Origin of the sequence: Pelomonas sp. Root1217 (genome assembly GCF_001425705.1) — a bacterium.
In the GTDB taxonomy this organism is placed as follows: Bacteria; Pseudomonadota; Gammaproteobacteria; order Burkholderiales; family Burkholderiaceae_C; genus Pelomonas.
The window spans coordinates 896,882-992,256 of record NZ_LMDC01000001.1; the positions used below are offsets into that span (position 1 = coordinate 896,882).

Annotated in this window: 100 protein-coding genes and 1 pseudogene (1 of these 101 cut by a window edge); 60 read left to right on the forward strand and 41 right to left on the reverse strand. The window is 67.4% G+C overall.

From position 1 onward, the window contains the following. Window positions 1-1,772: the 5' portion of a TonB-dependent receptor gene (locus tag ASC95_RS04130; RefSeq protein WP_057296473.1), read on the reverse strand. It extends 931 nt beyond the left edge of the window; only the first 1,772 of its 2,703 coding nucleotides appear in the window; its start codon is at window positions 1,770-1,772; its stop codon lies off the left edge, out of view. 167 nt (window positions 1,773-1,939) lie between these two features. Between ASC95_RS04130 and ASC95_RS04135 the strand changes: the two genes are divergently transcribed. From ASC95_RS04135 to ASC95_RS04200, 14 genes are all read left to right on the forward strand, one after another. Then, window positions 1,940-3,418, forward strand: coding sequence for a cyanophycinase (locus ASC95_RS04135; protein WP_082567465.1), 1,479 nt, complete (start codon window positions 1,940-1,942; stop codon window positions 3,416-3,418). Window positions 3,419-3,542: 124 nt separating this feature from the next. Beyond that, window positions 3,543-4,808, forward strand: a complete 1,266-nt coding sequence (locus ASC95_RS04140) for a cyanophycinase (protein WP_162250709.1) — start codon at window positions 3,543-3,545, stop codon at window positions 4,806-4,808. Continuing rightward, window positions 4,789-5,181: a DUF3224 domain-containing protein gene (locus ASC95_RS04145; protein WP_057296476.1), complete on the forward strand. Its 393-nt coding sequence runs from the start codon at window positions 4,789-4,791 to the stop codon at window positions 5,179-5,181. The genes ASC95_RS04140 and ASC95_RS04145 overlap by 20 nt, the downstream gene beginning before the upstream one ends. A gap of 25 nt (window positions 5,182-5,206) precedes the next feature. After that, on the forward strand, window positions 5,207-5,608 hold the full coding sequence (locus ASC95_RS04150) for a hypothetical protein (RefSeq protein WP_057296477.1): 402 nt from the start codon (window positions 5,207-5,209) through the stop codon (window positions 5,606-5,608). A gap of 37 nt (window positions 5,609-5,645) precedes the next feature. Next, the gene (locus ASC95_RS04155; protein ID WP_057296478.1) at window positions 5,646-6,149 is read left to right on the forward strand and encodes a YbaK/EbsC family protein; all 504 of its coding nucleotides are present in this window, start codon (window positions 5,646-5,648) and stop codon (window positions 6,147-6,149) included. Window positions 6,150-6,187: 38 nt separating this feature from the next. Then, complete coding sequence (locus tag ASC95_RS04160; protein WP_057296479.1) at window positions 6,188-6,373, forward strand: DUF1289 domain-containing protein; 186 nt, start codon at window positions 6,188-6,190, stop codon at window positions 6,371-6,373. Further along, window positions 6,370-7,029, forward strand: a complete 660-nt coding sequence (locus ASC95_RS04165) for a 2-hydroxychromene-2-carboxylate isomerase (RefSeq protein WP_057296480.1) — start codon at window positions 6,370-6,372, stop codon at window positions 7,027-7,029. Before ASC95_RS04160 ends, ASC95_RS04165 begins: the two co-directional genes overlap by 4 nt. A gap of 263 nt (window positions 7,030-7,292) precedes the next feature. Further along, the gene (locus tag ASC95_RS04170) at window positions 7,293-8,972 is read left to right on the forward strand and encodes an MFS transporter (RefSeq protein WP_057296481.1); all 1,680 of its coding nucleotides are present in this window, start codon (window positions 7,293-7,295) and stop codon (window positions 8,970-8,972) included. 117 nt (window positions 8,973-9,089) lie between these two features. Further along, the gene (locus ASC95_RS04175; protein ID WP_057297042.1) at window positions 9,090-10,142 is read left to right on the forward strand and encodes a LacI family DNA-binding transcriptional regulator; all 1,053 of its coding nucleotides are present in this window, start codon (window positions 9,090-9,092) and stop codon (window positions 10,140-10,142) included. Between the two features lie 254 nt (window positions 10,143-10,396). Beyond that, a complete protein-coding gene (locus tag ASC95_RS04180; protein WP_057296482.1) occupies window positions 10,397-12,724 on the forward strand; it encodes a TonB-dependent siderophore receptor in 2,328 nt (775 codons plus the stop codon). Between the two features lie 5 nt (window positions 12,725-12,729). Then, window positions 12,730-13,620, forward strand: coding sequence for a PfkB family carbohydrate kinase (locus ASC95_RS04185; RefSeq protein WP_057296483.1), 891 nt, complete (start codon window positions 12,730-12,732; stop codon window positions 13,618-13,620). Further along, on the forward strand, window positions 13,617-14,918 hold the full coding sequence (locus ASC95_RS04190; RefSeq protein WP_057296484.1) for an MFS transporter: 1,302 nt from the start codon (window positions 13,617-13,619) through the stop codon (window positions 14,916-14,918). The genes ASC95_RS04185 and ASC95_RS04190 overlap by 4 nt, the downstream gene beginning before the upstream one ends. Then, entirely contained in the window at window positions 14,915-16,411 is a 1,497-nt protein-coding gene (gene gtfA / locus ASC95_RS04195; RefSeq protein ID WP_057296485.1) for a sucrose phosphorylase, read from the forward strand. The genes ASC95_RS04190 and gtfA overlap by 4 nt, the downstream gene beginning before the upstream one ends. A 55-nt stretch (window positions 16,412-16,466) precedes the next feature. Next, the gene (locus tag ASC95_RS04200) at window positions 16,467-16,670 is read left to right on the forward strand and encodes a hypothetical protein (RefSeq protein WP_057296486.1); all 204 of its coding nucleotides are present in this window, start codon (window positions 16,467-16,469) and stop codon (window positions 16,668-16,670) included. A gap of 2 nt (window positions 16,671-16,672) precedes the next feature. Here ASC95_RS04200 and ASC95_RS04205 read toward each other — a convergent pair whose 3' ends face one another. Next, on the reverse strand, window positions 16,673-18,277 hold the full coding sequence (locus ASC95_RS04205) for a sensor histidine kinase (RefSeq protein ID WP_057296487.1): 1,605 nt from the start codon (window positions 18,275-18,277) through the stop codon (window positions 16,673-16,675). A gap of 226 nt (window positions 18,278-18,503) precedes the next feature. On the opposite strand from ASC95_RS04205, the gene ASC95_RS04210 reads away from it, so the two are divergent. The 7 genes from ASC95_RS04210 (at window position 18,504) to ASC95_RS04240 (ending at window position 25,822) form a co-directional block, all read left to right on the forward strand. Then, on the forward strand, window positions 18,504-19,619 hold the full coding sequence (locus ASC95_RS04210) for an ABC transporter substrate-binding protein (RefSeq protein ID WP_235537680.1): 1,116 nt from the start codon (window positions 18,504-18,506) through the stop codon (window positions 19,617-19,619). 61 nt (window positions 19,620-19,680) lie between these two features. Continuing rightward, entirely contained in the window at window positions 19,681-20,469 is a 789-nt protein-coding gene (locus ASC95_RS04215; RefSeq protein ID WP_057296489.1) for an SDR family oxidoreductase, read from the forward strand. 179 nt (window positions 20,470-20,648) lie between these two features. Then, window positions 20,649-23,009 carry a penicillin acylase family protein gene (locus ASC95_RS04220; protein WP_057296490.1) on the forward strand — a complete coding sequence of 787 codons (2,361 nt, stop codon included), beginning with the start codon at window positions 20,649-20,651 and terminating at the stop codon, window positions 23,007-23,009. Window positions 23,010-23,097: 88 nt separating this feature from the next. After that, window positions 23,098-24,066: a CsgG/HfaB family protein gene (locus ASC95_RS04225; RefSeq protein WP_057296491.1), complete on the forward strand. Its 969-nt coding sequence runs from the start codon at window positions 23,098-23,100 to the stop codon at window positions 24,064-24,066. Then, window positions 24,066-24,791, forward strand: a complete 726-nt coding sequence (locus ASC95_RS04230; RefSeq protein WP_057297043.1) for an SDR family oxidoreductase — start codon at window positions 24,066-24,068, stop codon at window positions 24,789-24,791. The genes ASC95_RS04225 and ASC95_RS04230 overlap by 1 nt, the downstream gene beginning before the upstream one ends. Before the next feature lie 10 nt (window positions 24,792-24,801). Next, window positions 24,802-25,509 carry an alpha/beta fold hydrolase gene (locus ASC95_RS04235; protein ID WP_057296492.1) on the forward strand — a complete coding sequence of 236 codons (708 nt, stop codon included), beginning with the start codon at window positions 24,802-24,804 and terminating at the stop codon, window positions 25,507-25,509. A 46-nt stretch (window positions 25,510-25,555) separates the two neighbouring features. After that, complete coding sequence (locus tag ASC95_RS04240) at window positions 25,556-25,822, forward strand: hypothetical protein (protein WP_057296493.1); 267 nt, start codon at window positions 25,556-25,558, stop codon at window positions 25,820-25,822. A 1-nt stretch (window position 25,823) separates the two neighbouring features. On the opposite strand, the gene ASC95_RS04245 is transcribed toward ASC95_RS04240, so the two are convergent. The 4 genes from ASC95_RS04245 to ASC95_RS04260 are packed head-to-tail and all read right to left on the reverse strand — an operon-like array spanning window position 25,824 to window position 29,000. Next, window positions 25,824-26,501 carry a DUF3047 domain-containing protein gene (locus ASC95_RS04245; RefSeq protein WP_057296494.1) on the reverse strand — a complete coding sequence of 226 codons (678 nt, stop codon included), beginning with the start codon at window positions 26,499-26,501 and terminating at the stop codon, window positions 25,824-25,826. After that, entirely contained in the window at window positions 26,501-27,403 is a 903-nt protein-coding gene (rsgA, locus tag ASC95_RS04250; RefSeq protein WP_057296495.1) for a ribosome small subunit-dependent GTPase A, read from the reverse strand. The genes ASC95_RS04245 and rsgA overlap by 1 nt, the downstream gene beginning before the upstream one ends. Continuing rightward, window positions 27,400-27,732 (reverse strand): 4a-hydroxytetrahydrobiopterin dehydratase, encoded by a 333-nt coding sequence (locus tag ASC95_RS04255; protein WP_157255942.1) that lies wholly within the window; start codon window positions 27,730-27,732, stop codon window positions 27,400-27,402. The genes rsgA and ASC95_RS04255 overlap by 4 nt, the downstream gene beginning before the upstream one ends. Beyond that, window positions 27,729-29,000 (reverse strand): M48 family metallopeptidase, encoded by a 1,272-nt coding sequence (locus ASC95_RS04260; protein ID WP_057296496.1) that lies wholly within the window; start codon window positions 28,998-29,000, stop codon window positions 27,729-27,731. Before ASC95_RS04260 ends, ASC95_RS04255 begins: the two co-directional genes overlap by 4 nt. Window positions 29,001-29,213: 213 nt before the next feature. Between ASC95_RS04260 and orn the strand changes: the two genes are divergently transcribed. From orn to ASC95_RS04275, 3 genes are all read left to right on the forward strand, one after another. Next, window positions 29,214-29,774, forward strand: coding sequence for an oligoribonuclease (orn, locus tag ASC95_RS04265; RefSeq protein ID WP_057296497.1), 561 nt, complete (start codon window positions 29,214-29,216; stop codon window positions 29,772-29,774). 16 nt (window positions 29,775-29,790) lie between these two features. Next, window positions 29,791-31,545 carry a chorismate-binding protein gene (locus ASC95_RS04270; RefSeq protein ID WP_157255943.1) on the forward strand — a complete coding sequence of 585 codons (1,755 nt, stop codon included), beginning with the start codon at window positions 29,791-29,793 and terminating at the stop codon, window positions 31,543-31,545. A 73-nt stretch (window positions 31,546-31,618) separates the two neighbouring features. After that, the gene (locus ASC95_RS04275) at window positions 31,619-32,917 is read left to right on the forward strand and encodes a S8/S53 family peptidase (RefSeq protein ID WP_057296498.1); all 1,299 of its coding nucleotides are present in this window, start codon (window positions 31,619-31,621) and stop codon (window positions 32,915-32,917) included. Here the strand turns inward: ASC95_RS04275 and ASC95_RS04280 are convergent, their stop codons facing one another. After that, the gene (locus ASC95_RS04280) at window positions 32,918-33,451 is read right to left on the reverse strand and encodes a DUF2087 domain-containing protein (protein WP_057296499.1); all 534 of its coding nucleotides are present in this window, start codon (window positions 33,449-33,451) and stop codon (window positions 32,918-32,920) included. Between the two features lie 522 nt (window positions 33,452-33,973). Between ASC95_RS04280 and ASC95_RS04285 the strand changes: the two genes are divergently transcribed. Further along, window positions 33,974-35,611 (forward strand): DEAD/DEAH box helicase, encoded by a 1,638-nt coding sequence (locus ASC95_RS04285; RefSeq protein ID WP_057296500.1) that lies wholly within the window; start codon window positions 33,974-33,976, stop codon window positions 35,609-35,611. 60 nt (window positions 35,612-35,671) lie between these two features. Next, complete coding sequence (locus tag ASC95_RS04290; RefSeq protein WP_057296501.1) at window positions 35,672-36,271, forward strand: cold shock and DUF1294 domain-containing protein; 600 nt, start codon at window positions 35,672-35,674, stop codon at window positions 36,269-36,271. Here ASC95_RS04290 and ASC95_RS04295 read toward each other — a convergent pair. From ASC95_RS04295 to ASC95_RS04305, 3 genes are all read right to left on the reverse strand, one after another. Further along, window positions 36,249-36,923, reverse strand: a complete 675-nt coding sequence (locus ASC95_RS04295; RefSeq protein ID WP_057296502.1) for a hypothetical protein — start codon at window positions 36,921-36,923, stop codon at window positions 36,249-36,251. The two genes, ASC95_RS04290 and ASC95_RS04295, sit on opposite strands and share 23 nt — an antisense overlap. 26 nt (window positions 36,924-36,949) lie before the next feature. After that, window positions 36,950-37,795: a ThuA domain-containing protein gene (locus ASC95_RS04300; RefSeq protein ID WP_057296503.1), complete on the reverse strand. Its 846-nt coding sequence runs from the start codon at window positions 37,793-37,795 to the stop codon at window positions 36,950-36,952. Window positions 37,796-37,871: 76 nt separating this feature from the next. After that, the gene (locus tag ASC95_RS04305) at window positions 37,872-38,672 is read right to left on the reverse strand and encodes a class III extradiol ring-cleavage dioxygenase (RefSeq protein WP_057296504.1); all 801 of its coding nucleotides are present in this window, start codon (window positions 38,670-38,672) and stop codon (window positions 37,872-37,874) included. Between the two features lie 100 nt (window positions 38,673-38,772). Here ASC95_RS04305 and ASC95_RS04310 point away from each other — a divergent pair, with 100 nt between their 5' ends. From ASC95_RS04310 to ASC95_RS04345, 8 genes are all read left to right on the forward strand, one after another. Next, window positions 38,773-40,092, forward strand: a complete 1,320-nt coding sequence (locus ASC95_RS04310) for a hypothetical protein (protein WP_057296505.1) — start codon at window positions 38,773-38,775, stop codon at window positions 40,090-40,092. After that, complete coding sequence (locus tag ASC95_RS04315) at window positions 40,079-40,789, forward strand: hypothetical protein (RefSeq protein ID WP_057296506.1); 711 nt, start codon at window positions 40,079-40,081, stop codon at window positions 40,787-40,789. Before ASC95_RS04310 ends, ASC95_RS04315 begins: the two co-directional genes overlap by 14 nt. Next, window positions 40,789-43,605 (forward strand): AAA family ATPase, encoded by a 2,817-nt coding sequence (locus tag ASC95_RS04320; RefSeq protein WP_057296507.1) that lies wholly within the window; start codon window positions 40,789-40,791, stop codon window positions 43,603-43,605. Before ASC95_RS04315 ends, ASC95_RS04320 begins: the two co-directional genes overlap by 1 nt. Next, entirely contained in the window at window positions 43,605-44,777 is a 1,173-nt protein-coding gene (locus tag ASC95_RS04325; protein WP_057296508.1) for a DUF2399 domain-containing protein, read from the forward strand. Before ASC95_RS04320 ends, ASC95_RS04325 begins: the two co-directional genes overlap by 1 nt. Continuing rightward, window positions 44,774-45,208 (forward strand): thioesterase family protein, encoded by a 435-nt coding sequence (locus tag ASC95_RS04330; protein WP_235537681.1) that lies wholly within the window; start codon window positions 44,774-44,776, stop codon window positions 45,206-45,208. The genes ASC95_RS04325 and ASC95_RS04330 overlap by 4 nt, the downstream gene beginning before the upstream one ends. A gap of 36 nt (window positions 45,209-45,244) precedes the next feature. Next, a complete protein-coding gene (locus ASC95_RS04335) occupies window positions 45,245-45,493 on the forward strand; it encodes a ParD-like family protein (RefSeq protein WP_057296510.1) in 249 nt (82 codons plus the stop codon). Beyond that, window positions 45,490-46,281 carry a type I methionyl aminopeptidase gene (gene map, locus ASC95_RS04340; protein ID WP_057296511.1) on the forward strand — a complete coding sequence of 264 codons (792 nt, stop codon included), beginning with the start codon at window positions 45,490-45,492 and terminating at the stop codon, window positions 46,279-46,281. Before ASC95_RS04335 ends, map begins: the two co-directional genes overlap by 4 nt. Before the next feature lie 90 nt (window positions 46,282-46,371). Further along, window positions 46,372-46,794: a nuclear transport factor 2 family protein gene (locus ASC95_RS04345; RefSeq protein WP_057296512.1), complete on the forward strand. Its 423-nt coding sequence runs from the start codon at window positions 46,372-46,374 to the stop codon at window positions 46,792-46,794. 4 nt (window positions 46,795-46,798) lie between these two features. On the opposite strand, the gene metE is transcribed toward ASC95_RS04345, so the two are convergent. Then, window positions 46,799-49,126, reverse strand: a complete 2,328-nt coding sequence (gene metE, locus ASC95_RS04350) for a 5-methyltetrahydropteroyltriglutamate--homocysteine S-methyltransferase (protein WP_057296513.1) — start codon at window positions 49,124-49,126, stop codon at window positions 46,799-46,801. Between the two features lie 96 nt (window positions 49,127-49,222). On the opposite strand from metE, the gene ASC95_RS04355 reads away from it, so the two are divergent. After that, window positions 49,223-50,146 carry a LysR family transcriptional regulator gene (locus tag ASC95_RS04355; RefSeq protein ID WP_057296514.1) on the forward strand — a complete coding sequence of 308 codons (924 nt, stop codon included), beginning with the start codon at window positions 49,223-49,225 and terminating at the stop codon, window positions 50,144-50,146. Here the strand turns inward: ASC95_RS04355 and ASC95_RS04360 are convergent. The 4 genes and pseudogenes from ASC95_RS04360 to ASC95_RS31620 form a co-directional block, all read right to left on the reverse strand. Beyond that, the gene (locus tag ASC95_RS04360) at window positions 50,143-50,895 is read right to left on the reverse strand and encodes an MgtC/SapB family protein (protein WP_057296515.1); all 753 of its coding nucleotides are present in this window, start codon (window positions 50,893-50,895) and stop codon (window positions 50,143-50,145) included. The genes ASC95_RS04355 and ASC95_RS04360 overlap by 4 nt on opposite strands. A gap of 88 nt (window positions 50,896-50,983) precedes the next feature. Then, window positions 50,984-51,400: a PilZ domain-containing protein gene (locus ASC95_RS04365; RefSeq protein ID WP_057296516.1), complete on the reverse strand. Its 417-nt coding sequence runs from the start codon at window positions 51,398-51,400 to the stop codon at window positions 50,984-50,986. A 93-nt stretch (window positions 51,401-51,493) separates the two neighbouring features. Further along, the gene (locus ASC95_RS31615; protein WP_369820589.1) at window positions 51,494-51,841 is read right to left on the reverse strand and encodes an FKBP-type peptidyl-prolyl cis-trans isomerase; all 348 of its coding nucleotides are present in this window, start codon (window positions 51,839-51,841) and stop codon (window positions 51,494-51,496) included. A 30-nt stretch (window positions 51,842-51,871) separates the two neighbouring features. After that, window positions 51,872-52,216 (reverse strand): annotated as a pseudogene (locus ASC95_RS31620) (FKBP-type peptidyl-prolyl cis-trans isomerase); the annotation flags it as partial. Between the two features lie 103 nt (window positions 52,217-52,319). Here ASC95_RS31620 and ASC95_RS04375 point away from each other — a divergent pair. Beyond that, window positions 52,320-52,721, forward strand: coding sequence for a GFA family protein (locus tag ASC95_RS04375; RefSeq protein WP_057296518.1), 402 nt, complete (start codon window positions 52,320-52,322; stop codon window positions 52,719-52,721). A 179-nt stretch (window positions 52,722-52,900) separates the two neighbouring features. Then, complete coding sequence (locus tag ASC95_RS04380) at window positions 52,901-53,641, forward strand: alpha/beta fold hydrolase (protein ID WP_235537682.1); 741 nt, start codon at window positions 52,901-52,903, stop codon at window positions 53,639-53,641. Window positions 53,642-53,649: 8 nt separating this feature from the next. On the opposite strand, the gene gluQRS is transcribed toward ASC95_RS04380, so the two are convergent. Together gluQRS and ASC95_RS04390 are read right to left on the reverse strand one after the other, a co-directional pair. Further along, on the reverse strand, window positions 53,650-54,525 hold the full coding sequence (gene gluQRS, locus ASC95_RS04385) for a tRNA glutamyl-Q(34) synthetase GluQRS (RefSeq protein ID WP_057296519.1): 876 nt from the start codon (window positions 54,523-54,525) through the stop codon (window positions 53,650-53,652). Beyond that, a complete protein-coding gene (locus ASC95_RS04390; protein ID WP_057296520.1) occupies window positions 54,525-55,493 on the reverse strand; it encodes a LysR family transcriptional regulator in 969 nt (322 codons plus the stop codon). Before ASC95_RS04390 ends, gluQRS begins: the two co-directional genes overlap by 1 nt. A 113-nt stretch (window positions 55,494-55,606) precedes the next feature. On the opposite strand from ASC95_RS04390, the gene ASC95_RS04395 reads away from it, so the two are divergent. Further along, on the forward strand, window positions 55,607-56,329 hold the full coding sequence (locus ASC95_RS04395; RefSeq protein ID WP_057297046.1) for a pirin family protein: 723 nt from the start codon (window positions 55,607-55,609) through the stop codon (window positions 56,327-56,329). Window positions 56,330-56,509: 180 nt separating this feature from the next. After that, window positions 56,510-57,067: a flavodoxin family protein gene (locus ASC95_RS04400; RefSeq protein WP_056197620.1), complete on the forward strand. Its 558-nt coding sequence runs from the start codon at window positions 56,510-56,512 to the stop codon at window positions 57,065-57,067. Here the strand turns inward: ASC95_RS04400 and ASC95_RS04405 are convergent. From ASC95_RS04405 to ASC95_RS04420, 4 genes are all read right to left on the reverse strand, one after another. Then, complete coding sequence (locus ASC95_RS04405) at window positions 57,064-58,248, reverse strand: DUF1501 domain-containing protein (protein WP_057296521.1); 1,185 nt, start codon at window positions 58,246-58,248, stop codon at window positions 57,064-57,066. The two genes, ASC95_RS04400 and ASC95_RS04405, sit on opposite strands and share 4 nt — an antisense overlap. Before the next feature lie 4 nt (window positions 58,249-58,252). After that, window positions 58,253-59,770 carry a DUF1800 domain-containing protein gene (locus tag ASC95_RS04410; protein ID WP_057296522.1) on the reverse strand — a complete coding sequence of 506 codons (1,518 nt, stop codon included), beginning with the start codon at window positions 59,768-59,770 and terminating at the stop codon, window positions 58,253-58,255. 74 nt (window positions 59,771-59,844) lie between these two features. After that, entirely contained in the window at window positions 59,845-60,837 is a 993-nt protein-coding gene (locus ASC95_RS04415) for a sulfate ABC transporter substrate-binding protein (protein WP_057296523.1), read from the reverse strand. A gap of 76 nt (window positions 60,838-60,913) precedes the next feature. Beyond that, window positions 60,914-61,879 carry a CysB family HTH-type transcriptional regulator gene (locus tag ASC95_RS04420; protein ID WP_057296524.1) on the reverse strand — a complete coding sequence of 322 codons (966 nt, stop codon included), beginning with the start codon at window positions 61,877-61,879 and terminating at the stop codon, window positions 60,914-60,916. Between the two features lie 127 nt (window positions 61,880-62,006). On the opposite strand from ASC95_RS04420, the gene ASC95_RS04425 reads away from it, so the two are divergent. Next, entirely contained in the window at window positions 62,007-62,885 is an 879-nt protein-coding gene (locus ASC95_RS04425; protein WP_057296525.1) for a dienelactone hydrolase family protein, read from the forward strand. 162 nt (window positions 62,886-63,047) lie between these two features. On the opposite strand, the gene ASC95_RS04430 is transcribed toward ASC95_RS04425, so the two are convergent. The 7 genes from ASC95_RS04430 to ASC95_RS04460 all read right to left on the reverse strand — a co-directional run bounded on the left by ASC95_RS04430 (window position 63,048) and on the right by ASC95_RS04460 (window position 69,082). Then, a complete protein-coding gene (locus ASC95_RS04430) occupies window positions 63,048-63,635 on the reverse strand; it encodes an alpha/beta hydrolase (RefSeq protein ID WP_057296526.1) in 588 nt (195 codons plus the stop codon). A gap of 4 nt (window positions 63,636-63,639) precedes the next feature. After that, window positions 63,640-63,858: a molybdopterin-binding protein gene (locus tag ASC95_RS04435; protein ID WP_057296527.1), complete on the reverse strand. Its 219-nt coding sequence runs from the start codon at window positions 63,856-63,858 to the stop codon at window positions 63,640-63,642. A 148-nt stretch (window positions 63,859-64,006) separates the two neighbouring features. Beyond that, complete coding sequence (locus ASC95_RS04440) at window positions 64,007-65,035, reverse strand: PEP-CTERM sorting domain-containing protein (protein WP_057296528.1); 1,029 nt, start codon at window positions 65,033-65,035, stop codon at window positions 64,007-64,009. A gap of 129 nt (window positions 65,036-65,164) precedes the next feature. After that, window positions 65,165-66,223, reverse strand: coding sequence for a sulfate/molybdate ABC transporter ATP-binding protein (locus ASC95_RS04445; protein ID WP_057296529.1), 1,059 nt, complete (start codon window positions 66,221-66,223; stop codon window positions 65,165-65,167). Next, window positions 66,223-67,107 (reverse strand): sulfate ABC transporter permease subunit CysW, encoded by an 885-nt coding sequence (cysW, locus tag ASC95_RS04450; protein WP_057296530.1) that lies wholly within the window; start codon window positions 67,105-67,107, stop codon window positions 66,223-66,225. Before cysW ends, ASC95_RS04445 begins: the two co-directional genes overlap by 1 nt. Next, window positions 67,104-67,943 carry a sulfate ABC transporter permease subunit CysT gene (gene cysT / locus ASC95_RS04455; RefSeq protein WP_157255946.1) on the reverse strand — a complete coding sequence of 280 codons (840 nt, stop codon included), beginning with the start codon at window positions 67,941-67,943 and terminating at the stop codon, window positions 67,104-67,106. The genes cysW and cysT overlap by 4 nt, the downstream gene beginning before the upstream one ends. A gap of 128 nt (window positions 67,944-68,071) precedes the next feature. Next, window positions 68,072-69,082: a sulfate ABC transporter substrate-binding protein gene (locus tag ASC95_RS04460; RefSeq protein WP_057296531.1), complete on the reverse strand. Its 1,011-nt coding sequence runs from the start codon at window positions 69,080-69,082 to the stop codon at window positions 68,072-68,074. A gap of 128 nt (window positions 69,083-69,210) precedes the next feature. Between ASC95_RS04460 and ASC95_RS04465 the strand changes: the two genes are divergently transcribed. The 4 genes from ASC95_RS04465 (at window position 69,211) to ASC95_RS04480 (ending at window position 72,427) form a co-directional block, all read left to right on the forward strand. Continuing rightward, complete coding sequence (locus ASC95_RS04465) at window positions 69,211-70,341, forward strand: PAS domain-containing sensor histidine kinase (protein WP_082567556.1); 1,131 nt, start codon at window positions 69,211-69,213, stop codon at window positions 70,339-70,341. A 130-nt stretch (window positions 70,342-70,471) separates the two neighbouring features. Next, window positions 70,472-71,128 (forward strand): response regulator transcription factor, encoded by a 657-nt coding sequence (locus ASC95_RS04470; protein ID WP_057297048.1) that lies wholly within the window; start codon window positions 70,472-70,474, stop codon window positions 71,126-71,128. Window positions 71,129-71,223: 95 nt separating this feature from the next. Next, window positions 71,224-72,018: a hypothetical protein gene (locus ASC95_RS04475; protein ID WP_057296533.1), complete on the forward strand. Its 795-nt coding sequence runs from the start codon at window positions 71,224-71,226 to the stop codon at window positions 72,016-72,018. 124 nt (window positions 72,019-72,142) lie between these two features. Then, window positions 72,143-72,427 carry a hypothetical protein gene (locus ASC95_RS04480; RefSeq protein ID WP_057296534.1) on the forward strand — a complete coding sequence of 95 codons (285 nt, stop codon included), beginning with the start codon at window positions 72,143-72,145 and terminating at the stop codon, window positions 72,425-72,427. A gap of 12 nt (window positions 72,428-72,439) precedes the next feature. On the opposite strand, the gene ASC95_RS04485 is transcribed toward ASC95_RS04480, so the two are convergent. The 3 genes from ASC95_RS04485 to ASC95_RS04495 all read right to left on the reverse strand — a co-directional run bounded on the left by ASC95_RS04485 (window position 72,440) and on the right by ASC95_RS04495 (window position 74,871). Then, on the reverse strand, window positions 72,440-72,808 hold the full coding sequence (locus tag ASC95_RS04485; RefSeq protein ID WP_057296535.1) for a YciI family protein: 369 nt from the start codon (window positions 72,806-72,808) through the stop codon (window positions 72,440-72,442). Window positions 72,809-73,055: 247 nt separating this feature from the next. Further along, on the reverse strand, window positions 73,056-73,670 hold the full coding sequence (locus ASC95_RS04490; protein WP_057296536.1) for a YitT family protein: 615 nt from the start codon (window positions 73,668-73,670) through the stop codon (window positions 73,056-73,058). A 394-nt stretch (window positions 73,671-74,064) separates the two neighbouring features. Continuing rightward, window positions 74,065-74,871: a hypothetical protein gene (locus ASC95_RS04495; RefSeq protein WP_235537684.1), complete on the reverse strand. Its 807-nt coding sequence runs from the start codon at window positions 74,869-74,871 to the stop codon at window positions 74,065-74,067. A gap of 131 nt (window positions 74,872-75,002) precedes the next feature. Here ASC95_RS04495 and ASC95_RS04500 point away from each other — a divergent pair, with 131 nt between their 5' ends. The 5 genes from ASC95_RS04500 to ASC95_RS04520 all read left to right on the forward strand — a co-directional run bounded on the left by ASC95_RS04500 (window position 75,003) and on the right by ASC95_RS04520 (window position 79,144). Further along, entirely contained in the window at window positions 75,003-76,385 is a 1,383-nt protein-coding gene (locus ASC95_RS04500; RefSeq protein ID WP_057296538.1) for a CmpA/NrtA family ABC transporter substrate-binding protein, read from the forward strand. Between the two features lie 114 nt (window positions 76,386-76,499). After that, on the forward strand, window positions 76,500-77,369 hold the full coding sequence (ntrB, locus tag ASC95_RS04505; protein WP_057296539.1) for a nitrate ABC transporter permease: 870 nt from the start codon (window positions 76,500-76,502) through the stop codon (window positions 77,367-77,369). Then, window positions 77,359-78,240, forward strand: coding sequence for an ABC transporter ATP-binding protein (locus ASC95_RS04510; protein ID WP_057296540.1), 882 nt, complete (start codon window positions 77,359-77,361; stop codon window positions 78,238-78,240). Before ntrB ends, ASC95_RS04510 begins: the two co-directional genes overlap by 11 nt. Beyond that, window positions 78,237-78,680, forward strand: coding sequence for a cyanase (cynS, locus tag ASC95_RS04515; RefSeq protein WP_057296541.1), 444 nt, complete (start codon window positions 78,237-78,239; stop codon window positions 78,678-78,680). Before ASC95_RS04510 ends, cynS begins: the two co-directional genes overlap by 4 nt. A 2-nt stretch (window positions 78,681-78,682) precedes the next feature. Beyond that, window positions 78,683-79,144 (forward strand): nuclear transport factor 2 family protein, encoded by a 462-nt coding sequence (locus ASC95_RS04520; RefSeq protein WP_057296542.1) that lies wholly within the window; start codon window positions 78,683-78,685, stop codon window positions 79,142-79,144. Here the strand turns inward: ASC95_RS04520 and ASC95_RS04525 are convergent. From ASC95_RS04525 to modB, 4 genes are read right to left on the reverse strand one after another with little or no spacing between them, the layout of a single operon-like run. Continuing rightward, window positions 79,141-79,938 carry a TOBE domain-containing protein gene (locus tag ASC95_RS04525; RefSeq protein ID WP_057296543.1) on the reverse strand — a complete coding sequence of 266 codons (798 nt, stop codon included), beginning with the start codon at window positions 79,936-79,938 and terminating at the stop codon, window positions 79,141-79,143. The genes ASC95_RS04520 and ASC95_RS04525 overlap by 4 nt on opposite strands. Beyond that, window positions 79,935-80,636, reverse strand: coding sequence for an ABC transporter ATP-binding protein (locus ASC95_RS04530; protein ID WP_057296544.1), 702 nt, complete (start codon window positions 80,634-80,636; stop codon window positions 79,935-79,937). The genes ASC95_RS04525 and ASC95_RS04530 overlap by 4 nt, the downstream gene beginning before the upstream one ends. Next, window positions 80,633-81,367: a molybdate ABC transporter substrate-binding protein gene (modA, locus tag ASC95_RS04535; RefSeq protein ID WP_057296545.1), complete on the reverse strand. Its 735-nt coding sequence runs from the start codon at window positions 81,365-81,367 to the stop codon at window positions 80,633-80,635. The genes ASC95_RS04530 and modA overlap by 4 nt, the downstream gene beginning before the upstream one ends. After that, window positions 81,364-82,047, reverse strand: coding sequence for a molybdate ABC transporter permease subunit (gene modB, locus ASC95_RS04540; protein WP_057296546.1), 684 nt, complete (start codon window positions 82,045-82,047; stop codon window positions 81,364-81,366). The genes modA and modB overlap by 4 nt, the downstream gene beginning before the upstream one ends. 84 nt (window positions 82,048-82,131) lie before the next feature. On the opposite strand from modB, the gene ASC95_RS04545 reads away from it, so the two are divergent. Together ASC95_RS04545 and ASC95_RS30360 are read left to right on the forward strand one after the other, a co-directional pair. After that, window positions 82,132-83,055, forward strand: coding sequence for a VTT domain-containing protein (locus ASC95_RS04545; protein WP_200960064.1), 924 nt, complete (start codon window positions 82,132-82,134; stop codon window positions 83,053-83,055). Window positions 83,056-83,157: 102 nt separating this feature from the next. Continuing rightward, entirely contained in the window at window positions 83,158-83,334 is a 177-nt protein-coding gene (locus ASC95_RS30360) for a hypothetical protein (RefSeq protein WP_157255949.1), read from the forward strand. 58 nt (window positions 83,335-83,392) lie between these two features. On the opposite strand, the gene ASC95_RS04550 is transcribed toward ASC95_RS30360, so the two are convergent. Further along, window positions 83,393-84,028, reverse strand: a complete 636-nt coding sequence (locus ASC95_RS04550; protein WP_056197556.1) for a response regulator transcription factor — start codon at window positions 84,026-84,028, stop codon at window positions 83,393-83,395. Window positions 84,029-84,217: 189 nt separating this feature from the next. Between ASC95_RS04550 and ASC95_RS04555 the strand changes: the two genes are divergently transcribed. Genes ASC95_RS04555 through ASC95_RS04570 form a run of 4 tightly spaced genes read left to right on the forward strand, consistent with a single transcriptional unit; the run spans window position 84,218 to window position 85,877 of the window. Continuing rightward, on the forward strand, window positions 84,218-84,475 hold the full coding sequence (locus ASC95_RS04555; protein WP_057296548.1) for a hypothetical protein: 258 nt from the start codon (window positions 84,218-84,220) through the stop codon (window positions 84,473-84,475). A 23-nt stretch (window positions 84,476-84,498) separates the two neighbouring features. After that, entirely contained in the window at window positions 84,499-84,936 is a 438-nt protein-coding gene (locus tag ASC95_RS04560; protein ID WP_162250711.1) for a BON domain-containing protein, read from the forward strand. Beyond that, window positions 84,929-85,465: a bacterioferritin gene (locus ASC95_RS04565; protein ID WP_057296550.1), complete on the forward strand. Its 537-nt coding sequence runs from the start codon at window positions 84,929-84,931 to the stop codon at window positions 85,463-85,465. Before ASC95_RS04560 ends, ASC95_RS04565 begins: the two co-directional genes overlap by 8 nt. Next, window positions 85,458-85,877 carry a response regulator transcription factor gene (locus tag ASC95_RS04570; RefSeq protein WP_369820579.1) on the forward strand — a complete coding sequence of 140 codons (420 nt, stop codon included), beginning with the start codon at window positions 85,458-85,460 and terminating at the stop codon, window positions 85,875-85,877. The genes ASC95_RS04565 and ASC95_RS04570 overlap by 8 nt, the downstream gene beginning before the upstream one ends. Before the next feature lie 48 nt (window positions 85,878-85,925). Here ASC95_RS04570 and ASC95_RS04575 read toward each other — a convergent pair whose 3' ends face one another. After that, the gene (locus tag ASC95_RS04575; protein WP_057296552.1) at window positions 85,926-86,420 is read right to left on the reverse strand and encodes a hypothetical protein; all 495 of its coding nucleotides are present in this window, start codon (window positions 86,418-86,420) and stop codon (window positions 85,926-85,928) included. Window positions 86,421-86,645: 225 nt separating this feature from the next. On the opposite strand from ASC95_RS04575, the gene ASC95_RS04580 reads away from it, so the two are divergent. Continuing rightward, a complete protein-coding gene (locus tag ASC95_RS04580) occupies window positions 86,646-87,263 on the forward strand; it encodes a BON domain-containing protein (protein ID WP_057296553.1) in 618 nt (205 codons plus the stop codon). Between the two features lie 90 nt (window positions 87,264-87,353). On the opposite strand, the gene ASC95_RS04585 is transcribed toward ASC95_RS04580, so the two are convergent. Further along, on the reverse strand, window positions 87,354-87,902 hold the full coding sequence (locus ASC95_RS04585) for a hypothetical protein (RefSeq protein ID WP_057296554.1): 549 nt from the start codon (window positions 87,900-87,902) through the stop codon (window positions 87,354-87,356). Between the two features lie 302 nt (window positions 87,903-88,204). Between ASC95_RS04585 and ASC95_RS04595 the strand changes: the two genes are divergently transcribed. The 4 genes from ASC95_RS04595 (at window position 88,205) to ASC95_RS32300 (ending at window position 92,515) form a co-directional block, all read left to right on the forward strand. Continuing rightward, window positions 88,205-88,549 (forward strand): biopolymer transporter ExbD, encoded by a 345-nt coding sequence (locus ASC95_RS04595; protein WP_057296556.1) that lies wholly within the window; start codon window positions 88,205-88,207, stop codon window positions 88,547-88,549. Then, complete coding sequence (locus ASC95_RS04600; RefSeq protein WP_057296557.1) at window positions 88,546-90,033, forward strand: hypothetical protein; 1,488 nt, start codon at window positions 88,546-88,548, stop codon at window positions 90,031-90,033. The genes ASC95_RS04595 and ASC95_RS04600 overlap by 4 nt, the downstream gene beginning before the upstream one ends. Window positions 90,034-90,110: 77 nt before the next feature. After that, window positions 90,111-90,899 carry a ThuA domain-containing protein gene (locus ASC95_RS04605; RefSeq protein WP_082567474.1) on the forward strand — a complete coding sequence of 263 codons (789 nt, stop codon included), beginning with the start codon at window positions 90,111-90,113 and terminating at the stop codon, window positions 90,897-90,899. 59 nt (window positions 90,900-90,958) lie between these two features. Beyond that, on the forward strand, window positions 90,959-92,515 hold the full coding sequence (locus tag ASC95_RS32300) for a methyl-accepting chemotaxis protein (RefSeq protein ID WP_057296559.1): 1,557 nt from the start codon (window positions 90,959-90,961) through the stop codon (window positions 92,513-92,515). Between the two features lie 86 nt (window positions 92,516-92,601). Here ASC95_RS32300 and ASC95_RS04615 read toward each other — a convergent pair whose 3' ends face one another. The 3 genes from ASC95_RS04615 to ASC95_RS31305 all read right to left on the reverse strand — a co-directional run. Next, window positions 92,602-94,431 carry a hypothetical protein gene (locus ASC95_RS04615; protein ID WP_057296560.1) on the reverse strand — a complete coding sequence of 610 codons (1,830 nt, stop codon included), beginning with the start codon at window positions 94,429-94,431 and terminating at the stop codon, window positions 92,602-92,604. Window positions 94,432-94,596: 165 nt separating this feature from the next. Beyond that, a complete protein-coding gene (locus ASC95_RS29715) occupies window positions 94,597-95,091 on the reverse strand; it encodes a hypothetical protein (protein WP_157255950.1) in 495 nt (164 codons plus the stop codon). Between the two features lie 65 nt (window positions 95,092-95,156). Continuing rightward, a partial coding sequence (locus tag ASC95_RS31305; RefSeq protein WP_200960065.1) for a hypothetical protein occupies window positions 95,157-95,375 on the reverse strand: 219 nt, incomplete at its 5' end.

Here is a 95,375-nt window from a genome sequence, read left to right on the forward strand (position 1 = left end):
AGCTTGGGGCTGGCTGCGCCGCCGCTGACCTGGTAATGCTCATAGCGCAGCGCGGCCGACAGCTCCAGCTGCTTGGTGATGGGCGCGCTGAGCTCGCCGAACACGGCAGCCACCTTGCGCGACTTGCCGAAGTCGGAGTCCGGGCCTTGCGTGGTCTCGCCGAGGATGAGGTCTTGCTTGAGCGCGTCGGACTGGTGGTAGTTCTGCTTCTCGCGCCGGTATTCCCCGCCGATGGCCACGGCCAGGTCGCCGCCGGCCAGTTGCGTCAGCGACTTGGAGGCCTTGAAGTCCAGGCTGTCCATGTTGCCGGTGGCGTGGCGCACCTCGCCGCGGATCTGCGACTTCTCGTACAGCGCCAGGCCGGCGGCGCTGGAGGGGCCAAAGGCGTTCAGCGTGCCGTTGGCGAAGCCATCCAGGATCATCTGCTCGTTCAGATAGCCCTGGTAGTCCCGGTCGGAGACCTTGCTGGTGCTGTGGTTCAGCGCCCATTCATAGTCCCAGCCGCTCACCAAGCCGGTCATGCCGGCCACCACGCGCTGGGTGGTCGACACCAGTTCACTGGTGCGCAGGCCGGCCTCGGACAGGCGGGTGCGTACGGTGATGATGCGCTCCTCGTCGTCGGCGTCCAAGCTGTTCAGCGCACTGCTCGCGAAGGCCGGCACACGGGACACGTCCATGTCGGCATCGACCCGGTTGGGCGTGCCGGTGTAGAGGGTGCGCGCCCTCGCCAGCGACACCTCGGCAAAGGCCTGGTGGCCGCCGCCGAGGTTGAAGATGCCGCGGCCGAAGAGGCTGCTTTTCTTCGACTTCGGATACAGCTCGATATCGCGCATGTAATCAAAGGTGCAGCCATCCGCGCCGCCGATGCCGTCTGGCAGGTAGAGGCTGGCCGGCGGGTTGCAGCCGGCGGCAGCCGCCGGATTGACGGTCTTGGAGTCGATGACCGTCGTGCCGTTGCTCTTGTAGCCCTCGCTTTTCAGCGTGTCGCGCTGGTAGTTGGACAGCCGGATATTGCCCGGGAAGCTCGCGCTGGACAGCAGGTCCGGCAGCCGGCCCGGAATGTCCAGGTCCTTGATGAACTGGCGCTTGGAGGCGTTCAGGCTGCTGGTCTTCTGCACGTCCAGTACGCCGAAGATGTTGAACCCGTCGCGGCCAAAGTCGCCGAAGCCGCCGGCCACGGTGGCCGAGCGCTTGGCGGCGCCATGGCCCTCGGTGGTGTTGCCGGCCAGCGCGTTGATCTCGACGCCGCTGAAGTCCTTGCGCGTGATGAAGTTGATGACGCCGCCGATGGCGTCGGAGCCGTACAGCGACGAGGCGCCGTCGAGCAGGATCTCAACGCGCTGGATGGCGGCGGCCGGGATGCTGTTCAGGTCCACGCCCGCCGCGTCGCCGGGCGAGGCGAAGTTGGCCACGCGGCGGCCGTTCAGCAGCACCAGGGTGGACGACACGCCCAGGCCGCGCAGATTGGCCGCGTTGAAGCCCATCTGGTCGCGAAAGCCCCCGTAGGCCACGCTGCCGCCGTCGGTCAGGTTGTTGGCGCTGGCGCTGATGCGGGCGATCAGCTCAGCGGCCGTCGTCACGCCGGCCTTGTCGATTTCGCCCCGTGTGATGACCTGCACCGGCAGCGCCGTCTCGCCCTCGATGCGCTTGATCGCCGTGCCGGTGATCTCGACGCGTTCCAGCGTCGACTGGGCCTGGGCGGCGCAGCTCAGCGCAAGCAGGGCCGCTGCAGCAGCAGTGACGGCAATGCGGGAAGGGCAGGGGGTTTTCATGGGCGGCTCTCCGTGGTTCGGGCGAGTCTAGGCATGGCGGCGCTAGCTGCCGGGCCCCAAGGCGGCGATTCGTCTCGTACGCGCCACGCCCTCGTCGTTTGAATTAGGGGCGAATGGTCATCGGCGCTCTGTCATCATGCGCAGTCTGACCAAGGAGGGTAGAGGGCATGAGGGCATGGATCTGGGCCGGTGTGGCGGCAATGGCAGCGGCCATGGGCGTACAGGCGGCTCCGCCGGCGACGGCACCCGCGGCGAGCGCGTCGCAGGGCTTCCGCCTGCTGCGTCCGTCGACGCCGGCTTCGGCACCCCGCGCCGCGGCACCGGCGCCTGCCAAGGCCGCGTCTGCCGTTCCGGCCGCCCCGGCGCATGCCCCCGGGGCGCTGCAGCCGTTGCCCGAATCCGAGCCCGCCATCCGCGGCTATGCCGTGCCCATTGGCGGCGCGCTGAAGGCCGACAACGAGGAGGTCTGGCAACGCATCGTGCAACTGGCCGGCGGCAAGGGCGCGCGCTTCGTCGTTTTCGGCACCGCCAGCGAAGATCCCGAGGCCAGCGCCAAGCAGATCGTGGATCTGCTGCAACGCCGGGGCGCCGTGGCCGAGGCCTTGCCGGTGGCGCCCAAGTTCCTGTGGGTGGACCTGAGCAAGGTCGTGCGCGACCCGGCCCTGATCGCCAAGGTCAAGGCCGCCAAGGGCATCTTCTTCACGGGTGGTGTGCAGGAACGCATCGTCGATGTGCTGCAGCCCGGTGGCCAGAGCACACCCATGCTGGAGGCGATCTGGGACGTCTACCGCAAGGGCGGCGTCATCGCCGGCACGTCGGCCGGTGCGGCCATCATGAGCACCGTGATGTTCCGCGACCCGCCCAGCAACATCAATATCCTCAAGGGGCGCTTTTCGGATGGCAAGCAGATCGATCGCGGGCTGGGCTTCGTCGGCCCGCATCTGTTCGTCGACCAGCACTTCCTCAAGCGCGGCCGCTTCGGCCGCATGATTCCACTGATGATCGCCAAGGGCTACAAGATCGGCCTGGGCGTGGACGAGAACACCGCCGCCATCATCCGCGGTGACGAGATCGAGGTCATTGGCGACCGTGGCTGCCTGGTCGTGGACCTGACCGAGGCCAAGAGCGATCCCTCGCTGGGCGCTTTCAACGTGCAGGGCGCCCGCCTGTCCTACCTTGAGCATGGCGACCGCTACCACCTGCGTGCACGCTCGACGACGCCGTCGGCGCCCAAGCTGCGCGGTGAGCTGCATGACGCCGAGTCGCCCAATTTCAAGCCCAGCTACATCGACGACGTCTTCCACCTCGACATGATGGGGGACTCGACGATCTCCAACGCGATGACGCGCCTCATCGACAGCGTGCGCAAGGAGGTCAAGGGCCTGGCCTTCGACGTGCTGCCGCGCACCAACGACCCGCTGGCCGAGCTCGGCTTCCTGTTCCGCCTCTACAAGGGCTCCGACTCGCTCGGCTGGAGCACCGAGGAGTTCGGCGGTGAGCAGTTCACGGTCACCAACCTCTACCTCGACATCAGCCCGGTGCGCTTGCCGATGCCCCTGTATGGCGGCTGGTCGGGGCCACCCAAGCCTGCGGCCAGCCTGCCCGCCACGAGCGTTCCCGCAGCATCGGCGCCCTCGGGCCAGTGAGTCGGCAGTCGGCTGCAGCGCTTGGTCACAAGCGTTGCTTTTCCTCGGGCCTGACCCGCTGTCCGATTGCGCGGGAGCCTGCCAAGATGTCGGGCTCGTGAACTGCGCCTGCCCGGCACCCATCTTGCCCAACCACTCCCCTGTCGGCACCGTCATCGTCATCGGCGGCGCGCTCAAAGCTGACAGCGACGCCGTCTGGCAGCGCATCGTCGACGAGGCCGGGGGCGCCGGTGCGGCCATCGCCGTCTTTCCGACCGCGGCCTATGAGCCCGAGCGCGTCGCGGCCCAGATCGCCGCTGCGCTGGAACGCTGCGGCGCGCATGCCGAAATCATTCCCGTCGCCCCCAACCTTGAAGAGGGTGACCTGCGGGGCGCGCTGCACGACGCTGCGCTGATCGCCCGCGTCGCCGCCTGCCGCGCCGTCTTCTTCTCCGGGGGCGCCCAGGAGCTCATCGTCGACACGTTGCAGCCGGGCGGCGAGCCGACGGCCATGCTGGTGGCCATCCGCCAGGTCTTCGAGCGCGGTGGCGTCATCGCTGGCACCAGTGCCGGTGCCGCGGTCATGAGCCGCATGATGTTCCGCGACGCCATGGACAACCTGGCCGTCCTCAAGGGCCAGTGGCGGCCGGGCCTGGAATACGACTGCGGCCTGGCCTTCCTCGGCCCCGATCTTTTGATCGACCAGCATTTCCTCAAGCGCGGCCGCATCGGCCGCATGCTGCCGGCTTTGCAGTCCCTGGGCTGCCGCCTGGGCCTGGGTGTGGACGAGAACGCGGCCGTCGTCATCAAGGGCGGACAACTCGAGGTCATCGGCGGCAGCGGCGCCGTCCTCGTCGACCTTGGCGAGGCGACACGTGACGCCGCGCTGCCGGCCTTCAACCTGCAGGGCGTGCGCCTGTCCTATCTCGACCATGGCGATTGCCACGACCTGGCCAGCGGCGAGACGACGCCGGCGCCGCACAAGCAGCGCGAGCCCCGCATCGACCCTGGCGCACCGGAGTTCAAGCCGCGCCTGCAGTCCGACCGGTTCTTCCTCGACATCCTCGGCGACGGCTGCATCCTCTGCGCGCTGACTCAGCTGCTCGACGGCCCCGAGCCCGAGGTGGGCGGCCTCGCCTACCGCGCCCGTGCGCACGCCGACGATCCGGCGCCCGACGTCGGCTTCGAGTTCCGGCTGCGCCGTGCCCCCGGCTTCGTCGGCTGGCGCAGTGCCGTCCGCGGCGGCGGCGAGGACTACACGGTGCTGCACGCCCGGTTGGATGTCATTCCCGTGCGAGTCGCCAAACCACTGTTCACACCCCTCGCCGCCGAGGGGCAGCCCGTGGTCGAATCGGCGTTGGCGAGCCGGCACGGTTCGAAGGAGAGTGGTGATGGCGACGGTCAGCGGTGAGTTCACGGTGGGGATGACGGCCCAGGCCGCCGAGGCGGCCAGCCCGGCCCTCGGCCGAATGGTGCTGGACAAGCAATATCGCGGCGCCCTCGAGGCCCGTGGCGCCGGCCAGATGCTGGCCACGCACGGCAGCGTCGCCGGCTCGGCGGCCTATGTGGCGCTGGAGACCGTGACCGGCAGCCTGCAGGGCCGCGAGGGCAGCTTCGCGCTTGTGCACCATGGCCTGATGGAGCGCGGCAAGCCCAGCCTGGCGATCACTGTTGTGCCAGACTCCGGCACCGGCGCACTGGCCGGCCTGGCGGGCCGCATGAACATCCGCGTCGAAGGCCACCAGCATTTCTACGATTTCGACTTCACGCTGCCCGAGGCCTAAAACTGGCCCGAAGCAAGGAGACACCATGAAGAACACCCTGCGCCTCATTTCATTGCTGCTGGCGGCCGGCGCCGCCCATGCGACCGACGTCGGCGTGTCCGTGCAGATCGGCCAGCCGGGCTTCTACGGCCGCATCGACATCGGCAACACCGCGCCGCCGCCTGTCGTGATGGCTCAGCCTGTCTGGGTGCAGCGCCAGCCCGTGCATGTTGCGCCCGTCTATATGCGCATCCCGCCGGGCCACCAGAAGCACTGGGACAAGCACTGCGCCCAGTACAACGCCTGCGGCGTGCCGGTCTACTTCGTCAAGGAAGATTGGTACCAGGAACGCTACGCCAGGCCGCAGAACGACAACGACCAGGGTGAGGATCGCGGCAAAGGCAAGGGCCACGGCAAGGGGCATGGCAAAGGCAAGGGCCACGACTGATCGAACGGCCTGCCCTGGCCGCGACACAATCGTGGCCATGGCAGACACCGAACCCCGACCCGAAGGTTTCCAGCGCGTCAGCGCCGCACTCGCGGCCCTGGCCCATCCCCACCAGCCGCTGTGGCTGGACGTGGCCGCCCGCACTGCCCAGGAGGCCGCCGACGCCCTCGGCGTGACCCTGGGCCAGATCGCCAAGTCCGTCGTCTTCCGGCGCAAGGCCGATGACGCGGCCGTTCTCGTCATCACCTCGGGCGACAGGCGTGTCGACGAGGCCAAGCTCAAGCCCCACACCGGCGCTTTGGGCCGTGCCGACGCCGACTTCGTCAAGGCGCGCACCGGTTTCTCCATCGGCGGCGTGTCACCGGCCGGCTTCGCACCCAGCGATGACGCGGCACCCCCTCAACTCTTCATCGACCGCGAGCTGTTCCGCTTCGACGTCATCTGGGCCGCCGCGGGCCATCCGAACGGCGTGTTCAAGCTGACGCCGAACGAACTGGAAAAGATCACCGGCGCGCCGGTCATCGACGTGGTTCAAACGTGAAACCCGCGGTCGCTTCGCCTTGCGTCAACATCTGCCAGATGGATGCCGCCACCGGCTGGTGCCGCGGCTGCGCACGCAGCATCAACGAGATCGCCGGCTGGGGCGGGGCGCCCGAGACCGTGCAGCGTCACATCCTTGATCAACTGCCCGGGCGCCGTCTCGAGATGCGCCGCCACGGCCTGTGGCTCGGCCCCTGGCCGCAGAGTGAGGAGCAGGACCGATGAAGCAGCTGACCTTCTACTTCGACCCCATCTCGCCTTACGCGGCCCTGGGCTTCGAGGCTCTGCCGGAAGCGCTGGCGGGCCACAGCGTCGAGGTCGTCTACCGGCCCATCCTGTTTGCGGCCCTGCTGCAGGCCCTGGGCCAGAAGGGCCCGGCCGAGATCGAGGCCAAGCGGCGTTGGACCTTCCGCCAGGTGGCCTGGCTGGCGCATGCCCAGGGCATCGTGCTGGACCCGCCGGCCCAGCATCCCTTCAACCCCTTGCCGCTGCTGCGCCTGGCCTGGGCCTGTGCGGCGCCGCAAGGGCAGCCGGGCGACACCCCGGGGCGCTGGGTCGTCGAGCAGCTCTTTCATCACGTCTGGCGCGGCGCCGGTGCCGATGCCAGTGACGCCACCCGCATCGCCGCGCTGACCGAACGCCTTGCGCCCGCGCAGGATCCGGCCGGCGAGGCCGTCAAGCAGCGTTTGCGCAGCGAGACCGAGGCGGCCCTGGCCCTGGGCGTCTTCGGTGTGCCGACAGTCGAGTTTGAAGGCCGGCTGTTCTGGGGCCAGGATGCGCTGCCCATGCTGCGTGCAGCGCTGGATGGCGACCCTTGGTTTCGCAGCGGCATTTGGGAATCAGCGGCCAAGCCACGGCCTGGCATCACCCGGAAACACTGAGCGCGGACCAAGAACAAGCCCTGCGGCTTGTTCGACGCCTCGCGAAGGACTGCCGGCATGCAGGCCGGCAGGCATGATTCAAAACGTCTCAGGATTTACCCGCGAGGGTCATTTGATCTCGCATTGAGAAATGCTGACTGCGGGTTCCTGCGGAGTTTGTCAGCCTCGATTCAGACTGGCGTCAGAACACGGTCAGAGGCGGTGTGAATAGTCGCGGTGAGGGAAGCCTGTGGGGCGGCCCGACAACTGACGGAGACATATCCATGGCAACTGCGACTTCCACGGCCGCGACGCCGATGACCAAAGAGGAGAAGAAGGTCATCTTCGCCTCCTCGCTGGGCACGGTGTTCGAGTGGTACGACTTCTATCTCTACGGCTCGCTGGCGGCCGTCATCGCCAAGCAGTTCTTTGCCGGCCTGGATCCCAGCGCGGCCTTCATTGCCTCGCTGATGGCCTTTGCCGCCGGCTTCATCGTGCGCCCTTTCGGCGCACTGGTGTTCGGCCGCCTCGGCGACATGATTGGCCGCAAGTACACCTTCCTGGTGACGATCTTGATCATGGGCCTGTCGACCTTCATCGTCGGCGTGCTGCCCACCTACGCGACCATCGGTGCCGCGGCGCCGGTCATTCTGGTCGGCCTGCGTCTGCTGCAGGGCCTGGCCCTCGGCGGTGAGTACGGCGGCGCCGCCACCTACGTGGCCGAGCATGCCCCTCACGGCAAGCGTGGCGCCTACACCTCGTGGATCCAGACGACGGCGACGCTGGGCTTGTTCCTGTCGCTGATGGTCATCCTCGGCGTGAAGAACTCGATGTCGGACAAGGACTTCGGCGAGTGGGGCTGGCGCATTCCCTTCATCGTCTCCATCCTGCTGCTGGGCATCTCGGTGTGGATCCGGCTGTCGATGAACGAATCGCCCGCCTTCCAGAAGATGAAGGCTGAGGGCAAGACCTCCAAGGCGCCGCTGTCCGAATCCTTCGGCCAGTGGAAGAACCTGAAGATCGTGCTGCTGGCTCTCTTCGGCCTGGTGGCCGGCCAGGGCGTGGTCTGGTATTCGGGCCAGTTCTACGCGCTGTTCTTCCTGACGTCGGTGCTCAAGGTGGACCTCACCTCGGCCAACATCTGGATCGCCATCTCGCTGCTGCTGGGCACGCCCTTCTTCGTCGTCTTCGGCACGCTGTCGGACAAGATCGGCCGCAAGCCAATCATCATGGCCGGCCTGTTGCTCGCCGCGCTGACCTATTTCCCGCTGTTCAAGGCACTGACCGCTGCGGCCAACCCCGACCTCGCCAAGGCCCAGGAGACCGCCAAGGTCACGCTGAGCACCAACATGGCCAGCTGCTCCTTCCAGGGCAGCCCGATTGCCCGTGAGGTGGACTTCACCAGTGCTTGTGATATCGCCAAGCGCGCACTGGCCGGCTCGTCCGCCAGTTCCGAGACCGTCGAGGCCGCAGCCGGCGCGCCGACCGTCGTGAAGGTCGGCGAGAAGGAAATCGCCGTACCGACCGCCACCAAGCTGACCGAGCACAAGTTCGACGAAGCCAGCACCAAGGCCATCGCCGGCTTCAAGAAGGAACTGGGTGAGGCGATGAAGGCCGCCGGCTACCCGGCCAAGGCTGACATGGCCAAGGCCAATGTGCCGATGGTCATTGCCATCCTGTTCGTGCTGGTGCTGTACGTGACCATGGTCTACGGCCCGATCGCGGCCATGCTGGTGGAGATGTTCCCGACCCGCATCCGCTACACGTCGATGAGCCTGCCGTACCACATCGGCAACGGCTGGTTCGGCGGCATGCTGCCCTCCATCACCTTCGCGATGGTGGCGCAGAACGGCAACATCTATCACGGCCTCTGGTACCCCATCATCATCGCGGCGGCGACCTTCGTCATCGGCGTGCTGTTCGTGCGTGAGACCAAGGACGTGGACATCTACGCCCGCGACTGATCATGTTTTTCCCGGGGAGTTCCCGGGATGTCTACACGAGGCCGGCTTCATGCCGGCCTTTTTCGTTCTGGCTAGCCCTGCTTGTCGATGGCAGTCTGCCCTGCGACGATGCCGCTGATGCCCAAGTCCAAAGACCCTTCTGACAGCAGCGCTGGCGAGCAACGTCGGCTGCAGATGGTCGACATCGCCCGCCTGGCCGGTGTGTCGGTGTCCACGGTGTCGCGGGCCTTGAATGGCAGCGAGCTCGTCAACGCCGAGACGCGCCAGCGCGTCGCCGAATTGGCCCGCTCGCTGAACTACTCGATCAACTTCGGCGCCCGCAACCTGCGGCTGCAGGAGAACAAGACGGTGGCCGTCGTCGTGCCCTACGACGCCAAGTCCCGCCAGCACATCTCCGACCCCTTCTTCCTGTCCATCGTCGGCTCCATTGCCGACGCGCTGACCGACCGTGGCTACGACATGCTGCTGTCGCGCGTCGACGCCGAGCGGCTGGACCTGGCCTCGCACTGGTTCGACTCCGGCAAGGCCATCGGCGTCGTCCTCATCGGCCAGTGGCGCCACCACGACCAGCTCAACGACATGGCCGCGCGCAAGCTCCCGCTGGTCGTCTGGGGCGGCGAGATGCCGCAGCAGCTCTATTGCAGCGTGGGTGGCGACAACGTGCTGGGCGGCACGCTGGCCGCGCGTCATCTGCTGCAACTGGGCCGGCGCCGCATCGCCTTCGTGGGCGACGCCAACCTGCCCGAGGTCTGGCTGCGCCGCCAGGGCTACGCCCAGGCGCTGCGCGAGGCGGGCCTGGACGTCGACCCTGCGCTGGAGCTGGCCGCGCCCTTCGAGCCCGGCGTGGCGACCGAAGTGCTGCGCGAGTTCTGTTCTGCACAGCGTGGCTTCGACGGCGTCGTGTGCTGCAGCGACGTGCTGGCGCTGCTGACCATCCAGGCCTTGCGCGCCGTTGGCCGCAGCGTGCCGGGCGATGTGGCCGTCACCGGCTACGACGACATGCCGTTGGCCGCCTACTGCGATCCGCCGCTGACCACTGTCCACCAACCGGTGGCCGAGGCAGGTGCCGAGCTGGTGGAGGCGCTGCTGGGCCAGTTGCGTGGCGAACGCGCCGGGCCGCGCACGATGCCGGTCTACCTGACGCTGCGCGAGAGCGCTCCCAAAGCCTGACGGCAGCGCCCTGACCGCGCGGCTGCGCCACCCGGCCAGTGCAGCCGTGGGCCTGATCATGGCTGCCTATCGGTTTCATTCGATCGAATATCAGCACCCATGATGTTTGTCGAATACGTGTTTCTACTGAAATGCAATCGATTGCAAAACAAACGGTGGCGACGCAGAATGGCGGCACGGATCGGCGCTCGACAGGGCGGCCAAGCCGCTTCGCCCCGCAGAGGGCGCTCAAACACCGACAACCAGGAGACTCCATGCCCAGCCCCCATCCGACCGCCGCGCGGTCCAGCCGCCGCCCGTCTCTGCAACCGCTGTCCGCCGCTGTGGCCCTTGCGCTGCTGAGCGTGGCGGCGCATGGCCAACAAGCCGCCGCTGCCGCCGCTGCCGAGTCGGCCGACGGCCTCAAGCTTGACGCCGTCGTCGTCACCGGCACGTCGACGGCCAAGTCCAAGATGCGCTCCAGCGTGGCCATTTCGACGATCGAGAGCGAAGGCGTCGCCGCCGTCACGGCCGCCAGTTCGACGGACCTGCTGCGCGGCGTGCCCGGCATCCGCGCCGAGGCCAGCGGTGGCGAGTCCAACGCCAACGTCGCCGTGCGCGGCATCCCGGTCTCGGCCGGCGGTGCGCGCTACATCCAGTTCCAGGAGGACGGCCTGCCCGTGCTGCAGTTCGGCGACATCGCCTTCGCCACGCCCGACACCTGGATGCGCGCCGACGCCGGCTTCGAGCGCCTGGAAGTCGTGCGCGGCGGCTCGGCCGCGCTGCTGGCCACCGGCGCACCTGGCGGCATCATCAACTTCATCGGCAAGACCGGCCAGGAGCCCGGTGGCAGCCTGCAGCTGACCAAGGGCCTGGACTTCGACCAGACCCGCGTCGACTTCGGCTACGGCGGTCGCCTGGCGCCCAAGACGCGCTTCTTCGTCGGCGGCTTCTACCGCGTCGGTGACGGTGGCCGCAAGGGTGCCGACGGCACCGAGAACGGCGGCCAGGTGCGTGCCAACGTGACCTTCGAGCTGGAAGGCAAGAGCTTCGTGCGCTTCAGCCTCAAGCACCTGGACGATCACAGCCCGACCTTCATGCCCACGCCGGTGAAGTACGTCAACGGCAGCATCCAGGAGATCCCAGGGCTTGACCCACGCCGCGCGGCCTTCTACGACGTCGCCTGGCCGCTGGACAACACGCTGACAAACACCAACGGCCGCGCCACCAGCAACATCCGCGACGGCCTGTCCGCCCGCAGCGATGCCTTCGGCGCGGAGATGGACCTCGACGCCGGCGGCGGCTTTCGCCTGCAGAACAAGTTCTCGTGGAGCCGCAATTCGGGCCGCTTCATCGGCATCTTCCCGGGCGACGATGTCGCCGCCGCGCCGGCCGGCACCACCTTGGCTACCGGCCCCGATGCCGGCGCGGCCTTCACGGGAACGAAGTTCACCGCCGTCGTCTTCAACACCAAGGTCGACAACGCCGGCCTGATGGCCAACGACCTGAAGTTCTCGCGTGACTTCGATCTCGGCGGCGCCGCCAAGCTCAGCGCCGTGGCTGGCCTCTACACCTCGGTGCAGCAGCTGGACCTGACATGGAACTTCAACCAGTACTCGCTGTCGGCCAGCGGCGAGGGCGCGCGCGTGCTGAACGTGCCCGGCGTCGTCAACGGCTCGCCCGGCTTCGGCGGCTGCTGCAGCAATACGCAGGACAGCAAGTACACGACCAACGCACCCTACCTGGTGCTGAACTACGAGGCCGGCCCGCTGTCGGCCGACATCGGTGTGCGCCGCGACAACCAGAAGGCCAGCGGCGCCTACTACCAATCCAACGCCGGCGTCAGCTACGACCTCACGAAGCCCAACGCCATCGATTACGACTTCGGCCGCACGTCCTACTCGCTGGGCGGCAACTACGCGTTGAGCAAGGACCTGTCCTTCTTCGCCCGCTACTCCGATGGTGCCGCCTACAACGCCGACCGCATCACCTTCTTCAACAACCCCAACCTCGTCAACGGCAAGAGCCCGACCATCCCGACCAACAAGGTCAGGCAGGCGGAAGCCGGCGTGAAGATCCGCGGCAACGGCATGAGCCTGTTCGCCACGCTCTTCCACGCCAAGACCGACGAGGTCAACGTCGATGTGACGACCAACCCCATCGTCGCCAAGGCCAACAGCTACCGCAGCAATGGTCTGGAGCTGGAGGGCTCGGCCCGCTTCGGCGTGGTGAACGTGCTGGGTGGGCTGACTTACACCGACGCGAAGCAGGCCGACGGCCGGGCTCCCAAGCGCCAGGCCAAAGTCGTCTACCAGCTCACGCCCACGGTCAACCTGAGCGATGCGCTGACGTTCGGCGTCGGCATCGTCGGCACGACCAAGAGCCTGGACGACGGCCCGACCGGTGCACTGACGATCACGCTGCCGGCCTACACCGTCGTCAACGCGTTCGCCAGCTATGCGCTCACCGACCGCGCGACGCTTTCGCTGGCGGCCAACAACCTCTTCAACGAACTGGCCTACACCGAGAGCAACGACGGCCGTGGCGCCGCGCGCGCCTACACGGGCCGCACGGTGAAGGCCTCCCTGCGCTACAGCTTCTGAGCGCGATGAGTCCCATCCTGGTCCTGGGCGAGGCCCTTGTGGACGAGTTCCACGACGGCCCGGTCGCCGGTGGCGCGCCGTTCAACGTGGCGCGCTCTCTGGCCGCGTTGGATGTGCCGGTGCGATTCGTCAGTCGCATCGGTGCCGATGACGCGGCGGGCCGCCTCGCGCTGGAAAGTGCAGCGCGCTACGGCCTCGCCGTCGACGGCATCCAGCGCGATGCGACCCGCGCGACTGGGCGCGTCAGCGTGCATGAGGATGCGGGCGGCGACCACCGCTTCGAGATCCATGCCGATGCGGCCTGGGACCATCTCGAAGCGCCGGCCATCGGCGACGCCGGCATCGTCTACTTCGGCAGCCTGGCCCAGCGCCACGCGGTCTCGCGCGCAGCCATCCGCGCCACGGTCAAGCGCATGGCCGGCCCGCGACTGCTCGACCTCAACCTGCGCCCCGGCACCGACACGCCCGAACTGGCTGCCGAGTCCCTGATGCTGGCCGACTGGGTCAAGCTCAACGAGGACGAACTGGGATGCCTCCTCGCCTGGTTCGAGCCCACGCTGCCGGCGCTGATGGCCCGCTTCGCGCTGCAGGGCCTGGTGCTGACACGCGGCGCCGCCGGCTACACGCTGCACGGCGAGCAGGGCAGCGTGCTCACGGCAGGGGAGGGCACGGCCCAGCCGGCTTTCGTGGACAGCGTCGGCGCCGGCGATGGTTTTACGGCGATGCTGCTGGCCGGGCTGTCGCTGGGTCGTGACCTGGGTGCGACCCTGCACCTGGCCAACCGCTACGCCGCGATGATCTGCGGTGTGCGCGGCCCGCTGCCTGTTGACCCCGCGGTGCTGGCCCCCTGGCGCGAGGCCTTGCATGCGCTGCCCGCGGAGGATGCGCCGTCATGAACAAGCCCCACCTGTCGATCTCGCAGATCGTGAACATGAATGTCGGCTTCCTCGGCATCCAGTTCAGCTTCGGCCTGCAGCAGGCCAACATGAGCCCGATCTACCAGATGCTGGGCGCCGACGGCAAAAGCCTGCCCTACCTCTGGCTGGCCGGCCCCATCACCGGCCTGCTGGTGCAGCCCCTCATCGGTGCCATGAGCGACCGCACGACCCACCGCCTGGGCCGGCGCACGCCTTATTTCCTGATCGGCGCGCTGATCTGCTCGCTGGGTCTGCTGGCCATGCCCTTCAGCCCTGCGCTGTGGTTCGCGGCCGGGCTGCTGTGGATTCTGGACGCGGCCAACAACGTGACGATGGAGCCCTACCGTGCTTACGTCAGCGACCGCTTGCGCGAGGAGCAGCACGCCAGCGGCTTCCTCACGCAGGCCTCGTTCACGGGCCTGGCGCAGACGCTGGCCTACCTCACGCCCAGCCTGCTCGTGGCCTTGGGCATGAACAAGGATGCGCTGGGCGGCAACGGCATCCCGGTCGTCACGACGCTGGCTTTCGTCATCGGCGCGCTGTTGTCATTCACAACGGTGTGGTGGTCGGTGCGCCGGGTGCCGGAGCTGCCGTTGCCGGTTGAAGAGATCGCCCGCCTGCGCGCGCTGCCCCATGGCCTGGTCGCGACGCTGGCCGAAATCTGGGCTGCGCTGCGCGACATGCCCGCCACGATGCGGCGGCTGTGGTGGATGGCGCTGTTCCAGTGGTACGGAATGATGTGCTACTGGATCTACATCGTGCCCACGCTGGCGGCCACGATGTTCGGCACCGACGATCCGCACAGTGCCGGCTTTCGCGATGCGGCGCTGCTCAATGGCCAGGTCGGTGGCTTCTACAACGCCGTCGCCTTCGTCGCCGCCTTCGCGATGGTGCCGTTCACCAAACGCCTTGGCGCGAAATGGGTGCACGCCTTCGCGCTCGCCTGTGCAGCGGCAGGCATGTGGTGGTTGCCCGGCATCCATGACAAGACCTGGCTCTTCCTGCCCATGGTGGGCATCGGCCTGGCCTGGGGTTCCATCATGGGCAACCCCTATGTGCTGCTCGCCGGCAGCATCCCGCCCGAGCGCGCCGGTGTCTACATGGGCATCTTCAACATGTTCATCGTCATTCCCATGCTGATTCAGGCGGTGACCCTGCCCCTGTTCTACGACGGTCTGCTGGGCGGCCGGCCCGAGAACGTCATCCGCCTCGCCGGCGTGCTGCTGGCGCTTGCCGCGCTGTGCGTGCTGGCGGTCAAAAGTCCCAAGTCCCCATGAAGAACCAAGTCCAGCTCATCACCTATGTCGACCGCCTGGGCGGCCAGCGCGACGGCGCCGACCTGGCACGTCTGCGCAAGCTGCTCTGCGAGCAAGGCTCGCCGCTGCACGGCGTGTTCGGTGGCGTGCACCTGCTGCCGTTCTTCCATGCCATCGATGGCGCCGACGCCGGCTTCGACCCCGTCGACCACACGCAGGTCGACCCGCGCCTGGGAACCTGGGATGACATCGAGGCGCTGACCGAGGACCTGGACGTGATGGCCGACGTCATCGTCAACCACATGTCCAGCGAGTCGCCGCAGTTCCTCGATTACGCCGAGAAGGGCGAGGCCTCGGCCTACGCGGGCCTGTTCCTGACGCTGGACGCGGTGTTCCCGAACGGTGCCTCCGAGCAGGATCTGTTGGCCATCTACCGCCCGCGGCCGGGCCTGCCGTTGACGCCTGTGACGCTCAAGAACGGCGAGCGGCGCATCCTGTGGACGACCTTCACCGCCGCGCAGATCGACATCGCCGTGCGTCACCCCCAGGGCCGCGCCTATCTCGCCGGCATCCTGCGCACCTTCGCCGGCAACGGCATCCGCATGGTGCGGCTGGACGCCGTCGGCTACGCCATCAAGAAGGCCGGCGGCAGCTGCTTCATGATGGCCGAGACCTTCGACTTCATCGCCGAGTTTGCGGGCGAAGCGAGGGCGCTGGGCATCGAGGTGCTCGTCGAGATACACGCCTATCACCGGCGCCAGATCGAGATCGCGGCCAAGGTCGACTGGGTCTATGACTTCGCGCTGCCGCCGCTGATGTTGCACGCCTTCAACTTCCACACCGCAGCGGCGTTGAAGCGCTGGATTGAGATCCGTCCGACCAACGCGCTGACGGTGCTCGACACCCACGACGGCATCGGCATCATCGACATCGGTGCTGACACCAGCGACCGCGCGGCCCACCCCGGCCTCGTGCCGCCGGCGGAGCTGGACGCGCTGGTGGAGCGCATCCACACGGCCAGCGGCGGCGAGAGCCGGTGCGCCACCGGGGCTGCGGCCAGCAACCTCGACCTTTACCAGGTCAACTGCAGCTTCTTCGACGCGATGGGCCGCGACGAGACGGCCTACCTGCTGGCCCGCGCCCTCCAGTTCTTCCTGCCCGGCGTGCCGCAGGTCTATTACGTCGGTCTGCTGGCCGGCCACAACGACATGGCCCTGCTGGCACGCACGCAGGTCGGCCGCGACATCAACCGCCATCACTACAGCGAAGGCGAGATCGCCAGCGACTGCGAGCGCCCCGTCGTGCGCCGGCTCATCGAGTTGATCAGGCTGCGCAACCGCCACTCGGCGTTCAGTGGCGAGTTCCGCGTCGAGCCCAGTGGCGATGACGAGTTGCACATGCGCTGGCAGCGCCACGGCGAGTGGGCGGCGCTGCGGGTCAACTTCCACGACCTCACCCACGAGTTGAGCTACAGCGGCGAGGGTGGTGGCCGGGAGACCTTCGCCTTCAGTTGAGCGTCAGCCTCGGCCGCCAGAATGCGCCGCAGTACAAAACCTGTGGAGACTGAGCATGTGGAAGTTGATCGTTGGCTTCATCGCCTTTGCCGCACTGGCGCTTTTCGTGCTGACCAAGAGCGGCGGCAACATCGACCTGAGTGGCGAGAAGCATGACGTGACGGGTGGGCACGAGCCTGCAGCTTCTGCCGCGGCTTCGGCCGCCGTCGCCGCTGCGGTCGAGGCGGCATCCGCGCCGGCCTCTGGCGCGTCGCAGTAAGCCTATGCCGGCTCGCCCCTGGCGCGCTGTGGTGCGTTGAGCGGCAGCCGCATCAGCATCTGCGTGCCCTCGCCCGGCGAGGAGCGCACCTCGATCTGGCCGCCCAGCACATTGGTCACGATGCTGTGCACGATATGCATGCCCAGGCCCGAGCCACCGGTGCCCAACTTGGTGGTGAAGAAGGGGTCGAAGATGCGCCGCCGCACGGACTCGTCCATGCCGCGGCCATCGTCCGTCACGCTGAGCTCGACCTGCTCGTCGTCCAGCGGCGCGCAATAGACCTTGACGTGCCCCTGCGCCGCGCTGTCGAAGCCGTGCAGCAGCGCGTTCATCAGCAGATTGGTCAGCACCTGGCCGAGCGCGCCGGGATAGCTGTTCATCATCAGCCCATGGTGCAACTCGGTGTCGATGACGAAGGGCGTGTGCTTGAAGCTGGGTTCGACCATCACGAGCACGTCCTCGACGACCTTGGCCAGGTCGAAGTCGCGCCTGAGGTCGGCCGTCTGGTCGATGGCCACCTGCTTGAAGTCGCGCACCAGGTCGGCGGCCTTCTGCACGTTGCGCTGCAGGATGTCCTGGCCGCGCCGCGTGTCGCGCGCCAGTTCCTCCAGCGTGCTACGGCGCATCTGCACGCTGCCCGACAGCATGGCCTCGAGCTGCTTGTAGCGGTCGTCCAGGGCCGACACCACGGTCAGCGCGTTGCCCAGCGGCGTGTTCAGCTCATGGGCCACGCCCGCCACCAGGCGGCCAAGCGACGCGAGCTTCTCCGACTCGACCAACTCGCGCTGCGCCTTCTGCAGCGTTTCCAGCGCCTCCGACAGCTCGGCATTGCTGGTCGTCAACTCGGCCGTGCGCTGAGCGACGGTTTCTTCCAGGTTCACGTTGTGCTGGCGCAGCGCCTCGAAGGCCGACAGCAGGGCCTGGCGCATGCGCTCCATCGCCACGCCCACGCGTGCGATCTCATCGGCACCGGCCACTCGCAGCGGCTGGTCCAGCCGCCCGGCCGCCAGTGCCTCGGCGGAGCCGGTCAACTCGGTCATGGGCCGCATCACATAGCGCTGCAGCACCCAAAGCATCAGTGCCAGCGACAGCGTCAGCGTCAGCACGCTGCGCCAGACCGTGCGCCAGACCTCGGCCTGCTTGGCCTGCAGCAGCGGCGCGGCGCTCATGCGAACGGTCAGCTTGGCGATCTCGCGGCCATCGCGCTGGATCGGCCGGGTCTGGCTCAGCACCAGGTCGCTGTCGCCCTGCTCGCCAGCGCGCTGCTGCGACAGGAAGGGGGCCGACGATGCCGGTTCGACGACCTGCACGGACACGAAGCGTGGATCGTCCATCTGCGCCTTGACCATGGGGTCAGCCAGATCCGGCGAAACCTGCCAGACCGGCTCGGCCAGCGACAGGGCCATCACCTCGGTGGCGCGCGACAGGTCGCGCTTCAAGTCTTCCATCGCGGTGGCGCGGGTCTTCTGGCCGTCGTAGAGCAGCACGGCCGTTGTCGGCAGCAGCAGGCCCAGCAGCAAGGCCAGCACGACGGCGAAGGTCAGGGAATTGCGCTGCCAACCGTAGGCAGGTGCGGGCGCGCGGGGCAGGACGATGGGCGGCGGCAAGGGGCTTTCCGGCAGGGGCGGGCGCGCAGGCGGGCGCGTCGGGTGGCGCGAACACCGCACAGCGGCGGCCAGAGTGTAGGCCCGGCAAAAGCGGTGCAAATGCGCATTCGGACCCGGCGAAGCCCGGGTTTTTCCTGGGGGAGAGGGGCTGCTGGGGGCGGGGGGGCTGGCCCCACAATCCGCGGCCATAAACACGCCGTTATGGCGCTTGGCCTGGAGAAAAACAGTGAAGCGTTGGGTTGGCCTGGCGGCCTTGTTCGCTGCCTGTATCGGTATGAATGGCGCATTTGCGCAAAGCACCCTGCGCATCGGCATGGTGGCGGGCTTTTCCGGGCCGGTGGCCGGCATCGTGCAGGAAAGCGCCGAGGGCGCGAAGCTGTACTTTGACTCGATCAATGCCCAGGGCGGCATCAAGGGCCAGAACATCGAACTCGTCACGCAGGACGACAAATACGACCCGGCGACCGCTGTGGCCGCTGCCAAGTCCCTGGCCAGTCAAGGCGTGCTGGCGCTGATGCTGAGCCGCGGCACGGGGCCCACTGAGGCCGTGCTGCCGGTGCTGAAGGAAAACAAGCTGCCGCTGATCGCGCCAGCCACCGGTGCGGCCAGCCTGCGCGACCCGGTCCAGCCCTGGGTCTACCACCTGCGCGCCAGCTACCAGAAGGAAGCCGAACGCGCGGTCAAGCACCTGGCCGGCATCGGCGTCAAGCGCATCACCATCGTGCAGGTCAACGATCCCTTCGGCAACGACGCCGGCAAGGGCGCCATCAAGGGCCTGGACGACATCAAGCTGCGCGCCATGTCCAACCTGCGCTTCGACCGCAACAAGCCCGATCTCGCGCCGACGATGCAGGCCATCGCCAAGGCCGGCATCGAGGCCGTCGTGCTGATCGGCCCGGCCTATGCCGTCGTCGAGGGCGTGCAGGCGCTGCGCGCGGCCGGCTCCACGGCGCACGTGGCCACGCTGTCCAACAACGCCTCGGCCGATTTCGTGAAGGCGCTGGGCAACGAAAGCCGCGGGATCATCGTGACCCAGCTCTTCCCCTACGAGCGCTCGACGGCCAACCTGATGGTGCGGGAGGCGCTGAGCCTGGCCAAGTCCGCCGGCCGCAACGAGCTGACGCCGGCCCATGTCGAAGGCTTTGCCGCGGCGAAATTGATCGTCGAGGCGCTCAAGCGCGCACCGGGCAAGGAGATCACCCGCGACAGCCTGGTCAAGGCGCTGGACGGCGCCCGCATCGACCTGGGCGGCCTGCAGGTGCACTACTCCGAGAAGGAGCACAGCGGCCTGGAGTACACCGACGTGTCCATCGTTGGTGAAGACGGCAAGTTCAAACGCTGAACTCGCGGGCAGGGCCGGCGCCGCGCGATGATGCGGTCTTTCGCGGCGTCGGAGGGCTGACATGGATCTGGGTTTGAAAGGCCAGTGGGCGCTGGTCTGCGCCGCGAGCAAGGGCTTGGGCCGAGGCTGTGCCGAGGCGTTGGTGGGTGAGGGCGTCAACGTCGTCATCACGGCACGCGGCGAGGCCGAGCTGCTGGCAACAGCCGATGCGCTGCGGGCGCTGAACCCAGACGCCGAGGTGCGTGCCGTGGCCGGAGACATTGCCACTCCCGAGGGCCGTGCCGCGGCGCTCGCGGCCTGCCCGCGGGTGGACATCCTCATCAACAACGCCGGCGGCCCGCCGCCCGGGGATTTCCGCGACTGGGGCCGCGAGCAGTGGATCGCCGCGCTGGACGCCAACATGCTGGCTCCCATCGAGCTCATCAAGGCGACGGTGGACGCGATGGCGGCGCGCGGTTTCGGCCGTATCGTCAACATCACTTCCGGCGCCGTGAAGGCACCCATCGACACGCTGGGTCTGTCCAACGGCGCGCGTTCGGGCCTGACGGGTTTCGTCGCCGGCGTGGCCCGCCAACCGCGCCTGGCCGGCGCCAACGTGACGATCAACAACCTGCTGCCGGGTGCCTTCGATACCGACCGACTGAAGAAGGGCTTCGCCGCCGGCGCCGCCAAGGCGGGCCTGAGCGCTGAGGACCTCGCGGCCAGACGCCGCGCGGCCATTCCCGCGCAGCGCTTCGGCAACGCCGCCGAGTTCGGCGCCATCTGCGCCATGCTGTGCAGCGCCCAGGCCGGCTACCTGACCGGACAGAACATCCTGCTCGATGGCGGCAGCTACCCGGGGACATTCTGAGGAACTTGCGGGACAGACCGCAGCGCCGCAGGCGCCAGCTCTGTCCCCAACTGATTTTGACTTGCGGGACAGACCGCAGCGCCGCAGGCGCCAGCTCTGTCCCCAACTGATTTCGACTTGCGGGACAGACCGCAGCGCCGCAGGCGCCAGCTCTGTCCTCAACTGATCAAGGGCATTTCATGAAGTGGCTCAAGCGCATCCTCCTTGCCCTGCTGGCCCTCGTCCTGCTGCTCGCTCTGGCGTTGTGGTTGACGTTGCGCGGCAGTCTGGCTCAGCTCGACGGTGAACGCGCCATCGCCGCCCTGAGCGCGCCGGCCGAGGTGCAGCGCGACGCGCGCGGCTACCTGACCATCACGGCCGAGAACCGCCTGGACGTTGCCCGGGCCCTGGGCTTTACACACGCCCAGGAGCGCTTCTTCCAGATGGACCTGATGCGCCGCAACGCCGCTGGCGAGCTGTCGGCGCTGTTTGGCGCGAAGGCGCTGCCGCTGGACAAGTCGCGCCGCCTGCACCGCTTCCGCCACCGCGCTGAAGCCGGCATCGCGGCCTTGGCCGCAGACGAGCGAGCGTTGCTCGACGCCTATGTGAGCGGCGTGAATGCGGGGCTGGCCGGCCTGTCGGCACGCCCGCCCGAATACCTGCTGCTGCGCCAGCAACCCCAGCCCTGGGTCGCGGCTGACACCGTGCTCGTCGCCTATGGCATGTACCTCGACCTGCAGGGCGCCCAGGGCCGCGACGACGTCGCCATGGGCTTGCTGCGCGACGCCGTGCCGGACGATTGGTATGCCTTCCTGACGCAGCACAGCGCCGACTGGGAGGCCGCGATGGATGACAGCCGCGTGACTGCCGTGCCCCTGCCAGCGGGGCCGCTACCGGCCGCATTGCGCACCGCCAAGACGGCCTGCAGCGACTGCAGGCTGCGTGACGCCCGCGACCTCGGCAGCAACAACTTCGCCGTCGCGGCGGCGCATGGCGCCGGCGGGCGGGCCATGCTGGCCGACGACATGCACCTGGGCCTGCGCTCGCCCGGCACCTGGTTCAAAGCGCGCATGAAATGGAAAGACGCGGCCGGCAGCCATGACGTGGCCGGAGTGACCCTGCCGGGTGCGCCGCTGCTCGTCGTCGGCAGCAATGGCCGCGTGGCCTGGGGCTTCACGAACACGACCTCGGATTGGGCCGATGTCGTCACGCTCAAGCTCAACGCGGCCAGCACGCACTACCTGGCCGGTGGCGCCGAGAAGCCGCTGCAACGCGCCGTCGAGCGTATCGAGATCGCTGGCGAGGCCGCGGTAGACCATGTCGTGCTGGAAAGCGAATGGGGCCCCGTCATGCCGCAAAAGGCGCCCAGCGGCCAAGCCTATGCGCTGCGCTGGGTGGCCCATGACCGCGAGGGCATGAACCTGCGTCTGATGCACATGGAAACGGCCGCCAATGTCGACGAAGCCGTGCAGCTGGCCGCGGGTGCCGGCATGCCGGCCCAGAACCTGTTGGTGGCCGATGCCGGCGGGCGCATCGCCTGGACCGTCATCGGTGCGATGCCCAGGCGTGCAGGCGGTGATGACATCGACCGCCCGCAGGACTGGAGCGACGGGCGGTCGCGCTGGCAGGGCTATCTCGGCGCGGCCGAGCAGCCACGCATCGTTGACCCGGCTGACGGGCGGCTGTGGACGGCCAATGCGCGCATGGTCGGCGGCGACGCACTAAAGACGCTGGGCAATGGCGGCTACGACCTCGGCGCCCGTGGCCAGCAGATCCGCGATGACCTGCGCGCCCAGGACAAGTTCGACGAGGCCGGCCTGCACGCCATCCAGCTCGACCACCGCGCGCTCTTCCATCAGCGCTGGCGCAAGCTGCTGATGGAACAGGTGCTGACGCCCGACTTCGTCGCTGCCAACGGCCTGGCGGACTATCGTGCCGAGGTCGAGAAGGGCGCCGACGCGGCCCGACCCGATGCGGTCGGTTATCTGCTGGTGCGCTCCTTCCGGTTGCAGGCGCTGAAAAACATCTTCGACCCGCTGGCCGGCCTGCTGGAAGCGCAGGGGCTGAAGTTGTCCGACCTGAAGCTGGTGCCCGAGACGCCCGGCTGGGCGCTGATCCAGGCGGCTCGGCCTGACACCCTGCCGGGAAGCCTCAAGACCTGGCCCGAGCTGCTGCAGCGCGCCGTGCTCGACAGCCGCCGGGAGCTGCTGAGCAAATACGGCAGCCTCTCCGCAGCCACCTGGGGTGCCGACAACCCCACCAGCGTGCGTCACCCGCTGAGCGTCGCCGTGCCGGCGCTATCAAGCTGGCTGGACCAGGCCTCCCAGGGCATGGCCGGCGACAGCCACATGCCACGCGTGCACAACCACGGCCATGGCCAGAGCGAGCGCATGGTGGTCTCGCCCGGCCACGAGGAAAGCGGCATCCTCGTCATCCCTGGCGGCCAGAGCGGCCACCCGATGTCGCCCTTCTACCGTGGCGACCATGCCGCCTGGCTTGCCGGCGAGGCCCTGCCTTTCCTGCCCGGCGAGACCGTGCACCGCCTGGTGCTGCGCCCCTGATCCAGGCGACCCTGTTCCCGTGGAATGGGGACGCCAGCCGTGCCGCCACTGGGCACAATCCCAGCCACCCGATAACGACGCGAGGATCATGATGAACAACAAGACGCTCAGCAGCGCTGTGCTGGCTTTTCTGGCTCTGGCCGCGGTGGCCGCGCAGGCCCAGGAGGCGGGCTCCAATGTCGAGAAGTGCCCCAAGAAGCTCGGCGTGCTGGCCGTGGCCGAACCGCAGCACGGCTGGAACCACCTGTCGCATTACGGCCTGGGCTCGCCCGCATCGCTGCTGCGCATGATGGTGCAGCAGTCGGGCTGCTTCGACGTCGTCGAGCGCGGCGTGGCCATGCAGAACCTGCAGCAGGAGCGCAACCTCGCCGCCGCCGGCGAAATGCGCCAGGAATCCAATGTCGGCAAGGGCCAGATGCAGGCGGCCGACTTCGTCATGACGCCCAATGTGCTGGTTGCGGCCAACAACACCGGCGGTGTCGGTGGCGCCCTCGGCGGCCTGCTGGGCGGCAAGCTCGGCGCGATCAGCTCGATCGCCGGCGGCCTGAAGTTCAAGGAAGCCAGTACCAGCCTGCTGATCGCCGACGTGCGTTCCAGCATCCAGGTTGCTGCAGCCGAGGGCAAGGCCACCAAGACCGACTTTTCCATCGGCGGCTGGGGCTATGGCGGCGGGTTGGTGGGCGCCGCTGGCGGCTACACCAGCACGCCCGAAGGCAAGCTCATCGCTGCCAGCCTGCTCGACAACTACAACAAGATCGTGCTGGGCATTCGCGACCAGCAGAGTCTGATCCGCACCGGCAGCGCCGCAGGCGACGCCAATGCGGGCGCCTCCACGCAGGCAGGTGCACCGGTGCCGGCGGGCCAGATGCTCGTTGCCAAGATCTCCAACGTGAAGGCCTATGCCGCCCCGTCGCGCGACAGCAAGGTCGTTGCAACGCTGAACCGCAGCGATGAACTCGTCGCTACCGGCGAGGTGAAGGACGGCTTCGTCAAGGTCGACGCCGCCAACTTCAGCGGTTGGGTGCAGCGCACGCTGGTGTCGCCGAGCGGCCGCTGATGAGGGTTGCCCTTGTCACCGGTGCCGGTTCCGGTATCGGCCGGAGCGTGGCGCGCGCGCTGGCCGCCGAAGGCTGGACGCTGGCGCTGATGGGCCGCCGTGAGGCGGCGCTGCGCGAGACCTTGCCCGATGGATTGGCACTGCCGACCGACGTCTGCGACGAGGCCCAGGTGGACGCCGCGTTTGCGACGCTGCGCGAACGCTTCGGCCGGCTGGACCTGCTGTTCAACAACGCCGGGATTTCCGCACCCGCTGTGCCCATCGACGAGCTGACGGTGGCGCAGTGGCGCGCCGTCGTCGATACCAACCTGACCGGCAGCTTCCTCTGTGCCAGGGCAGCCTTCGCGCTGATGAAGGCGCAATCGCCGCGCGGCGGCCGCATCATCAACAACGGCTCCATCTCGGCCCATGCGCCGCGGCCGAACACGGTGCCCTATACGTCCACCAAGCACGCCATCACCGGCCTCACCAAGTCCCTGAGTCTGGACGGCCGCGCCTTCGACATCGCTTGCGGCCAGATCGACATCGGCAATGCCGCCACCGAGATGACCGAGAAGATGACGCGTGGCGTGGCCCAGGCCAACGGCTCCGTCGCGGTCGAGCCGCGCATGGACGTCGAGGATGTGGCCCGCGCCGTCGTCTACATGGCCGGCCTGCCGCTGTCGGCCAACGTGCAGACGATGACGGTGATGGCGACGAGCATGCCGTTTGTGGGGCGAGGTTGATGGCTTTCCCATGACGACGCTGGTGCTGCTGCCCGGAATGGACGGCACCGGCAGGCTGTTCCAACCCTTCATCCGTGAATTGCCAGCAGATTGGCGGGTGATCGTCGTGAGCTATCCAGCGGATGCCCGACAGGGTTACGAGGAGTTGACGTCGTTGGCGCAGGCAGCACTGCCGACCGACGGGTCGTTGGTACTGCTCGGCGAGTCCTTTTCTGGACCTGTCGCCATCCGGTTGGCGAGCGCATTGGGTTCACGGTTGCAGGCGTTGATTCTCTGCTGCACCTTCGCTCGAAACCCTCGACCTGGGTTGTCCTGGCTCAGCGGTCTCATGGGCGGGCTGCCTTCTCCCGCTGCCGTGCCGGCCGCGGTTTCATCGCGGGTGATGCTCGGTACGCAGGCGCCCACCGAGTCGCGCATGCTGCTCGCGCAAGCCCTCCTGGAACTGCCGGCTACCGTGTTGCGCGCTCGGCTCAAGGCGGTGATGAAGGTCAACGTCATCCAGCAACTCAAACAGATTCGAGCACCTGTGCTGTATCTGCAAGCGCGCCAAGATCACATTGTTCCGCGTGATGTTGCTGCGGCCCTCCAACAAGCGGTGCCCTCTCTGCAAGTGGTCAGTCTTGAGGGGCCACACGGTTTGCTGCAGGCAGCTCCCGTGACGGCTGCTGCCGCCCTGCAGGCGTTTCTAGCGGGGAGCCACCAGGCAAAGAGTGGGTGACGATCGTCATGGTCCGGACTGGCGCTCAGCGTTCAGAATAGGACCCATGTCGCTGTTCCGTTCCTTGCTTCGTCTGCTGATGCTCGCCGTCGGCGCCCTCATCGGCCTCGCACTCTTCCTGATCGCCGTGCTGGCGTTCCTGGCCTTCCTGCTCGTCAGCCTGCTGACCGGCCGCAAGCCCAACTTGCAGTTCCGTGTCAACAAGAACCCCTGGGCGCAGCGTCGGCAAGCGGCAGGTGATGTGGTCGATGTCGAAGCGCGCGAAGTGCATGACGCCGCGCCGCTGTCACTGCGGCCGCCCGAGCAGCGCTGAGCTACTGCAGTTCCACCGGCCCGTACCAGGTGCGCGCCGATGCGCGGCTGTTGTCGCTGTCGGTCATGACGGCCATCGACGTCAACGGGCCCGGCGCCTCGCCAAAGGCCAGGCGAAAGTCTGCGGCCAGGTCGCGTCGATGCTCGCGCCAGCGGCGTAGCTCCGCCGGGCCGGAGTCGACGACGATCTTGCGGATGCGATCGCTGCGCGGGTTGATGACGACGGTGCCGACCGGCAGCTTGCTGTCCCAGACATACATCAGCGTCGCATAGGGCGGCAGCTCGCCGGTCAGCGCCTGCGCCAGCTCGAACTTCATGCGCGTGCGCAGCGGCAGTTTGTCGACGTCGCCGCTGAAGCCGAAGATGACGCGGGCAACCGCGTCCTCGTGATCGATGTCCGAAACATTGGCACCCGGGATGAGGCTCTGCACCCACCACGAGAAATTGACCTCGCCTATGCCGATCCGTGCCGGCTCCAGCCGCTTGCGCCAGATACTGGCCGAGCGGTCCGAAGCGGCTTCCAGCGCGGGGCGACCTTCCTTCTCCGTCCAGCTGTACTGGGTGAGCTTCTTGCCGGGCAGGGCCAGCGGCTGCCAGCCTTCGGCGGCTGGAGGCGGAGCGACGGTCGTGGCGCAACCGGCCAGCAAGGCCAGGGCGCTGAAGGCGGGTGCGCAACGCATCACCAGGTCTTGCGCTGCAGCTCTTCGAGGATCTCGCCGTAGATGCGATAGCGGCTGGCGCTGATCTGCCCTGCTTGTACCGCCGTGCGCACGCCGCAGTCGGGCTCGTGGATGTGGCTGCAGTTGGCGAAGCGGCAGTTGGCGTGCTCGCGCAGGTCGGGCATGTAGCGCCACAGCTCGGCGGCGTCGATCTGGCGCAGGCCGAATTCCTGGAAGCCGGGCGAATCGATCAGCGCCGTTGTGCGTGTCTCGTCGGTCCAGTACCACTGCGTCGTCGTCGTCGTGTGGCGGCCTGAGTTCAGCGCCTGCGAGATCTCGCCGATCTGGGCCTTGGCGTCTTTCACGAGCAGGTTGATCAGCGTGCTCTTGCCCGTGCCGCTGGGGCCGAGTACGAAAGTGCGTTGGCCGGCCAGCCAGGGGTCCAGCGTCGCGCGGGAGCCTTCGGGGTCGGCCTTCAGCGCGACCTCGAACATCTTCAGGCCCATGGCGTGATAGGGCGCCAGGCGCTCGCGAGCCGAATCGGTGCCCGGCAGGTCGGTCTTGTTCAGCGCGATGGCCATGCTGATGCCCGCGGACTCGGCGGCGATCAGGGAGCGCGTGAGCTGGCTCTCACTGAACACCGGCTCGACAGCGACGAGGACAAGCAGCTGGTCCAGGTTGGCTGCGAAGCTCTTGGTCTTCCACTCGTCCTGGCGGAACAACAGATTGCGCCGAGGCTCGACGGCTTCAATCACGCCCTCATCGCCGGAATCGGCAAAGCGCACCTGGTCACCAACGACGGCTTCGCTCTTCTTGCCGCGCGGGTGGCAGACGAAGCGCTTGCCCTCCGAGTCCTCGACGATGTAGTGGCGGCCATGGCCGCGCACGACAAGTCCCAGGTCCAGCGCCTGGAATTTGCTCATTCGCCGGTCGCTTCAGGCAAGGCGCTCACTTGTGCGGCGCAGATGGCGTCGTTCAGAGTCAACCCGCCGCGCGAGTGCGTCGTGAAGCTGACCGTACAGGCGTCGTATCCGACCAGCATCTCGGGGTGATGGTCCTGGGCGTGAGCGATCTCGGCGACCGCGTCGACGAAGGCCATGGTCTGGTAGAAATTCGCGAAGCCGAAGCGCCGGCCGATCAGCTTGTTCTCGGGGTCGGGCAGCCAGCCGGGCAGGGCGGCCAGCATGCGGGTGCGCGTGTCGGCATCCATCAGCGTGGCCTTGGGGTCACATTGGGCAAGCAAAAGATTCATGAGGCGAGCGCTGCGAGCCGTTCGGCCGCCGGCGGGTGCGAGTAGTAGAAGCGCGCGTAGACCGGGTCCGGCGTCAGCGTGCCGGCATTGTCCTCGTGCAGCTTGAGCAGGGCCGAGGACAGGTCGGCGCCGCTGGCCTGAGCGCGTGCGTAAGCGTCGGCCTGGAACTCGTCGCGGCGCGAGAAGTGGCTCGCCAGCGGCGTCACGAAGAAGCCGAACACCGGGCCGGCGAGCAGGAAGAGGATCAGCGCCAGTGCGTCATTGGGCGCGTCGAGATTGGGCGTTGCGCCCAGACCCAGGTAGAAGGCGGGTTGCTGGGCCAGCCAGCCCAGCAGTGCAAAGCCGGCCAGGCTCAAGACGAACATCAACACGATGCGCTTGGTGATGTGCTTGTGCTTGAAGTGGCCCAGCTCATGGGCGAGCACGGCCTCCACCTCGCTGCCGTTGAGCTTGGCCAGCAGCGTGTCGAAGAAGACCACGCGCTTGGCGGGCCCGAAGCCGCTGAAATAGGCATTGCCATGCGCCGAGCGCCGGCTGCCGTCCATGACGAACAAACCCTTGGCCGCAAAGCCGCAGCGCGCCATCAATCGCTCCACCCGCTCTTTCAGCGCAAGGTCGGTGAGCGGCTCGAACTTGTTGAACAGCGGCGCGATGACGGTGGGATAGATGACCATGACGAGCAGGTTGAAGCCCATCCAGGCGCCCCAGGCCCACAGCCACCAGCGCGGGCCCATGGCGCCCATCAGCCACAGGATCAGCGCGACGATCGGCAAGCCGAGCAGCGCGCCCAGCGCCAGCCCCTTGAGCATGTCGGCGAAATACAGGCGCAACGTCGTGCGATTAAAGCCAAAGGCTTGCTCGATCTTGAAGGTAGACCACATCTCCCAAGGCAGGTCCAGCAGAGAGCCGATCAGCACGAAGATGGCGACCAGACCGAGCTGATAGCCCATGCCCTGCCAGGCTTCGGGCAGAACCCGGCTGGCCTCGATCACCCAGCCATTGAGGGCGCTCAGACCACCCAGCAGCGTCCAGCCCAACAGCACGGCGGCGTTGAAGGCCAGGGCCAGCAAGCCGAAACGGGACCGGGCGACCGTGTAGTCCGCGGCCTTCTGGTGGGCCGCCAGCGTCACGCTGCCTGCGAAGGCCGGCGGTACCTGGTCACGATGGGCGGCGACGTGGCGGATCTGACGAGAGGACAGCCAGAACTTGACGAGGGTCGAGGCGGCGAGCGCGACCGCAAAAGCTAGGGACAACAGCAGGGGAGACATAAGCCTCAAGTGTAGGGAAGCGCTGAACAAGTCCCCGCGCGCAGAGCATCCCTGCTTTGGGCGGCCTGCGGCGTTGCAAATCCTCGCCATGGCTCCAGCCATGACTGCGGTTTGCGCCTTGCATTCCATCCCAAATCAGGGCGCTCTGCATCGCGGCGACTCATTCAGCGCTTCCTGGCTGCGAGAATTCCCCATCTTCAGAGTGAGCCCAGCATGTCCGACACCCTAGCCCTCAGCGAAAACAACCTGATCTGGATCGACCTCGAAATGACGGGGCTGTATCCCGACACCGACCGCATCATCGAGATCGCCGTCGTCGTCACCGACGCGAACCTCGAGAAGCGCATCGAGGGCCCGGTCTTCGCCGTCCACCAGACCGACGAGACGCTGGACAAGATGGACGCCTGGAACAAGGGCACCCACGGCAGGAGCGGTCTCATCGATCGCGTCAAGGCTTCCACCGTCTCCGAAGCCGAGGCCGCCGCCCAAACCATTGCTTTTCTGAAGCAATATGTGCCCAAGGGCAAGAGCCCAATGGCCGGCAACAGCATCTGCCAGGACCGCCGCTTTCTGGCCAATTACATGCCCGAGCTGGAGAGCTTCTTCCACTATCGCAACTTGGATGTATCGACGTTGAAGGAGCTGGCCAAGCGCTGGAAACCTTCCGCGCTGGAGGGCTTCAAGAAGGCCCAGGCCCACACCGCCATGGCCGACATCCACGAGTCCATCGACGAGCTCGTCCACTACCGCACCCACTTCCTGAACCTGGCCTGATCGAGCCGCACGGCACTTGCTGCACGCCGCTTTCGACTTCCCCCGCCACCCGCTGGCCCGCGAGGACGGCGAGCGGCTGTGCGGCTGTTGGGCCACGCCGCCAGAGCGCTGGCTGAGGGCGACACGGCACGATGAGGTGCGCGCCGTCATCGCCGAGGCGGAAGCCGCGGCAAGAGCGGGCGCCTGGGTGCTGGGAGGGCTGCGCTACGAAGCCGCGGCGGCTTTCGACGCCGCACTGAAGACGCACGACGCCACCGTGCCTCTGGCCGAGTTCGCGGTGTACGACACTGCCCCGGAGCCCTGGCCGGAGCGGCCCCCGGCCTACAGCGGCTTGCTCGGCTGGCATGACGCCGAGCCCGATGCCACAAAAGCCATCGAGCGCATCCGCACCTACATCCGCGACGGCGATTGCTACCAAGTCAATCTGACGACCCGGCTGCGCGCGGCGGCTGGCGCACTGGACCCCGAGCAGCTCTTCCTGGCCCTGCACGCCAGCCAGCCCGGTGGCTTCAGCCTGTTCTTGCGCGATGCCGGCGCCGCCAGCGTGTCACCCGAACTCTTCTTCGACTGGCGCCCTGTGCCCGGTGCCAAGGCGAGCTGGCTGTTGGCGGCACAGCCGATGAAGGGCACCGCGCCGCGCGGCCGCGACCGTGTCGATGACGAAGCCGCTCAAGCACACCTGCGCACCAGCGAGAAGGAGCGTGCCGAGAACCTGATGATCGTGGACCTGTTGCGCAACGACCTCAGCCGCGTCGCGCAGTTGGGCACGGTGCGGGTGCCGCGGCTGTTCGAGCTGCATGCGCTGCCAACGGTCTGGCAGATGACGTCCACCGTGACGGCCGTCAGCCGCGGCGGGTTGACGTTGGCGGACGCCTTCGCGGCGCTCTTCCCCTGCGGCTCGGTGACGGGTGCGCCCAAGATCCGCGCGATGCAGCTCATTCGTGAGCTGGAGCCGTCGGCACGGGGCTGGTACTGCGGTGCACTGGGGCTGATCCAGCCCGGCGGCGTTGCCACCTTCAACGTGCCCATCCGCACCGTCGAATTCAGTGGCGATGCGCTGACCTGCGGCATTGGCAGCGCCATCACGCTGGACAGCGAGCCCGCTGCCGAAATCGCCGAATGGCGGGCCAAGTCGCGCTTCCTCGCGCGCGCCGAGGCGCCCGTCGAGGCGCTGGAGACGCTGCGGCTGGACGCCGGCGTGGCGCTGCGCGGCGACGCCCACCTGGCCCGCATGCAGCGCACGGCGCGGCACTTTGGCCTGCGCTTTTCGATGGCCGAGGCGCGAGCCTATCTGAAGGTCTTGGTCATTGAACGGCCCGAAGGCAGCTGGCGCCTGCGCCTCACCTGCGACGCCGAGGGCCGTCTCGCCCACACGCTGACGGCCTTCATGCCGACATCTGAGCCAGTGCGCCTGGCGCTGGCCGACCGCGCGATGCCGACCCTGGGCCCGCGCGCCGAATACCTGGCCCACAAGACGACGCGCCGCGAGCTCTATGCGCTGGGCAAGCCTGCCGAGGCCTTCGACCTCATCCTCTGGAACGAGGCCGGCGAACTGACCGAATGCAGCTTCGGCAATCTCGCTTTGCTGCTTGACGGCGAGTGGCTGACGCCTGCGCTGTTCAGTGGCCTGCTGCCAGGCGTGATGCGCGCCGAGCTGCTGGCCCAGGGGCGCATCAAGGAGGCGCGGCTGACACGGGGCGACCTGACTCGTTCCGAGGGCTTGGCATTTTTCAACAGCCTGCGCGGTTGGCTGGTGGCGAAGCTGGCCTGAGCATCGTCAGCTTTGGGGAGGCGGCGAGACGGCCAGATGCGTCCAATGCCGGATCCAAGCTCGGAGTCACTCCATGCCCGGCATCCTGATCCGCACCGATGGCCGCCCGCTCCGCGCGGTGCAGGCCTCGCTCGACCGACTACTGCCCGATGTGGACGCACGGATTTTCGCCGTGGACGACCGCCGCGCATTGTTGCGTGGCCACCTGCTGGACGCGCTGGAAGCGCGCTACCACGCACCGCCTGAAGGCTGGCTCACGTCCCTGGGCGTCGCCGCGGCCCAGCCCCTGAAGGACGAGGAGGCGCTGACCCTTTTGCGCACCCGCGACCGCGAGAGGACGCCCGAACTCGGCCCTCTCGCCGTACCGCGTGTTGGCGGGCGGGACTGGCATCTCGCCAGCGTGCGGGCCCCACAAGCCTGGGCGTTAGTGGGCGGGCCGCAGGGCATCGCCTGGGGCAGCACGCGCGTCGCCCAGATCGACACCGGCTACGTGCCTCACCCGGCTTTGGGCTTCGGTGCGCCAGGCGGCACATGGATCGACGTGTCCCACGCGCAGACCGACATGCCGGCCGGTTTTGGCGACAACCCCAGCCAGCCCGTCGAACCGGGTGGAGGCATCGACCCGTTGACCGGCTTCAACGCCGGACATGGAAGCCGCATCGGCGCCACGATCAGCGGTTGCGCGCCCGGTGCTCCGGGCGGCGCTTACTTCGGCGTGGCGCCTCGTGTGCCGCATTTGCCGCGGCGCATCACCGATATGGTCGTCATCGATCACGCCCAGCGCGAGTTCGCCCATGCCTTGAACGCCGCCGTGGCCTGGGGCGCCGGCGCGGTGAACTGCAGCCTGGCGATGCTGACGTCCCTCTACTTCCCGGAAATCAAGCAGGCGGTGAACGATGCCTACGAGGCCGGTGTCATCCTGGTCTGTGCAGCCGGCAACTATGTGGACCCGGTGCTGGCGCCGGCCAAATGGCCGCGCACAGTGGCTGTGGGTGGCGTGACGGCAGCGGACCAACCATGGAGTGGCAGCAGCTTCGGCCCGGAGGTTGACTTCAGCGCGCCGGCCGCTGACCTGCGCCGCGCCGAGCCACTGACGGGCGGCTACGGCGGTGGCGGTGATGGCACCTCCTATGCCACCGCGCAGACCACCGGCGCCGCGGCACTCTGGCTCACCTACCGGCGCGCCGATATCGAGGCCGCCTACGGCGGTGAGCGCTGGAAGATTCCCGAAGCCTTCCGCGTCATCGCCCGCAGCACGGCCCGACAGCCGGCCGGCTGGCAGCCGGGCAGCCATGGTGACGGCATCCTGAACATCGAGGCTCTGCTGATGGCGGAGCTGCCAACGCAGCTCGTTCACGCCCCGCAGGCCTGATCAGTTGTCGCGCTGGCGCAGCGCCCGCATCAGCGCCATCGCATCCTCGCCCGGCCGTGCCGGCAGCTTCGTGTAGACCGAGCTGTCCGCCGTGCGCGCCATCAGGCCTTGGGTGACGAGATCACGGCGCAGCGTGCAGTAGTCGCCGAAGCAGTGCCAGGCCGTGAGGATCTGGTTGACCTCGCGTTCGCGGTAGGGCCGCTTGGCGTCGAAGCGCATCCAAAGGCCCCACAGGGCCATCAACTGCAACGAGCGTTTGACGGGCAGCCGCTGCAGCCGGCCCTGATCGTCGAACAGGCGCAGCGTGCGGCGGACGATGTCGCTGTGCTCCGTGGGAACAGTGGCGATGATCCGCGGCAGAGCGGGCGGCCGCGCCTTCAGCATCTGCAGATTGCGATGACCGGCCGCGCGGGCCAACATGTTCAGCAAGGTCTGGTGGCCCGGCGTGGCGGGGTGCGCCAGCAACTGTGTGCGCAGGGATTTGGTGAAAGTGGACAGGTCGTCCACGACGAGAGGCAGGGATTCACGGGCCATGGTGGCACTCCATGCGCGCGCCAACGACGAAAGAGGCTGTGCTCGCCGACTTGCAGCCAGGGCGCACGCGAGGTCCACGTGAACGAAGGCGGTATGCATGGCAGGTTCAGCTCGCGACGGATGCCGCGCGGCAAGGCCTGGGTGTTCTGCCGACCCGGGCCGCAAGTGTGCCAGAGCTCACACTCGGGCTTCAAGGGTCGTTTCCGTAAAAACCCTGATTCATGCTACAGTCGCAGCTTCGCTCGGTTCACCCCGAGCTTCGTACGTCTCCTCTGACCTCGTTCGGCCCGCAGTTCCTTGCGGCTTCTCGAACACCCCTCGTGGATCGGTCGGCGGCGATGAAGCCGTCGCTTTGACTGTTCCCCCGTGCCGCACCCGACTGCAAGCTGCAGCCCGAGCCGCCCGACACGAGCTTTCTCCCAGCGACTTTGACTGCTGAACGGCATGGTCTGTTCAGCGCCCGCGTGTCCGCCCTCACTGATTTCCAGGCGGCATGGACGGGCTTTTGACTGAAAGAACGACATGAGTTTCGATACCCTGGGCCTGAACGAAGTGGTCCTGAAGGCCGTGAAAGATTCCGGCTATGAGAACGCCACCGACGTGCAGACGCTCGCCATTCCCGCTGCCATTGCCAACAAGGACCTGATGGTCTCGGCGCGCACGGGCTCGGGCAAGACCGCTGCCTTCATCCTGCCGGCGCTGGAAAAGATCCTGGCCGCACGTGGTGACGACAGCAAGAAGCGCGAAAAGGGCAAGGTCTACGGACCCAAGATCCTGGTGCTGGCCCCCACCCGTGAGCTGGCCATGCAGGTCGCCAAGGCCGCACAGACCTACGGCCGCTTCATTCCGGGCCTGAAGGTCGCAACCGTGCTGGGCGGCATGCCCTACCCGCTGCAGATCCGCCAGCTGATGGGCCCTTTGGACATCCTGATCGCGACCCCCGGCCGCCTGATCGACCACATCAACTCCGGCAAGTGTGTGCTGGGCAATGTCGAAATGCTGGTGCTGGACGAAGCTGACCGCATGCTGGACATGGGCTTCATCGACGACATCACGATGATCGCCGGCAATACCCCTGCCGAGCGCCAGACCGTGATGTTCAGCGCCACGTTCGCCGGCCACGTCGGCCGTCTCGCGCAAAACCTGCTGAAGGATCCGCAGCGCATCGAGGTCGCCAACCACACCGACACGCACGAGAACATCGAGCAGCGCCTGCACTGGGCCGACAACCCCCACCACAAGGACCAACTGCTGGAATCCATCCTGGCGCTGCCGGAGATGGAGCAGGCGGTGGTCTTCACCAGCACGCAGCGTGACGCAGACTGGCTGGCCGATCGCCTGGCCGAGATCGGCCACTCGGTGGCGCCGCTGCACGGCGCGATGCCGCAAGGCAAGCGCAATCGCGTGCTGCAGGCCCTGCGCAGCAAGCAGGTGCGTGTGCTGGTCGCTACCGACGTTGCCGCTCGCGGCATCGACGTGCCGACGATCAGCCACGTCATCAACTACGGCCTGCCGATGAAGGCTGAGGACTATGTGCACCGCATCGGCCGCACCGGCCGTGCCGGCCGCCAGGGCCTGGCGATCACGCTGGGCATGCGCGACGACGTGTCCATGATCCGCCGCATCCAGCAGTTCACGACGCAGACCATTCCGGTGCAGCAGATCGCCGGCCTCGAGCCCAAGACGCAAGAGCCGCGCATCTTCCCGCCGCGCCCGGCAGGCTCGTTCGACGACCGCGCCCCGCGTGGCAACTTCGGTGGCCGTCCCGGCTTCGGCAACAAGCCTTTCCGTCGTGAAGAAGGCGGCCGCCCCTTCCACGGTGGTGGCAAGCCTTTCAGTCATGGTTCTGGCGGCCAGGACCGTGGCTTTGCGCCGCGCGATGATCGTGGCTTCGCCCCGCAAGGCGACAACCGTGGCTTTGCTCCCCGTGAAGATCGCGGTTTTGCGCCGCAGGGTGACAACCGCGGCTTTGCTCCGCGTGAGGATCGTGGTTTCGCACCGCGTGAAGATCGTGGCTTCCAGCCCCGTGACGACCGTGGCTTCGCGCCGCGCGCCGAGCGCTCCTTCCAGCCGGCCGGCAAGCCCAGCTTTGGCGCCAAGCCGGCTTTCGGTGACCGCCGTCCGCCGAGCGGCCCGCGTAAGGGCGGCTTCGGCCGCTGATCCCGCGGCGGCATCAGCCGCCCGGCGATGATGGAGGGTCCGCTGTGCGGGCCCTTTTTTATGACCAGTTCCAGCGACAAGCAGACCGGCACCCTCGTCCAATGGGACGACGCCAAGGGCTATGGCTTCATCGCGCCCGACGGCGGCGCTGCCCGCCTCTTTGTTCACGTCCACGCCTTTGCCGCCCGCGCCGAGCGGCCGGTGGTGGGTGAGCGATTGAGCTTCCAGGCGGGCTCTGACGCCCAGGGCAAGCCGAGGGCGCTGGCCGTGCGGCCCATCAAGGCGCCCCCGCCACCCGCAGCGCCGCGCGATCGCAGCCGTGTGCTGCTGCTGGTGCCGGCCTTCGCCGGCTTCGTGCTGGCCTGCCACCTCCTCTGGGGCTTGCCGAACTGGCTCTGGGGCATCTATTCCGCCATGAGCATGGCGACCTTCATCGTCTATGCGCTCGACAAGCGGGCCGCTAGGCAGGGAGCCTGGCGCGTGGACGAGAAGACCCTGCATGGGCTGTCGCTGGCCTGCGGCTGGCCGGGCGCGTTGCTCGCCCAGCAACTGCTGCGCCACAAGAACGTGAAGCCAGCGTTCCGGCGCATCTACTGGCTGACGGTCGTCTTCAACATCGCGGCCTTCGCCGCGATCTTCACGCCGCTACTGAAAAGCTGAGTTCGCCCAGGCCTTCGAAGGCCAGCGTGCCGCGGGCCGCACCCGCCAGCGGATGCAGGCCGCCCCAGGCACCGGTCGTCACGATGGTGCCGGCCGGCAAGGTTGCGCCATGGCGCGTGGCATGGCGCAACCAGGCCGGCAATACGGCGGCCGGATCCGCCAGGGAATGCCCGCCATGGCGGACGACATCGGGCTGGCCGGCGAGGCTGAGACGCCATTCGACCTGGGCCCACGGCAACGGGCGATAGGGTTGCCAGGCGCCGAGCAGCAGACCGGCGTTGGATTGGTGGTCGGCCATGCGCAGCAAGGCGGGCGCATCCAGCCCTTCCTGCCAGCGCGAGGCGACCAGTTCGACGGCAACGCATATCGCTTGCGCCCTCCCATCCGCGTCAATGCGCAGCGCCACTTCGGCCTCGATGCCAAGCAGTGACGTCCCTGAGACGGGATTGACTGGCGAATGGCTGAACGGACCGTGGGCGCTGGCACCGCCGGACTTCCAGCGGTCGAAGCGCCAGCCCAGCGCCCGGGCGACGCCGTCTTGCACGGCATAGGCATCGGCCTCATCACGCACGGCGTGGGTCCAGTCGGCGGCATTCAAGCGGCTGCCGTCACGGTGGCAGACAACCAGGGCATCGATCAGGGCTTGCGTCATGGCTTGAAGTGGAGCGGCCATCGGCCTTACTTCTTCTTGGCGTAGCCGGCTTGGCCGGCTCTGCCGGTGGCCCAGAGAATGCCCTGCGTGACCAGGTCCAGATAGCGGGCGTCCGCGACGGTGGCCGTGGTGTGTCCGAGCGAGGTGCTGAAAACGCGCGTCTTTCTCGGGCCGAACTCGTTCGTCCAGACGACGACCGTTTCGACGGCCTGCGCTTCTTCGGTAACGCTGCCGTCGGGCTGCCGCCTGCTTTGCTTCACGATCTGCCTGCCCGTTGCGAGCGCTTTGCCATCGAGGATCTGGACGTTGTTGTAGAGCTCCTCATTGACAGTGGTCCAACCGTCCAGCGTCCTCGCGATCGGGTGATCCTTGTCGACGAAGGTGATCGCGATGGGTTCAAGCGGTCCGTGGCCAGTCGATTGCAGGCCGAGATATTCGTACCACTGGGCGTTGTCCGCACCGCGGGCTACCGGCTTGCTGTAGTCGCCGGAGCGAAAACTGTGCATCGCGCAGTGCAGATTGACGGCGGGCAAGCCATCCAGATGGGGTTTCAGGATGCTTTTGAACGAACTGGGATCGCGCGGGTCGGCTGCGCATTCGTCGTGGATGACCACGTCGTAGCCACGCGCGTAGTCGGGGTTGCCAAAGAGGGGCAGCGGCGGGCTGCCGGTGGTGTCAGGGCTGTGCATGTGATCCACGACGATGTTCGCCCGCGCCTCGATGCCTGATTTCAGCAGGTCCTTCTGCGCGCCGTAGTCGTGACAGCAGCCGCCGGTGATGAGCAGGGCACGGATGGGTTTCGATGCGTCCGCCGCGAACGCAGGGAGGGCGGCGAACGCAAGAGCCAGGGCAAGGACGTGAGGAGGTTTCATAAGGACCTGTGGCGAGGAAGCGGCGGGGGCGAATCTAGCACCCAGGCGCTCCTCGCCAGCAGGCCTGCACGGCGAGTCACCCGAAGCGGAAACTCGACGCTGTCACGCCGCCCATGAATTCGGTCTCGTGATAGTTGCAGCCTGCGGCCTCGCCCTCGGCCGCGCCGGCGGCGACCATCAGCGGCAGCAGATGCTCCTCGCGCGGGTGTGCGATCCTCGCGGCCGGCGCCTGGGCCCAGGCCAGCAGCCGCTCGGCGCGCCCTGCGGGCGAGGGCAGGGCGGACTGCAGCCAAGCATCGAACGCGGCAGACGGTTCACGCCCGGCCATGCCGTACATGCGCAGGTTGTGGAAGCTAAAGCCGCTGCCCAGGATGAGCACGCCCTCGTCGCGCAGGGGCGCCAGCGCGCGGCCCAGGGCGATGTGCTCGGCCGGGTCCAGTCCGCGCCTGAGCGACAGCTGCACAACCGGCACGTCGGCGTCCGGATACATCGGCACCAGCGTGCAGAAGGCGCCGTGGTCGAAACCACGCTGGGCGTCGCGTGACGCGGGCAGACCGGCGGCCTGGAGCAGCGCCACGACGCGCTCGGCCAGCACCGGGTCGCCCGGCGCGGCGTAGACGACGTCGTAGGTGTGCGGCGGGAAGCCGCCGTAGTCGTAGAGCATGCCCGGCGCGGGCGAGGTAGTGACCGTGAAGGCGGCCTCTTCCCAGTGGGCTGAGATCATCAGGATGGCCTTTGGCTTCTCGGGCAGCATGGCCGGCAGTGCCTGCAGCGAGGCCTCGAGCTTGGCGTGCGCCCGGCGGTAGTCGCCGTCCATGAACGGCCAGGGGCCGCCGCCGTGGGACAGGAAGAAGGTGGGTTGGCGAGGGGCTTTCATGGGCAAAGAGTAGGCCCCGGCTGGCCGGTCGGGTTTCAACCGGCTTGACGCCGGCGTTCGCAAAACCCGAACGCCAGCCGCCGTTGATAATCCGCGCCCCATGTCCGACCCCCGCCCCCTCACCGCCGACGACCCGCGCTCGCCGGATGAATTCTTCCGCGACGGCGCCGCGCCGGTGGACTCGCTGCTCTGGTGGCAGCTGGACGCCCATGAGGCGCTGATGGCCGCGCAGCGGGCGCTGTTCGGCGGCGAGGCGGCCTGGGTGCGGCTGCGGGTGTGGGTGTTCCTGGAGCTGATGGCCCTGCCCGCCGCCCGGCTGAGCCGCGACGACCTGAACCGCCACTTCCACCATGTGCGCGAGGACGCGCTGGAGACGGTGCTCAAGCGCCTGCGCGACGCCGGCCTGCTGCACTGGGAGGCGTCCACCCAGACCTATGCGATCACGCCGCTGGCGCAATCCGTCGTCGGCATGCTGCAGCCGCTGACGGCCGACACGGCGGGTGCCGACGACGACCTCGCCGCGCTGCTGGCCGGCGTAGCCGGCGCCCACCAGCTCGGCCTGCTGCAACCCCAGCAGCTGGACATGCTGCAGGCCCAGTTGGCGCGGCTGCGCGAGGAGTTTGCCGACGCCATGGCCAGCGGCAGCGAGTTCGAGCTGCGCCGCGCCAATGTGCGCTTCGAGCGCGCCATGCTGCTGGTGGACCGCGCGAGCGACGCCGTCAAGGCCATCATCGAGCAGGCCCAGGCCAGCGGCCATGCGCGGCTGGAACGGCTGGCGCGCGACCTCGCCAGCGCCCAGGCCAGCCTGCTGGTCATGGCCAGCCAGTTCAACCGAGCGTTGCAGCAGGCCGACCGCCAGCGCGTGACGCTGGGCTCCACCGGCGTGACGACGACCGACCTGCGCCAGTGGCTGCAGCGTGTGCCCCACCTCGACGCCCTGCTGGGCGATGCGTTGTCCACCGCCGTGCAACCGGTGGTGGTGGCTGCGCAGGAGCTGGTTGACGGCGCCGAGGCCGAGTTCGAGCGCGACCGTCCCAAGCCCGCCGACGCCGCGGGCCTGCCTGCCGCCCAGGCCGCACCCGACGGCCGGCTGGAGGTGCTGAGCCTGCCACCCGAGCTCGGAGCGCTGCAGTTGCTGCTAGACGGCTGGACGGCCGAGGCCCGCGGCACCCAGCCGGTCGCACCAGCGGTGCTGGGCGGGAGCTACGCGTCGGCCGCCTACCGCGCCCAGTTGCTGCCGCTGCTGGGCGACCCGCAGGCGCGCCACCTCAAGGGCGCGACGGGCGACATGGCGCGCCAGCCCTGGCGCGTGCGCTGGAGCGCCGAGCAGGGCGAGATCGACGATGCGTTCGTGGCCTGGATGAGCCGGGGCGAACTGGTGAACGAGAACAGCGTGGAACCCGCGAATGACACCCCTTGACGACGCCGCCAGCCTGGCCGCCCAGCTGCTCGCCCGCCGCTGGCTGCCCCGCACCCATCCCCTCGTCAAGCGCGCGCTGATCGACGCCGAGCTGTGGGCGGCCGCCACCGAGCGCCTGGCCGGCGTGGGCCTTCGGCTGGTGGACAACGTCTACGCCGAGCATGTCAGCGTCGCGCTGCTGCGCCCGGCCGAGAGCGCCGTGTTCGGCGAGTCGGGCCTGGCCGCCAACAACAACCTCGACCTGCCGCGCGACGGCGTGTCGCTGCTGGTAGTGCTGTGGAGCCTGATCGTGTTGCCCAAGCGCCAGCGCCAGCTCAACCGCGCCGATGCCGACAGTGACAGCCAGGGCGAGATGTTCGCCGCCGACAAGCCGCTGCCCGGCAGCGCCAGCGTGGCGCCGGTGCTGAGCTACCGCAGCCTGCTGGCCGACTTCGGCGACCAGCTCGGCAAGAAGGTGCGCCTGGACGGCAACCTCAAGCTGCTGGAGCGACACGGCTTCATCACGCGCCGCGGTGAAGACATCGCCGAGGGCCCGCTGCTGGACCTGCTGCTGGACTATGACCAGCTCGCGCCGCGCATCCTCGACGGCGCGCTGGCCGACGTGCTGGCCCGCGCCACCGACGCGTCCGCCGCGCCGGCGCTGGCCGCGATCCAGGCTGCCCGCCAGGCGCAACCCGAAGACCCGAGCGACGCCTGATGTTCCACCTCCAAACCCTCGAACTGCTGCACTGGGACTACTGCCAGCGCGTGACCTTGCCGCTGGACGGCAACATCATCACCATCGCCGGCCCTAACGGCTCTGGCAAGACGACGCTGCTGGATGCGCTGCGCACGCTGCTGGGCCTGGAGTGCTCGGGCGGCCGAACCTTCCGCACCTATGCCCGCCACGCCAACGCCGAGACGGCCTGGTTGCGTGCGCTGGTTGACAACCGCCCGCGCGGCCGCCAGAACAGCAGCCGGCCATTCGCCTCGTCGCTGATCTACGCCGACCAGGTGACCCTGGCCTGCCGCATCGAGCGCCAGGGCGGCGACTGGGTGCGCCGCTACCAGATCGTCGAAGGCGTCGTCGAGATCGAGCAGCTGGCCGAAAAGGCCGAGCGCGAGTGGCTGGGCATCGAGGCCTGGCGCAAGCGCCTGGAGGCGGCGGGGCTCACGCGCGCCATCGGCCGCGTGCTGGCGCTGGAGCAGGGCCAGACCGACCGTCTGTGCGAGCTTTCACCGAAGGAGCTGCTGCGCCTCGTTTTCGAGGTGTTCGGCGACCAGGAGGTGCTGGACCGCTACGAGCAGGCCCGCTCGCACCAGCAGCAGCTTGCCAAGGAGGTGCAGGCCGCGGAAGGCGAGCTGGCGCGCACGCAGGCGCAGCTCAGCGAACTGGCCAACCGCGTCAACAGCCACCGCCAGTGGCAGCTCAAGATCGCCGAACGCGAGCGCCTGGCCACCGAGGTGCTGCCCGTCATGCAGTGGAGCGAAGCGCGCGAGAAGCTGGCCCGCGACGGCCGCGAGCTGCACCGGGCGCGCCTGTTCGCATCCGCCGATGCGCGGACGCTGTCGACCCGGCGCGCCGGCCTGCACCAGCTGTTCGCCGAGCATGAAGCCACCAAGGCGCGGCTGGCCACGCTGGAGACGGAGCGCCGCGAGGCGCGCGCCGCCTTCGACACCGCCCGCGAGGCCGAGAAGCCGGTGGAGCAGACCGTCAAGCGAGAAGACGAGCTGCGCGCGCTGGCCGACGTGGAGGCCGATGCCGCCGCGCTCGCCGCCCGCACCCAGGCGCTGGCCGCCGACAAGGACAAGCTGCGCGGCGAGTACACGCGCGCCGACGACAAGCTGCGCCATGTGCAGGGCCTGCTGGCCGAGCTGAAGGACAAGCGTCTGCCGCCGCCGCCGCCCGAGGTGGCGCCGCTGCGCCGCGCACTGGACGAAGCCGGCATCGCCCACCATGTGGTGGCCGACAGCATTGACATCGCCGACGAGCGCTGGCGCGAGGCCGCCGAGGGCGTGCTACGCGGCTCGCGCTGGGTGGTCGTGCTGAAAGCTAGAAGCGACGAGGCGCGCGCCTTCGGCATCGCATCGCGCCTGAAGTACCGCCATTACGTCGTCTCCGATGCGGCACCGGTGCCGAGCGCCCGGCCTGGCTCGCTGCTGGCCGCGCTCAAGGTCAGCGCGCCGCTGCCGACCTGGCTGGCGCGCCAGCTCGACGGCATCCGCTGCGTAGCCAGCACGGAAGAGGGCAGCGGCACGGGCGGCGAATGGATCACGCCCGATGCCTACTACCGCGACGGCCGTGGCGGCCGTAGCGTGGCCATCCCGGCGTCGGACCACCAGTTCGGCGCCAACGCCGTGGCCGGTCGGCGCGCATCGCTGGAGGGCGAACTGGCCCGCATCGATGCCGAGCTGACTCGTGTGGCCAAGGCGCAGGCCGAGGTCGACCGTCAGCTCAAGGACGCCCAACGCGCTGCCCAGGGCCACAAGGCCGCGGTGGAACTGAGCGAGCGCGCCGACGAGTTCGCCGAAAGCCGCGCGCGCCTGCCGGTGCTGAGGCAGGCGCGGGCCGAGGCGTCCACGCGCATGACGACGGTGGAAGCCGAGCACGACCGCCTGCTCAAGGCCTCGGGCGTGCACGAGCAGAACTACGAGCGCGCGCAGAAGGAACTGGCCGAAGGCGAGGAACGCCAGGCCCGCACCGCGCGTGAGCATGCCGAGCGCCGCAAGACCCTGCACCAGGCGGCCCGGGCCTCGCGCGAAGCGGGCGCCAAGTTCCCGCCGCGCTGGATCACGCCCATCGCCCTCACGGCCCTGCGCAACGAGTTCGAGAACGCGCGCCAAGCCGAGATCCGCTCCCACCATGTCGACCAGGAGCTGGAGAAGGGCGTCTGGGAGACCGACGCCAGCGTCGTTGACCGCCACACCCGCATGGAGATGCAGGTGCGCGAGCAAGACACCCAGCTCAGCAACCGCCGCGCCAGCAATGCGCTGGCCGCCACGGCCGCCAGCAACGCCCGCGAGCGCTACATCGACGTGCTGCGCGCCACCGTGCGCCGCTACAAGAAGAACGTCGCCGAGCTGGGCGAGCTGGCCGGCGTGGCCGCCGAGGCCGTGCTGCCCCACCTGGACAACGACGACACCGTGCTTGCCCAGGCCGGCCTGCAAGTCAAGTTCAACTTCGACGGCAAGGGCGAGGTGGGCCTCAACGACGGCGAGGCCTCGGGCGGGCAGCAGGTCCTCAAGAGCCTGATCCTGCTGGTCGGCCTGATGAAGGACGATGAGACGCCCGGCGGCTTCGTTTTTATCGACGAGCCGTTCGCCCACCTGGACGTGCGCAACATCCAGCTCGTCGGCCACTTCCTGCGCTCGACCCGCGCCCAATACCTGCTGACCACACCGATAACGCACAACGTCGAGGTCTTCGAGCCGAGCGAGATCACGCTGGTGACGAGCAAGAAGCCGCGCGGCGAGCGCTGGGCGCCGCCGATCGCGGTGCTGGCGCGCCGGCCGGAGGTCAGCGAGTACGCCTGATGGACTGGCGCGCTCGCTCGGGGGACAGGGCCCGCCAGGAGCTCGAAGCCACCGCGCCGACCTGGCCCGGCACGCTGCCACGGCTGGACGCCGACGAGCTGCCGCTGCTGCTCGACTGGCTGCGCGGCAGTGCCGCCAGCCGCAAGTGGCAGGGGCTGCTCGAAGCCGCGGGGCCGGCGCGCATCGAGCTGGCGCATCGCCTGTCGGACCGGGCGCTCAAGGCCGGCCTGTGCACGCGCCGCGAGCGCTTCGAGCAAGGGCGCTGGTGGCCGGTGGAGCTGTGCTGGGTGGAGCTGGAGGCATTGCAGGCGGCGCTGGGCCTGCCCACGCGCAGCGACCGCGACGCCCGCCGCGCGGCACTCACGCAGCGGCTGGAGGCGTTGATGGGCGACGAACTGGTGGGCGAGGCTGCGCAGGCCCTGGCCGAGTCGCGCATGGCCACCGGGCCAGCCGAGTCGCGCGCCGCCTTGCTGGAAGCGCTGTCCAGCTGGGTGGCCGCCGGCGAGGTCGGCCTGCGCCGCGACTTCGCCTTGCGCCTGGGCCACACCAAGGCCATCGGCGACGGCGAATGGGCCTGGCTGGAGCGCCACTTCGACCTGCCGGCGCTGGGCATCGGCGCCTTTGCGGCCACCTTGACGTTGAGCGGTGATCTGCGCCTGGGCTGGGGCGGTGGCCGTCACGTCGACCTCGGTGCGCTGGCCTTCGCGACGCTGCCGGTTGCATCGCTGCTTGAGGTGCAGCATGTGGAGACACCGCCCGCGCGCTGGTGGCTGATCGAGAACCGCGCCAGTTTCGAGAAGCAGGCGGCGCGGCGCGCGGCGGGCGATGTGCTGGTGTGGATTGCCGGCCGGCCGACCCGGGCCTGGCGCGAGGCCATGGCCCGCCTGCTCGCACTCGCCCCGGCGCCGGCCGCCATCAGCGCCGACGCCGATCCTGCCGGCATCGAGATCGCGCTGGCCGCCGCCGCGCCGTGGCAAGACGCCGGCCTTGAATGGCAGGCCGTTGCGATGGAGGCTGCGCGTTTGGACCGCCCGGGCCTGCAGCCGCTGGGCCGCTACGACCTTGGCGTGCTGGCGCGGCTGGCGGAGCGGGACTTGCCCGTCGCATTGGCAAGCCTGCGCGACGCCCTGATGGAGCGCGGCGTGAAAGCCGAACAGGAGGGATGGTTGTGACCGAGTGGGACTACCCGGCGCCTTTCACGCTCGCGCTGACGCCGCAGGCGGCCGACATCGACGGGCTGGCCCACACCAACAACGCCGTTTACGTGCAGTGGTGCGAGCAGGCGGGCTGGGCGCATTCCGAGGCGCTGGGGCTGTCTCTGGACGACTACCGGCGCCTGGACCGCGCAATGGCCATCCGGGAGGGCCACTACGAGTACCTGCTGCCGTCCTTCGAGGGTGAGGCCCTGGTGCTGGGCACCTGGCTGACGGCCAGCGACGGCAGGCTGACGATGGAGCGGCGCTTCCAGCTGCGGCGCACCGGCGATGGCGTCACGCTCGTGCGGGGCCGGTGGGTGCTGGTCTGCATCGAGATCAGCAGCGGCAAGCCGCGGCGCATGCCGGCGGAGTTCCTGACTGCTTACGAAGGCGCCCTGGTGGTTTGATATACGTTTCGTATACGAAGCGTATATAGTCGCGACATGGGAATCGTCAAAATCTCCGACCCGATGCACGAGAGCCTGCGCGTTGCCAGCCAGGCCTTGTCGCGCTCCATCAATGCCCAGGCCGAGCACTGGATGCGCATCGGCATGCTGGCCGAACTGCATCCGCAATTGAGCCACAGCGAGATCTGCCAGCTTCTGATCCGCGCCGAGCAGGAGGGTGGGCTGGACCTGGCGCGCTTGGCCGGTTGGACGCAACCTGTGAAGGCCAAGGGAGCGCGGGCATGAAGAGTCTCAAGTTGCGCAGCCCTGCGGAGGTCGCCAAGGCCCGCGAGGCCGGGCACCTGATCGCCGAGGTGCTGGCCATGCTCAAGCCCCATGTCGTGCCCGGCGTGACGACGGAGGAGCTGGACACCCTCTGCCATGACTACATCGTCGACACGCTCAAGTGCATCCCGTCCAACGTCGGCTATCACGGCTACCCGAAAACGGCTTGCATCTCGCCCAACCACGTCGTCTGCCACGGCATTCCGTCCAAGGACAAGCGGCTGAAGAAGGGCGACATCGTCAACGTGGACGTGACGCTGACCAAGGATGGCTGGTTCGGCGATAGCAGCCGCATGTTCATCGTCGGCGAGGCCAATGTGCTGGCGCGCCGGCTCGTCAACACGACGTATGAAGCCCTGCGCGCCGGCATACGCCAAGTGCGCCCGGGTGCGACGCTGGGCGATGTCGGCCATGCCATCCAGACGGTTGCGCATGCGGCTGGCTTCAGCGTCGTGCGGGAGTACGGCGGCCATGGCATCGGCGACGTCTATCACGACGACCCGCACGTCAACCACTTCGGCCGCCCCGGCGAAGGCCTGAAGCTGCAGGAGGGCATGATCTTCACGATCGAGCCCATGATCAACGCGGGCGGCGCCGGCATCCGCGAGCTGAACGACGGCTGGACGGTGGTCACGCGCGACCACTCGCTGTCGGCCCAGTGGGAGCACATGGTGACCGTGACGGCCGATGGCTTCGAGATCCTGACGCCCTGGCCGGATGGCCTGGGCGACTACCCGGCGATCGAGTAGGCCTTCGCCTACGGGGCGATGCAGGCCGCTCCGGCAGTGGGTGAATGCCCCGGGCCGCACAGTGAATGTGTCGTCGCCTCGGGAGCCGTCATGACCGAATCCTTCACGCAATTTCTCCATGCGAGAGAAGTCGCCTCGCTCGACTACGTGCGCGGGCAGCCGGACGCCTTCCTGGCGCGGGCTACCGCGCACGGCAAGGCGAGCTTCTTTCCGCCCGGCGGCGGACATGTGCGCGGCGCAGTGGCCGTGAAGGAGCGCCAGGCCAAGGATGCGGAGGCCTTCGACGAGGGCACGCAAAGCAGCCGCTTCGAGATATTCCACAGCGCGGCTGACCAGGAAGTCGGCTACTGGACCGGCCTGCAGCACGCCAGGGTGCAGATGAAGGGCAAGGACGAGTTGTTGTCGATGACGTTGCGCGTCACCGAGGTGTTCCGCCGCGAAGACGGCGAATGGAAGATCGTCCACCGCCACGCCGACATGCTCGCCGAGCCTCAGGAGAATCCCGGCCACTGAGCTTTCAGGCCGGCGTCGTCTCGGCCCGCAGCTCGCGCGCTGCCGCCACCATGCGCACCAGCGCCGCCTCGGTTTCGGGCCAGCCGCGGGTTTTCAGCCCGCAGTCGGGATTGACCCAGAGCAGGTCGGCCGGGATGACCTCGGCGGCCTTGCGCAGCAGGCGCAGGATCTCCGCGGTGTCGGGCACGCGCGGCGAGTGGATGTCGTAGACGCCGGGGCCGATCTCGTTGGGGTAGCGGAAGTCGCCAAAGCCGCGCAGCAGTTCCATGTCGGAACGGCTGGTCTCGATGGTGATGACGTCGGCATCCATGGCTGCGATCTCGGGCAGGATGTCGTTGAACTCTGAGTAGCACATGTGCGTGTGGATCTGCGTGTCGTCGCGCACCGGGCTGGCCGACACGCGGAAGGCGCGCGTGGCCCAGGCCAGATAGGCGCCCCAGGCCGCGCGGCGCAGCGGCAGGCCCTCGCGGATGGCGGGCTCATCGATCTGGATGACGGCGATGCCGGCGGCCTCCAGGTCGGCCACTTCGTCGCGGATGGCCAGTGCGATCTGCAGCGCCGTGGTGACACGCGGTTGGTCGTCGCGCACGAAGGACCATTGCAGGATGGTGATGGGGCCGGTCAGCATGCCCTTCATGGGCTTGGCCGTGAGGCTCTGGGCGAAGACGGTCCAGTCCACCGTCATTGGCGCTGGGCGTGATACGTCGCCAAACAGCACCGGTGGCTTCACGCAGCGTGAGCCATAGCTCTGCACCCAGCCGTTGGCCGTGAAGGCAAAGCCGGCAAGCTGCTCGCCGAAGTACTCGACCATGTCATTGCGCTCGGCCTCGCCGTGCACCAGCACGTCCAGGCCCAGCGCCTCCTGCTTGCTGACCGCGAGTGCGATCTCGCGCTGCATGGCCTCGCGGTAGGCCGCATCGTCCAAGATGCCGCGCTTGAAGGCGGCGCGAGCGGCGCGGATCTCGGCGGTCTGCGGGAAGGAGCCGATGGTGGTCGTGGGGAAGGCCGGCAGGCGCAGGCGCTGCCGTTGTGCGGCCTGGCGGATGCGGAAAGGCGAGCGGCGCTGCTCGGCGTCGGCGGGCAGTGCCTTGAGGCGGGCCGCGACGGTGCCGTTGCGCACGCGCGGGCTGACGACACGGGCTGCGCGGGCGACGCGGGACTCGGCCAACTCGCGGGCCACGCTGGCTTCGTCTCCCCACAAGGCGCGCTTGAGCACGCGCAGCTCGTCCAGCTTCTCGACGGCGCCGGCCAGCCAGCCCTGCAGCTCGGTGTCGAGCGCGGCGTCGTGGCGCAGGCTGAAGGGCACGTGCAGCAGCGAGCAGGACGGCGCCACCCACAGCCGCCCCCCGCGCACCTCGCGGACCTTGTTCAGCTGTGACAGCGCCTGGTCCAGATCACTGCGCCAGATGTTGCGGCCGTCGATGATGCCAACCGACAGCTCGCGGTCCAGCGGCAGTCGCAGGGCCGCGGGCAGCAGTTCCTCCGGCGCGCGCACGGCGTCCACATGCAGGCCGGCGACGGGCAGTTCGCAGGCAAGCGCCAGGTTGTCGCCCAGCGGCGAGAAATAGGTGGCCAGCAGCAGCGGTTGGCCGACGACGCCCAGGCGCGCATAGGCCAGGCGCAGCGCGTCCTGCCAGGCTGGGCTGAGGTCCAGGCCGAGGATGGGCTCGTCCAACTGAACCCAGGTCACGCCGCGGGCGGCCAGGCGGGTCAGCAACTGCTCATAGGCGGGCAGCAGGCGCTTGAGCAGCACCAGCTGGTCGAAGCCCTCCTGCTTGCTCTTGCCCAGATACAGGAAGCTGACTGGCCCGAGCAGCGCGACCTTGGGGCTGGCCGGCAGGGCGATGGCCTCATCGACTTCGGCGAGCAGGCGCTCGGCGTTCAGGCTGAACTCGGTCGCGCTGTGGAACTCGGGCACCAAGTAGTGGTAGTTGGTGTCGAACCACTTGGTCATTTCCAGCGCGGGCACGCCATCGACGTGCGTGCCGCTGCAGCCGCAGGCCTCGGTGTGGGTATGGGTCGTCGTGATGCCACGGGCCATCGCGAAATAGCGCTGCAGCGGGGTTTCCTGGCCGGTGAAGCCGAAGCGTGCCGGTTCGCAGCCGAACAGCTGGATCAGGTGGGCGACGTGGTCGTAGAGGGCGAAGTCGCCGACGGTGACATGGTCCAGCCCCGCGTCCTGCTGCAGCTTCCAGTGGCGGGCGCGCAGCTTGGCGGCCTGGGCTTCCAGCTCGGTGGCGGGTAGCTCGCCGCGCCAGTGGCGCTCCAGCGCCGTCTTCAGTTCGCGGTGCTCGCCCATGCGTGGGAAGCCGAGGATATGAGTCTTGATCATGATGAATCGAGCAATGCTGAAAGTGATTCGCGATGATCGGCAATCCGTGACTATGATTCAAACGAAACGTTTTCTGAATCATCGTAAGTTCCGCTCATGCAAACGCCGCTCGAACTGCGCCATCTGCGCACCCTGGTTGCTTTGCGCGAGGCCGGCAATCTGTCCCGAGCGGCGCAGTTGCTGAACCTGACGCAATCGGCCTTGTCCCACCAGCTCAAGGCCCTGGAGGAGCACTACGGCGCCGAGCTGTTCGCGCGCAAGAGCAACCCGCTGGTGTTCGGCGCCGTCGGCCAGCGGCTGCTGAAGCTGGCGGACTCGGTACTGCCCCAGGTCGACGAGGCCGACCGTGACGTACGCCGCCTGGTGGACGGCTCGGCCGGCCAGCTGCGCATCGCTGTCGAATGCCACACCTGCTTCGACTGGCTGATGCCGGCCATGGACGCCTTCCGCGGCCGCTGGCCGGAGGTGGAGCTGGACATCGTCTCGGGCTTCCAGGCCGACCCGGTGGGCCTGCTGCACCAGGACCGCGCCGAGCTGGCCATCGTGTCGGAGGTGGACGCCGACGAGACCGGCGTCGTCGTGCACCCGCTGTTCAGCTTCGAGATCATTGCGCTGCTGCCCAAGGGCCATGCGCTGCTGACCAAGCCGTGGCTGGAGGCGGCGGACTTTGCCGACCACACCCTCATCACCTACCCGGTGCCCGACGAGATGCTGGACCTCGTGCGCCGCGTGCTTCAGCCCGCGGGCATCACGCCGCCGCGCCGCACCAGTGAACTCACGGTGGCCATGCTGCAGCTCGTGGCCAGCGGCCGCGGCATTGCGGCGCTGCCGCTGTGGGCGGTGGAGGGCTATCTGGCGCGCGGCTATGTGGCGCGGCAGCGCATCGGCGAAGCTGGACTGACCGGGCGGCTGTATGCCGTCAGCACGGCGGGCCTCGCGGCCAAGCCCTTCCTGGCTGACTTCGTGCGGCTGATGCGCGAAACCTCGCTGCTCAATCTGGCGGCGGTCAGCCTGCTCTAGTTTCGTGCGTGGGTCACGCGGTATCCCGCCACGCCGGGCAGCTCATGCAGCCGGTCGGTGAAGCGGCACAGCGTCTGGCCCTTGAAGTTCTGCTTGGCCGTGCAGACGAAGCGCCACTCCTCATGGTCGCCCTGCTTCTCGATGCTCAGCGAGCCGGGCGCGAAGCGGTAGCCCAGGCCATCGGCGAACTCGGCCAGTTCGGCCTGCGTGAAGCGCCGGCCTGATTCGCCGCGAAGCGTCACCGCGATAGCAGGGTGAGAGGGCAGCCGGCTTTCCAGTTTGGCGCCCCACATCATCAACGTCGCACACAGCAGCGTCAACGCGATGGCGGCGAAATAGAAGCCCATGCCCAGCACGATGCCGATGGCCGACGCCGCCCACATCGACGCTGCCGTCGTCAGGCCCGAAATGTTCATGCCCTCGCGCATGATGACGCCGGCGCACAGGAAGCCGATGCCTGTCACGACGCCCTGGATGACCCGCGTCGGATCGGTGAACTGCGGCAGCGACCCGCCGGCCATATGGCCGCCAAACCATTGGTCGGGGTAGCCGACGAGGATGGTCACCGCGCAGGACGCCATGCACACCAGCGCATAGGTGCGCATGCCCGCCGCCCGGCCGTGGTAGGCCCGCTCATAGCCGAGCAACAGGCCCAGCACCATGGCGCCGACGAGATGCATCAGCATCAGCACGTTGGCGGCCCATTGGCTGTCGGTCCAGTAGCGCAGCAGGTGGTCGGCTTCGAGCATGGGCGTGGGCGCTGGCGGGGCGAACCTGCCCCGAGGCCACGCTAACCCAGTCCCGCCCCGCTCGCCAGGGGGCTGGACGCGGGGGACTTCAAGCGAGAGCCGTCATCCGCTCCACGAGCACGCAGCGCACCCATTTGCGCGCTGTGATCTGCGCGGTCTGCGCCAGCAGGAACTCCTCAGCCTGGGAGTTGGGCGACTCGAACTCGAAGCCACCCAACTGCACGATGCGGCTCAGCGGCCGTGTCCAGACGCGGCGCACATCGGCGGTGAAGAGAGGCACGCCCTCGTCCTCGCCGAGCAGCAGGCGCAGCTCGTAGTGCTGGGCATCCAGTGGTGGATCGGCCGCAGCCAGGATCTGCAGGCCGGCCTCGCTGAGGTTGACGACGACACCGCCGCGCGCCTCGGCCAGGCCCTCGGGCTTGATGACCCAGACAGGCAACTGCTCGTGCTCGTCGGGCACCAGGAAGAACTCGACGCGAGGGAAGCGGCGTTGGTCAATCGACATGATGTGATTTCGGTTCGTGATCGGGTCGGATCAAAGCATCTGCGAATGACAGGCGCTTGTCAGCAGCAGCGCCGTCCCCTGATTTGACTACGGTCAAACCGCCAGCAGGTCGACCTCAAACAGCAGCGTCGCGTTCGGCGGGATGACGCCACCCGCGCCGTGTGCGCCATAGCCCAGCTCCGGCGGCAGCACCAGCATGCGCGTACCGCCGACCTTCATGCCCTGCACGCCTTCGTCCCAGCCCTGGATGACCTCGCCGCCACCGAGGCGGAACTTGAAAGGCTGGCCGCGGTCCTTGCTGGAGTCGAACTTCTTGCCACGCATGCCGTCCTTGTAGAGCCAGCCGGTGTAGTGCACCGACACGCGCTGGCCTTTGGTGGCTTCGGCGCCATCGCCCACGACGCGGTCCTCGAACTGCAGGCCGCTGGAGGCGGTGTGCAGGTTCAGCTCGACATGCTCGGGGCCACCGGCGAGGCCCAGCAGCTCGACCTCGAAGCACAGCGTCGCATTCGGCGGGATCACGCCGCCGGCGCCACGTGCACCGTAGCCCAGCTCAGCCGGGATGATCAGCGTGCGCTTGCCACCGATCTTCATGCCCTGCACGCCCTCGTCCCAGCCGCGGATGACCATGCCGGCGCCCAGCTCGAACTCGAAGGGATCGCCACGGTCCTTGCTGGAGTCGAACTTGGCGGCCTTGGCGCCGTCGACCCAGAGCCAGCCTGTGTAGTGGACGGTGACGTCGTGGCCGGCCGCGGCCTGCTTGCCGTCGCCTTCGACGCTGTCTTCGAATTGCAGGCCGCTGGGCGTGGTGTTCATGGGAAATCCTTGGTTTGAAAAGCGCTGGATTGTCGCCGCAGAGTCGCTTGCCTGCACCCACAGCGGGTGCGGCTGCGGGAGTGTCGTTTGCCTCGCCGGGCACATGAAGATCACCGGCGCATGCCACTGCGGCGCGGTCCGGTACGAGGCTGACATCGATCCGCGCCACGTCACCATCTGCCATTGCAAGGATTGCCAGCGCCTGACCGGATCGGCTTTTCGGGTCTCGGTGGGCACCACGAGCGAGCAATTCACGCTGCTTCGCGGCACGCCGGCGGTCTACGTCAAGGTTGGCGACAGCGGCGCAAGGCGGGCCCAGGTGTTCTGTTCCGGCTGCGGCTCGCCCCTGTGGACTTATGACGTCGACAGCCCCGCCAGATTGGGGCTTCGCGTCGGCTGCATTGACCAGCGCGAAGCGCTTCGTCCGACGAAACAGATCTGGTGCCGGTCGGCGCTTCCCTGGTCCATGGACATTCGCGACCTGCCGCGCAGTGACGGGGAGTGACCTGCACGCGGGAACACTGATTGCCGGAAGTTCCGATCCACCTTGGAGCAGCGAAATGCACACGCAAACCATCGAGCACGACGGGCTGACGCTGGCTGTTTTCCATCGCAGGAGACAGCACCAAGCCGGGCCTCCTTTTTTTGCATGGCTGGCCACAATCCAAAGAGGTCTACGACCAGGTGATCGATGATCTCGGCGCGGATCACTTTGCCCTTGCCTTCGACCTGCCGGACATCGGCGAATCGCGAGGGGCGCCTGCTTCTGCAGAGAAGAAGACGCTGGCGGACATCGTCCTCAGCGCGGCCGAGCGACTCGGCGCGCGGTCGACGGTGATCGCGGGCTTCGACGTCGGCGGCATGATCGCCTATGCCGCGGCGCGCGATCACGGAGATCGAATCACGGGCGCTGTCGTCATGAACACCGTCGTTCCCGGCATCGATCCATGGTCCAAGGTTCTGTCGGATCCGCGTATCTGGCACTTCGCGTTTCATGCGTTGCCCGAGTTGCCGGAGCTTCTCGTTGCCGGGCATCAGCGTGCTTACTTTGATTTCTTCATCAATTTTCTGGCGGGCAAGAAGGAGGCGGTGTCCGAACGCCACCGAGCCGCGTTCGCGCGAGCCTATGAACGGCCACAGGCGCTTGCGGCCGGCTTTGACTGGTACCGCGCGTTGTCGGCTGATGCCAAGCGGAACGGCCAGCCCAAGAACATCCGCACACCGATCCTCTACCTGCGCGGAGATGCAGACGGCCGCTCGCCAGACGAGTACGTCGCGGGATTGAAGGGCATGGGCGCGCAGCAGGTCCGTGGCGAAGTGCTCCGGGGCAGCGGTGAATTCGCGCCGCTAGAGGTGCCGGAGGCCTTCGTGCAGTCCGTTGCCTCCTTTGCGAGGGCATGCAAGCCTGGCGCCGGTGCGGCCTAGCCACTCGCTCAAGCACCTGCGCGTTGGACCTGGCCCTTCTCGCGCCACTGCAGCAGCGCTTCGGCCAGTGTTTCCTGGGTCGTCCGGTGGCGAGCCTGCAGCAGCAACCCCAGCTCCGCCGCTGCATCGCGCAGCCGCCCGGCAGGGTCGGCAAGGTCGATGGCCGCCGCGCCGTTCTGCTTGGACAGCTTGTGCCCGTCCATCGCCAGCACCAATGGCGTGTGCAGATAGTGCGGTGTCGGGAAGCCAAGTGCCCGCTGCAGCGCGATCTGGCGTGGCGTGTTGTCGGCCAGGTCCTCGCCGCGGACGATGTCGGTGATGCCTTGGTCGGCATCGTCGACGACGACGGCAAGCTGGTAGGCCCAGAGGCCGTCGGCGCGCTTGAGCACGAAGTCACCGACCTCGGTTGTCAGGTCCTGCGACTGCGTACCGAGGCGGCGGTCCTGCCAATCGATGCGGCCATCGACGCGAAAGCGCCAGGCGCGCGCTGGCCGACCCTGGGTGCCATTGCGACAGGTGCCGGGGTAGATCAGTTCACCATGCTTGGGTTTGGGGCCGGCTGCCGCTGAGATCTCGGCGCGCGTGCAGGCGCAGCCATAGGCATGGCCGGACGCGATCAGCCGGTCCAGGGCCGCCTGGTACAGATCGCCGCGCCGAGACTGCCAGACCGGTTGCTCGTCAGGTCGCAGCCCAAGGGCAGCCAACTGGCCGAGGATGACCTCATCCATACCCGGCGGGCAGCGCGGGCCATCGACGTCTTCGATGCGCACCAGCCACTCGCCGCCGTGGGCGCGGGCGTCCAGCCAGCTCGCCAGCGCCGCCACCAGCGAGCCGGCGTGCAGCGGGCCGGTGGGCGAGGGCGCGAATCGACCTCGATAGCTCATCAGAGCAGCAACCCCTCGTGCTGTTCAAGCAGCGCCTTGCGCGTCGTCTCGCTGCGCAGCTTGTCCAGCCACCATGCGAGCGCCTTGCCCGGGGCGGGGCCAGTGTCGCGCCAGGCGTAGTGCATCTTGCCGGTGCGCCGGCCTTCATAGGTGGCCTTGCGCACCAGGCGGCCGGCCTCGATGTGGCGGCGCACGATGGGCACCGGCAGGGAGCCGCAGCCCAGACCGCGCATCATGGCCTCCAGCTTGATGGCCAGCGACGGCACGGTCAGCACGTCCTGGCCTGGCAGCAGGCCGACGCTGAGCGGCGCCATCAGCCGGGCACTGTCGGCCACGGCAACGATACGGTGCTCGGCGATCTGGCTTGCGCTGAGCGGCTCGGGCAGGCTGGCCAACGGGTGGTGGGGCGCGATGCAGAAGGCGAACTCCAGCTCGCCCGCGAACTCACAATGGATGCCGCTGTTCTGCAGCTGGCCCGGTACACCGATTGCTATGTCGGCCTGGCCATGCAGCAAGGCCTCCCAGGTGCCGGCCAGCACCTCCACGCGCAGCTTGAGCCGGGTCGGCGGTGGGCCGCCACCGTCGATCTTCTCGGCGTAGAAGGCTTCCATGAGGTCGAAGAGTGCGCGGCGAGCAACGGCGTCGTCGACGGCCAGCGTCAGCTCGCTCTCCCAGCCGGTGGAGATGCGTCGCACGCGGTTGGCCACGGCGTCCAGCTCCTGCAGCAGGCGCCGGCCTTCGTGCAGCAGCTCCTGGCCGGCCGCCGTCAGCACCGCCTGGCGGGAGCTGCGATCGAAGAGCAGCACGTCGAGTGCGTCTTCGAGCTGACGCACGGAATAGGTCAACGCCGACGGCACGCGGCCCATCTCGCGAGCCGCGGCGGCGAAGCTGCCGGTGCGGGCGATGGTGTCCATCATGGACAGGGCTTCGGGGGTCAGTGCGCGACGTTTGTCCTGGGGATTCGGCATGCGTTCAGTCTATTTGAATGGTGTCCTCAACGCCGGCCGACTCCCGAAAGCGAGGGCTGCTCCTACATTGACTCCATCGCCAACAAGCAAGGAGCCTCAGCATGCAAAACCAAGTGATGCAACTGATCAAGTCGAGTGACCGCGGCTATGCCGACCATGGCTGGCTGAAGTCCTTTCACAGCTTCTCCTTTGCCGACTACTACGATCCGGCCCGCATGGGCTTCGGGCCGCTGCGCGTCATCAACGAAGACAAGATCGCGGCGGGCAAAGGGTTCGGCACGCATGGCCATCGCGACATGGAAATCATCAGCTACGTGCTCTCCGGCGAACTGGCGCACAAGGACAGCATGGGCAATGGTGAGGCCGGGGGCGCGAATGCGGGTGTCATCCGCCCCGGCGATGTGCAGCGCATGAGCGCCGGTACCGGCGTGATGCACAGCGAGTTCAACCATGCCAAGGACGAAACGACGCACTTCCTGCAGATCTGGATCCGACCTGACGCCCGCGGCATCGCGCCGAGCTATGAGCAGAAGCACTTCGACGCCGGCTCCAAGCGCGGCCGGCTGCGCCTTGTCGCGGCCAATGATGGCGCCGAAGGCTCCGTGACCATCCACGCCGATGCGCGCCTGTACGCCGGTCTCTTCGACGGTGCCGAGCAAGCGGACCTTGAACTGGCGCCCGGTCGCCTTGCCTATGTGCACCTCGTGCGTGGCGCGCTTAGCGTGAATGGACAAGACCTGACAACCGGTGATGCCTTGCAAATTCGCGAAACATCGCGCCTCGCGTTGACGGCCGGCCATGATGCCGAGGTGCTCGTCTTCGACCTGGCCGCCTGAGATGAAGCCCCTCGCCCGGTTTCGCCTCGCTGAACGCGGGCGGATCCGGTCGGTCCCCCGCGGGGACGGCGATGCTTGCGGCGTTGAGCCGCAAGCACATCGCCAGCGCGGGCCGGCTAGGGAGCGGCCCGGCGCTCGTCCCGCAAGTTTCGAATTCACTCCACTCCGAAAGGAACTTCCATGAGCAAGATCGTTGTCGTCTACCACTCCGGCTACGGCCATACCAAGCGCATCGCCGAGACCGTCGCCGAGAGCGCTGGCGCCCAGCTCATCGCCATCGATGCCGAAGGCAATCTGAAGGACGCCGACTGGGAAGCGCTGGCCGCGGCCGATGCCATCGTCTTTGGTTCGCCCACCTACATGGGCGCGGCCAGCTGGCAGTTCAAGAAGTTTGCCGACGCCTCCAGCAAGGTCTGGTTCGGCCAGGGCTGGAAGGACAAGCTGGCCGCCGGCTTCACGAACAGCGCGTCCATGAATGGCGACAAGCTGTCGACGCTGCACTACTTCTTCACGCTGAGCCAGCAGCACTCCATGCTGTGGGTGGGCACCGGCATGATGCCGGCCAACAAGAAAGCCTCGACGCGCGACGACATCAACTACGTCGCGTCCTTCGGCGGCCTGATGACGGTTTCGCCCAGCGATGCCTCCACGGACGAGATGGCCGCGGGCGACTTCGCCACGGCGAAGGCCTTCGGTGAGCGCATCAAGACGGTTGCCGCCCGACTGAGCAAGGCTTAAACCAGGCCCAGATCGCGCGCGCTGGCCCCGGGAAAGACGGCGGCCAGCTGCGCGTCGTTCAGGCCGTACATACGCTTGAACAGGCCGCCGAAGAGAGCCCGGTACTCGTTGAGCACCGGGTAGTCGCGGTTCTGGAACAGTGTGGCGGCCTTGACCTCCACCTGTTCGCCCAGCACCCGGCCGCCCTTCACGCCGCCGCCCAGCACCCAGTAGGCGCTGCCGTGGCCGTGGTCGGTGCCGCGGTTGCCGTTCTCGCGGAAGGTGCGGCCAAACTCGCTGACCACCACCACCACGGTGTTGTTCCACTGCGGCCCCATCTCGTCGGCAAACAGCGCCAGGCCGCGGCCCAGTTCGCCGAGCTTGGTGGCAAGCTGGCCGGTCGCCCCGCCCTGGCCGACGTGGGTGTCCCAACCGCCGACGTCGATGAAGCCCAGCGTCACGCGTTCGCGCATCAGCCGTGCGATGCGCCGTGCTTCGAGCGCAAAGCCCTTGGCGGCAATGGCACCGCGGCTGGCCGCCTCCATCTCGCCCGCCATCTCGCGCGAAACCTCGTCGCGCACCTCGAAGCCACCGCTGACCGTGCCGGCCATGCGTGTGTTGGCATACATGCCGGCAATGACCTGGGCCTGGGTGGCGTTGATGGCCGGCTTGCCGAGGTCGCGCAGCGCCTGGTTGGCCACGGGCAGGTTGCCACGCAGGATCAGCGGCACCTGGTCGGTGAAGGCCATGGCTTCCAATCGCGAACTGACGGGCGAGCCCGCACCGAGCACGCCGGCCAGCCGGTTCATGAAGCCGCTGCGGAAGTCGCGTGAACCCTCGTCGGCCAGGCCCAGCTCGATGTGGTCCTGGGTCTCGAAGTGGCTGCGCGTCGTGTCGTTGGTGCCGGCAAAAGGCACGAAGGCCGCCTGGCCCTTGAGCCACAGCGGGTGGATGCTGTCGGCCACCGCGGGCGACAGGCCCCAGCTCGCGTCCAGCGGCAGCGCGGCCGCCTTGGCGATGGCGATGTTGGGCCGGGCCTCGTAGTAGAAGCTGGATGAGGTGGGCACCAGCAGGTTGGCCGCGTCATAGGCGCCGCGCAGGAAGACGACGAGCAGCCGGGGCGTGTCGGCCGCCGCGGCCCACAGTTGCGTTGGCAGGACGGCGGCACCCAGGCCGAGCTGGAGCAAAAGGCGTCGGTTCATGGCGTCACCTGTTCATGAAGTCGGGGGAGGCCAGCAGATAGGTGTTCCATTCCTGCGGCGAGGTGGCTTGTGCCAGCGCTTGCTGCGTGGGCGCGGCCAGCCGCGGCGCGATGCCTTCGTAGTACAGCGGGTGGGCGATCTGCGGGAAAGCCGGCCGGTCCTTGGCCTCGCCCTCGACCTTGAAGAGCCCAGCGCTGCCGCTGCCGATGGCGCGCGCGATCTCGAATCGCGTCGTCATCTGGCCCGGGCCGGCCCAGGCGCTCTCGTCCAGCGCATAGCCATCGGGCGTCTGGCGGTTGTAGGGCGCCTGGCCGAGGCGGTAGAGCCAGCCGATCATGGGGCCGGTGTTGAGCACGACCTTGTCGGCATAGGCCAGGCGCACGGCCGACACGACGTAATGGGTCGGGTCCTTGAACTTGCGGCCCAGCGAGGCCTCGAACTCGGGCGAGCCCACCATCGCGCGCAACACCTCGGCGATGCGGCCATCGCTTTGCTGCCAGCGCTCGGCCATGCGCTCGACCAGGGCCGGTGGCGGCTCGTCGGCGACGAAGTACTGGGCCAGCTTGCGCGACACGAAGCGTGCCGTGCTCGGGTGCTTGGCCAGCAGGTCCAGCACCTGGTCCAACTCGGCTTCGCCCCGGCCCTTGACGGCGATGCCGAGCAGTTGCTTGTCGCCGAAATCGTGCCGCGCTGGGTTGAACTCCATCAGCCCGTTTCGGCGGTATTGCGCCTCCTGCGCGGGCTTGAGCTTGGGTTTGTTGTCGGTCAGGTTCACGCCCAGCCCGGTCAGCACGCGGGCCAGCTCCTGCACATCCTTCTGGCTATAGCCACCGCCCACGCCCAGGGTGTGCAGTTCCAGCAGCTCGCGGGCGTAGTTCTCGTTGATGCGGTTGGCGGCGTTCTGCTCGTTGTCGAGGTAGCGCAGCATGGCCGGGTGGTGGGCCGTGTAGCCGAGCAGGTCGCGAAACTTTCCCAGGGCCCGTTCGCGCAGGCCCTGCTCGTAGTCGCCCACCATGACGCGCAGGTTGCTCTTGTACTGGTGGACGTTGAAGTGGTTGAACCAGAACCAGGTCAGCTGCTCCTGCACCTGGTTGGATGAATACAGGGCGTGCAGCAGCTGGCGGGTTGACGCCTCGCGGGCCAGCTTGGTCAGGGCCTGCTGGTAGTTCTTCTGCGCCTCGGCCTTGGCCGCGTCGTCGGCCAGCGCGTCGGCGGCCTTGCGCTGGGCTTCCATCTGCTGCACCAGCGGCAGCAGCGGCTGAGTGATGGCGAGGGCCTGGATCTGCGCTTGAGCGGCGTCGGGCAATGCCGCCTGGTTGGCGGGTTTGAGCTGGGCGTCCAGCCAGGCTTCGCGGCCACGGCTGCGCACTTGCGCGAGGTCGGCACTGCTGGCGCCCCAAGTGAGGCGGTCCAGCCAGAGCGTGTCCTGTGCTGGACCGTGTGCCGAGGTGGCCGGCGGCGGGGCCGTGGCGCAACCGACGAGGCTGACGAGGAGAGCGGTGCTGAGCGCGAGGTTTCTCATGGCGGCCTCATGATGAGGCCGCTCAACGGTCCATGTCGAGGCCGGAATGACGGCCGCAACAAGACTTCACATCCTTACTTCGCGCCAGGTGCGTAGATTTGATCAAACACGCCGCCATCGTCGAAATGAGCTTTCTGAGCCTGGCGCCAGCTGCCGAACAGCTCGTCGAGAGTGAACAGCTTCACCGGCGCAAATTGCTTGGCGTACTTGGCCGCGACCTTGGCGTCACGCGGGCGGTAGTAGTTCTTGGCTGCGATCTCCTGACCCTCGGGGCTGTAGAGGTAGTTCAGGTAAGCCTCGGCCTGCTTGCGCGTGCCGCGCTTGTCGACGACCTTGTCGACGATGGCCACCGGCGGCTCGGCGAGGATGGACACGCTGGGCGTGACGATCTCGAACTTGTCCGGGCCGAGTTCCTTGACGGCCAGGTAGGCCTCGTTCTCCCAGGCGATCAGCACGTCGCCGATGCCGCGCTCCACAAACGTCGTCGTCGAGCCGCGTGCGCCCGAGTCCAGCACCTTGGTGTTGGCGTAGATGCGCTTGACGAAGTCCTTGGCCGAGTCGGGCGTGCCGCCGTTCTTCAACGCATAGCCCCAGGCGGCCAGGTAGTTCCAGCGCGCCCCGCCGCTGGTCTTGGGGTTGGGGGTGATGACGTCGACGCCGCTGCGCGCCAGGTCGGGCCAGTTGCTGATCTTCTTCGGGTTGCCCTTGCGCACCAGGAAGACGATGGTCGACGTGTAGGGGCTGGCGTTGTTGGGCAGCTTCTTCTGCCAGTCCAGTGGCAGCAGCTTGTGGTCGGCGATGGCGTCGATGTCATAGGCCAGCGCCAGCGTGACGACGTCGGCCTCCAGTCCGTCAATGACCGCGCGGGCCTGCTTGCCCGAGCCGCCGTGCGAGGCCTTGATGCTGACCGTCTCTCCGGTCTTGGCCTTCCACTGCGCGGCGAAGGCCTTGTTGAAGTCCTGGTAGAGCTCGCGCGTCGGATCGTAGGAGACGTTGAGCAGCGAGGTCTGGGCCAATGCGCCGGTGGCGGCGACGGCAAGCGAGAGGGCGGTGAGAAGGCGACGCATGGTGTTTGAGTTAGGGATGGAACGGTTCACTCTAGGGATGGGGGCAGGCGTGGGCAAAGAAGAAGAACAACCAAGCTCATGCGGCTTTCGACCAGGCCAGCACGGGTTCAGCCGCCACGGTCGGCAGCTCGTGGCGGGCCGCATCGACGACCTCTCGCTTGAGCGGCGACGCAAACGTCTGGATGAACTCGTAGATGTAGTCGCGCAGATAGGCGCTGCGGCGCACGGCCAGCCGCGTCATGTTGTCCTCGAACAGATGGCGCGCGTCGATGGCGCGCAGATGACGGTCGCGCTCCTCGTCGAAGGCGATGGCCGCGACGATGCCCACGCCCAGGCCCAGCTCCACATAGGTCTTGATGACGTCGGCATCCATCGCGCTCAGCACGATGTGGGGCTGCAACTGGGCCGAGGCAAAGGCCTCGTCGATGTGGGAGCGGCCGGTGTAGCCGGGCTCGTAGGTGACGATGGGGAACTGCGCCAGGCGGGCCAGCGTCAGCGGGCCATCCAGCAGCGGGTGGTCGGGCGGCACGACGACCGAGTGTGTCCAGCGGTAGCAGGGCAGGGCGACGAGTTCAGGGTATTGCGCCAGCGCCTCGGTGGCGATGCCCACGTCGGCCTCGCCATCGAGCAGCAGGCGGGCGATCTGCTGGGGCGAACCCTGCTGCAGATGCAGGCTCACATCGGGATGATGGGCGCGGAAGTCGCGCACGGCGGGTGGCAGCGCATAGCGCGCCTGGCTGTGCGTGGCCGCGATGCGCAGGCGGCCGCTGCCGGCCTGGGCGAAGTCGTCGGCCGCGCGCTTGAGGTTCTCGGCCTCCAGCAGCAGGCGCTCGATGACGGGCAGCACCTGCTCGCCCGGCTCGGTCAGCCCGGTCAGGCGCTTGCCGACGCGCACGAAGAGTTCGATGCCGAGTTCTTCTTCCAGCTCGCGGATCTGGCGGCTGACGCCGGGTTGCGAGGTGTGCAAGGCCTGAGCGACTTCGGTCAGATTGAAGCCGCGGCGCTGGGCTTCGCGGACGGAGCGGAGTTGCTGGAAGTTCATGCGGGGCGATTCTGCGAACAGCGATCACTTCTGTCGTCGAACCATTCGCCATATCGTTATGCACTTCGTGGTGGTGTCAGGCGCTTTTGGCGCGCCTACAGTTGGCTGGCATCCAAGGAGTCAATGCATGCATAAGGAAGCCATTCCGACCCAGGCCTGGGCCTTGTTCGATCGATACGTGCACGGCGACCTGAGCCGGCGCGGTTTTCTTGAGCAGGCCGCCAGCTTCGCCGGTGGCCCGGCGGGTGCCGCTGCGCTGTTGGCCACACTCAGCCCTAATTTCGCCGCGGCCCAGCAGGTCAAGCCAGATGACCCGCGCCTGGCCACGCGCCGCCAGGCCTTCGAGTCGCCGCAGGGCAGCGGCAAGGTGCAGGGCTATCTGGCCAAGCCGGCAAGTGCTGCGGGCAAGCTGCCCGCCGTGCTGGTGGTGCATGAGAACCGTGGCCTGAACCCGCACATCGAGGACATCGCCCGCCGTGTCGCGCTCGCCGGGTACGTGGCCTATGCGCCCGACGCACTGGCGCCGTTGGGTGGCTACCCGGGCGACGAGGACAAGGCGCGTGAACTCTTTGGCAAGCTCGATGCCACCAAGACGCGCGCAGACATCGTCGCCGCCGCTCGCGGGCTGCTGACGCTGCCCGACGCCGATGGCAAGGTCGGCGTGGTCGGCTTCTGCTGGGGAGGTTCGCTGGCCAACCATGTGGCCACGCAGGTGCCCGAGCTGGCCGTGGCCGTACCCTTCTACGGCGCTGCGCCGGCGCTGGAGGACGTGCCGCGCATCAAGGCGCGGCTGCTGCTGCACTATGCAGGCAACGACGAGCGCGTCAACGCCAGTTGGCCGGCCTATGAGGCCGCGCTGAAGGCGGCGGGTGTGCGCTACGAGCAGTTCGTCTACGCCGGCGCACAGCATGGGTTCAACAACGACACGACGCCTCGGTATGACGCGGCGGCGGCCCAACTGGCCTGGGACCGCACGCTGGCGGTGTTCAAGTCGACATTGGGCTGACGCCCACTTTGCGGCGGTTGCGGGCCGAGCGCCGGGCCGCTCCCTAGCCGGCCCGCCTTGGGCGATGCTTGCCGGTCAATCCGGCGGGCATCGTCGTCCCCTCGGGGGACCGATCAGGCTGGCCGCGTTCAGCAGGCCGGCCTGGGCGAGGGGCTGACATTCTCAGACGGCAAAGGCCCACTCGCGGAATTCCGCGTGGCGCGGCCTTTGCTCCGCGGCGGCACGGGCTCGCGCGGCCTCGATCCAGCTCTTGGCCAGCGGGAAGGGCCCGAAGCCGGCCTCGGCATTGATGTGCCCGACCGGGCCGAGATTGCTGTAACTCGCTCCCCAACGGTGCGCCCAACGCGCGGCGCTGGCGGCGCTCATCCACGGATCGGTGCTGCTGGCAATCAGTCGCGAGCGGCGCGGCAGGCGATGGTGGGGCAGCGACTCGGCGATGCCGAACTTGTCGGGTTCCGCGGGCGCGACGAACAGCGCTTCGCGGATGGGCGAGGCGGGCTGGTCGGCCAGATGGCGGGCCAGGGCCAGGCAGCCGAAGCTGTGGGCCACGGCCAGCCATTCCCCTTCACCCGCCACTTCCAGCGTGCGCTGGATGCGCTCGGCCCAGCGCTCCAACTCGGGTTTGCTCGGGTCGCGCTGCGTGACGCGGCGGGCGTCGCGGTACTGGCCCTGCAGCCAGGTCTGCCAATGCGCCGGGCCGCTGTCGTGCAGGCCCGGGATGATGAGAACGCGGGGCGCCTGGTAGCTCATGACGTCACAGCGTCGCGATCGACACTTCGGTGGACTTGACCAGGGCGACGACCTCGCGGCCGACCTCCAGCCCCAAGTCCTTGACCGAGCGTGTCGTGATGACCGACGTGACCACGTCGCCGTTGCGGGTGAGGACGTCGACCTCGGACACGACCGGCCCCTCGATGATTTCCTTGATCGTGCCGCGGAACTGGTTGCGCACGTTGATGGCGGTGATGCTCATGAAAACTCCTGGATGGGGAGATTTCAGTGTGCTCAGTGCCGATGAATCAGGGAACGAAGGGTTTTGTAGCAGGACATGCGAGGGGCGAGGAAGGGGTGAGCAAGACGCGCAGCCACGCGCCGCGTGACTCGAAGCCCCGTCATTTCGCTCAAGCGCTGTTCGCCAAGCGCCGGCGCCTTGCCGACAACAGCGATAGCGCGAGGCCGCCCAGCATGAACAGGAGGATCGAACCCGGTTCCGGAACCTGCGGCGCAATCGGTGTGACCAGCGCTCCCTGGCTGTTGGTCAGCGACCAGCCCTGCTGGAGCACCCCTGCGGCGTCATGGACGGTCACCGCGGACAACATGGCGGTATGGGAGGCGTCGAACACGGCGTTGGTCGAGAAGCGGTCATACGCGGGCCCGATCAGCGCCGCAATTTCGCTGTGCGTCATCTGCCAGCCGGCGATGAAGTCGATCTGAATCGCAAAAGGCACGCCGTTCTGCACCTTGAGCAGGCCCGAGGAGAACGCGGCGCCGCCAAAGGGAACGATCGCTGCGGTATTGCCATCCGTGGTCTTGTAGTCATACCAGCGGTAGTTGTCGATGCTCATGAAAAGATCGACCGTCGGCGCGGTTGGCAAGGGACCGATCACCGGGACACCGGGCGGCACGCTGCCCCACAGCGGGTTGTACGGATAAAAGTTCGGCGGCAGGCCCACCGCGCCACCGGGCGCAAAAAGATCGCCCAGCTTGCTGCTGACCCCGAACGCGAACGCCGGCGCCAGATCCATCCCGATGGGCGCGCCTGGAACGGTGATCGTCCAGGTGTCGCCAAAGCCGGCGTTGGTGCGAAAGCCGGTCCAGCCCACCCCGTTGTTCAGCGGAATGCCGCTGCCTTTCAGATCGTGGTAACTCCGAAAAACGGGCGCGCCACCCACCACGCTCGCCTCGGTCCATACGTTCTGGACGATCTCTCCGTCGACCAGCGGATTGAAAACCCCATCGAAATCGCGGTCCCACTCGTTGCGCTGGCGCACGATCTCGGTTTTCGCACCGCCCGAGCGTGTCACGGCGGGGCCGAAGACCGTGATGTTGCCCCAGTCGGTCAGAGAGGAGGTCAGCACTGCCGCGCTTGCAATCTCGGCGCCGGCTGACAGTGCGATGGCACCGAGCAGAAGGATCTGGCTTGATCGCATGGTGCACCTCGCGCGGCAAAGGAAGGCCATTGTGCGCGGCGCGCCTGAAAAGGCGCGGTTCAGACTAGGGGAGCGGCGCCAGGGAGCCGCCGTCGCGGCTTGAATCTCGAGCGCGCTCGAAGCCTGCCGTCAGATCCCGGCCCCCGCCTCGAACAGGCTCAACCTCGCCGCACTCAGCTTCACCCGCTGCCCACCCTGCAGCCGCAGTGCGTCGGCTTCCTCACGCGTCAGCTCCGCTTCCAGCGGCTGGCCGTCCGGCCCGATCAGCTCGACCCGTGCGCTCGCGCCGAAGGACAGCACGCGCTCCACCGTGGCCGACAGACCCTGGGCCGATTCGTCCGTCAGGATCTGCAGCTCGTGCGGTCGGGCGTAGGCCTGCACCTCCCCCTCGCCATGCGCGCCCGCGTGCGGCAGTTGGTGTTCGCCCATGTGCAGCACGCCACCGCGCGCCTGGCCGACGAAGCGGTTGACCGCGCCAAGGAAGCCGTAGACGAAGGGCGTCGCGGGCTTCTCGTAGACCTCCTGCGGCGTGCCGACCTGCTCGACGCGACCATGGTCCATCAGCACGATGCGGTCGGCGACCTCAAGCGCTTCGTCCTGGTCGTGGGTGACGAAGATGCTGGTGATGTGCAGCTCGTCGTGCAGGCGGCGCAGCCAGCGGCGCAGTTCCTTGCGCACCTTGGCGTCCAGCGCGCCGAAGGGTTCGTCCAGCAGCAGCACGCGTGGCTCCACGGCCAGCGCGCGGGCCAGGGCGATGCGCTGGCGCTGGCCGCCGGAAAGCTGGGGCGGGAAGCGGTCGCCCAGCCAGTCCAGCTGCACGAGCTTGAGCAGCTCGGTGACGCGCTTCTTGATCTCGGCCTCCGGCAGGCGCTGCTTTCTGGGCTTCACGCGCAGGCCGAAGGCGACGTTGTCGAACACCGTCATGTGGCGGAACAGCGCGTAGTGCTGAAAGACGAAGCCGACCTGGCGCTCGCGCACGTGCGTGTCGGAGGCGTCCTGGCCGTCCAGCAACACGCGGCCCGCGTCGGCCTTCTCCAGGCCGGCAATGATGCGCAGCAGCGTCGTCTTGCCGCAGCCCGAGGGGCCGAGCAGAGCCACCAGCTCGCCGGTCGGGAATTCCAGCGACACGTCACCCAAGGCGGTGAAGTTGCCGAAACTCTTGTGGATGTTCTGGACCTGGATGCTCATCACTCGCTCCCGTGCGACGACTGGCTGGCGCGCCACTCGATGAATTGCTTGATCACCAGCGTCACCAGCGCCAGCAGCGCGAGCAGTGAGGCCACGGCGAAGGCGGCCGCGAACTGGTATTCGTTGTAGAGGATCTCGACGTGCAAAGGCAGCGTGTTGGTCAGGCCGCGAATGTGGCCGGAGACGACCGACACGGCGCCGAACTCGCCCATGGCGCGTGCATTGCACAGGATGACGCCGTACAGCAGCCCCCACTTGATATTGGGCAGCGTGACGCGGCGGAAGGTCTGCCAGCCGCTGGCGCCGAGCACGGTCGCGGCCTCCTCCTCGTCCTTGCCTTGCGCCTGCATCAGCGGGATCAGCTCGCGGGCGACGAAGGGGAAGGTCACGAAGACGGTCGCCAGCACGATGCCGGGCACGGCGAAGATGATCTTCACGTCGTGCTCCTGCAGCCAGGGGCCGAACCAGCCCTGGGCGCCGAAGATCAGCACATACATCAGGCCGGCCACGACGGGTGAGACCGAGAAGGGCAGGTCGATCAGCGTGATCAGCAGCTGCTTGCCGCGGAACTCGTGCTTGGCGATCAGCCAGGACGCGCTCAGGCCGAACACCAGATTCAGCGGCACTGCGATGGCGGTGGCGATCAGCGTCAGCTTGATGGCGGAGAAGGTTTCCTCTTCGGCGATGGACGCGAAGTACACCTCCCAGCCCTTGCGCAGCGCCTCGGTGAACACGGCGACCAGCGGCAGCAGCAGGAAGACGGCGAAGAAGGTCAGGCCCAGCGCCAGCAGCGTGAAACGCACCACAGGCGATTCGCGCGTGGCCGGGTTGTCCTGATACTTGGCGCGGGCACGCGGTGGTGCGAGGTGCAAAGCCGTGCTCATCGCTTTCCTCCCCGGCGCGAACTCCAGGCCTGCAGGCCATTGATGGCCAGCAGCAGCACGAAGCTGACGATCAGCATGACGGCCGCGATGGCCGTGGCACCCACATAGTCGTACTGCTCCAGCTTGGCGATGATCATCAGCGGCGTGATCTCGCTGACCATGGGGATGTTGCCGGCGATGAAGATCACCGAGCCGTACTCGCCCACGGCACGCGCGAAGGCCAGCGCGAAGCCGGTCAGCAAGGCGGGCAGCAGCGTGGGCAACACGACATAGCGGAAGGTCGTCCAGCGCTGGGCGCCGAGTGATGCCGCGGCTTCTTCCAACTCGGTCTCCATGTCCTCCAGCACCGGCTGCACCGTGCGCACGATGAAGGGCAGGCCGATGAAGATCAGCGCCAGCAGGATGCCCAGCGGCGTGAAGGCGATCTTGATGTCGTACTTGGCAAAGAGGGAGCCGACCCAGCCGTTGGGCGCATATAGCGCCGTCAGCGCGATGCCGGCCACGGCGGTGGGCAGGGCGAAGGGCAGATCGATGAGCGCGTCAACCAGCTTCTTGCCCGGGAACTCGTAGCGGACGATGCACCAGGCCAGGATGAGCCCGAAGAAGAGGTTGATGAAGGCGGCGATCAGCGAGGCGCCGAAGCTGAGCTTGTATGACGCCATCACGCGCGGTGACGTGGCGGCGGTCCAGAACGCCTCGAAGCCGTGGCCCGATGACTTCAGGAACACCGCGGTTAGCGGCACCAGCACGATGAGTGACAGGTAGAACAGCGTGAAGCCGAGCGTCGGCGCGAAGCCGGGCAGGACACGTCGCCGTCCCAGGGAGAACAAAGCCATATCTAGTTTTTTTAGCCGCGTCGGCGGCAAAGAGAAATGCAACCACAGAGGCACAGAGGCACAGAGGGAGACCTGAACTCAGAGGTTTCTCTGTGCCTCTGTGCCTCTGTGGTTGCGTTTGAATTCGCTCAGCGTTTGATGCTCGCCATCACCTGGTCAAACGAACCGCCATCGGCAAAGTGCTGCTTGCTGACCTTGGCCCAGCCGCCCAGCGTCTGGTCCACCGTGAAGAGCTTGATGTTGGCGAAGCGCTGTGCGTGCTTCTTGAAGATGGCCGGGTCGCGCGGGCGGAAGTTGTTCTTGGCGATGATTTCCTGGCCTTCCGGGCTCCAGTGGAAGTCGAGGTAGGCCTTGGCCAGCGCGGCGCTGCCCTTCTTGGCCACGACCTTGTCGACGATGGCCACCGGTGCGTCGGTCTCGATGGAGATGCTGGGGTTGACCTGCTCGAACTGGCCCTTGCCGAACTCGTTCTCGATCAGCTCGACCTCGGCCTCGAAGGTGACAAGCACATCGCCGATGCCGCGCTGCGTGAAGGTCGTCGTTGCGCCGCGGCCGCCACCGTCCAGCACCGGCACATTGGTCAGCACCTTGGTCACCAGCTCCTTGGCCTGGGCCTCACTGCCGCCAGTGGCGATGACGCTGCCCCAGATGGCCAGATAGCTATAGCGGCCGTTGCCGGTGACCTTGGGGTTGGGGATGATGACCTGCACGCCAGGGCGGGCCAAGTCGCTCCAGTCCTTGATGCCCTTGGGGTTGCCCTTGCGCACGAGGAAGGTCATGGTCGACGAATAGGGCGCCGCGTTGTTGGGGAAGCGGCTGCGCCAGTCGGCGGGCGTGAGGCCGGCGCTGGCGAGCTGGTCCACGTCGGTGGCCTGGTTCATCGTCACGACGTCGGCCTCCAGGCCGCCGATGACGGCACCGATCTGCTTGCTGGAGCCGCCGTGGCTCTGGTTGACGGTCACGACCTGGCCCTTGGCCTTCTGTGCGGCCACGAAGGCCGGGTTGATCTGCTTGTAGAGCTCACGGGCGACGTCGTAGGAGACATTGAGCAGCGTCGCGTCGGCGGCAAAGGCGGGCAGGGCGGCCGTGGCGGCCATCAGCGCGACCAGGGCGCGGCGGGTGGGCAGGAAAGAGGGCATGACTGGGCCGTCGGGTGAACGAAAGCCGAGAGGGTGCCCAAAGTCTCTTATTCGCGGAAGGACAGTTTTCTTATTTCCTTATTCGTTCCAGGGCATTGAGTGGCGCGCTGCTTGCTAATCTCATGAGCATGCCGTTTGCCCTTGACCACCCCTCGACTGCCTCGCTGCTGCTGGAAAGCACGGGCGAAGGCATCTTTGGCATCGACATGGCCGGCTGCTGCACCTTCGTCAACCGTGCCGCCTGCGAGGCCCTGGGCTGGCGCACGGAACAGGTGCTGGGCCGAAACATGCACGAGCTGATCCACCACTCACGAGAAAGCGGTGCCCACTACCCCGAGTGCGACTGCCCGATCTTCAATGCCTTTCGCCGTGGCGAGCCCTGCCGCATCGACGACGAGGTGCTGTGGCGAGCCGACGGCAGCGCTTTCCCCGCCGAATATTCGAGCTATCCCGTCATCGAGGCCGGGGAGGTGCAGGGCGCCGTCGTCACCTTCGTCGACATCTCGGCGCGTCGCCAGGCCGAGGCGTTGCTGCGCGCCAGCCATGACGAGCTGGAGCAGCGCGTGGCCGGGCGCACCGCCGAGCTGCGCGAGCTGGCCCACCACCTGGAGGCCGTGCGCGAGACCGAGCGCAAGCGCATCGCCCGCGAGATCCATGATGAGCTCGGCTCGCTGCTCGTCGCGCTGAAGATGGACCTGGACTGGCTGGCCCGCCGCGTCGGCGATGCGGCACAACGCGAGCCCATGGTGGACAAGTGCCAGCGCATGGGCGGCCTGGTGGACACGGCGGTCGACTCGGTCGGCCGCATCATCACCGACCTGCGCCCCAGCATCCTCGACCACCAGGGCCTGTGGGCGGCGCTGGAGTGGCAGGCCCAGGAGTTCGAGCTGGCTGGCAGCGACGAACGCCAGGTCGACTTCAAGATGCATGTGGCCGCCGACGTGGCGCCGCCGGAAGGGGGCCTGGCCATCGCGGTTTTCCGCATCTTCCAGGAGGTGTTGTCCAACATCGCCCGGCATGCGCGGGCGCGGCACGTGGCCATTCGCCTCGACGTGGACGCGCCGCCGGGGCCGGTGCTCTACCTGCAGGTGCGCGACGACGGTGTGGGCGCCGCGCCCGAGGCACTCAACGATGCGCGCAGCTACGGCGTGCTGGGCATGCGGGAGCGGGCGGGGCACTTCGGCGGCCGAGTGGGCATCGAGAGTTTTCCCGGGCGGGGCACGACGGTGCGGTTGGTGATGCCGCTGGAGCAAGGATGAACAACGAACACGACCACAGAGGCACAGAGGCACTGAGGAAACAGGCAGAGAAAAGGACTTCTCTGTGCCTCTGTGCATCCGTGGTTGCATCTCCGGCCCTGGGTTGCGCGCCGCGCTGCGGATGGCAAACATGATCCGCGTCCTCATCTGCGATGACCACCTCATCGTCCGCCAGGGCATCAAGCAGGTGCTGGCTGAAGCCGAGGATGTGCAAGTGGTCGGTGAGGCCGCCAACGGGCCCGACGCCATCCAGCGGGTGCGCGCCGGCGGCGTCGATGTCGTGCTGCTGGACATCGCCATGCCCCAGCGCGACGGCCTGGACATCCTGAAGGCGCTGAAATCCGAGTTCCCGAAGCTGCCGGTGCTGATGCTGTCCACCTACCCGGACCGCCAGTACGCCGTGCGCAGCTTGAAGCTCGGCGCGGCCGGCTACCTGAACAAGAGCGCTGACAGCGAGCAGATGATCGACGCCGTGCGCAGCGTCGCCCGCGGCAAGCTCTTCATCACGCCCAGCGTGGCCGAGCAACTGGCCGGCGCCATCGGCGCGGGCGGGCCGGGTAGCCGGCAGGCGGACGACACGCAAGCCCTGCACGAACTTCTGTCCCACCGCGAATACCAGGTCTTCAAGCTGCTGGCCGCCGGCCGCAGCGTGGGCGAGATCGCCGAACAGCTGGTGCTCTCGCCCAATACCGTGTCCACCTATCGCGCCCGTGTGCTGGAAAAGATAGGCGTGCGCAATGACGTAGAGCTGGCGCTGTTTGCAGTGCGCATGGAGCAGGCGGGATAGGACCGCTTCCCGAGAAGTGAAACCACGTTTCGTTTTGCGCGGTACATTGCCGACCGCATGCATCACCGCGCCGGCCGGCGCACAGAAAGAACTTCATGAGCGCCACCCAGCAAATCGCCGAAGCCTTCACCGCCGCCCGCGCCGCCGGCCTTGCGATCGAAGCCTACCCCGGCACGCCGCCCGCGACGCTGGCCGAGGCCTATGCCATCCAGGCCGCCGCCATCGCCCGCTGGCCCGATGCGGTCAAGGGCTGGAAGGTCGCCCGTGTGAACCCGGCGTTCGCGGCGCAGTTTCCTGAAGAGCGCCTCATCGGGCCCGCCTTTGCCGCCAACGTCCACCACGTGGCGCAAGGTGTTGCCGTGCAATGCCCGGTCTTCGAAGGCGGCTTTGCGGCGGTCGAGGCCGAAGTCGTCATCGTCGTCGCCGCGGATTCACCGGCCGGCAAGAGCGACTGGACGGCCGACACCGTCGCCCCGCTGGTCAAGTCCATGCACATCGGCGTGGAGGTCGCCAGCAGCCCGCTCGCGACCCTGAACGACATCGGCCCGGGGGCCGTCATCTCCGACTTCGGCAACAACTGGGGCGTCGTCGTCGGTGCCGAGATCGCCAACTGGCGCGACCTGGAAACGATCGATGTGGAGACCTTCATCGATGGCCAGTCCGTCGGCACAGGCAAGGTCGCCATCAAGCCAGGGCCTCTCGGCGCGCTGGCCTTTACGCTGAACAAGCGGGCCCAGCAGGGCGAGATCCTGCGCGCCGGCGACGTCATCTCGACCGGCATGATCACCGGCGTGCACGACATCCGCATCGGCCAGCAGTCGCGGCACGTGTTCGCCGGCGTGGGCGAGGTGCAGGTGCAGATCACGAAGGCTACCGCCGGAGGCGCCTGAGGGCTGGTCCTGGCTGCCGGAAGGCATCGCCGGCAGACAAATGAAACAAATGCCTGTGGCGCCTGAAACCACCGGTTGACCGGTGGCGGGCACAGTGTGGCGCTGTTCATCCAGGAGATCCGTCATGCCTTCACAACCGTTTCGCGCCCGCCATGTGCTGGCCGCACTCGTCGTCGCTTGCGCCTTCACTTCGGGCCTGGCTCATGCAATGGATGCCGAGCAAGGCATCGAGCAGGCGCTCAACGCGGCGCTGCAGGACAAGCGCGGCATCACGCTCTATGTGAACGGGCAGGCGATCTCAGGCGCCGTGACGCGCATCGAGCCGGGCCGCTGGGTGGAACTGCGCAACCAGCAGCACGGCCGCATCCTCGTGCGGCTGGACCGAATCGACGGCATTGCGGCGCCCTGAGGGTGCCCGCGTTCAAGCCTTGCTCAGGCGCGCCGCCACCGCCGGCGGCAGCGGCATGAACTCGCGCACGTCCTGCGCGCAGCGGCAGGCGGCGGCGATCTTGGCGGCCCAGCGGTGGGCGGCTTCCCGGTCGGGCACCTCGACGATGGTGAAGCCGCCGATGAAGTCCCGGTGGGCCGGGTTGGGGCCTGCGGTGATGCGGCCGTCGGTCGCCGCGATGGTCGTGCTGGGCGGCTCCAGCAGCCCACCGCCGAAGATGAACACGCCGGCGTCGATGGCTTCCAGCACGGCTGCGGCGGCGGCTTTGCCGACGGCCGGGAAATCAGCTTCCGGGATGTGGCCCATGGCACCGTCGTTGAAGGAGATCAGGTATTGGGGCATTCAGCGCTCCTGGGTAGGCCGGCCGTTTTCGGCTGGGGCCTCTTACGACGAACGAGCTGGCGCTGGGTCGACAAGTTCGTGGTTCGTAGGTTGACGTGAGGGCACTGACCCCAACTGACGAGGAGGCTCTGATCGTGTTGGGGTTCGCAACGCCCACACCAACCGACGCCTCAATGTTTGACGTGAGAGGCGGTGCCCGGCTTGCCGGGGCAATGTCCCATCAACGCAGGGTTGGACGGCGCTCTGTCTACACGCCCAGATACCTGCCGGGTTTGTGGTTCAGTGTGAGGATGGCGCCGATGGCCACGGCGCCAACGACTGACTGCAGAACCCGAACGGGCGGCACGGTGAAAAGCGCTGCAAGCACAACCAGAACATCGACCGACATCTGAATCTTTCCTGCGCTCAGACCCTTGGTTTGCTGGAGCCACTGCGCCACGATATTGACGCCACCGACGCTCGCCTGATGACGTAGCAGGGCCAGGAGGCCGAATCCGACGAGAAAGCCACCAAGTACCGCGGCCACCCAAGGGTTCAGGAACTCGAAGCGGACCACCCTGGGTGCCAACGCCGTACAGGCGGAAACCAGCGAGACGGCAAGGAGGCTTTTGAGCGTGAACTCTCTGCCGAGGCGCTGCCAGGACAGCAGGAAGAACGGCAGGCTGAAGGCGAAGAAGCACAGCGCCAGACTGAGGCCGCTGATGTAGCTGGCGAGGAAGGCAACTCCCGCGACCCCTCCCGTCAGCAGGCCGGCATGTGCAAACATGGTGAGGCCCAAGGCGACGAACAATGAGCCCGCTATTAGTGCATGGCCGTCATCAAGCCAGGTGTGAACGGGCGGTTCTGTTGAAGTTCGATCCATGCCGGCAAGCAAGCACACTGCGTGCCGTCGCGGCAATCACCGGGTGTGGGTACTGAACCCCAACAGACGCGGAGGCGCTGATCGTGTTGGGGTTCGCTACGCTCACCCCAACCTACGAACTGCGGCGGCCTTGCCGACGCCAGGGAAGTCGGCGGCCGGGATGTGGCTCATGGCGCCTTCGTTGAAGGAGATCAGGTATTGGGTCATTCAGCGCTCCTGGGTTTGGCGAGCCGCTGCGGCTGCCGCCAGCACGAAGAACGGGGCGGCGCTGGGTCGACAAACTTGCAGGTTGGGGTGAAGGAACTGAACCCCAACGGATGCGATGTGTCTGCTCGTGTTGGGGTTCGCAACGCTCACCCCATTAACCTACCTAGATGCTTCAATGATGAAGGGGCTACGCGTCGTTCGCAGGCAGTACATCAACGTTCGCCCAGTTCCAGTTGACCGGCTGCGCTTGGAAATCGGGTAGGTTAGACGAGACGATGTTCCTCAACTCTGCTTCCATCGTTGAGATGTTCTTCTCAAGCAACTGCACGTCACTTGCAGTGAGGTCGAAGCGGAACTTTCCGCTTGCCACATTGAACTTTTGTGGAGAACTCAGTCGGACCTCAATGTCATAGCGGCCCGGCTTCCACCAGAACGCCTTGCGCCGTGCTTCGAGCAAAGAAAACAACTCCTTGCTCGCGAGCGTCTCAGCTACATACGTGTCGGGTTTGCTTTGCTTCAAGTAGTTGAAATGACCCACCAGCGCTTGGATCAATGGTCGATCACCTTCGTGATACCTGGGCTCTTGAAATCGAACGAACTTCTCCAGCAAAGACTGCGTTCCAACCTTAATGGCAATCGGCGATTGATCGCGACCAACGACTTGCTTGTTTCCGGCGGCATCAGTGATCTCGCTGAACGTTTCTCCCAGACCCGCCCAACGAAGTGCTCGGCTGTCTCCGTCCTGATGGCGGAGAACCATTTCCATTCCGTCGATTACGACGTCTTTGTTGTCGACCAAAATGGCCATCCGAAGATTGCAGATCGGTCCCAAGGAAGTGAAGCCTGCCTCGGCATATTGGTTTGGCACGATGCGCACAGTAGGACGCACAACTCTGCGATAGATCCAACTCGCAATCTGAGGTAACCACGCAGCGGCACCGATATACGCAGCGATCTCTTCTGGTTTCATGTCGCAAGCATAGAGGTTGGACACGCGTTCTGCCGCCAGCCGCTGCGACCCCAGGTTTTCCCTGGTAGTTCCAGCCCTACAAAAACTCGCCGCCCCCCACGATTCCGCGACGACGCACGTACTCCTAGAGTCGCTCCCATCCTGAGGAGCACTCGATGACCCACGATCCCTACGACGCTGACCGGCCCTTGTTGATGCATTGCGCCTGCGGCCAGCACGCCAGCGCTGCTGACCATGCTGCTGCCGAACTGCGCGCACGCAGTGAAACGGCCGACTTCGGGGCCGAGTCCGCCAGCTTCGTCGAAGCCACGCTCGTGAAGGCGCTGTTCCCGCAGGACGCGCTGCGCCGCCGCTTCCTGAGGGCTGTCGGTCGCAACACCGCAATGGCCGCCATCGGCAGCGTGCTGCCCATCGCCTCGTTGCAGGCCATGGCGCAGGGCGGTCAAGGCTCGCTGGAGAAGAAGGACCTGAAGATCGGCTTCATCCCTATCACCTGCGCCACGCCGCTGATCATGGCGCACCCGCTGGGCTTCTATGCCAAGCAGGGGCTGAACGTGGAGGTGGTGAAGACGGCGGGCTGGGCGTTGATCCGCGACAAGATGATCAACAAGGAATACGACGCCACGCACTTCCTGTCGCCGATGCCGCTGGCCATCAGCCTGGGCCTGGGCGCGCCGGCCACGGCGATGAACGTGGCCACCATCCAGAACACCAACGGCCAGGCGATCACGCTGGGTGTCAAGCACAAGGACAAGCGCGACCCGGCGACGTGGAAGGGCTTCAAGTTCGCGGTGCCCTTCGAGTATTCGATGCACAACTTCCTGCTGCGCTACTACGTGGCCGAAGCGGGGCTGGACCCGGACCGTGACATTCAGATCCGCGTGGTGCCGCCGCCGGAGATGGTGGCCAATCTGCGCGCCGGCAACATCGACGGTTTCCTTGGCCCGGACCCGTTCAACCAGCGCGCGGTGTACGAGGAGGTGGGCTTCATCCACATCCTCACCAAGGAGCTTTGGAACGGCCACCCCTGCTGCGCCTTCGGCACCAGCAGCGAGTTCATCCAGAAGAACCCCAACACCTTCATCGCGCTGTACCGCGCGGTGCTGACAGCTGCGGCGATGGCGCGCGAGGCCAAGAACCGCGAGCTGATCGCCAAGGTCATCGCGCCGCAGGCCTACCTGAACCAGCCGGAGACCGTCATCGCCCAGGTGCTGACGGGCAAGTTTGCCGACGGCCTGGGCAACGTCAAGGTCGTGCCCGACCGCGCGGACTTCGACCCGATGCCCTGGCAAAGCATGGCCGTGTGGATGCTGACGCAGATGAAGCGCTGGGGCTACCTGAAGGGTGATGTGAACTACAAGCAGGTCGCCGAGAAGGTGTTCCTGCTGACCGATGCGCGCAAGCAGATGAAGGCGCTCGACCAGGCCGTGCCGGAGGACAAGGCCGGCGGCTATCCGAAGTTCAAGGTGATGGGCAAGGAGTTCGATCCGGCCAAGCCGCAGGCCTACGTCGACAGCTTCGCAATCAAGCGCGCTTGATGGTCACGGCTTCAAAGGCAACCACAGAGACACAGAGGCACAGAGGAATTCCGAAGCCTTCTCTTGCTCTGTGTCTCCGTGCCTCTGTGGTTGCATTTTTCAATCGACATCGCCATGCATAGATCCCTGAACTTCCGCGCCGGCCTGCTGTCGCTGCTGCTGCTCGGCTGCCTGCTCGGCCTGTGGCATCTGACCACGCTGGGCGGTAGCCAGGCCGCGGCGCCGGCGGCCATGACGCCCGAGCAGGTCGAGTACGCCAAACTGATGGGGAAGCCGGTGGACGCCACGCCGGTGGCGGCCAAGAGCGGCTTCCCGACGCTGGCGCAGATGGGCCGCACGGTGGTGCACCACCTCTCCGAGCCGTTCTACGACCGGGGCCCCAACGACAAGGGCATCGGCCTGCAGCTGGCCTACTCGCTGGGCCGTGTGGGCGTCGGCTATCTGCTCGCGGCGCTGGTGGCCATCCCGCTGGGCTTCGTCATCGGCATGAGCCCGCTGATTTACAAGGCGCTGGACCCTTTCATCCAGGTGCTCAAGCCCATCTCGCCGCTGGCCTGGATGCCGCTGGCGCTCTACACGATCAAGGATTCGGCCGCGAGCGGCATCTTCGTCATCTTCATCTGCAGCCTGTGGCCGATGCTGATCAACACGGCCTTCGGCGTGGCCGGCGTGCGGCGCGAGTGGCTGAACGTAGCGCGCACGCTGGAGGTGAGCCCGCTGCGCCGCGCCTTCGAGGTCATCTTGCCGGCGGCGGCGCCCACCATCCTGACGGGCATGCGCATCAGCATGGGCATCGCGTGGCTGGTCATCGTCGCCGCCGAGATGCTGGTGGGCGGCACGGGCATCGGCTACTTCGTCTGGAACGAGTGGAACAACCTCAGCCTGCCCAACGTCATCTTCGCCATCCTCGTCATCGGCCTCGTCGGCATGGCGCTGGACCTGCTCTTCGCCCGCGCGCAGAAGGCGGTGACCTATGTCGATTGAACTCGTCCAAGTCCAGGGCCTGGCCAAGCGCTATGGCGATGCGACCGTCTTCGATCACGTCAACTTCACGCTGACCGAGGGCGAGTTCGTCTGCATCATCGGCCATAGCGGCTGCGGCAAGACGACCATCCTCAACGTGCTGGCCGGGCTGGAGCAGGCGAGCGAGGGCCACGTCTTCATGGCCAAGCGCGAGGTCAACGCGCCGGGGCTGGAGCGCGGCGTCGTGTTCCAGGGCCATGCGCTGATGCCGTGGCTCACCGTGCGCCAGAACATCGCCTTCGCTGTGCGCAGCAAGTGGCCGGCGTGGAAGCGCGCCGAGATCGATGCGCAGGTCGAGAAGTACGTTGCCCTTGTCGGCCTCACGCCGGCGCTCGACAAGAAGCCCAGCCAGCTCTCCGGCGGCATGAAGCAGCGCGTGGGCATCGCCCGCGCCTTCGCCATCGAGCCGCGCATGCTGTTGCTGGACGAGCCCTTCGGCGCGCTCGATGCGCTGACGCGCGGCACCATTCAGGACGAGCTGCTGAAGATCTGCGCCGCCACGCGCCAGACCGTCTTCATGATCACGCACGACGTGGACGAAGCCATCCTGCTCGCCGACCGCATCCTGCTGATGGCCAACGGCCCGCAGGCGCGCGTGGCCGAGATCGTCGTCAACACCATGACCCGCGATCGGCAACGCGCCACGCTGCACCACGACCCGCAGTTCTATCGCATCCGCAATCACCTCGTCGACTTCCTCGTCGAACGCAGCGCCACGCTGTCGCACGGCCGGGCGCCCGAGCAGCCACCAGAGGTCCGGCCCGGCCTGACGCAAACCGCCGAAGTCATTCCCCTCGATCCCTCCCTCACCACACTCAGGAGCCAAGCATGAGCCGCCTCGAAGTCACCGAAAAAATCATCGCCACCAAGGTTGCCAAAGGCATCAAGTGGGCCGACGTCGCTGCCGACATCGGCCTCAGCAAGGAATGGGTCACCGCCGGCTGCCTTGGCCAGATGACCTTCAACGACGAGCAGGCCGCCAAGCTGGCCAAGCTCTTCGACCTGACCGAGTGCGAGACGCAGTGGCTCAAGGTCGTGCCTTACAAAGGCAGCCTGCCGACCTCCGTGCCGACCGATCCGCTGATCTACCGCTTCTACGAGCTGATCAGCGTCTACGGCACGACCTTCAAGGAGCTGATCCACGAAGAGTTCGGCGACGGCATCATGAGCGCCATCGACTTCAAGATGGACCTGCAGCGCGAGCCCAACGCAGCCGGCGACCGCGTCAGCATCGTCATGAGCGGCAAGTTCCTGCCCTACAAGACGTATTGATCATGAAGCCGCCGCTGCCGCCGTTCACACACGAGAGTGCTATCCAGAAAGTACGCCTCGCTGAGGACGCCTGGAACAGCCGCGACCCGGACCGCGTCGTCGGCGTCTACACGGACGACACGGTCTGGCGTAACCGTGCCGAGTTCCCCGTTGGCCGCGAGCAGGTGCATGCGCTGCTCACCCGCAAGTGGGCGCGCGAGCTGGACTACCGGCTCATCAAGGAGCTGTGGGCCTTCGGCGGCAACCGCATCGCCGTGCGCTTTGCCTACGAGTGGCACGACGACTCCGGCCACTGGTACCGCAGCTATGGCAACGAGAACTGGGAGTTCACCGACGAGGGGCTGATGCGGCGGCGCTTTGCCAGCATCAACGATTTACCCATCGCCGAATCGGCGCGGCTGTTCTTCTGGCCGCTGGGCCGGCGGCCGGATGACCACCCCAGCCTGAGTGACCTGGGGCTCTAGGCGCGAACGGCCAGCATCACTGCATACGCCTTGAATACGGCCGTTGCCGGCTGGCCCGCCGCCAGTCCCAAGCCGTCGACCGCGTCATTGGTGACGCTCGCCGTGACGACCGTGCCGCCCGGCAGCGTGAGCCCGATCAGCGACGACACCGCACCGCGCTCCACGCGCGACACGGCGCCGGTCAGCTGGTTGCGGGCGGACAGCTTGTAGCCGCCGAAGTCGGTGACTAGCACCACCTCGCTGGACTTCACGAGGGCGAGGGCCTCCTTGCCCGTCTGCACCTGCAGCTCCTGCGCGGCCTCGGTCGTCAATGAGGCGGTGACATGCTGGCCGCCGTCCAGCGCGACGCGCACCGTCGTTGTCGACGGGCCGGGGTTCACGCCCGCGATGCGGCCGAAGAACTGATTGCGGGCGGTGGTTTTCATGCTCATCCTTTTCAGCAGCGCGTCAAGCGCCGGTTGCGTGGCCAGCCAGGCGGCCTGTTCGTGCAGGAAGGCGGTGTGCCGGGCCTGCAGCTCGCGCCAGGCGACGAGCAGCGCCTCGCCCTCGGCCGTCAGTCGCGTGCCGCCGCCGCCGGCGCCGCCGGTGGCCTTGTCGACCAGCGGCGCATGCGTCAACGCCATCGCCGCGTCCAGCACCAGCCAGGCGCCCTTGTAGCTGTAGCCGGCAGCGCGCGCGGCCTTTTGCAGCGAGCCGGTCAGGGCCAGTGCGGCCAGCAGGTCGAAGAAGCGGCCATCGAGCCGGCCGGCAAGGCGCAGCTGGCCCTGCAGCAGCGGGTGGTCGTGGGCCGTCATGCCAGGCGTTCCCGCAGGTCGTCGCGGCCGGCGATCAGGCGTTCGGTCACGCGGCCGCCGTCGAACAGGTAGACCTCCTCGGCCAGCGCGACCACGTCGTCGGCATCGTGGCTGACGATCACTGCCGGGATGCCCCATTGCGCGCGCACCCGCTTCAGCTCCTGGCGCAGTTCGCGTCGCAGCGCGCTGTGCAGCGCGGCGAAGGGCTCATCCAGCAGCAGCACCTGCGGGTTGCAGGCCAGCGCGCGCGCCAGCGCCACGCGCTGCTGCTGGCCGCCGGAGAGCGTGCTTGGCTTGCTGCGCGCCAGAGCCGCGAGGCCGAAGGATTCGATCAGCTCGTCCACTCGCGCCGCATCTTCGGCCTTCAGCCGCTTGCGCCAACTCGTCAGCCCGAAGGCGATGTTGTCGCGCACGTTGAGGTGGGGGAAGAGGGCGTAGTGCTGGAAGAGGTAGCCCACGCCGCGCGCCTCGGGCGGCAGGTTGATGCCGGCGGCGGTGTCCAGCAGTGTGCGGCCGTTCAACAGCACGCGGCCAGCCTGCACGGGCAGCAGGCCGGCCATCGCCTGCAGCGTCAGTGACTTGCCGGCGCCCGACGGGCCGTAGAGGGCGACGAAGGGCGCATCGGTCGCGAAGGCGATGTCGAGGTCGAAGCGGCGCCGGGCGTCGCTGACCGAGAGTTGCAGGCGAACGTCGATCAAGGCTTGCCGAAACCGTACTTGGCGAGGATGGCCTGCGCATCGGCCCCGCCGAGGAAGGCGACGAACTCTCGCGCCAACGCAGGCTGCCGGCTGCCCGCTACGACGGCTGCCGGGTAGGTGATGGGCGCGTGGCCGCCTACCGCCGCGACCACGCGCAGCTTGTCCTTGGCGATCTCGGCGTCCGTGCGGTAGACGAAACCGGCGTCCACCTCGCCGCGCGCGACGTAGTCCAGCACCTGGCGCACGTTGTCGGCGAAGACAAGCTTGGGGCCCACCGCCGACCAGAGTTGTGCGGCCGCCAGCGCCTGCTGCGTGTATCTGCCCACGGGGACGGAGGCCACCTTGCCAACGGCGATGCGTTTCACGGCGGGCAAGGCCAGGTCGGCCGCGCGCTTGACGGGGCTGTCCGGCGGCGCCACCAGGACCAGGGTGTTGCTCGCGAAATCGCGGCGGGTGCCGACGGTGATGAGCTGTTGGTCGGCACTGCGGTTCATCGTCTCCTGGTCGGCGCTGGCGAAGACGTCCACCGGCGCGCCCTGGGCGATCTGCTGCAGCAGCACGCCGGAGGCGGCGAAGTTGAAGCGCAGCGTCGCGCCGGGCTTGGCCGCCTCGAAGCGCGGGCCGATCTCCTTGAAAGCGTCGGTCAGGCTGGCGGCGGCGGACACGGTCAGTTGCTGGGCATGAGCCAGCAAGGGCAGGGCCAGGCAGAGAACGGACAGCAGGCGTTTCATGACGGCGAGCGTTGCAGATAGCGGTTGGACAGCACGAGGATGGCGACCGAGAAGGCCGACACGATGAGGGCGAGCATCAGCGCCAGGTCGTCGCGCCCGGCCTGCACGGCGTCGTAGATGGCCATGGAGGCGGTCTGGGTCTGGCCCGGGATGGAGCCGGCCACCATCAGCGAGGCGCCAAACTCGCCCATCGCGCGGGCGAAGGCCAGCAGCGTGCCGGCGAGGATGCCAGGCCAGGCCAGCGGCAGCGTCACGCGCAGGAAGGTGCTCCAGCCCGACTGGCGCAGCGTGCGCGCGGCGGCTTCAAGGTTGCGGTCGACCTGGGCGAAGGCGCTGCTGGCACCCTTGAGCACCAGCGGCAGGGCCACCAGCGTCGAGGCGATGACGGCGCCATGCCAGTTGAAGATGATGGTGTAGTCGAAGTGGTCGCGCAGCCAGCCACCAAGCGCGCTGCGCCGACCCATCAGCACAAGGATGCCGTAGCCCAGCACGGTCGGCGGCAGGACCAGCGGCAGCATGCAGATGGCCTCCAGCAGGCCTCGGCCCGGGAGCCTGGTGCGGGCGAACACCCAGCCCAGGGCCAGACCCAGCACCAGGGCCAGCGCCGTTGCGACGAGGGCCACGCGCAGCGTCAGTGCCAGCGGCGCGGCGTCAAACTGGCTCCAGAGGTCGGTCGGCATGGTGGCGTAATGTAATCAACTACATCACGAATTGCCGACCGAAGCGTGGACTGGCCACGGCGCACTATGCTGTCGAGCAACATCATGGAACTGTTGATCGATCTCTTTGCCCGCTACGGCCTGCTTGCCGTGGCCGTCGCTGTGCTGCTGCACCAGCTCGGCGCGCCGCTGCCGTCCACACCCTTGCTGCTGTTGCTGGGCGCGGAGTCAGCGGCACGCGAGGGTTTCGCGTTGCGTGCCTTCACCGCCATCACGCTGGCCGCGATGGTGGCCAATGTGCTTTGGTTCTGGGCTGGCCGGCGCTTGGGGCGGCGTGTGCTGGCGGCGCTGTGCCGCATTTCCATCTCCCCGGACAGCTGCGTGCGCCAGAACGAGATCAGCTTCGCCCGCCGTGGTGTGCTGACCCTGCTCATCGCCAAGTTCGTGCCGGGGCTGTCCATGCTCGCGCCACCGCTGGCGGGTGCCTTGGGCATGACAGCGGGGCGCTTCCTGACCTGGAACCTGCTCGGCTCGGCGCTCTGGGCGGCCGCCGGCCTGGCAGCCGGCCGTGTCTTTCATGCGCAGATCGATGCCGTGCTGCGCGAGCTGAGCCAGTTGGGCGGCGCTGCCCTGGCCCTCGGCGCAGTGATCGTCGGCGGCTATCTCGGCTGGCGGTTGTGGCGGCGCGCCGCAGTCCGGCGAGAGCTGAGCCGTCTCGAGCGCCTCGGCCCCGACGACGTGTTGGCGTTGATGCAGCAGGGCAGCAATGTCGTTTTCGTCGATGTGCGTGGTGCACCGCTGGGCGGCCGCATTCCCGGCGCGCGCCACCTCGACCTCGGCGCCCTGGGCGACGCCGCCCTGGCGGGCTGGCCGCTGGAGGCGGAGTTCATCACCTATTGCGCCTGTCCCAACGATGTGTCCGCCGCGCGCGCCGCGCAGTGGTTGAAGGCCAGGGGTCATCAGGCCCGTGTGCTGCGCGGCGGCATCGACGCCTGGGCGCAGGCCGGCCTTGCCCTCGAAGCGGGATGAATCCACGTTCGGCCAAGGTTGGACTGCGCGAGTTGAATCTAGTGTTTACCCTATAATCGGGTTTACCCTAGATCAACGAGAGGGCCACGAGCCCAAACCACCATGAGCCTGATCCAAAACTTGCTGCAATCTCTGCGCACCGCACTGACCGTTGACACCGTCTCCGACATCGAAGAGCGCTATCTGTCCAGCGCCATTGACCACGCCGACCTCGAGCGCCGCATTGCAACCCAATCGCGTGCCTCCATGTCCATGGCGCCGATGAACATCGGTCGCTGAGCCAAGCCGGCTCGCAAAAACGGCCCCGTCAGGGGCCGTTGTCGTTTCCGGGCTGCGCTTACTGGATCAGGCCGTTCTTCAGCGCGTAATAGGTCAGGTCGCTGTTGGTCTCAAGCTTGATCTTCTCCAGCACCCGGGTGCGGTAGGTGCTGACGGTCTTGACGCTGAGGAACATGGCCTTGGCCATGTCGCCCACCGTCTCACCCTTGGCCAGGCGCAGGAAGACCTGCAGCTCACGCTCCGACAGCGATTCGTGCAGTGGCCGGTCGGAGCCGCCGCCGGCGACACCGTCGGCCAGCAACTCGGCCACGGCCGGGCTGATGTAACGCCGGCCGCGCGCGACGGTGCGGATGGCGTTGGCGATTTCCTCCGGATCGCATTCCTTGTTCAGGTAGCCGCTGGCGCCCTGGCGCAGCAGCGCCGTGGCGTAATGCGTCTCAGGGAAGCCACTGAGGATGAGGATGGGCAACTCGGGGAAGCGGGTCTTGATGGCCGACAAGGCATCCACGCCGCTCTGTCCGGGCATGGAGATGTCCATCAACAGGACATCGACCTCGCCGGTACGTGCCAGCTCCAGCGCGTCGCGGCCGTTGCCGGCCTCGCCCGTCACACGCAGGTCGACGTTTTCGCCGAGGAACTGACGCAGGCCGGACCGCACGATGGCGTGGTCGTCAACGATGCCAATGCGAATCATGTTGCGCTCCGAATCAGTTGTGATAACGAGTAAAGCGTAGCGAGGGCAAACGGCGTGCGCGATCAGCGCTGTCCTACAAGGGGTATAGGCCGGCCGCTTGTCCTACGGGTCCACGCGGATGTGGCCGGTAGCCGGTGTCATCGGTTTTTTGCAAAGTCGCCTCAGGTCTCCGAGACCATGGAGCGAGTGATGAAAACCCTGGCCGACGCCTTGGCCCGCCTTCTTCCGCCGCTGTGGCTGGTCATCGCCCTCAGCGCCGCGCTGGGCGCCGCCCTGCTCGTGGCTTTTGTCGACCTCCTTCAACAGAACGTTCGCCGTGGCGAGGAAATGCGCCATTGGCAACGAGTCGGCGTTGTCCGACACCCGATAGGCGCCGTGGCTGCCGCCGCGCCGCAGGCGCAGCCGCCACAGTCGGCCACATCGTTTTCCCAACACCTTCAGCGATGAAGAAAGGACACATGATGAACCGCATGACCACCCTCCGCGCGCCGCTGATTGGCGCTCTCGCCCTCGTCGCCGCCCTGGCGGGCTGCAGCAAGCAGAACGACGAACGCACCGCGGGCCAGAAGCTCGACGGCGCAATCGCCGACGCCAAGCAGGCCGGCAACGAGGCCAAGACCGATGCCCGTCAGGCCATGGACAAGGCTGAGACCCAGCTGAAGGACGCGACTGCGACGGCTTCGGAAGCCGCCACGGACGCGACCATCGTCACCAAGATCAACGCTGCGCTGATGGCCGATGACAGACTCAAGGCCACCAAGATCGACGTGCGCGCCGAGGACGGCCGCGTCACGCTGATCGGTACCGCCCCCGACGCCGGCTCGCAAGCGCGCGCAACGACGCTGGCCTCCGCCGTGAACGGTGTCCGCTCAGTGGACAACCAGCTCGTGGTGGCGCGCAATGGCTGACAAGCAAGGCCGTTTGCAGCTGGATGAGGCCGGCCTGGAGGCGGCGCGCGGTCATCTCGATGACGGCGCGGTCACGCCGGCCTACGGGCCGTGGCGTGACGACATCGTCAACCTCCTCAACGGCGCTCTGGCCACCGAGCTGATCTGCGTGCTGCGCTACCGCCGACACCACTTCATGGCCACGGGGCTGGAGTCGCCCAGCATTGCCGCGGAATTCCTTGTCCATGCCGATGCCGAACTCGGCCATGCCGACCGGCTGGCCGAACGCATCGTGCAGCTGGGCGGCGAACCCGACTTCAACCCGGTGGGCCTGCCCGAGCGCAGCCACGCGGACTACGACGCGGTCAACGACCTCAAGGCCATGATCAGATCCAACCTCATCGCCGAGCGAGTGGCCGTCGAAAGTTACCGCCAGATGATCCACCTGGTCGGCGACAAGGATTCCACGACCCGGCGCCTGCTGGAGGACATCCTGGCCGATGAGGAAGAGCATGCCGACGAGTTGAAGGACTGGATGGCACGTGCCTGAACCGGAGTTATCCATGCCTGTGTTGCGCGCGTTTCTCGTCGAGAACAGCCCGGTGATCCGCGAGAACCTGGCGGGCACGCTTGAGGAGATGGCCAACGTCGAAGTCATCGGCAGCGCCGGCGATGAGGAGTCGGCCGTGCATTGGATGAGCCGTGAGGCCGCCCAGAAGGCCGATGTGGTCATCGTCGATATCTTCTTGAACTCCGGCAACGGTCTGGGCGTGCTGCGTGCAGCTCAGCGTCTGGGCATGGCGGCGCGCCGCATCGTGCTGACCAATTACGCGACCGACGACATGCGCCGCCGGTGCGCCACACTGGGTGCAGAGCGCGTGTTCGACAAATGCCGCCAGCTTGATGAGCTGATCAACTATTGCGCCGATCTGGCCGCCGGGCGATCTCCGCAGATGGCGTAGTCAACCGAGAGTCGATGACAGCGGGCGCCGAGGCGCCCGTTTTGCTGTTCACCAGGTCGCCGAATAGCTGAGCATGATGCGGCGTGCCTGCGGGCGCAACGTCAGCCGGCTTTGTGAACTCAGCTGGTACGAGAACGCGCCGCGCAAGCCGGTCAAGCCTTGTCCCTTTGGGCGTTCGAAAGCCACGCGCGATGCCCAGCCGCTGTCCCGCTGCCAGAGCGGTGTTTCCACACCGCCACTCAACCTGTTGTTGAAGTTGTAGCTGACGCCAGCCCACAGGGCCTCGCGCACGGCGGCTTGCGGCCCGAGCTGAGCGGGTGAGCGAAGTTGCTGTTCGAGCCCCAGCTGATAGCGCCAGCGCGAGCGTTCGCGCTGGCGACTGAGCCATTGCGGGTCGCGCCAGTTCAGCTCAGGGTCCGATGCGTATTGCGGCGTCGCTTGGCCCGCCAGACCGATGCCAGCGGCCACACCACTGGCACTTTGGGCATGAACGCCCTGCGCCAGACACAGGCCGAGCAGCGAGCAGAGCAGGTGGAGCTTCATGGCGCAGCACTTCAAGGTTTGATGAGTCGGATGATGGGTGGCGTGCGCCGGCGGCCGTGTCGGCCTGCGGCAGTAGCAGCTATCGGACAACGGGAAGCCCGCATGCACGCGCCGATGCAGTGGCGCGCGGTCCTACAGCCTGCGACTGCACTCGCTGACGGGTGGGGCCACGGCCGCCAGCCAGACTTGCAGCGTGAGGCCCACCGGGCCTGTCAGGAGATCGCCATGAAACCCGTCACAAGCCCCCACGCCGACGACTGGCGCGCCCGTCTGCCGCCTTATGGTGAGTCCACCGATCCTGTCGTCGCACCGCCCACACGCCGCTTGCGCGACGAAGAGAGACCCCGCAGGCGGTCTAGTGCTGGCGCCTGGCTCCTCGCGCTGGGCCTGGGCGCCGCCATCACGGCGGTCACCGTTGCCACCTTGCAAGACTCCCGCACCCCGGGCACCCAGCTTGATGACGCGATTGCGAGCGTGCGCGACTTCGGCCATCGCATCGGTCAAACGGTGACGGATTCGCAGAACGCGGCCGTCGAGGCCTCGCGCAGCGCCGTCGATGGCGTTGGCACGGCCATCGATGACACGGGCATCAGCCTCAAGGTCAAGACGGCGCTTGCTGCCGACCCGGCCCTCAGCGCGCCGCGCATCGAGGTGACGACGACGGGTGGCATCGTGCGTCTGGAAGGCCCGGCCCCCGATGCGGCCGCCAAGGAACGCGCCACGGTGCTGGCCGGAGCCCCGCAGGGCGTGCGCGGTGTGGACAACCGCCTGACCCTGCCGCAAGCGGGGCGCGTGGTTGCGGTGGCGGACGGCATTCCCGCCGGGGCAAGTGCCGCGCGCTGAACTTTTCCTCTGACACTAAAAAAACCGCCGGCTCTTCAGCCGGCGGTTTTCGTCATGCCACCGCTGCGGTATCGCAGCAGTGGCGCTTCGTCACTGGAAGTAGCGTGCCTTGGCGCTGGCCTGGCAGCTGTCCTTGGCGTCGCCTGACAGCGAATCGCAGCGTTCGTTGGCGACCTTGTAGTCGGCCTTCAGCTTGGTCTCCAGTGCATCGGCCTGCGCGGTCGCGACCTTCTTGTTGGCCTTCAGGTCGGCCTTGGCCTTGTCATGCTCGGCCTTGGCTTCGGCGACGCAGACGTCCTTGGCATTGCCGGACTTGTCGTCGCACATTTCCTTGGCCAGCTTGTAGCGCGCCTCGTAGCGGGACTCAAGATAGTCGTTGTGATCCTTGACCGTGCCGGTGTACTGGTATTCGAGGTTGGCCAGGGCGACCTTTTCATGCGCCTTGGCGCGCTCGACGCACACATCCTTGGCATTGCCCGCCAGTGAGCTGCACTTGTCGCGCTCAGCCTTGAACATGGCCTTGACCTCATCCTTGGCCTGCGAATAGACCGGCTTGGTCAGATTGGCCGAAGCCGCGCCGGCAAGGCCGACCAGTGCGAGAGCACACAAAAGGCGGGAGGTGCGGATTTGCTTCGTCATGGGGATCTCCTTTGACTTGATAGGTGGCAGCGTCATGCCCTCAACAGGGCAGGTGCCACGCCGCTGAGCTTATGAATCCGCCCGTGCCGGCCGTGTCGGCGTCGCGGCTCTGTAAAGGTCGGACGAGGCCGCGTGGGCGAAGCCCAAGTGAAGCGTGAAGGCAGGCGCCCCGTTTGACGATGTGCTGTGCAATGTGGCCAAGGCAAGCGCCATCGCCGACGTGGCAGCATTGCGGGCCAGGGCCACCCGCTCAATCTTCCCCAACTCCATGATCTCCATGAAACGAATCGGACTCGCGCTTGATGTTCTTCATGGTGGCGACCTCGTTCAAGCAACCGGTGGGCGAGAAGCCGCAGAAGGAACTGCCCGTCACGCTGCCGGCGGCGCAGATGAGCCTGGACCGCGTGGGCGCCGGTGCGCCGCCGCTGACCATTGGCGTGGACAAGCAGGGCAAGCTGTATGTCGACGGCAGCCGGGTGTCGGTGCAGGAACTGCACGACCACCTCAAGCGGGAGGCGGCCAGCCGCCCCGGCCGGCCGATCCGCATCGACGGCGATGAGATGGCGCGCTACCAGGACATCGTCCACGTGCTGGATCTGTGCCAGTTCGAGGGCTTCACCAAGATCTCGATGCACACGCGCCAATGAGCTGGGAACCCCGCCGTTCTCCGCTGGGGTTCGTCGCCTTGCAGGTCATGCGCCGGCCCTACCTGTCGGTTTCCGCGGCTGCGCATGCTGCGTTGCTGGCGCTGCTCTACTACTTCGGCAGCTACCAGTTGGCGCTGCGCGAGCAGGAGGCCGAGGTGGCTTCCAGCCTGCGCGCCACCAGCCAGGCGAGCGCAGCCAAGCGCCTGCAGGATCTGCAGACCATCAAGCAATTGCTGGAGAAATCGGCTGACCGCGTCGAGAGCCAGCCTGCTCAAGCCCCGGCGGCGGCGCAGACGCCCGAGGCCATGGTGAAGCAGGCGCGGGAGGTGGCCAGGGAGATCGACGCGCTCGACAAGGACATCCAGGCCGAGGAACTGGCTGAGCTGACCGGGCTGCCCAAACCGCCGCCCCCGGCTCCGGCGCAGCAGGCGCCCGGCGCGGAAAAGACCGCGGCAAGCGACAGAGCCACCCTCAAGGTCGAGGGCGCGCCGGACAAGCCAACGCCGCAGGCCAAGGCCAAAGCCAACGACGAGCTGGCGGATGGGGACAAGTCGGGCGCAGGCAAGCGCAGCGGCGACGCGCCGGCTCCCATCACGCAGGAGATGGCGGCCAGCGAGATTGCCGCGCTCGAAGCCAAGGCCAGGGCTACGCTGGCCAAGCGCCAGCAGCGCCTGGAGGCCAAGGCGAACGGTGTGCAGGTCCAAGCGGGCAAGGCTGGCTCGGGCAGGGAGGGCGCTGGCGGCGGCTCGGCATCGTCGCCCACCAAGGGCCGCGAGCCGGGTGGGTCGGTGCTGGCGGAGATCACCGATTTCATTGGTACCGACGAGCGCATCGAGCGCGCGACGGCGTCGAAGAAATACACCGACTCCGGCTTCTTCGACCGGGGCCAGGCGCGAATCCCGCCCGTCGACGCCTCGGGCATCGTGCATGGGCGCGGCCGCATGGTGGGTGCGGGCGGCGAGTACGCCAACCGCATGTACCTGAACAGCTGGTACTTCATCGGCCCCTTTCCCGGCCGCCACGGTGCTGACCTGTTCGACAACCCCTCCTACCCACCCGAGAAGGCGGTGCTGCTGGACGCGGTGTACTACGGCAAGGACAAGCGCCTGCTCAAGTGGCGCTACGTGACTGCGCAACGCTATCCGCTGGAGCCGCCCGACCAGGCCGAGGATTCGGTCTACTACGGCTACACCGAGGTCTTCGTCGACGAGGCCAGCGACCTGACCGCATGGATAGGCGCCGATGACGATGTGCAGCTCTATCTGAACGACCGCATGGTGTGGAAGGGCGGCAACGTCAACAAGGCGACCTACTTCGACGCCATCTTCAACGGCGGCCCGAGCTATCTGCGCGACTACAACCGTACCGAGGGCCAGCGCGTGCTGCACTTCAACAAGGGCCGCAACAGGCTCTTTTTCAAGCTTTCCAATGGGCCCAACAGGGCGTTCCTGTCCCTGGTGCTCACGCGTGCGCAATCGCGTTGACAGCGGCTGCTCAGCTCGCCGACAGCGTCTTCTTCAATTGTTTTGGTCTTGCCACCCCGCCTACCAGGAGTCGATCGATGAAATGCTTTCTCTGGCTCACATGCCTCGCCGCCATGGCTTGCGGAGTGGTCACCGACGCCCTGGCCGGACCGCCCAAGAAGCTCCTCGTCGTCACGACGACGATGGGCTTTCGCCACAGCTCCATCGAGACGGCGGAACGCGTGCTGGCGTCGCTCGGCCAGTCGTCAGGTTCGTTCGACGTGGAACTGGCGGCCGTCACGCCCGTCGAAGGCACCCCTGCGGCGGCCTACGCCGAGCAGGTCAGGGCTGTGCTGGAGCGCAAGCTGAATCCTGCGGCGTTGAAGCGCTATGACGGCATCGTCTTCGCCAGCACCACGGGTGAGCTGCCGTTGCCCGACAAGGCCGCCTTCATCCAGTGGATCAGAAACGGCGGTGCCTTCATCGGCATCCACAGTGCCACCGACACCCTGCATGCCTATCGGCCCTACATCGACATGCTGGGTGGCGAGTTCGACTACCACCGCGAGCAGGTCAGCATCGAGGCCCTCAACCGCGACGCCTCGCACCCGGCGAACCGTCATCTCCCCGCCGCGTGGACTCTTGACGGCAAGCTGGAGGAAATCTACGTCTTCAAAAACTATGACCCCGGCGTGCACGAGTTGCTGGTGCTGGATCGGCATCCGAACACCCACGCGCCCGGGCATTTTCCGATTTCCTGGTGCCGGGACTTCGACAAGGGCAGGGTGTTCTACACGGCGCTGGGCCACAACGAGCATGTGTGGCTCATGCCAGCTTTCCAAAGTCACGTTCTGGGCGGCATCGAGTGGGCGCTGGGACTCAAGTAGTCGTATAAATCAGATCTGGTGGCGCAAGCCAGTTCTCATACCTACTACCGGAGGCGGTCATGAAAGCTGCGGCAGACTGGAAGATTGGGACCCGTCTGACAGCGGGATTTGCGATGGTCATCTTGCTGTTGGTCGCACTGGCCGTCATCGGCGTGACGAAGATCAACGCGGTCAATGCCAGCACCGAAATCATCCTGCACGACCGCTTCGTCAAGGTCTCGCTGGCTCACGTTGTCGAGAACGAGGTGAATGCGCAGCTGCGAGCCCTCAGGACGGCGTTGATCGCCTCCGACAAGGGAGTGGTCGACAAGGAGCTGGCCAAGATCGAAGCCTCCGTGCCCGTGGTGAACGACGCCATCCAGAAGCTGACGGCCACCGTGCACAGCGAGCGGGGCCGAGCAGCCCTGCAGGCTCTGGTTGACGGCCGGGCGAAATTCAAGGAGCACCAGACGCCTCTGATTGAAATGATCAAGGCCGGAAAGGTCGAGGAGGGGCGCACTGAACTCATCACTGGCATCCTGCCGGCACAAGGCGTCTACCTGCATGCGGTCGAGGAGTTCGCCAAGTCCCAGACCGAGAGCATGGAGCAGTTCGGCGCCGAGGCCAAGGAAACCGCCACTGCAGCAAAGTTCCTCATGATCCTGCTGTCGGCGATCGCCGTGGTCCTTGCAACCCTGATTGCCGTCTTGCTGACCCGCTCGATCACGAGGCCGATCGCCCAGGCGCTGCACCTCGCCGAGACGGTCGCGTCCGGCGACCTGACCTCGGAAATCAAGGCGCATGGCCGCGACGAAACGGGCCAACTGCTGTTGGCGCTGCAGTCGATGAACCAGAGCCTGGTGCGCATCGTGGACCAGGTGCGCCTGAGCAGCGATTCGATTGCGACGGGTTCGCAACAAATCGCTACCGGTAGCGCGGATCTGTCGCAGCGCACTGAAGAGCAGGCCTCCAATCTGGAGGAAACCGCCTCATCGATGGAGGAGCTTACGGCCACCGTTCAGCGCAGCGCCGCGTCCGCGCGTGAGGCTGCTGCGCTGGCCGGCGCTGCCAGCAAGGTGGCGACGCGCGGCGGCGCGGTGGTTTCGGAGGTGGTCACGACCATGGGCAACATCAGCGCGAGCTCGCGCAAGATTGCCGACATCACCGGCGTGATCGACGGCATCGCCTTCCAGACGAATATCCTGGCTCTGAATGCTGCTGTCGAGGCGGCGCGAGCGGGCGAGCATGGCCGTGGATTCGCGGTGGTTGCAGGTGAGGTGCGCACGCTGGCACAGCGCGCCGCCACCGCAGCCAAGGAAATCAAGGTGTTGATCGGCGAGAGCGTGGAGCGGGTGGATGCCGGCGTGCGGCTTGTCGAAGGTGCAGGCGTGACGATGGAAGAGATCGTGGGCAACGTCCGGCAGGTCGCGACACTGATTGCAGAGATCGGCTCCGCCGCGGACCAGCAGAGCGTTGGCATCGGCGAGGTCAGCAGCGCCGTGAACCAGCTGGATCAGGTGACCCAGCAGAACGCGGCGCTGGTGGAGGAATCGGCGGCTGCCGCGGACAGCCTGAGCCAGCAGGCGCGGCGCCTGACCGAAGTGGTTGGCGTGTTCAAGCTGGGCACTGGGCAATGAGCGCGTAACGGCTGAGGATCGGCAAGCGGGCCGGTTGGCGACCGCTCGGGTGCGTGACCCGCACCTGCAGCGGCATGCTCGCAGCCCTACCTCTTCCGGTTGCCGCTGCTGAGGTCACTTGCCGGTTGCCCAGCCTTGCCTTGCTGCTCCAGCGTGGCTTTGATGAAGGGTTGCGCGGCCTCCAGGGCGTAGCTGAGTTCCACCTTTTGCATCACGCTTCCCTTGTCGACCGTCCACTCCTTGAAGGGCGCGTCGGGCACGGGATCGCGGCGCATCTCGGCGAGGATGTCGCCACGGGTCACGCCTGCTTCCAGGCGGCCCTGCCACTGCTTGGCCCACCGGGCCATGGGCTCGTCGCGCACGTTCTGTACCAGCGAAACAAGTGTCTGGTGTGCCTCGTCTGCATTGCCAGCATAGGCGTAGGCCAGCGCTGCGGAGCGGGCGAGCGCGTCGACTTCGCGTGCGGTCTGCCAGGCCGAGATGACACCCTCCAGCGCTGCGCTGTCCGGGGCATCCGTGGCGGCCACCTCGGTCTTGAAGGCGGCCAAGGCAGCTTCCGGCGATTGCGGGTTCAAGCCGCGGGCGCGTTGCAGATGGCCCTGGGCGGCCTGGAGATAGGCGCGCCTGGCATCGCCCTCGTTGCGCTCGGCCAGGCGCAGGTTCGCCATGCCCAGCAGATAGCGTGCCTCGAAATTGGCGTCATCCCCTCGCAGCACGGCGTTCAGCGCCGGCAAGGCCTCCTGCGGGTTCCCCCATTCGATCTGCGCCCGGCTCAAGGTGAGGCGGGCCAGGTCGTCGTTCGGGAACTGCGCCGCCAGGCCGGCGACCTTCTTCAACAGTGCCTCCCCGGCTGGCCGGCTCGGGCAGGCCTTCAAGGCGGCATCCGCCAGCACGAATTCGCCCGCCGCGCGGGGCAGTGCATGGAACCTCAGCTGCGCAGCCGGAAGGGACGGTTGTGCCACCCGCAGGGCCTGCATGCCACTCAGGCCATACCGCCACATCACCGTGCTGATCTCGGATGCCTTGACACCGTAGGCCCGTTCGAAGGCTGTCGTCGGGGAGGCGCCGCGGTCGACGAGCCCGAGATAGCGGTTCAGGCGCTTGCGCCTGTCGTCCGACGACAGCATGTAGTGCGTCAGCAGCCACGACTTCGCCTCGAACTCCAGGCGCACGCCCGCGTCGCCAGCGTAGTTGTGGGCGTTGGCGAGCCTGTGTTGCAGGACGTCGTCGTATTCGAGGCTGTACCTTCGGCCGTCATCGATGAACTTCAGGTAGCTGCCGATGGCTTTCGGTGTGCGACCCACCACCATCTGCTTTTCCGAGAACCGCACGGCGGAGAAATACTGCGCGAAGCCATCGATGAACGACGTCGGGGTGCGGATGTCCGTGTGGCGATAGAGAAAGTGCCGCGCATACGCCTCGAAGACATAGGACAGCGTGTCGTTCAGCGAGGACTTGTCGAGCTGCTCGTCGCGCAGGCTGGGGACGCGTTCCAGATGCACCCCGAATCCCTGGACGCCGGAGGTGCAGCTGCTGTACAGGCCGACCGCATCGGCCGGCACGCTGGCGTCGATCTCACCCAGGGCAGAGGCACGGCTGTGGTAGTACAGCGTCAGCTTCGGCTCCGCCTGCTCGGCCTGGTGGGCGGGCAAGGTGGGCAGGGTGTAGACACGCAGCAGATGGTCGAGCTTCTCCAGGTTGTTCAGCAGCTGCGTGACGTCTTCCTGGTTGGCGTCGGAGTACACGACGAAGCGCTGGCTTTCAGCCCGGAACCACGCGGAGAGGTCGCCCCTCTTGCCGGCCACCACCACGCGCGGTTCCAGATTCGTCGGGCCGGATTGCTGGGCGCCAGCGGAGCAGGCCGACAGCAGACAGAGGGCGGCAGCGAGCGTGTTCGCCCAGGGGCCGTTGCGCATGTGAAATTCCTTTTGAATGTGTGCGGGCGAGTGGAACGCCGCCGGTCCGATTTTCGTCGTCAGCGCGCGAGCGCAGTCATTGCCGCTGCTGTCTTTACTCGACTTCGCGTGTCTACGAAGGTCTGGTTAGCGACGGGCGGAGAAGGGTGCGCCAGGCAATGGCCATCAAGGCGTGCACAGGAACGGTTTCGCCGCTGTGGCCGTGACCGTGGAGGCCGGCTTCATTTGTGCAACCAGCTTTGGCAGGGCCAGCGCCAATGCGGCGCGATCCTGCGCGGTGTCGCGGCGCAGCGTCACGCTGTCGTTGTCACCGAGGACGAAGTTGCCGATGTATGTGGCACGACCTGCAGGCAGCAGGAATGCCTGGTCCTTCGCAGCGAGCCTGCCGCCGTTGAAGGCGCTGTAGATGTAGTGCCCCGGGGGCACGTCGAAGGCGAAGAAGCGAGTCGGGCCCGCAACGCCGGGCACGCTGGCCTCGATCCGGTTGTACGAAAAGCAATTGCCCGTGATCTTCTGCTGGGCCGCGTCGTACTGGTCCAGGACCACCCCGAACCGTTCGAAGCGCCACGGGCGGTCCACCGTGACGCCGACCACGGCGATGGTGCGCTCACCGTGCGGATCCAGCGCCGCGCCGTCGTAGGGCTTGGCTGCGTTGATCACGCAGCCTGTCAGCCAAGCCGTCGCGGCGAGCGCGAGCCAGCGGGCCGCGTGGCGTTGTCGAAGTGTCATTGGGCCTTCGGCTCGATGTGCAGGATCACGCGCTGGTAACGGGTGAGGGCGGGCGTGCCCTTGTCGGTGACCTGCACGATGACGTGAGCGGTGGCCGGCGCGTCCAACTCGGGTGTGCGCAGGCCGATGCGGGCCTGGACCTCGGCACCCAGCGGCAGAGGGGCTTTCAGCGTGCCGGCTTCGGGGTAGGCGAGCCACAGGAAGCTCAGGCTGTC

Bases quoted from the DNA above. Each gene is read 5' to 3' on its own strand.
- ASC95_RS04135 (WP_082567465.1), top strand. From the start codon at position 1,940: ATGAGGGCATGGATCTGGGCCGGTGTGGCGGCAATGGCAGCGGCCATG.
- ASC95_RS04145 (WP_057296476.1), top strand. From the start codon at position 4,789: ATGGCGACGGTCAGCGGTGAGTTCACGGTGGGGATGACGGCCCAGGCC.
- ASC95_RS04150 (WP_057296477.1), top strand. From the start codon at position 5,207: ATGAAGAACACCCTGCGCCTCATTTCATTGCTGCTGGCGGCCGGCGCC.
- ASC95_RS04155 (WP_057296478.1), top strand. From the start codon at position 5,646: ATGGCAGACACCGAACCCCGACCCGAAGGTTTCCAGCGCGTCAGCGCC.
- ASC95_RS04160 (WP_057296479.1), top strand. From the start codon at position 6,188: ATGGATGCCGCCACCGGCTGGTGCCGCGGCTGCGCACGCAGCATCAAC.
- ASC95_RS04165 (WP_057296480.1), top strand. From the start codon at position 6,370: ATGAAGCAGCTGACCTTCTACTTCGACCCCATCTCGCCTTACGCGGCC.
- ASC95_RS04170 (WP_057296481.1), top strand. From the start codon at position 7,293: ATGGCAACTGCGACTTCCACGGCCGCGACGCCGATGACCAAAGAGGAG.
- ASC95_RS04175 (WP_057297042.1), top strand. From the start codon at position 9,090: ATGCCCAAGTCCAAAGACCCTTCTGACAGCAGCGCTGGCGAGCAACGT.
- ASC95_RS04180 (WP_057296482.1), top strand. From the start codon at position 10,397: ATGCCCAGCCCCCATCCGACCGCCGCGCGGTCCAGCCGCCGCCCGTCT.
- ASC95_RS04185 (WP_057296483.1), top strand. From the start codon at position 12,730: ATGAGTCCCATCCTGGTCCTGGGCGAGGCCCTTGTGGACGAGTTCCAC.
- ASC95_RS04190 (WP_057296484.1), top strand. From the start codon at position 13,617: ATGAACAAGCCCCACCTGTCGATCTCGCAGATCGTGAACATGAATGTC.
- gtfA (WP_057296485.1), top strand. From the start codon at position 14,915: ATGAAGAACCAAGTCCAGCTCATCACCTATGTCGACCGCCTGGGCGGC.
- ASC95_RS04200 (WP_057296486.1), top strand. From the start codon at position 16,467: ATGTGGAAGTTGATCGTTGGCTTCATCGCCTTTGCCGCACTGGCGCTT.
- ASC95_RS04215 (WP_057296489.1), top strand. From the start codon at position 19,681: ATGGATCTGGGTTTGAAAGGCCAGTGGGCGCTGGTCTGCGCCGCGAGC.
- ASC95_RS04220 (WP_057296490.1), top strand. From the start codon at position 20,649: ATGAAGTGGCTCAAGCGCATCCTCCTTGCCCTGCTGGCCCTCGTCCTG.
- ASC95_RS04225 (WP_057296491.1), top strand. From the start codon at position 23,098: ATGATGAACAACAAGACGCTCAGCAGCGCTGTGCTGGCTTTTCTGGCT.
- ASC95_RS04230 (WP_057297043.1), top strand. From the start codon at position 24,066: ATGAGGGTTGCCCTTGTCACCGGTGCCGGTTCCGGTATCGGCCGGAGC.
- ASC95_RS04235 (WP_057296492.1), top strand. From the start codon at position 24,802: ATGACGACGCTGGTGCTGCTGCCCGGAATGGACGGCACCGGCAGGCTG.
- ASC95_RS04240 (WP_057296493.1), top strand. From the start codon at position 25,556: ATGTCGCTGTTCCGTTCCTTGCTTCGTCTGCTGATGCTCGCCGTCGGC.
- ASC95_RS04245 (WP_057296494.1), bottom strand. From the start codon at position 26,501: ATGCGTTGCGCACCCGCCTTCAGCGCCCTGGCCTTGCTGGCCGGTTGC.
- rsgA (WP_057296495.1), bottom strand. From the start codon at position 27,403: ATGAGCAAATTCCAGGCGCTGGACCTGGGACTTGTCGTGCGCGGCCAT.
- ASC95_RS04255 (WP_157255942.1), bottom strand. From the start codon at position 27,732: ATGAATCTTTTGCTTGCCCAATGTGACCCCAAGGCCACGCTGATGGAT.
- ASC95_RS04260 (WP_057296496.1), bottom strand. From the start codon at position 29,000: ATGTCTCCCCTGCTGTTGTCCCTAGCTTTTGCGGTCGCGCTCGCCGCC.
- orn (WP_057296497.1), top strand. From the start codon at position 29,214: ATGTCCGACACCCTAGCCCTCAGCGAAAACAACCTGATCTGGATCGAC.
- ASC95_RS04275 (WP_057296498.1), top strand. From the start codon at position 31,619: ATGCCCGGCATCCTGATCCGCACCGATGGCCGCCCGCTCCGCGCGGTG.
- ASC95_RS04280 (WP_057296499.1), bottom strand. From the start codon at position 33,451: ATGGCCCGTGAATCCCTGCCTCTCGTCGTGGACGACCTGTCCACTTTC.
- ASC95_RS04285 (WP_057296500.1), top strand. From the start codon at position 33,974: ATGAGTTTCGATACCCTGGGCCTGAACGAAGTGGTCCTGAAGGCCGTG.
- ASC95_RS04290 (WP_057296501.1), top strand. From the start codon at position 35,672: ATGACCAGTTCCAGCGACAAGCAGACCGGCACCCTCGTCCAATGGGAC.
- ASC95_RS04295 (WP_057296502.1), bottom strand. From the start codon at position 36,923: ATGACGCAAGCCCTGATCGATGCCCTGGTTGTCTGCCACCGTGACGGC.
- ASC95_RS04300 (WP_057296503.1), bottom strand. From the start codon at position 37,795: ATGAAACCTCCTCACGTCCTTGCCCTGGCTCTTGCGTTCGCCGCCCTC.
- ASC95_RS04305 (WP_057296504.1), bottom strand. From the start codon at position 38,672: ATGAAAGCCCCTCGCCAACCCACCTTCTTCCTGTCCCACGGCGGCGGC.
- ASC95_RS04310 (WP_057296505.1), top strand. From the start codon at position 38,773: ATGTCCGACCCCCGCCCCCTCACCGCCGACGACCCGCGCTCGCCGGAT.
- ASC95_RS04315 (WP_057296506.1), top strand. From the start codon at position 40,079: ATGACACCCCTTGACGACGCCGCCAGCCTGGCCGCCCAGCTGCTCGCC.
- ASC95_RS04320 (WP_057296507.1), top strand. From the start codon at position 40,789: ATGTTCCACCTCCAAACCCTCGAACTGCTGCACTGGGACTACTGCCAG.
- ASC95_RS04325 (WP_057296508.1), top strand. From the start codon at position 43,605: ATGGACTGGCGCGCTCGCTCGGGGGACAGGGCCCGCCAGGAGCTCGAA.
- ASC95_RS04335 (WP_057296510.1), top strand. From the start codon at position 45,245: ATGGGAATCGTCAAAATCTCCGACCCGATGCACGAGAGCCTGCGCGTT.
- map (WP_057296511.1), top strand. From the start codon at position 45,490: ATGAAGAGTCTCAAGTTGCGCAGCCCTGCGGAGGTCGCCAAGGCCCGC.
- ASC95_RS04345 (WP_057296512.1), top strand. From the start codon at position 46,372: ATGACCGAATCCTTCACGCAATTTCTCCATGCGAGAGAAGTCGCCTCG.
- metE (WP_057296513.1), bottom strand. From the start codon at position 49,126: ATGATCAAGACTCATATCCTCGGCTTCCCACGCATGGGCGAGCACCGC.
- ASC95_RS04355 (WP_057296514.1), top strand. From the start codon at position 49,223: ATGCAAACGCCGCTCGAACTGCGCCATCTGCGCACCCTGGTTGCTTTG.
- ASC95_RS04360 (WP_057296515.1), bottom strand. From the start codon at position 50,895: ATGCTCGAAGCCGACCACCTGCTGCGCTACTGGACCGACAGCCAATGG.
- ASC95_RS04365 (WP_057296516.1), bottom strand. From the start codon at position 51,400: ATGTCGATTGACCAACGCCGCTTCCCTCGCGTCGAGTTCTTCCTGGTG.
- ASC95_RS04375 (WP_057296518.1), top strand. From the start codon at position 52,320: ATGAAGATCACCGGCGCATGCCACTGCGGCGCGGTCCGGTACGAGGCT.
- gluQRS (WP_057296519.1), bottom strand. From the start codon at position 54,525: ATGAGCTATCGAGGTCGATTCGCGCCCTCGCCCACCGGCCCGCTGCAC.
- ASC95_RS04390 (WP_057296520.1), bottom strand. From the start codon at position 55,493: ATGCCGAATCCCCAGGACAAACGTCGCGCACTGACCCCCGAAGCCCTG.
- ASC95_RS04400 (WP_056197620.1), top strand. From the start codon at position 56,510: ATGAGCAAGATCGTTGTCGTCTACCACTCCGGCTACGGCCATACCAAG.
- ASC95_RS04405 (WP_057296521.1), bottom strand. From the start codon at position 58,248: ATGAACCGACGCCTTTTGCTCCAGCTCGGCCTGGGTGCCGCCGTCCTG.
- ASC95_RS04410 (WP_057296522.1), bottom strand. From the start codon at position 59,770: ATGAGAAACCTCGCGCTCAGCACCGCTCTCCTCGTCAGCCTCGTCGGT.
- ASC95_RS04415 (WP_057296523.1), bottom strand. From the start codon at position 60,837: ATGCGTCGCCTTCTCACCGCCCTCTCGCTTGCCGTCGCCGCCACCGGC.
- ASC95_RS04420 (WP_057296524.1), bottom strand. From the start codon at position 61,879: ATGAACTTCCAGCAACTCCGCTCCGTCCGCGAAGCCCAGCGCCGCGGC.
- ASC95_RS04425 (WP_057296525.1), top strand. From the start codon at position 62,007: ATGCATAAGGAAGCCATTCCGACCCAGGCCTGGGCCTTGTTCGATCGA.
- ASC95_RS04430 (WP_057296526.1), bottom strand. From the start codon at position 63,635: ATGAGCTACCAGGCGCCCCGCGTTCTCATCATCCCGGGCCTGCACGAC.
- ASC95_RS04435 (WP_057296527.1), bottom strand. From the start codon at position 63,858: ATGAGCATCACCGCCATCAACGTGCGCAACCAGTTCCGCGGCACGATC.
- ASC95_RS04440 (WP_057296528.1), bottom strand. From the start codon at position 65,035: ATGCGATCAAGCCAGATCCTTCTGCTCGGTGCCATCGCACTGTCAGCC.
- ASC95_RS04445 (WP_057296529.1), bottom strand. From the start codon at position 66,223: ATGAGCATCCAGGTCCAGAACATCCACAAGAGTTTCGGCAACTTCACC.
- cysW (WP_057296530.1), bottom strand. From the start codon at position 67,107: ATGAGCACGGCTTTGCACCTCGCACCACCGCGTGCCCGCGCCAAGTAT.
- cysT (WP_157255946.1), bottom strand. From the start codon at position 67,943: ATGGCTTTGTTCTCCCTGGGACGGCGACGTGTCCTGCCCGGCTTCGCG.
- ASC95_RS04460 (WP_057296531.1), bottom strand. From the start codon at position 69,082: ATGCCCTCTTTCCTGCCCACCCGCCGCGCCCTGGTCGCGCTGATGGCC.
- ASC95_RS04465 (WP_082567556.1), top strand. From the start codon at position 69,211: ATGCCGTTTGCCCTTGACCACCCCTCGACTGCCTCGCTGCTGCTGGAA.
- ASC95_RS04470 (WP_057297048.1), top strand. From the start codon at position 70,472: ATGATCCGCGTCCTCATCTGCGATGACCACCTCATCGTCCGCCAGGGC.
- ASC95_RS04475 (WP_057296533.1), top strand. From the start codon at position 71,224: ATGAGCGCCACCCAGCAAATCGCCGAAGCCTTCACCGCCGCCCGCGCC.
- ASC95_RS04480 (WP_057296534.1), top strand. From the start codon at position 72,143: ATGCCTTCACAACCGTTTCGCGCCCGCCATGTGCTGGCCGCACTCGTC.
- ASC95_RS04485 (WP_057296535.1), bottom strand. From the start codon at position 72,808: ATGCCCCAATACCTGATCTCCTTCAACGACGGTGCCATGGGCCACATC.
- ASC95_RS04490 (WP_057296536.1), bottom strand. From the start codon at position 73,670: ATGGATCGAACTTCAACAGAACCGCCCGTTCACACCTGGCTTGATGAC.
- ASC95_RS04500 (WP_057296538.1), top strand. From the start codon at position 75,003: ATGACCCACGATCCCTACGACGCTGACCGGCCCTTGTTGATGCATTGC.
- ntrB (WP_057296539.1), top strand. From the start codon at position 76,500: ATGCATAGATCCCTGAACTTCCGCGCCGGCCTGCTGTCGCTGCTGCTG.
- ASC95_RS04510 (WP_057296540.1), top strand. From the start codon at position 77,359: ATGTCGATTGAACTCGTCCAAGTCCAGGGCCTGGCCAAGCGCTATGGC.
- cynS (WP_057296541.1), top strand. From the start codon at position 78,237: ATGAGCCGCCTCGAAGTCACCGAAAAAATCATCGCCACCAAGGTTGCC.
- ASC95_RS04520 (WP_057296542.1), top strand. From the start codon at position 78,683: ATGAAGCCGCCGCTGCCGCCGTTCACACACGAGAGTGCTATCCAGAAA.
- ASC95_RS04525 (WP_057296543.1), bottom strand. From the start codon at position 79,938: ATGACGGCCCACGACCACCCGCTGCTGCAGGGCCAGCTGCGCCTTGCC.
- modA (WP_057296545.1), bottom strand. From the start codon at position 81,367: ATGAAACGCCTGCTGTCCGTTCTCTGCCTGGCCCTGCCCTTGCTGGCT.
- modB (WP_057296546.1), bottom strand. From the start codon at position 82,047: ATGCCGACCGACCTCTGGAGCCAGTTTGACGCCGCGCCGCTGGCACTG.
- ASC95_RS04545 (WP_200960064.1), top strand. From the start codon at position 82,132: ATGGAACTGTTGATCGATCTCTTTGCCCGCTACGGCCTGCTTGCCGTG.
- ASC95_RS30360 (WP_157255949.1), top strand. From the start codon at position 83,158: ATGAGCCTGATCCAAAACTTGCTGCAATCTCTGCGCACCGCACTGACC.
- ASC95_RS04550 (WP_056197556.1), bottom strand. From the start codon at position 84,028: ATGATTCGCATTGGCATCGTTGACGACCACGCCATCGTGCGGTCCGGC.
- ASC95_RS04555 (WP_057296548.1), top strand. From the start codon at position 84,218: ATGAAAACCCTGGCCGACGCCTTGGCCCGCCTTCTTCCGCCGCTGTGG.
- ASC95_RS04560 (WP_162250711.1), top strand. From the start codon at position 84,499: ATGACCACCCTCCGCGCGCCGCTGATTGGCGCTCTCGCCCTCGTCGCC.
- ASC95_RS04565 (WP_057296550.1), top strand. From the start codon at position 84,929: ATGGCTGACAAGCAAGGCCGTTTGCAGCTGGATGAGGCCGGCCTGGAG.
- ASC95_RS04575 (WP_057296552.1), bottom strand. From the start codon at position 86,420: ATGAAGCTCCACCTGCTCTGCTCGCTGCTCGGCCTGTGTCTGGCGCAG.
- ASC95_RS04580 (WP_057296553.1), top strand. From the start codon at position 86,646: ATGAAACCCGTCACAAGCCCCCACGCCGACGACTGGCGCGCCCGTCTG.
- ASC95_RS04585 (WP_057296554.1), bottom strand. From the start codon at position 87,902: ATGACGAAGCAAATCCGCACCTCCCGCCTTTTGTGTGCTCTCGCACTG.
- ASC95_RS04595 (WP_057296556.1), top strand. From the start codon at position 88,205: ATGTTCTTCATGGTGGCGACCTCGTTCAAGCAACCGGTGGGCGAGAAG.
- ASC95_RS04600 (WP_057296557.1), top strand. From the start codon at position 88,546: ATGAGCTGGGAACCCCGCCGTTCTCCGCTGGGGTTCGTCGCCTTGCAG.
- ASC95_RS04605 (WP_082567474.1), top strand. From the start codon at position 90,111: ATGAAATGCTTTCTCTGGCTCACATGCCTCGCCGCCATGGCTTGCGGA.
- ASC95_RS32300 (WP_057296559.1), top strand. From the start codon at position 90,959: ATGAAAGCTGCGGCAGACTGGAAGATTGGGACCCGTCTGACAGCGGGA.
- ASC95_RS04615 (WP_057296560.1), bottom strand. From the start codon at position 94,431: ATGCGCAACGGCCCCTGGGCGAACACGCTCGCTGCCGCCCTCTGTCTG.